The 99,676-nt window shown below is 38.3% G+C and carries 86 protein-coding genes, 1 other RNA gene and 2 pseudogenes; 42 read left to right on the forward strand and 47 right to left on the reverse strand.

Annotated elements, in window-relative coordinates; genetic code table 11:
* Positions 1–169: 169 nt before the first annotated feature.
* The 9 genes from QT74_RS01775 to QT74_RS01815 form a co-directional block, all read right to left on the reverse strand.
* Positions 170–9,751: a vacuolating cytotoxin domain-containing protein gene (locus tag QT74_RS01775; RefSeq protein WP_033764188.1), complete on the reverse strand. Its 9,582-nt coding sequence runs from the start codon at positions 9,749–9,751 to the stop codon at positions 170–172.
* A 167-nt stretch (positions 9,752–9,918) separates the two neighbouring features.
* Positions 9,919–10,488 carry an outer membrane beta-barrel protein gene (locus QT74_RS01780; RefSeq protein ID WP_033764190.1) on the reverse strand — a complete coding sequence of 190 codons (570 nt, stop codon included), beginning with the start codon at positions 10,486–10,488 and terminating at the stop codon, positions 9,919–9,921.
* A complete protein-coding gene (hefC, locus tag QT74_RS01785; RefSeq protein WP_033764191.1) occupies positions 10,485–13,571 on the reverse strand; it encodes an efflux RND transporter permease subunit HefC in 3,087 nt (1,028 codons plus the stop codon). The genes QT74_RS01780 and hefC overlap by 4 nt, the downstream gene beginning before the upstream one ends.
* Positions 13,572–13,583: 12 nt before the next feature.
* Complete coding sequence (hefB, locus tag QT74_RS01790) at positions 13,584–14,288, reverse strand: efflux RND transporter periplasmic adaptor subunit HefB (protein WP_033603891.1); 705 nt, start codon at positions 14,286–14,288, stop codon at positions 13,584–13,586.
* Between the two features lie 10 nt (positions 14,289–14,298).
* Complete coding sequence (hefA, locus tag QT74_RS01795) at positions 14,299–15,732, reverse strand: efflux RND transporter outer membrane subunit HefA (protein ID WP_033764192.1); 1,434 nt, start codon at positions 15,730–15,732, stop codon at positions 14,299–14,301.
* A 9-nt stretch (positions 15,733–15,741) separates the two neighbouring features.
* A complete protein-coding gene (gene hemE, locus QT74_RS01800; RefSeq protein ID WP_033764194.1) occupies positions 15,742–16,761 on the reverse strand; it encodes a uroporphyrinogen decarboxylase in 1,020 nt (339 codons plus the stop codon).
* 67 nt (positions 16,762–16,828) lie between these two features.
* Complete coding sequence (locus tag QT74_RS01805; protein ID WP_033764196.1) at positions 16,829–17,446, reverse strand: hypothetical protein; 618 nt, start codon at positions 17,444–17,446, stop codon at positions 16,829–16,831.
* A complete protein-coding gene (locus tag QT74_RS01810; RefSeq protein WP_033764198.1) occupies positions 17,443–18,099 on the reverse strand; it encodes a 3-methyladenine DNA glycosylase in 657 nt (218 codons plus the stop codon). Before QT74_RS01810 ends, QT74_RS01805 begins: the two co-directional genes overlap by 4 nt.
* Before the next feature lie 117 nt (positions 18,100–18,216).
* Positions 18,217–19,749, reverse strand: coding sequence for a flagellin A (locus tag QT74_RS01815; protein WP_000885496.1), 1,533 nt, complete (start codon positions 19,747–19,749; stop codon positions 18,217–18,219).
* 163 nt (positions 19,750–19,912) lie between these two features.
* Between QT74_RS01815 and QT74_RS01820 the strand changes: the two genes are divergently transcribed.
* The 4 genes from QT74_RS01820 (at position 19,913) to pbp1a (ending at position 26,191) form a co-directional block, all read left to right on the forward strand.
* Entirely contained in the window at positions 19,913–21,694 is a 1,782-nt protein-coding gene (locus QT74_RS01820; RefSeq protein WP_033764200.1) for an ATP-binding cassette domain-containing protein, read from the forward strand.
* A gap of 71 nt (positions 21,695–21,765) precedes the next feature.
* Positions 21,766–23,067, forward strand: coding sequence for a chemotaxis chemoreceptor TlpD (gene tlpD, locus QT74_RS01825; RefSeq protein WP_033764202.1), 1,302 nt, complete (start codon positions 21,766–21,768; stop codon positions 23,065–23,067).
* A gap of 22 nt (positions 23,068–23,089) precedes the next feature.
* Positions 23,090–24,211, forward strand: a complete 1,122-nt coding sequence (locus tag QT74_RS01830) for an aminotransferase class I/II-fold pyridoxal phosphate-dependent enzyme (protein WP_033764204.1) — start codon at positions 23,090–23,092, stop codon at positions 24,209–24,211.
* Entirely contained in the window at positions 24,212–26,191 is a 1,980-nt protein-coding gene (gene pbp1a / locus QT74_RS01835; protein ID WP_033764206.1) for a penicillin-binding protein 1A, read from the forward strand.
* Between the two features lie 2 nt (positions 26,192–26,193).
* Here pbp1a and QT74_RS01840 read toward each other — a convergent pair whose 3' ends face one another.
* From QT74_RS01840 to mltG, 10 genes are all read right to left on the reverse strand, one after another.
* Entirely contained in the window at positions 26,194–26,772 is a 579-nt protein-coding gene (locus tag QT74_RS01840) for a tumor necrosis factor alpha-inducing protein (RefSeq protein ID WP_033764208.1), read from the reverse strand.
* Positions 26,773–26,895: 123 nt separating this feature from the next.
* An RNA gene (gene rnpB, locus QT74_RS07990) (RNase P RNA component class A) lies at positions 26,896–27,212 on the reverse strand.
* 35 nt (positions 27,213–27,247) lie between these two features.
* Entirely contained in the window at positions 27,248–28,720 is a 1,473-nt protein-coding gene (locus QT74_RS01850; RefSeq protein ID WP_033764210.1) for a disulfide bond formation protein B, read from the reverse strand.
* A 9-nt stretch (positions 28,721–28,729) separates the two neighbouring features.
* Positions 28,730–28,894 carry a hypothetical protein gene (locus QT74_RS01855; protein ID WP_033764212.1) on the reverse strand — a complete coding sequence of 55 codons (165 nt, stop codon included), beginning with the start codon at positions 28,892–28,894 and terminating at the stop codon, positions 28,730–28,732.
* Between the two features lie 158 nt (positions 28,895–29,052).
* The gene (locus QT74_RS01860; protein WP_033764215.1) at positions 29,053–30,840 is read right to left on the reverse strand and encodes an HAD-IA family hydrolase; all 1,788 of its coding nucleotides are present in this window, start codon (positions 30,838–30,840) and stop codon (positions 29,053–29,055) included.
* A gap of 106 nt (positions 30,841–30,946) precedes the next feature.
* Complete coding sequence (locus tag QT74_RS01865) at positions 30,947–31,501, reverse strand: 2-oxoacid:acceptor oxidoreductase family protein (RefSeq protein ID WP_000388055.1); 555 nt, start codon at positions 31,499–31,501, stop codon at positions 30,947–30,949.
* On the reverse strand, positions 31,501–32,322 hold the full coding sequence (locus QT74_RS01870) for a 2-oxoglutarate ferredoxin oxidoreductase subunit beta (protein ID WP_000885304.1): 822 nt from the start codon (positions 32,320–32,322) through the stop codon (positions 31,501–31,503). Before QT74_RS01870 ends, QT74_RS01865 begins: the two co-directional genes overlap by 1 nt.
* 1 nt (position 32,323) lies before the next feature.
* The gene (locus tag QT74_RS01875; protein ID WP_001206886.1) at positions 32,324–33,451 is read right to left on the reverse strand and encodes a 2-oxoglutarate synthase subunit alpha; all 1,128 of its coding nucleotides are present in this window, start codon (positions 33,449–33,451) and stop codon (positions 32,324–32,326) included.
* On the reverse strand, positions 33,451–33,792 hold the full coding sequence (locus tag QT74_RS01880; protein ID WP_001096906.1) for a 4Fe-4S dicluster domain-containing protein: 342 nt from the start codon (positions 33,790–33,792) through the stop codon (positions 33,451–33,453). The genes QT74_RS01875 and QT74_RS01880 overlap by 1 nt, the downstream gene beginning before the upstream one ends.
* Positions 33,793–33,975: 183 nt before the next feature.
* The gene (gene mltG / locus QT74_RS01885; RefSeq protein ID WP_033764218.1) at positions 33,976–34,965 is read right to left on the reverse strand and encodes an endolytic transglycosylase MltG; all 990 of its coding nucleotides are present in this window, start codon (positions 34,963–34,965) and stop codon (positions 33,976–33,978) included.
* Here mltG and QT74_RS01890 point away from each other — a divergent pair.
* From QT74_RS01890 to QT74_RS01985, 20 genes are all read left to right on the forward strand, one after another.
* Positions 34,883–37,816 (forward strand): DUF3971 domain-containing protein, encoded by a 2,934-nt coding sequence (locus QT74_RS01890; RefSeq protein WP_033764221.1) that lies wholly within the window; start codon positions 34,883–34,885, stop codon positions 37,814–37,816. The genes mltG and QT74_RS01890 overlap by 83 nt on opposite strands.
* A gap of 1 nt (position 37,817) precedes the next feature.
* Complete coding sequence (locus QT74_RS01895; RefSeq protein ID WP_000174130.1) at positions 37,818–38,048, forward strand: FeoA family protein; 231 nt, start codon at positions 37,818–37,820, stop codon at positions 38,046–38,048.
* Between the two features lie 2 nt (positions 38,049–38,050).
* Positions 38,051–38,701: an endonuclease III gene (nth, locus tag QT74_RS01900; RefSeq protein WP_033764315.1), complete on the forward strand. Its 651-nt coding sequence runs from the start codon at positions 38,051–38,053 to the stop codon at positions 38,699–38,701.
* 81 nt (positions 38,702–38,782) lie between these two features.
* Entirely contained in the window at positions 38,783–39,154 is a 372-nt protein-coding gene (gene fliN, locus QT74_RS01905) for a flagellar motor switch protein FliN (RefSeq protein ID WP_001115284.1), read from the forward strand.
* Entirely contained in the window at positions 39,151–40,032 is an 882-nt protein-coding gene (locus tag QT74_RS01910) for a hypothetical protein (protein ID WP_033764224.1), read from the forward strand. Before fliN ends, QT74_RS01910 begins: the two co-directional genes overlap by 4 nt.
* Positions 40,016–40,978 carry an energy transducer TonB gene (locus QT74_RS01915; protein WP_033764225.1) on the forward strand — a complete coding sequence of 321 codons (963 nt, stop codon included), beginning with the start codon at positions 40,016–40,018 and terminating at the stop codon, positions 40,976–40,978. The genes QT74_RS01910 and QT74_RS01915 overlap by 17 nt, the downstream gene beginning before the upstream one ends.
* A gap of 3 nt (positions 40,979–40,981) precedes the next feature.
* Positions 40,982–42,001, forward strand: coding sequence for a dihydroorotase (gene pyrC / locus QT74_RS01920; RefSeq protein ID WP_033764227.1), 1,020 nt, complete (start codon positions 40,982–40,984; stop codon positions 41,999–42,001).
* Entirely contained in the window at positions 41,977–43,095 is a 1,119-nt protein-coding gene (locus tag QT74_RS01925; RefSeq protein WP_033764230.1) for a 3-deoxy-d-manno-octulosonic acid hydrolase subunit 2, read from the forward strand. Before pyrC ends, QT74_RS01925 begins: the two co-directional genes overlap by 25 nt.
* Positions 43,096–43,101: 6 nt before the next feature.
* Positions 43,102–43,656 (forward strand): 3-deoxy-d-manno-octulosonic acid hydrolase subunit 1, encoded by a 555-nt coding sequence (locus tag QT74_RS01930; protein ID WP_033764232.1) that lies wholly within the window; start codon positions 43,102–43,104, stop codon positions 43,654–43,656.
* A 5-nt stretch (positions 43,657–43,661) separates the two neighbouring features.
* Positions 43,662–45,698: an LTA synthase family protein gene (locus tag QT74_RS01935; protein WP_033764234.1), complete on the forward strand. Its 2,037-nt coding sequence runs from the start codon at positions 43,662–43,664 to the stop codon at positions 45,696–45,698.
* A gap of 85 nt (positions 45,699–45,783) precedes the next feature.
* Positions 45,784–46,656 carry a bifunctional methylenetetrahydrofolate dehydrogenase/methenyltetrahydrofolate cyclohydrolase FolD gene (gene folD, locus QT74_RS01940; RefSeq protein WP_195742334.1) on the forward strand — a complete coding sequence of 291 codons (873 nt, stop codon included), beginning with the start codon at positions 45,784–45,786 and terminating at the stop codon, positions 46,654–46,656.
* A complete protein-coding gene (gene lepB, locus QT74_RS01945; protein WP_033764240.1) occupies positions 46,656–47,528 on the forward strand; it encodes a signal peptidase I in 873 nt (290 codons plus the stop codon). Before folD ends, lepB begins: the two co-directional genes overlap by 1 nt.
* Positions 47,529–47,536: 8 nt before the next feature.
* Positions 47,537–48,235 carry a site-2 protease family protein gene (locus tag QT74_RS01950; protein ID WP_033764243.1) on the forward strand — a complete coding sequence of 233 codons (699 nt, stop codon included), beginning with the start codon at positions 47,537–47,539 and terminating at the stop codon, positions 48,233–48,235.
* A 20-nt stretch (positions 48,236–48,255) separates the two neighbouring features.
* Entirely contained in the window at positions 48,256–48,717 is a 462-nt protein-coding gene (gene rpiB, locus QT74_RS01955) for a ribose 5-phosphate isomerase B (protein ID WP_033764245.1), read from the forward strand.
* Between the two features lie 44 nt (positions 48,718–48,761).
* Positions 48,762–49,094, forward strand: a complete 333-nt coding sequence (locus QT74_RS01960; protein WP_000495094.1) for a hypothetical protein — start codon at positions 48,762–48,764, stop codon at positions 49,092–49,094.
* Between the two features lie 57 nt (positions 49,095–49,151).
* The gene (apt, locus tag QT74_RS01965; protein ID WP_033764247.1) at positions 49,152–49,691 is read left to right on the forward strand and encodes an adenine phosphoribosyltransferase; all 540 of its coding nucleotides are present in this window, start codon (positions 49,152–49,154) and stop codon (positions 49,689–49,691) included.
* Positions 49,692–49,705: 14 nt separating this feature from the next.
* On the forward strand, positions 49,706–50,284 hold the full coding sequence (locus QT74_RS01970; RefSeq protein WP_000393406.1) for a DedA family protein: 579 nt from the start codon (positions 49,706–49,708) through the stop codon (positions 50,282–50,284).
* A 47-nt stretch (positions 50,285–50,331) separates the two neighbouring features.
* On the forward strand, positions 50,332–51,822 hold the full coding sequence (locus tag QT74_RS01975; protein WP_033764249.1) for a leucyl aminopeptidase: 1,491 nt from the start codon (positions 50,332–50,334) through the stop codon (positions 51,820–51,822).
* Position 51,823: 1 nt separating this feature from the next.
* Positions 51,824–52,924, forward strand: a complete 1,101-nt coding sequence (gene ychF, locus QT74_RS01980; protein WP_033764251.1) for a redox-regulated ATPase YchF — start codon at positions 51,824–51,826, stop codon at positions 52,922–52,924.
* Between the two features lie 29 nt (positions 52,925–52,953).
* The gene (locus tag QT74_RS01985; RefSeq protein WP_033764254.1) at positions 52,954–53,826 is read left to right on the forward strand and encodes a radical SAM/SPASM domain-containing protein; all 873 of its coding nucleotides are present in this window, start codon (positions 52,954–52,956) and stop codon (positions 53,824–53,826) included.
* Positions 53,827–53,960: 134 nt separating this feature from the next.
* Here QT74_RS01985 and QT74_RS01990 read toward each other — a convergent pair whose 3' ends face one another.
* Positions 53,961–55,007 (reverse strand): AI-2E family transporter, encoded by a 1,047-nt coding sequence (locus tag QT74_RS01990; protein WP_033764256.1) that lies wholly within the window; start codon positions 55,005–55,007, stop codon positions 53,961–53,963.
* Between the two features lie 114 nt (positions 55,008–55,121).
* Between QT74_RS01990 and dapF the strand changes: the two genes are divergently transcribed.
* Both dapF and QT74_RS02000 read left to right on the forward strand, forming a co-directional pair.
* A complete protein-coding gene (gene dapF, locus QT74_RS01995; protein ID WP_033764258.1) occupies positions 55,122–55,943 on the forward strand; it encodes a diaminopimelate epimerase in 822 nt (273 codons plus the stop codon).
* A 106-nt stretch (positions 55,944–56,049) separates the two neighbouring features.
* Complete coding sequence (locus tag QT74_RS02000; RefSeq protein WP_033764259.1) at positions 56,050–56,697, forward strand: YkgB family protein; 648 nt, start codon at positions 56,050–56,052, stop codon at positions 56,695–56,697.
* 51 nt (positions 56,698–56,748) lie between these two features.
* Here QT74_RS02000 and QT74_RS02005 read toward each other — a convergent pair whose 3' ends face one another.
* On the reverse strand, positions 56,749–56,952 hold the full coding sequence (locus QT74_RS02005) for a ribbon-helix-helix domain-containing protein (RefSeq protein WP_000418877.1): 204 nt from the start codon (positions 56,950–56,952) through the stop codon (positions 56,749–56,751).
* 172 nt (positions 56,953–57,124) lie between these two features.
* Here QT74_RS02005 and QT74_RS02010 point away from each other — a divergent pair, with 172 nt between their 5' ends.
* From QT74_RS02010 to QT74_RS02040, 7 genes are all read left to right on the forward strand, one after another.
* The gene (locus tag QT74_RS02010) at positions 57,125–58,375 is read left to right on the forward strand and encodes a hypothetical protein (RefSeq protein WP_033764261.1); all 1,251 of its coding nucleotides are present in this window, start codon (positions 57,125–57,127) and stop codon (positions 58,373–58,375) included.
* A 100-nt stretch (positions 58,376–58,475) separates the two neighbouring features.
* Positions 58,476–58,688, forward strand: coding sequence for a 30S ribosomal protein S21 (gene rpsU, locus QT74_RS02015; RefSeq protein ID WP_001117778.1), 213 nt, complete (start codon positions 58,476–58,478; stop codon positions 58,686–58,688).
* Between the two features lie 38 nt (positions 58,689–58,726).
* Positions 58,727–59,470 (forward strand): 3-oxoacyl-ACP reductase FabG, encoded by a 744-nt coding sequence (gene fabG / locus QT74_RS02020; RefSeq protein ID WP_033764263.1) that lies wholly within the window; start codon positions 58,727–58,729, stop codon positions 59,468–59,470.
* A gap of 230 nt (positions 59,471–59,700) precedes the next feature.
* On the forward strand, positions 59,701–59,937 hold the full coding sequence (gene acpP / locus QT74_RS02025; protein ID WP_001163091.1) for an acyl carrier protein: 237 nt from the start codon (positions 59,701–59,703) through the stop codon (positions 59,935–59,937).
* A 101-nt stretch (positions 59,938–60,038) separates the two neighbouring features.
* The gene (locus QT74_RS02030) at positions 60,039–61,277 is read left to right on the forward strand and encodes a beta-ketoacyl-ACP synthase II (RefSeq protein WP_033704199.1); all 1,239 of its coding nucleotides are present in this window, start codon (positions 60,039–60,041) and stop codon (positions 61,275–61,277) included.
* 22 nt (positions 61,278–61,299) lie between these two features.
* A complete protein-coding gene (gene accA / locus QT74_RS02035; RefSeq protein WP_001029408.1) occupies positions 61,300–62,238 on the forward strand; it encodes an acetyl-CoA carboxylase carboxyl transferase subunit alpha in 939 nt (312 codons plus the stop codon).
* Between the two features lie 462 nt (positions 62,239–62,700).
* Positions 62,701–63,138: a hypothetical protein gene (locus QT74_RS02040; RefSeq protein ID WP_033764265.1), complete on the forward strand. Its 438-nt coding sequence runs from the start codon at positions 62,701–62,703 to the stop codon at positions 63,136–63,138.
* Positions 63,139–63,202: 64 nt separating this feature from the next.
* Here QT74_RS02040 and QT74_RS02045 read toward each other — a convergent pair whose 3' ends face one another.
* The 5 genes and pseudogenes from QT74_RS02045 to rpmE all read right to left on the reverse strand — a co-directional run bounded on the left by QT74_RS02045 (position 63,203) and on the right by rpmE (position 66,788).
* Positions 63,203–64,027 (reverse strand): hypothetical protein, encoded by an 825-nt coding sequence (locus tag QT74_RS02045; protein WP_020972187.1) that lies wholly within the window; start codon positions 64,025–64,027, stop codon positions 63,203–63,205.
* Positions 64,024–64,988 (reverse strand): annotated as a pseudogene (locus tag QT74_RS02050) (sialidase). Before QT74_RS02050 ends, QT74_RS02045 begins: the two are co-directional and overlap by 4 nt.
* A gap of 12 nt (positions 64,989–65,000) precedes the next feature.
* The gene (gene rlmB, locus QT74_RS02055; protein WP_033764267.1) at positions 65,001–65,684 is read right to left on the reverse strand and encodes a 23S rRNA (guanosine(2251)-2'-O)-methyltransferase RlmB; all 684 of its coding nucleotides are present in this window, start codon (positions 65,682–65,684) and stop codon (positions 65,001–65,003) included.
* A 12-nt stretch (positions 65,685–65,696) separates the two neighbouring features.
* The gene (gene rsmI / locus QT74_RS02060; protein WP_033764269.1) at positions 65,697–66,560 is read right to left on the reverse strand and encodes a 16S rRNA (cytidine(1402)-2'-O)-methyltransferase; all 864 of its coding nucleotides are present in this window, start codon (positions 66,558–66,560) and stop codon (positions 65,697–65,699) included.
* A 24-nt stretch (positions 66,561–66,584) separates the two neighbouring features.
* Positions 66,585–66,788 carry a 50S ribosomal protein L31 gene (gene rpmE, locus QT74_RS02065; RefSeq protein WP_000715278.1) on the reverse strand — a complete coding sequence of 68 codons (204 nt, stop codon included), beginning with the start codon at positions 66,786–66,788 and terminating at the stop codon, positions 66,585–66,587.
* A gap of 264 nt (positions 66,789–67,052) precedes the next feature.
* Here rpmE and rho point away from each other — a divergent pair, with 264 nt between their 5' ends.
* Genes rho through QT74_RS02080 form a run of 3 tightly spaced genes read left to right on the forward strand, consistent with a single transcriptional unit; the run spans position 67,053 to position 70,034 of the window.
* Positions 67,053–68,369: a transcription termination factor Rho gene (gene rho, locus QT74_RS02070; protein ID WP_033601999.1), complete on the forward strand. Its 1,317-nt coding sequence runs from the start codon at positions 67,053–67,055 to the stop codon at positions 68,367–68,369.
* 31 nt (positions 68,370–68,400) lie between these two features.
* Positions 68,401–69,168, forward strand: a complete 768-nt coding sequence (murI, locus tag QT74_RS02075) for a glutamate racemase (protein ID WP_033764271.1) — start codon at positions 68,401–68,403, stop codon at positions 69,166–69,168.
* Positions 69,169–69,179: 11 nt separating this feature from the next.
* A complete protein-coding gene (locus QT74_RS02080; protein ID WP_033764274.1) occupies positions 69,180–70,034 on the forward strand; it encodes an SEL1-like repeat protein in 855 nt (284 codons plus the stop codon).
* Between the two features lie 89 nt (positions 70,035–70,123).
* Here QT74_RS02080 and csd6 read toward each other — a convergent pair whose 3' ends face one another.
* From csd6 to QT74_RS02110, 6 genes are all read right to left on the reverse strand, one after another.
* A complete protein-coding gene (gene csd6 / locus QT74_RS02085; protein ID WP_033764276.1) occupies positions 70,124–71,116 on the reverse strand; it encodes a cell shape-determining L,D-carboxypeptidase Csd6 in 993 nt (330 codons plus the stop codon).
* Positions 71,113–72,018 carry a GTPase Era gene (gene era / locus QT74_RS02090; RefSeq protein WP_033764278.1) on the reverse strand — a complete coding sequence of 302 codons (906 nt, stop codon included), beginning with the start codon at positions 72,016–72,018 and terminating at the stop codon, positions 71,113–71,115. The genes csd6 and era overlap by 4 nt, the downstream gene beginning before the upstream one ends.
* The gene (gene hslU, locus QT74_RS02095) at positions 72,018–73,349 is read right to left on the reverse strand and encodes an HslU--HslV peptidase ATPase subunit (protein WP_033764279.1); all 1,332 of its coding nucleotides are present in this window, start codon (positions 73,347–73,349) and stop codon (positions 72,018–72,020) included. Before hslU ends, era begins: the two co-directional genes overlap by 1 nt.
* On the reverse strand, positions 73,349–73,891 hold the full coding sequence (hslV, locus tag QT74_RS02100; protein WP_021436263.1) for an ATP-dependent protease subunit HslV: 543 nt from the start codon (positions 73,889–73,891) through the stop codon (positions 73,349–73,351). Before hslV ends, hslU begins: the two co-directional genes overlap by 1 nt.
* A 3-nt stretch (positions 73,892–73,894) precedes the next feature.
* Positions 73,895–74,344, reverse strand: a complete 450-nt coding sequence (rplI, locus tag QT74_RS02105; RefSeq protein ID WP_033764282.1) for a 50S ribosomal protein L9 — start codon at positions 74,342–74,344, stop codon at positions 73,895–73,897.
* Positions 74,345–74,420: 76 nt separating this feature from the next.
* Positions 74,421–76,463, reverse strand: a complete 2,043-nt coding sequence (locus QT74_RS02110; protein WP_033764285.1) for a DUF262 and DUF1524 domain-containing protein — start codon at positions 76,461–76,463, stop codon at positions 74,421–74,423.
* Between the two features lie 135 nt (positions 76,464–76,598).
* Between QT74_RS02110 and glnA the strand changes: the two genes are divergently transcribed.
* Positions 76,599–78,044 carry a type I glutamate--ammonia ligase gene (gene glnA, locus QT74_RS02115; protein ID WP_033764287.1) on the forward strand — a complete coding sequence of 482 codons (1,446 nt, stop codon included), beginning with the start codon at positions 76,599–76,601 and terminating at the stop codon, positions 78,042–78,044.
* A 356-nt stretch (positions 78,045–78,400) separates the two neighbouring features.
* Here the strand turns inward: glnA and QT74_RS02120 are convergent, their stop codons facing one another.
* The 13 genes from QT74_RS02120 to QT74_RS02180 all read right to left on the reverse strand — a co-directional run bounded on the left by QT74_RS02120 (position 78,401) and on the right by QT74_RS02180 (position 93,355).
* Entirely contained in the window at positions 78,401–78,571 is a 171-nt protein-coding gene (locus tag QT74_RS02120; RefSeq protein ID WP_033764289.1) for a hypothetical protein, read from the reverse strand.
* 138 nt (positions 78,572–78,709) lie between these two features.
* Positions 78,710–79,474: a 4-hydroxy-tetrahydrodipicolinate reductase gene (gene dapB / locus QT74_RS02125; RefSeq protein WP_033764291.1), complete on the reverse strand. Its 765-nt coding sequence runs from the start codon at positions 79,472–79,474 to the stop codon at positions 78,710–78,712.
* Between the two features lie 22 nt (positions 79,475–79,496).
* Positions 79,497–80,876, reverse strand: coding sequence for a glycolate oxidase subunit GlcD (gene glcD / locus QT74_RS02130; RefSeq protein ID WP_033741665.1), 1,380 nt, complete (start codon positions 80,874–80,876; stop codon positions 79,497–79,499).
* Position 80,877: 1 nt separating this feature from the next.
* Complete coding sequence (pgbA, locus tag QT74_RS02135; protein WP_033741663.1) at positions 80,878–82,227, reverse strand: plasminogen-binding protein PgbA; 1,350 nt, start codon at positions 82,225–82,227, stop codon at positions 80,878–80,880.
* 10 nt (positions 82,228–82,237) lie between these two features.
* Positions 82,238–82,876: an NUDIX hydrolase gene (locus tag QT74_RS02140; protein WP_033764293.1), complete on the reverse strand. Its 639-nt coding sequence runs from the start codon at positions 82,874–82,876 to the stop codon at positions 82,238–82,240.
* Positions 82,876–84,096: a peptidoglycan DD-metalloendopeptidase Csd3 gene (gene csd3 / locus QT74_RS02145; protein WP_033764295.1), complete on the reverse strand. Its 1,221-nt coding sequence runs from the start codon at positions 84,094–84,096 to the stop codon at positions 82,876–82,878. The genes QT74_RS02140 and csd3 overlap by 1 nt, the downstream gene beginning before the upstream one ends.
* Positions 84,097–84,311: 215 nt before the next feature.
* Positions 84,312–85,067 (reverse strand): R.Pab1 family restriction endonuclease, encoded by a 756-nt coding sequence (locus QT74_RS02150; protein WP_033764297.1) that lies wholly within the window; start codon positions 85,065–85,067, stop codon positions 84,312–84,314.
* Positions 85,054–86,046 carry a hypothetical protein gene (locus QT74_RS02155; RefSeq protein ID WP_033764298.1) on the reverse strand — a complete coding sequence of 331 codons (993 nt, stop codon included), beginning with the start codon at positions 86,044–86,046 and terminating at the stop codon, positions 85,054–85,056. The genes QT74_RS02150 and QT74_RS02155 overlap by 14 nt, the downstream gene beginning before the upstream one ends.
* A gap of 45 nt (positions 86,047–86,091) precedes the next feature.
* Positions 86,092–88,413 carry a DNA topoisomerase (ATP-hydrolyzing) subunit B gene (gyrB, locus tag QT74_RS02160; protein ID WP_033764299.1) on the reverse strand — a complete coding sequence of 774 codons (2,322 nt, stop codon included), beginning with the start codon at positions 88,411–88,413 and terminating at the stop codon, positions 86,092–86,094.
* A 12-nt stretch (positions 88,414–88,425) separates the two neighbouring features.
* Positions 88,426–89,550: a DNA polymerase III subunit beta gene (dnaN, locus tag QT74_RS02165; RefSeq protein ID WP_033764300.1), complete on the reverse strand. Its 1,125-nt coding sequence runs from the start codon at positions 89,548–89,550 to the stop codon at positions 88,426–88,428.
* Positions 89,551–89,605: 55 nt separating this feature from the next.
* Complete coding sequence (locus tag QT74_RS02170) at positions 89,606–90,673, reverse strand: phospholipase A (RefSeq protein WP_033764301.1); 1,068 nt, start codon at positions 90,671–90,673, stop codon at positions 89,606–89,608.
* Positions 90,674–90,687: 14 nt separating this feature from the next.
* Complete coding sequence (locus tag QT74_RS02175) at positions 90,688–92,016, reverse strand: sodium-dependent transporter (protein WP_033764303.1); 1,329 nt, start codon at positions 92,014–92,016, stop codon at positions 90,688–90,690.
* Between the two features lie 10 nt (positions 92,017–92,026).
* On the reverse strand, positions 92,027–93,355 hold the full coding sequence (locus QT74_RS02180) for a sodium-dependent transporter (protein WP_033764304.1): 1,329 nt from the start codon (positions 93,353–93,355) through the stop codon (positions 92,027–92,029).
* Between the two features lie 229 nt (positions 93,356–93,584).
* Here QT74_RS02180 and ybgC point away from each other — a divergent pair, with 229 nt between their 5' ends.
* Entirely contained in the window at positions 93,585–93,986 is a 402-nt protein-coding gene (gene ybgC / locus QT74_RS02185; RefSeq protein ID WP_001203800.1) for an acyl-CoA thioesterase YbgC, read from the forward strand.
* Positions 93,976–94,236, forward strand: a complete 261-nt coding sequence (locus tag QT74_RS02190) for an HP0495 family protein (RefSeq protein WP_033764306.1) — start codon at positions 93,976–93,978, stop codon at positions 94,234–94,236. The genes ybgC and QT74_RS02190 overlap by 11 nt, the downstream gene beginning before the upstream one ends.
* On the opposite strand, the gene murD is transcribed toward QT74_RS02190, so the two are convergent.
* Both murD and mraY read right to left on the reverse strand, forming a co-directional pair.
* The gene (gene murD / locus QT74_RS02195) at positions 94,233–95,501 is read right to left on the reverse strand and encodes a UDP-N-acetylmuramoyl-L-alanine--D-glutamate ligase (protein ID WP_033764307.1); all 1,269 of its coding nucleotides are present in this window, start codon (positions 95,499–95,501) and stop codon (positions 94,233–94,235) included. The genes QT74_RS02190 and murD overlap by 4 nt on opposite strands.
* 1 nt (position 95,502) lies before the next feature.
* Positions 95,503–96,564: a phospho-N-acetylmuramoyl-pentapeptide-transferase gene (gene mraY, locus QT74_RS02200; protein ID WP_033764309.1), complete on the reverse strand. Its 1,062-nt coding sequence runs from the start codon at positions 96,562–96,564 to the stop codon at positions 95,503–95,505.
* Positions 96,565–96,688: 124 nt separating this feature from the next.
* Here mraY and QT74_RS02205 point away from each other — a divergent pair, with 124 nt between their 5' ends.
* The 3 genes and pseudogenes from QT74_RS02205 to QT74_RS02215 all read left to right on the forward strand — a co-directional run bounded on the left by QT74_RS02205 (position 96,689) and on the right by QT74_RS02215 (position 99,133).
* Complete coding sequence (locus QT74_RS02205) at positions 96,689–97,531, forward strand: HpaA family protein (protein ID WP_033764311.1); 843 nt, start codon at positions 96,689–96,691, stop codon at positions 97,529–97,531.
* Positions 97,532–97,623: 92 nt separating this feature from the next.
* On the forward strand, positions 97,624–97,812 hold the full coding sequence (gene rpmB / locus QT74_RS02210; protein ID WP_001119000.1) for a 50S ribosomal protein L28: 189 nt from the start codon (positions 97,624–97,626) through the stop codon (positions 97,810–97,812).
* Positions 97,813–97,997: 185 nt separating this feature from the next.
* Positions 97,998–99,133, forward strand: a pseudogene (locus QT74_RS02215) (potassium channel family protein).
* The last annotated feature ends 543 nt before the right edge of the window (positions 99,134–99,676 follow it).

Raw genomic sequence — 99,676 nt, forward strand, 5'->3', positions numbered from 1 at the left:
ATACTGGTTTTAGCAACTTCAACATTTTTCATTATTGGTGGCATTATTTTATTTTTACTAAGCGCTAATCGCATGTTACTAACACCAAAAGAACGCATGCGTTAAATCCTTAATCCCACCATTTATCAATTGTTTAATGGCTCAAAAAAAAGGGGTAAGCCCCAACCCCCTAAAACGCTAAACGCATTCCAATATTTCCGGTGATATTGATCATTTTATAATCCAATCCAAACCTAGCCCCCACCCCAGCATTCGCATAAAAGCTTTTAAACAACCTCACTTCCCCGCCTGTAGTGATGCTCGCAAAGGTGTTATAAAGCTCGCCTTTCCTGTAGCTCAAAGTGTTGTTACCAATAAAGCGCACCAATTTATCCCCCATAGACCTTACAAGCAAATCCCTACCAACGCCGCCAATCGCATAAAAATAAGAGTTTGTGTTGAAATAATGGCGGTTCTCCAAAGCAAGATCAATCGTTAAAACGGATTTTTTAGACGGATCGGCATTCGCTTTAAACTGGTTATAGAGCGCATTATTCATCACTCCATCTAAACCGGTCATGCCGATATAGTAATATCTTAAACCAATTTGAGGTTTTAAAATGATGCTTTTGTTTTTAAACATGAAATCATACCCGTAATTGACTTTTGCGTTCGTCGTCCATGTGTTGTATTGATAAGACTGATTGATCATAGAAAGCAGAGTGTCGTTGGAGTTGATTTGGGTTTTATTAGCCCCCCAAGTTTCATTGACGCTAAAAGTCAGCTCGCTCTTTTTAATGAAAGCCCTCGCATACAAGCCCACATCTACATTATCGGATTTAGAATTAGTGATGCGTTCATAAAACCCGCTATACCCATAAGCCGCATACCCTCCAACAATCACACCCTTAATGAATCTGTCATAGCCCACATTGACACCATAGAGCGTTCCTGTGCCATTTTCCACAAAACTCACGCCCCCAACGCCGGTCGCCCAAAGATTTTTTTTTAATTTATCCCTTTGAGAGTATTTCAAAATCACATCTATCGCATTAGGGATCGCATCAGCAAATCTTTGGTTTTTAAGGCTGCTCAAGCGTTCGCTAAAATCCGTTGAATCAAAGGAAGCGAAATTAGAAAGCTTGGCTAGACGGCTCATTTGTTGCGTGTAAGTGTTGAGCTGTAAAGCATCGGTGGAATTGTTTTTAAGATTGGGTTTAGTGAGCATGCCTAAAGCGCTGGTAATATCTTTCATTAAAGTAACAATGTGTTCAGTGGGATTGTCTTGCAAATAATAAGGAGCGAACAAGGGATTACCCCCCTTAGCCACAAAAAGCTCATTCAACCACAGAATGGAATTATTGCCCGCAGATTTGATCGCATCCAAACCAGCGCTGCCTTGAATGTATTTAATGTAATACTCCAAACTAGGGGCTTGAATGCTCATGGGTTTATCAGAGACGCTAACTTGAACCTTATCATAAAGGATAGATGAATACACCATTTGCCCTTGATTGTCCTTAAAGCTCACCACAAGACCCCCATCTTTAATATTGACCGGTTGGTTATCATAGCTTAGTGAATCGCCGTTTAATTGCATGCGTTTGCCGTTAAAATCAATGAGAGTGTAAAGCTTGAGGTAATCGCTCAAGCTCCCTCCAAGAATCGTTTGATTATCATAGCCATAAACCATGCGATGAGCGTCTATAAGCGTGTAAGCGCCTTGCTTGAGTTGGGTATTAAAATGGATTAAAGCCTGATTGTTATAAGACATGATCGTAGAATTGCCAGCCACATTAATAATCGTTTGATTGGTTTTATTGTTAAGATTAAAGATCAATGGCCCTTCGCTCTTAAGATTCCCCCCCACATTCAAACCATTTTCATTCGTGCTGAGAGCCGCTCCTTTTGCCACATTGAGATTACCGCTGATATCAGCCCTATGATTAGAGTTGTTGTTAAAAGCGTTATTCACGATCAAGTTGTTGGCTTTAAAAGTGGCGTTTGGCTCTAAATCCAAAGTCCCGATCGTGGTATTTTGTAAGACTTTTGAAAAATCCACTAATCCGTTCGCTTTAATTGTTCCTAAGAAAGCGAAATTATTCGCATTCACTTCTAGAGTTTCATCGGTTGGGGTTATAGTGCTTGAAGAAGAATTAGCTGTTTTTGCACTTCCTTTAGCGGTCATGCAATTTAAAACATTCACGCAAATCTGACCTTTTTGAACGCTAATGTCATTTTTAGGAGCATTCAGCGTTAAACCATTGGTAGCGTTTAAGGTATCTAGTGAAATATTAGAAAAATCTTGAGAAATAAATGAAAGCCTGCCCTGATATTGCGTGAAATTAATGGTGTTTTTCCCGTTAAAGATAATGGACTTGCCCGCTACAAAATTCAATTCCCCCCCTGTGGCGTTACTGAATGAGCTGTTATTCACAAACACATGGTTTTTAGCCACGAAATTAAAATTCCCTTTTTGCCAGAGATTGTTCAATCCTTTAGGTTTGAGTAAAGATCCCAAGCCCAATTGTTCCAATTCTTTTTGTAAAGATTGAGGCAGTATAGAGCCTAAACCTTGATGATAAACGCCTCCAAAGCCCTTATCAGCGATGATCTTATTAATCATTTGCCCTAAGACTTGATTGCTCATGATTTTATTCACTACGCCTTCGCCCAATAAGTCATTTAACGCTTTTTCGCCTATGCTAGAAATGGTGTTAGTTAGCTCTTCGCTGGGGTTAGTGATGCTATTTAGAGCGATATTGACTAACACGCTCAAATCCTGCGGGCCCAGCCAAGAAATGAGCTTATTGATTAAGGGGGCTTGATTGATCATTTGATTGAGAATATCCCCAAAAGTCGTTTTATCCAAGAAACTCTGTAAGTCCTTGGCATCAGAGCTAGAGCCTATTTTATCCAGGGCTTGATTCAAGCCTCCAGGCACAAAATTATTGGCAAAAGAACTCAAACTTTGCTTGCCATACCAGTTATTGATGAAATTCTCTACATTTTCAATCCCTAAAGTTTTAACGATGAATTTTTCAAACCCTGAAGAATGGGCTTGGATTTGCTCTAAAAGCATTTGATCAATTTCTTTTCTTTTTATAGGATCTAGTGCGTTTAAAAGCCCGTTTTCACCAAAAACATCGCCCACCGTTTTAGAATTTAAAATTTCCATGATTGCGTTTTTAAAAGCGCTCACGCCTAAGAGGTTATTCACTTCAGTAGGGCTAAGTAAAGAGCCTAAAGTCTTAGATCCAAAATCTTTAGGGATCATGTTGGCTAAATCTTTGGGGATAGCGTTATTATTCAAACTTTCTTCATAAATAATATTAGAAAGCGCATTCGCTAAGCCTTTTTCTCCAAAAAGCTTTTCAATGCCACCTTGCCCCAGATAAGAAAAGATTTTATCAGTCCCTTGAGTGTCAATATTGGCTTGATTAAGCACCAAATTTGTCGCGCTTTCAAAAGACACACTCGCGCTTCCTCCACTCCCCCAAGCGTTCCCGCTGCCGATGGTTCCGGTAATGTAGATGTTTTTAGCCTTAAAATTAGCGTTAATGTAGCCTAAATAAGGTGCGCTAGAATGGAGCAATTGCCCTAAATTAGTCTGCCTGAACATCTGGCAAGTGTTATCCCCAACCGCGCATGGCTCTTTATAGCCATCGCCTCCAAACCACACCACGCTATTCGTGTTCGTTTGCCCTTCTTTGATCGCTCCTATAACGAGATTGCCTTGAGAGAAATCATAATTAGCCGTATTGGAAAAATTATTGATAATCTTTAATAAGCTCTTCCAATTTTCTTGGTTTAAAGTGATACCATACTTTTCAAAGATACCAAAAAGAGTTTCAAAACCATTCGGGCTATTGAGATTGAGATGATCTAAAGCCCCTGAAGATAAAAGATTAGCCATTTTAGGCAAAAATTCCTTACCCAAACTGGCAATCGCATTCAAATCCTGCTTAGTGATAGCCTGATTGTAAATGTGTAAGGCTTGTAATGGTTGGTTTTGTGCGTTATAAGTCCCGGGTGTTTCATTGTTTTGATTCAAGCCTTTGATATTGCTTGTCAAATAATAAGTGCCGGCTTTGCCGCTTGTGTGATTATAAGAATTAGAGCTTTCATCATAAGGGTTTTTTTGGTAATCATACAAACTAGGGGCAAGATTAAATGCCGTATTATTAGAAACGCCGTTTTGAGAGATCTGAATTTTCAAGCGGTTGTTATGCAAGGTTTCTGTAATCGTTTCAGTCGTATTGAGCGGGTTAGTGAATCTCCACGAATGAACGCCGTTATTAAACGAGTAGTCAGCCTTGTCAATCTGTATGCCATAAAAACGGATCTTCTCATAGCCGTTATTCCCCATCAAACCCTGAATATTTTGAGCTTGTAAAATATTATAAACTAAGGGCTTGTTTTTTGCATCAAACAAATTCACATTAGACAGATTCAAAACGCCTTGAGATCCAAAGCTGAAATTCCCGCTTGCATTAATGGATAAAGCGTTAGCGCCATTGCCTAAAAGGCTTAGAGTGCTGTTTAAAAGAACGCTTTGAAAATTCAGGGTGCTGTTGTTTTCTAAATCAAACAAGGCATTAGAATTAAAGGTCGCTAGTTTGGTGAAAGAAATTTGAGAGTTATTGGCATAAAAACTCACAGGAGCGTTAAAAACGCTATCGCCATTGAAATTCAACAAGCTTGAGTTATTGAGGTTGAAATTCGTTTCCCCCTCTACGCTAAGCGTATTAAAACTCGCTTGAGAACTTTCAGCCAAATTCATCGTAGAATTTTGTTTAAAAGTGGAAGCGCCTTGGAAATTCAAATGGATATTTTTAGCCCTTAAATTGAGCGTCGCTTGATTAAAATTCGTATTCCCTTTGAAATTAATCAGGCGTGCAGAGTTGCCAAAATCAGGCGTTTTACCAAATAAAGGGATGCCATAAAAGGTTACATTAGCGTTATTGAAATTCGCTTGATTGAAGCTGACTTGAGCGTTAGGGTTCAAGTTCAAATAAGACACCCCGTTAAAAGCAGTTGCGCCGTTAAAATTCGCCACGCTGTTGTTGTAAAAAGAAAGGCTTGAAGCGTTTTCTAAAGCCGTTTGGGTCTGATCCCTCCCAATATTGATAGCAGCGTTGGGTTTGACTGAAAGCCTGGAATGATTGAAAGTAACATTCCCATTCAATGATGACTGATTCACATTCTTAGACACATCAATGACTATTTGAGAGTTATTGAAAACAATGTTATTGGCTTTCAAATCATAGCGGATACCCCCTCCTAAAATGGAATTAGAAAATACCAAATCCGTATTCGCAACCATATTCACATACGATGAGCCACTCTCAGTCGCTCCGTTAATATTGGTCCAGCCGCTAAAAGTGGTGTTTTCAAAAGTGATACGCCCTGAATTAAAATTAAAGCCTCCCCATGTGAAATCCCTAAAGTTAGAATTTTTAATCTCCATAGAAAGCCTGGAATTAAAATTCGCCCATGAATGCTGGCTCGCGCTGGTTTGTAAGCCTAAAGCCACTGTTTGAAAATTCGTGTAATCCAACCCGTCAGCACTCAAGGTTTCATCAGCGTTAAAACTAATCGTCGCCCCACCGCCGGCGTTAGGGTTGCCGACATTAAAGTTATTCGTTAAAAAGATATTAGTCGCGTTGAAATTGCCGTGCAAATACAGCAAATTATTCTTACCAAACCAGATAGATCCGCCATTGTTATTGGCCTTTTCTTGCGCGCTCCCTAAAAGCAAAGTCCCTACCACCGTGGCCCCAAAGTTCAGCGACCACGCAAAAGCGCTAGAGCCAATAAGGTCTTGATTTTTATAAGGCGCGATATAGCACACGCCAACACACACAGGGGTTTTTCCTGGAATAAAATCAAATTGCTTCCTTACTTGACTCCAAATATCCTTAGAATCAGCGTCTGTGTGGAAAAGCGAAGAATGGATAGTGAAATATTTATAGGTGATAGAGCTAGAATTAAAAGTTTCTTCAAAAACAAATTTTTGGCCGTTGCTTTGGGTGAATTGCACAAAAAAAGTGTTGTTATCCGCTCTTAATAGAGTCCCTTGTTCGCCACCATAATGGATTAAATTCCATAAATTTTTTGAAAAAGCATTGTCCGCCAAAATTTCATTATTATATTTAATGTTATTCCCGCTTAAAAGCGTGTAGGTGGTGTTGTCAGTCAAATCCCTTTCAATATTAAAAATACTATTATTGTCAATAGCGATTGATCCTTGAAGACGGCTGAAAGGATCGCTGTTAATGAGCGTGTTTGTGCCTTTAAAGGTGGTGTTTTTAGTGTCATTAAACGAATAGCTCCCGCCATTAAACGAGTTGTTGTTAAAAATTAGATTTTGTGCTTTGGCGTTGATATTATAAGAATTGAAGGTGTTGTTTTCTAGGGTTAGGGAATTTCCGGCACTGTTTTCGCCCCCTTTATAAATCAAAGTGCCGTTATCGCTAAAATTAACATTTTTAATCACTGCATTCCCATTAGCGTTAGCGTTATCCACGCCAAAATTCCCCCCTCCACTCACAGACCCTTTATTCCAAGTAATGTTATCGGCTTTAAGATTGAAGCCTCCATGCGGAGTTTGGTTGCTAAAATTTGCGTTTGTTGCATTCACATTGCCATTATTAACAATGAAATTCATCCATGAATCTTGCAAGCCAGCTTTATCGTTGTTTAAATTTGCATTAGCGATATTCAAACGCTCTTGAGCGTTAAAGACTAAAATCGCTCCCCCACCGGTTTTAGCCCCATTACCGGAGCGAATCGTGCCGGTAATATCAATTTGATTGGCTTTAAAAACGCCATGAATATAGCCCACTAGCCCCCATTCAGCCCCTGAAGTTTTCCCAAAACTCACCACGCTATTAGAAGCGGGATTCGCCCCATCAAGAAAGGGGGTGGTTTGGTTGAATACTAAAACGCTGTTAGCGCCGCTGTAATCTTGCGTGAAAACACCTGTGCCAGCGATCTTCCAAGTCGTCATGCCATTAAGATAGAACACGGTATCGCTCGCGCTATTATTGACATTTTTAAGATAAAACGCATTGTCATGGATATTCACGCAATGCGTGTAACCCAGAGTGCATAAACGAGTGAGCGTGATCCCGTTATTAAAATTTTCTTTAATGTAGTAAGTCAAGCCGTTATCAGTGAAATGGACATTGTAGATTTTAGTGTTGTTTGGTGCGGATTTATCCTCATCAACTAGCGTGCCGCTAGGATTTTCTCCGCTAGTCCAGTGCAGCATTTGGTATAAAGCGTTATTATTATCCTTATAATCCACGCTTTTAGCGTTGAGCAATTGATAAGTCTTGCCCACGCTTAGGCTACTCAAAAGCCCTTGCATGTTAAAAACAACGCCCTTATTGAAAGTAAAAGCTGTTTGAGCGCCATTTATTTTGAATTGATTATTCACATTGAAAGTGTCATCAGTGAAACTGACTTTAGGGGTATTATTGAAATTAAACACGCCCCCATTGAACGAGTTATGATTAAAATCCACTTGCTTGGCGTTAAAACTAAACGATCCGCCATTAAACGAGTTGTTATTAAAAGCGTCTGTCTGCTCTGTATGGTTGAAATTAAACGATCCGCCATTAAACTTGTCTTCAGTAAAGGTGTTATTCGCGCCTTCAAAAGTGTAAGAAGCGTCATCTAAAACGGATTTTTCAATGGTGGTCTTGCCTTGAAACTTAAAATTCCCTGCTAAAAAGTTCGTGTTTTTAAAATGGTAAGAATTTTCAGCGCCTTGAAATTTGTAATAAGCCTTGTTGAAATTCACGCTATCAAAAACACTGTTACCGGTAAAATCATACCCCCCACCCGTCCAATCGTAAAAATCAGATTGAGAGACATTGATTTTAGCGCTCCCAGAGCCATTCCCTAAAGCGATAAAAGTCATGTAAGAGTTTTGTGAAGTGGTTTTTAGGTTTTTAAAGGTGGCTCCAGCGATATTAATTTCAGTCGCGCCCACAAAATTCAAAGTCGCCCCCCCACCGGTTTGAGCGCCATTACCAGACATCATGTTACCGGTGATATAAACCCTATCGGCTGTGAAAGTGCCAGTAATATAGCCCGTTTTCCCCCAATTGACCCCCTCATACCCCCCAAAACGCACCGTGCTATTAGATTTAGGGATCGCACCATTAGCCCAAGGGGTCGTAGCGTTAAAGACTAAGGCGCTGTTTTTCCCGCCATAGGTTTGAGCAAATCTCGCATTAGTGTAATTCCAAGTGTTCAAGCCGTTGAGATAAAAAATCGTATCAGATCTATCATCGTTAATATTTTTTAAATTAAAGACATTGTCATGGATATTCACGCTATTGGTGTAATAAATATTGTTCGCGCCATAATAGATAGATTGTAAAACAATGGAATCAGGGCTAAAAATTTGTCTGAAATGATAGAGTGTGCCGCCTAAATTGTAAGTTACATAGTAAGTGTGGGTGTTGTTATTAGAAGTGGCGTTTTTGCTGTTGTCTTTTGTGGCTTGCGTGTTTTTAAGCCTGATGATATTCCATAAGTTGCTGACATCATTATAAGTGATGTTGCCATTTTTCATGCTAAAAAGCGTGTAAGCGCTCCCTATGCTAGGCGTGTAATTTTGAATATTAAAAACCGCATTAGGATTAATAGTAACTTTACCGGTCATATTGACAAAGGGTGAAGTGGGATTGTTGATCGTGTTTGTGCCTTGAAAATTAACATGAGCATCAGATCTATCAAAAACGAACCAACCCCCATTGAAGGTCAAATTATTAAAAGTAATATTATTTGCATTAAGAATATAGGCATTCCCTATAGTATTAGTGTTGCCATTAGGCATGCTCCCCAGAGTGCTGTTATTAAAGGTAACGCTATTGGCGTTAAGATTGAGTTTGTAATGATTGATATTAGAGTTAGTGAAAGTGATGCTCCCCCCAATACCATTCCCACCCTTATAAGTGAGCGCACCGTTATTGTTGAAAGTTACTCCGCTGATGGTGGTTGTGCCATTGCTATCCACATTATCAAAGCCAAAATTCCCACCATTGACAATCCCGCCATTATAAGTGATCTTTCGCCCCATAGCATTAAAGCCTCCATGCGGGGTTTGGTTGCCAAAATCCGTGTTTGTCAAATTCACGCTGTTATTGGAAATCAAATTGATCCAAGAAGTTTGTGTCCCGGCTCTGTTATTTTGAAAATAAGCCCCATTAGCGCTTAATTCGTTTGAGCTTTCAAAAACCAGTATCGCCCCCCCACCGGTTTTCCACTCATTACCTGAGCCAACAGCCCCTGTGATAAAAATGTCTTTTGCCTTAAAAACCCCTGTAATAAAACCTACATAGCCCTTTTCCCCAAACCATATAGAAGAATTATTGGGCGTTGCGGAAGCGTTTTTTGTCCCTATATACAATTTGCTGTTGTTGTAGTTTTGCGTAAAACTCCTATTCCCCCCAGCCCAAGTGCGTAAGGGGCTGATATAGTAGGATTTGTTGCTGTTATTTTCATTCACGCTATTGAGCCAATACACCGAACTATTATAATCTTCAGCACTCAAAGCTGAAACAAACCCTAGCCCTAAGAAGATTTTTTTGTTAAAGGATGCAGAAAGATTTGATTGCGTTTTTAAGGAGTAAATTGTCAAAGGCGAGTTTTTGATTTTATATTTTTTAGCGATTTTCTTTTTAATGCCCTTAAAAGAGCGGTTTTTGCTAAAGCGTTCATTCTTTAAATCTGTTTTGCCATTTCTATAAGTCATATTTTAAACCCTTTCATATTATATTATATAATTACATTTATTAACACTATCCACAACGAAATTTTCATTATATTAACTAAAAGAAAACAAAACAAATCCTTTTATATGTTAGTAACCAGTCTCATTATAAAAACCATCAGTTAGTTACTTTCTGTAATACATCTCCTTTAAAAAGCGTAACTATAACTCGCATGGATAAAAACGCTCTCTAAAAAATAAAGATTTTTAAAAGAATTTCTAGTCTTTGAAAAAGGGATTTTAGCCCCAAGCTCTATGCGGTGGTAGCGATCGATCGTGCTGCCAAGCCCCACATTAAACAAGCCGTTATACCCCATAAACGAACTATTTTTCATGCCTAAATGGTTGCTTTGATAAAAATACCCTATCCCAAGCCCCCCATACACCCCAAAGCTGTATTTTTTGTAAGTGTAAAAATCGCTTAACACATCAATATTTAAGCTCAATAAAGAAGTGTTAATCGTGTGCAGTGCGGTGGGTTTGATTGCCATAAGGTAGGAAAATTCACCCCTTAGCGCTAAAGCTTTTAAAAAAGCGAATTGATACCCCCCTTTAGCCCCCCATAAAAAAGCGGTATAAGAAGAATCGCTAGCCGGTTTTGGGATTATTTCAATAGGGGCTAAACCCACCATAGCCCCAAAATAAATATGACTTTTTTTAGGCTCAAACGCCCCTAACAAACCCATTTTTAAAGCCAAAATTAAAACAATCTTTTTCATTCTAAAGCTTTTTGGTTTTGATAAAGTCGTTTGAGTTTGTCATCTATGGGAGCGAGCAAACGATAAAACACCGGCACAATGAGTAAACTTAACACCATAGAAATCATCAAGCCCCCACTCATCGCAATCCCTATAGGGGATTTCATCGCTGATCCATCCCCACTAGCTAACGCTAAAGGCAGCATGCCACAAACCATCGCAATAGTGGTCATTAAAATGGGTCTTAGACGGGTTTTGCCGGCAAATAAAATGGCTTCTTGAATGTTCAAGCCTTTTTTACGCTCTTCATTCGCTACATCAATTAAGAGCGTGGCGTTTTTACCCACCATACCAATGAGCAAGATCAAGCCTATCATAGAGAACATGCTCAAAGGCTGGTGCACTAATCCTAAGGCAAAAAACGCCCCTGAAAAGCTTAAGGGCATGGTAACCATGATGATAAAAGGCTCTAAAATGGATTCATACAACGCCGCCAAAATCATATAAATCAACACAAACGCTGTCGCTAAAGCGATCAAAAACTCCCCATTGCTCTCTTTAGCGTTATCCGCTTCACCGGTGAATCTGTAATTCGCTCCTTCAACCAACCATTCTTTCGTGTTTTTGCTCACTTGCGTTAAAATTTCGCCTAAAGAAACGCCCGCGCTCCTGTTAGGCTCAGCAAGCACCGTAACGCTACGCTGGCGGTTATAACGAGAAATGCTAGACGGGCTTTGGGTTTCTGTGATTTCCACTAAAGCGTCTAAAAACATCAATTTATCGTATTTGTTACGCACTTGCAAGCGTTTAATATCCTCCACAGAAACGCGCTTATCATCAGGCACTCTAATGATCATGTCGTATTCTTTACCATCTTCTTTGAACACGCTCGCTTGAGAAGTCCCAGAAAATGCAGAGCTTACCACTGAACCTATGGTTTGAGCGCTCACGCCGTATTTGTTGGCGTTTTGTCTTAAGATTTTGAGTTGCAATTGCGGTTGCGATTCGCTCGTGCTTGTGTGATAGCTCTCAACCTTGCCTTTTAATTCAGGGCTTTCCAGTAAGAATTTCTTCAAATTCGCCACGCTTTTATCCACCGCTTCTTGAGAATGAGAGAACACATAGGTTTGAAAGGGCGAACTATCCCCACCACCGCCTATAAGAGCAACTTCAGAAAGATTGATGCTTTCTAAATCTTTAGCTTCCGGCAAGCTTCTTAATTCTTTTTTTAAAGCCCTCATCAACTCAAATTGCCCCAATTGGTGTTCTTTTTTGCGCTCTTCTAAAGGCTTGAGTTGCACAAAGATCTTCGCTTTAAAAGGGTTTTGTGTCGTGCCATAACCCACTTGTAAGGTGGTAAATTCCACTTCATCGTATTTTTCAATCGCTTTTTGAAAGATCTTACTCTTTTGTGTCATGTAATCTATACTCACGCCCGGTTTAGCCTTAAGCCAGACTTGAAACCTCCCCCTATCTTCTTTAAGCATGAAATCCATGCCAAGCTTAGAAGCCACAAAAAGCGAACCCACAAACACCAAAACCACCGCTATAAATATAATGAGCTTATGGTTTAAAACCCATTGAAGCAATTTAGTGTAATAAGACTCCAAAGCCTTAAAAAAAGGCTCACTCCACACATAGAAACGAGAATGCCTAGGATTAACGACCACTGAGCTTACCATGGGGATAATTGTAACGACCACCACATACGACAAAGCGATCGCTAAAGCCACCGTGATCCCAAAGCTTTGAAAAAAGCGCCCGATAATGCCTTTCATGTTCCCTATAGGCACAAAAACTGAAAGCAACATCGCTGAAATCGCCACTAACGCAAAGCCAATTTCCCTCACCCCCTCATAGCTTGCTTTGCGTTTGTTCATGCCCATTTCTAGCTTTTTGTGGATATTTTCAATCACCACGATCGCATCATCAATAATGATCCCTATAGACAGAGTTAAGGCGACCATGGTGAGCATGTTGAGCGAAAAGCCCATCCATTGGATAAGCGCAAAAGTCCCCATGATAGAAATAGGGATAGAAATCGCTGAAACTAAAGTGATCGTCCCGCTACGCAAGAATACAAACACCACCAAAACCGCTAAAATCGCCCCTAAGACTAGGTCAAATTTCACATCTTCAATAGAAGTGCGAATGAAAGTTGTCGTATCCATAAAAGGCTTGATTTCATAGTTAGGGCTTATGGCTTGAATGTGTTTTAAGGCTTCATACACCCTATCCACGATTTCAATTTCATTCGCTCCTGCAATCTTTTGGATTTCTAAAATCACCCCAGGCTTGTCTTTAAAGCTCGCAAAAGTGTTGTCCTCTTCTAATCCGATTTCAATTTTTGCAATATCGCCAAGGCGCACATGGTTACCCACTTGGATCTTTTCCACATCCGCAACGCTATAACTATTCGCATTGATTAAAATTGACAATTCTCTTTGGCTATTGACAATGCGCCCCCCATCAATTTCCACATTCTCCGCTTTAAGCGTGCTGAAAAGATCCGCATAAGTGAGATTGTATTTATTCATCAAAGTAGGATCGGCATAGATCCTGATTTGGCGCTCCCTAAAGCCATTGAGTTGCACGCCCCCTACCCCATTGATTTTTTGGAGCATGGGTTTAATGGTGTTTTTAGCGTAATCGTTCAAAGTCGTAGCCGGCACGCTTGAACTGCTCACAAACAATGAAATAATGGCTTGGCTGTCGGTATCAAATTTATTCACGGAGGGTTTTTTAATATTGGAGTCATCAAAACGCACCGAAGAAATTTTATTGACCACATCGTTTAGGGCTTCTTCATTAGGCTTTTCTAATTCAAATTCAATGACCACGATACTCACATTTTTAGAGCTTGTGGAAGTAACCTTTTTGATCCCATCAATCCCCATCACCGCTTCTTCAATCTTATCGGTTACCTTACTCTCTATGATTTCAGCGCTAGCCCCAGGATAAGTCGTAGTAACCACCACCGTAGGCATATCAATTTTAGGGAAAAGCGCCACGCTCAATTTTTTAAAGCCCATAGTCCCAAAAAAGACAATCGCCAAAGCAAACATTAAGGTCGTAATAGGACGATTTATCGCTGTTTTATACATGCAAATACCCTATTATTTCGTTTGGATAAACCCATCGCCAAAAAGCCCCACTGCCATAGGTTTAGATAAAAGGGCTTCTGCGCTCACTTTTCGTGTGTTTTCATCAACGGTGGGGTAAATCTTAGTGATTTTAATTTCATGTTTATTGGGATCCCCGTCTATAGAATAAGTGTAAGTATCCCCCACTTTGACCGCATTAATGTATTTGGAATCAAATTCAATGACTAATTTCCTGGCATGACTGACCAATCTCAGTAACACCGTGCTGTTCGCGCTCACCCCTTCGCCCACTTGAATGTTTTTGCTCGCTATCACGCCATCAAAAGGGGCTCTTAAAATGGTTTTATTCAATACCGCAATAGAATAAGCGTAATCAGACTCCAAGCGTTTATAAGTAAATTCATAACCCTCTAGAGTGTTTTTATCCACAGCGCCCCCAATTTTGCTGTATCGTTGGTATTGCTTTTTAGCAAAAATAAGCTGTTGCTCGGTAGAATCGCTTTGAGCTTGTTTGTCTTGGTTATATAAAAGCAACAAGACATCGCCCTTTTTGACCACACTCCCCTCAGTAACCTTAATGCTATCCACAATCCCTGTGCTATCTAAGGTGAGCTTAGAATCTTGCATCGCTTTCACATTGAAAATCGCATACACTTTTTCGCCAGCTTCCAAACTCAAAAGACTTAAAAAAAACCCTATTAAAATTTTTCGTATCATTTCCATTCCCTTAATGCACATAGTCGTCTATTTTATGCCCGCTATTGAAAATGTAATTGGCTTTTTGCACTTCGTAATTATTGAGCGCTAAATTGTAAGCCACTTCTGCATCAAAGCGTGTGGTTAAACCCCTTAAATAGGTCGTAAAATCCACTAAATTAGCGTCGTATTTCCTTTTAATGTTGGCAAAAGAAAGGTTGGCTGCATCCAAACTAGCCTTGGAGGATTCAATCTTGGCCCTAGCAATATCAAGCGACTTTCTGTAAAGCTGTTCGTCTTTTTCTTGCTCTAGCTTTTTATAGGCTAAATTCTTTTCATTCGCTAATTGGCCTAACATGATGGATTGTTTTTGCAAACTCAAACCTATATCATCAAAAATATTCAAAGTCGCAGTAACCCCAGCGGTGTTTTGTTGACCTGGATAGAAATTCCCAAAACGCCCTGTGGCATAAGCGGGTTTTTGGATCCAAAAAAGCCATGAGTCAAACACATCTATCTTGGGGTAATAATTGAGTTGCTTGTTTTGGTATCTGATTGCAGAAATCTGCTCCCTCAAAGAAACCAAATCCTGCCTTTCTCTTAGTTGCAAATTAGGTGCATCAATCGTGGTCTTTTTCAGATTTTTCACATTGAGGTTAGTGAGATACTCTAAAGTCAAGCGGTTTTGCTCCAAAGCAAATTGCATGTCCAAAATATCGTATTCGCTCAAATTCCCTTGCGCTTTCAAGCTTTGCAAATCATCAATCGTCGTTAGCCCTTTGTCATAGAGTTTAGTAACCCTTTTAATATCCGTTTTGATTTGCTCTAATTTCTTTTGCAAAGCGATCATGCGAGCGAGGTTGTTAAAATACTCATAGTATTGTTGCACCACTTGCAAATACACGCTTTGGCGGCTGTATTCTAAATTAGCCACATTGGAGCGGTAAGTCGCAGACTTTTCCTTGACATTATTCACATCACTAAAGCCATTAAACACATTCAATGTAACTTGAGCTTGGAGTTGTTGGGTGTTATAATGCTTATATTCTGGAGTATCCCTGGCTTCATTTTTAAAGTTATAGCTCGCATTCAAAGTGGGCAAAAACATCGCTTTGGCGATGGTATGGTTTTTCATCGCTTGTTTAACATTGAGTTCTTGCGCTTGCAAACTGAGATTAGTGCTAGCCCCCTTAAGCAATTCATAAAGCCCCAAAGCGGCTTTATCGCTTTTTTCATGGTATTTGGCAATCTCTTGATTGATCGTGGTCGCTGTTTCTTTGGGCGAGGACAAAAAACTCGGTGTCGCTTCTAAAGAACTTGTCGGCGGATCAACGAGCCTTAAATTCTTATGGCTATAATTGTTAAGGATTTGCTTGATTTCATCTGGGGTTTTAGAAGGACTTTGGGCTAGGGCTAAAGCAGTGCATAAACCTAATAAACTCACACATCTTATAATGGTATTCATCAATCCCCCCTAGCGCTTGGTTTTATTATGCACTAATTGCACTAAATACTTGGCGTTTTCTCTGGGTAAATCCGGCAGCATCCCATGCCCTAAATTAAAAATATGCCCTTGATTGCCCATGACTTTTAGAATCTTTTCAACGCCCTCTTCTAAAGCGTTTTTATCATAAAGGCGGGTGGGTTCTAAATTCCCTTGCAAAACATATTTATCGCCCAAAATCTTTTTTGCCATTTCTAAAGGCGTGCCCCAATCCACGCCAAACACATCAAATTCCCCATCTATGCTATCCAAATAAGCGCCAATCCCTTTAGGGAAAAGGATAACCGGAATGCGTGCATAGCGTTTTTTAAGCTCTTTGGAAATTTTTTTCATATAATGCCAGCTAAACCTCAAATACGCTTCTTTTTCTAAAGCACTCGCCCACGAGTCAAAGACCATCACCGCATTGACCCCGGCTTGGATTTGAAGGCTCAAATATTCTATCAATTCAAGGCTTAATTTTTCTAAAAGCACTTTTAAAACTTCAGGCTCGCTATAAAGCATTTTCTTGCTTTTAGCATACGATTTACTCCCCTCGCCTTCTATCATGTAAGTCGCTAAAGTCCAAGGCGACCCGCAAAAGCCGATTAACGCCTTATCTTTAGAAAGTTTTTGGCGCGTTTGAGAGATCGTATCATAGACATAATTCAGCCGCTTATGAGCGCCCACTTTAAGGCTGTTCACGCTTTTTAAATCCGTAATCGTCTCTAAAAAATGCGGCCCCTTTTTAGGGATAAACTCCAAATTTAAGCCCATTTCCAAAGGCACTACTAAAATATCGCTAAACAAAATAGCTGCATCCACGCCCAAAATCTCTACCGGCTGTAAAGTTACTTCTGTGGCCAAATCGCTATTTTGACACAATTCCAAGAAACTCCCCGCTTTCTTTCGGCTCTCTTGGTATTCGCTAAGATAACGCCCCGCTTGTCTCATCATCCAAATGGGCGTGTAAGGTGTTTCTTTTTTAAAACATGCATCAATAAAAATCATCATCAATCCTTAAAGTTTGTCTAATTGTTGTTTTTATACTCTATAGTTAGTTTCTAAAATGAGTATTTTACCCTAAAAATCTAGTAAAATCATAAAAGGTGAAAGTGATACCGATAGAATAGATATTCAATCGTGGCGTGCCAAAGGCTTTAGAAAATTTGCTTTGGATAAAATAAAAAGGAATGCCTCCCCTTGCTTCCACGCTCAAGCCAAAATTTTTAGCCGCATTGAAAAACAAGCCCACACTCCCTACCGCTGATTGGATATTGAATTGATATTTATCAATCTTAGTCCCTAAAATTTGGAGCTGATAACCTAAGGCGATTTTAGGGATAACCCACCCCCTAAAAAGCCTAACCCCAGCCACTAATCCAGCACTCATGAAATACGAACCGCCCATTCCTGCATCCAAATACCCCCCTAACAAAGCGTTCTTTTTTAAAAGATACCCTGCATCAAAACCCAAAGAAGCGTCATGATAAATTTTATCCATTAAAAGGGAAGGGCGGTTTTTCAGGCGGATGGGGGCTCTTTTAATCGTGTTTGCATGCTGGTAAAGATAGCCGATTTTAAAAGATCCAAAATAGTTTTTGGTAGGCTCTAGGGGTTTAAAAAAATTGAAATCCTTTTTGGCTAACAAAACCCCTAAAAAAAGGCTGAAGGCGTAAAAAAATCTAAAAATCAAAGCTTTAACTCCAATTTTTGCTTAGAAAATTCCACGATTTTTCCATGGAATCTCGCATAAAGTTGCGCTAAAGAAATGCTGTTTTCATAAAGCGCTAAAGCGGGATTTAAATTCTCTTGAACGCCTTTTTCAAAAAAATGTTGCAATTCGTCATAATCTTCTATTTCTATGCCTAATTTTTTTAAAAAAAGATAGCTGTATTTATCCACCACCATCACTTCTTTAGCGCACGCATAACATAAAATCGCATCCGCGCTTTCTTTGCCAATGCCTTTTTGATCTAAAAGCCATTCTCTGGTAACTTCTTTTTTAAAATTTTCAAAACTTCCAAAGTCTTTTAAAATATTCCCGCTCAAAATAATCATGCGTTTGGCTTTTTGGTTATAAAACCCGCTAGGACGGACACACTCCGCAAGCTTTGAAAACTCTATAGAAGCGATCTTTTTAAGATTGATTTCATCATCGCTCTCTAAAATGAAAGCGTTTTTTAGATTTTCTAAAGATTTCAAAACGGCTTCAAATTTAGTGTTTTGCGTTAAAACCACCCCTAGTAGAGCTTCAAATTTCAAAGCGTTAGGCCACCACCAAGCAGGGGCGTTTTTCAATAAATCCAAGCTCTTTAAAGCCTTTAAAATCTCAAAACTATCCAACACAATAACCGCCTGTAATAAAAAGGAATAAAAAAGAGTATTTTATTAAAAAAGAAGGAAAAATTAAAGCGAAAAGCCAACGCTTAAAGCGTTAGCCCCATACAAACACCTTTCTTAAAACTAAGTTAAAAGCCTTAAGATATTTTGTTGGACGGTGTTAGCTTGACTCATCGCATAACTGCCTGATTGCGCCAAAATATTGTTTTTATTGAAATTCGCGCTCTCTTCAGCAAAATCCACATCCCTGATTTGAGACTCAGCCGCTTTAACATTCACTTGAGTGATGCTGATGTTATTCACGGTGCTAATCATTTGATTTTGCACAGAACCTAAATCAGAGCGGACTTTATCCAACATTTTCATCGCCGATTCGGCAATATCAATCACCACCATCGCACCTCTTAAGGTTGTAACCCCAGATCCCAAGCTTTGGTTACCGCTAGCGATGACAGCGTTATAGTTCGCGCCACTGGCTGATTTGACATTAGCGTTAAAATTCCCGGTAACATCGCGCAAATTCACCGTGGTTTCTGCCACTTGAGATTCCCCAAAACCAATCGCTGTGAATCCTAAATGCTGCGAGTCAGAAGCTGAAACCACATTGATGCTCTTAGCGTCTAATCGTGTGAGAGAAAGCCTTCCGTAGTTAGTAGAGCCTTTTGTTAAATCCTGACCGCCATTAACCATCGTTAAAGCGCTAGGCCCATTACTGACGCTATCGGTTTTGATTTCAATCCCACGACCATCTATACTGCGCAAATTCAAGCGCCCTTTTTGATCCGTATAAGCTTCCACACCGGTTTCTGAAGTAACCGCATTGATCGCTGCAACCAATCGTCCGTCTGAGTCATTTTTCTTAATATCTGCGATATTGCCCAAATGGATTCCGTTTAAGGTTAAATTACTCAAACTTCCTGACTGGACCGCCACATCGCTTGTGGTGATAACGCTCGCATAAGCTTTAACCCCTGTTCGGTTAGAGTTTTTGTTGATCACTTCTGCTAACACGCCAATCCCTGTGCCTGCTGAACTAGAGACTTTCACGCTCTCTAAAGTTACATCATTCACGCCATCCACTTGTTTAAAAGTCAAGCTAATATCCCCAGAAGCGGTGATTAACGCGCCTGTAGCGATACGAACCTGACCGATTTTATCTGAAGTGGTAGAGCCGATAGAAGCCTTAATGCTTTGGTTAGAATAAGCCCCTACTTGGAATTCTTTGTTAGTGAATTGACCAGACAATAACGCTTGCCCGTTATAAGTAGTCGTATTACCAATATTGTCTAAACCTTGAATCAAACGAACGATGTCAGATTGAATCGCTTTACGAGATTCTGTAGTTTGCCCGTCTTGAGCCGCTTGAGTCGCTTTAACCTTAACGGTGTCTAAGATTTTCAACTGCTCATCCATAGCCTTATCCGCAACCTGGATAATCCCCATGCCGTCATTCGTGTTGGCAATCGCTTGACCCAAACTGCTCGCTTGTGAACGCAAAGAATCCGCCACCGTCATGCCTGATGCGTCATCAGCCGCTTTATTAATCCTTAAACCTGAACTCAATCTCTCCAATGAAGTTTTAAGCGCATTTTGAGTGAGTGCGGATTGCACATGCGCATTCATCGCATTGATATTTGTATTGACCTGAAAAGCCATTGTTGTAACTCCTTGTTATAAAAAACCCAAAGGCATCCTTGCTTTTGGTTGAAACTACTATCGGTTAAAGTTTGAAATTTTAAAGGGCTTTATTTTAAAAGCAAAATTTAAAGGAGCATGAAAATGGGCTATAATAAAGAAAATTGATACCAAATCTTATTGAATGCAAACACCAATGGATACCATAAAAAACATTCCATTAAGGACTTTTGTTTTACTCTACAAAAGCTCACCAAAACGTGTTGTGTTGGCGTCAATTATAGTGTTGTTTGTCGGCATTATTCCATCTCTGAATATTCTTGTTATGATAAGATTGATTGATATTGTAGTGAATCTATTGCAAAATCATACGCATTTTGAATACAGCTTGCTGTTACCAACTTTGCTACTATGGGGAGCCTTGCTGTTTTTGACGCATGTGTTCTCAGGAATTTCATCAAGCTTACAAACCATTATTGCCAAACAATTTTCTATAAACATCATCACTCAGCTCGCTAATAAACTCACACAAGTTAAAAATCTAAATTTTTTTGAAAACAAAGATCACACTATCAAGCTTAACACTATCCATAACGGACTTTACATCCGCCCCCTAAATTATGTCAGTAATCTATTTTTTAACTTGCAACGCATTATAGGGCTTATTAGTTTATTTGGTATATTATTTTCTATTAGTATTTATCTACCCTTTATAATGATTTTTGCAACAGTTCCTTGCATGTTTATCACTAATCATATAGCAAAAAAACATAGCGCTTCCATAGATAAACTTCAAGACAAAAAAGAGAGCATGCAAAATTACCTATACTCTGGACTAGATAACCAAAAGAACAAGGACAACCTATTATTTAACTTCATGCTAAATTTTCATCATAAATTTATTGAAAACAAAGAATTATATATCAATCATTTTGTGAAAATCGCCCAAAAAAACTTAATGCTTACCATATATGCTGATATTTTAACAACCATTCTAAGTGTCGCACTATTTTTCCTAATGGTTTTTATTATCCTTTCAAAATCCATTGGTGTGGGAGCAATTGCTGGATATATCCAAGCATTTAGCTCTACTGAGCAACAACTACAAGATTTGTCGTTTTATGGAAAGTGGTTTTTTACTATCAATAAATACTTTGAAAATTATTTCTGTATTTTAGATTACAAAATGCCAAAACCAGAAACACAAATCAAATTAGAAGAAAAAATCCATAGTATTACATTTGAAAACATTAGTTTTTCTTATTCTAATTCAAAACCTATTTTTGAAAATTTTAATCTTTCTTTAAGCACTAACAAAATTTATGCATTAGTCGGTAGGAATGCTAGCGGAAAAAGCACGCTGATTAATTTATTGTTAGGTTTTTATACCCCAAATTCAGGTCAAATTATCATTAATAACAAATACCCACTACAAGACTTGGAACTAAATAGTTACCATCAACAAATGAGCGCTATATTCCAAGATTTTTCTCTTTATGCTGGGTATAGCATTGATGATAATCTTTTCATGCAAAACAACCCCACAAGAGAGCAATTAAAGCAAAAGAGAGAAATGCTAAAATCTTTTGATGAAAATTTTCAAAATTGTCTTAATGATTATAGCAACGCATTATTTGGAACACAGTATAATGGGATAGATTTTTCTCTGGGTCAAAAGCAACGCATAGCTACCATAAGAGCCTTTTTAAAACCAAGTAATTGCATTGTTTTAGATGAACCAAGCAGTGCCATCGATCCCATTATGGAAAAAGAGTTTTTAGATTTTATTTTTAAAAAATCGCAATCTAAGATGGCTTTAATTATTACACACCGCATGAATAGTGTCAAGCAAGCTGATGAAATTATCGTTTTAGATCAAGGCAAACTAATAGAACAGGGCAACTTTGAAACCCTTATGAAAAAACAAGGATTATTTTACGAATTGTTTTTGAAACAACAATACTAGCGAGCGCTTAAAATGTTTGGTAATTTTGGGTATAATCTCAAAAGATTCAAATTTAAATAAGGAATGCCACCATGTTTGGGAATAAGCAGTTACAGCTTCAAATCAGTCAAAAAGATTCTGAAATTACGGAGTTAAAAAAGGAAGTCAATCTCTATCAAAGCCTTTTAAATTTGTGCTTGCATGAGGGTTTTGTAGGTATTAAAAATAATAAAGTCGTTTTTAAGAGTGGGAATCTTGCAGGCTTAAACAATTTAGAAGAACAAAGCGTTCATTTTAAAGAAAATGCAGAGAGCGTTGATTTGCAAGGGGTTTCTTATTCTTTAAAGAGCCAAAGTATTGATGGCGTGCAGTATTATTCATTGGCTAAAAAAACAGGTTGTGTGGGGGAATACCATAAAAGCGATTTGTTTAAGACTTTTTGCTCGAGCTTAAAAGAGGGATTAGAGAACGCGCAAGAAAGCATGCAATACTTCCATCAAGAAACGGGCTTGCTCTTAAATGCGGCTAAAAATGGCGAAGCGCATTCTACTGAAGGGTTAGGGACTGTTAATAAAACAAGCCAAGACATTGAATCGCTTTATGACAAGATGCAAAACGCCACTTCGCTAGCGGACTCCCTAAACCAACGGAGCAATGAAATCACTCAAGTCATTTCTTTGATTGATGATATTGCAGAGCAAACCAATCTCTTAGCCCTAAACGCCGCTATTGAAGCTGCAAGAGCGGGCGAGCATGGCAGAGGGTTTGCGGTGGTGGCTGATGAGGTGAGAAAACTCGCTGAAAAAACCCAAAAAGCCACTAAAGAAATCGCTGTTGTCGTTAAAAGCATGCAACAAGAAGCGAACGATATTCAAACCAATACCCACGATATTAACTCCATTGTAGGCTCTATTAAGGGCGATGTAGAAGAGCTTAAATCCACCGTAAAAAACAACATGATTGTCGCGCAAGCCGCAAAATACACGATTTATAATATCAATAACCGAGTGTTTTGTGGTTTGGCTAAACTCGATCATGTGGTCTTTAAAAACAATCTTTATGGCATGGTTTTTGGCCTCAACTCCTTTGATATTACCAGCCATAAGAATTGCCGCTTAGGCAAATGGTATTATGAGGGTGCAGGCAAAGAGAATTTTTCCAACACTTCAGGCTATAGAGCTTTAGAAAGCCACCATGCGAGCGTGCATGCTGAAGCTAATGATTTGGTTAAAGCCGTTCAAGAAGACCACATTACCGATTCAAAATACCTAGAACATAAAGTGCATTTAATGGAAGATAGCGCTAAACATGTCAAAGAAAATATTGATAAGATGTTTTACGAAAAACAAGATGAACTCAATAAGATCATTGAAAAAATTCAAAAAGGCGAATGATTCCATTCAATGAAGTGTTTTGATGTTTTCTAAATCTTTAGAAGCCCTACACCATGCCAAACGCTACCGCAAAAGAGAGCTGTTTGACCCTTTATTAAAGGATTACGCTTCTAATGATTATTTGGGTTTGAGCGTTAAAAAAGACTTGCTTCAAAACGCTTTTAATAAGCTCCAATCCTTTGTTTCTCATTCCCCCAAGGCTTCCATGCTAGTGAATGGCTACCACCCTTTGCATGCAGAATTAGAAGAGCGATTAGCGGATTTGTTAGAATTTGAAAGCGCTCTTTTAGTGGGGAGTGGTTTTTTGGGCAATCTGGCTTTAATAGACACCCTTTTAGTCAAAAACGCCCTCTTATTCATGGACGAACACTACCATGCAAGCGGGATTTTTAGCACCAAAATTAAATCTAACCAAGTGGTTTTTTTCTCGCACAATGACGCTAAGGATTTACAACAAAAACTCTTTAACGCTCCTAAAAATAAGCTCAAATTCATCGCCATTGAGGGGGTTTATTCTATGGATGCGAGCGTCGCTCCTTATGATTTTTATGCAATCATTCAAGAGATTCCTAATACTTTTTTAATCGTAGATGAAGCCCATAGTTTTGGGACTATCGGCGAGAATTTATTGGGTTTTTTAGAATATTATCGCATCAAAGAAAAAGACAAAATCATTAAGCTCAGCACTTTTTCTAAAGCGCTTGCGAGCTATGGGGCGTGTATTTTAGCCCCTTTACAAGTCATAGAGTTTTTAACCAATCGCGCTAAAAGCGTGATTTACACCACCGCTTTAAGCCTGTTAGACACCGCTTTAACTTTAGCCCATTTAGAATACTTTATCGTGCAAAAACAGGAATTAAAAAATGAGCTTAGCAAACACCAACAGATTATTTTTGAAACCTTAGGTATTAGAACGCTCGCAGGATTTTTTACTTTAGAGTTTGAAAACAATCCCGATCTTTTAAACGCTCATCATTTTTTGAAAGAAAAAGGGTTTTTAGTGGGAGCTATCCGCCCCCCCACGGTTTCTAAACCCCTTTTACGCGTCTCTTTGTCCCTCAAAAACAGCTTAGAAGACACTAAAGAGCTTGCGAACACCCTTTTAGATTATTCTAAAATACAATCTTCTTTTAAGAGTGGTTAAATGCTAAAAAAGATTTTTTATGGTTTTATCGTTTTATTTTTGATTATCATAGGGTTGTTGGCCGTTCTTGTCGCTCAAGTTTGGGTAACTACGGATAAGGATATTGCTAAGATTAAAGATTATCGCCCTAGTGTCGCTTCACAGATTTTAGACCGAAAGGGGCGTTTGATCGCTAATATTTATGATGAGGAATTTCGTTTTTATGCGCGTTTTGAAGAAATCCCCCCACGATTTATTGAAAGCCTTTTAGCGGTAGAAGACACCCTCTTTTTTGAGCATGGGGGGATCAATTTGGACGCTATCATGCGCGCTATGATTAAAAACGCTAAAAGCGGTCGTTACACTGAAGGGGGTAGCACCTTAACCCAACAACTCGTTAAAAACATGGTGCTCACACGAGAAAAAACATTAACCAGAAAGCTCAAAGAAGCTATCATCTCCATACGCATTGAAAAAGTCTTAAGCAAAGAAGAAATTTTAGAGCGTTATTTGAACCAAACTTTTTTTGGACATGGGTATTATGGCGTGAAAACCGCAAGTTTAGGGTATTTTAAAAAACCCCTTGACAAACTCACGCTTAAAGAAATCACCATGTTAGTCGCCTTGCCTAGAGCTCCGAGTTTTTATGACCCTACCAAAAATTTAGAATTTTCACTCTCTAGGGCTAATGATATTTTAAGGCGGTTGTATTCTTTAGGCTGGATTTCTTCTAACGAGCTCAAAGGCGCTCTCAATGAAGTGCCAATCGTCTATAACCAAACTTCCACGCAAAACATCGCCCCCTATGTCGTGGATGAAGTGTTGAAGCAATTGGATCAATTAGACGGGCTAAAAACTCAAGGCTATACCATAAAACTCACGATAGATTTGGATTACCAACGCTTGGCGTTAGAGTCTTTGCGTTTTGGGCATCAAAAAATCTTAGAAAAAATCGCTAAAGAAAAGCCAAAAACTAACGCCTCTGATGAAGATGAAGACAACTTAAACGCTAGCATGATAGTTACAGAAACGAGCACCGGTAAGATTTTAGCCTTAGTGGGGGGGATTGATTATAAAAAAAGCGCTTTCAATCGCGCCACGCAAGCCAAACGGCAATTTGGGAGCGCGATAAAGCCTTTTGTGTATCAAATCGCTTTTGATAATGGCTATTCCACGACTTCTAAAATCCCTGATACCGCACGAAATTTTGAAAATGGCAATTATAGTAAAAACAGCGAACAAAACCACGCATGGCACCCTAGCAATTATTCTCGCAAGTTTTTAGGGCTTGTAACCTTGCAAGAAGCCTTGAGCCATTCGTTAAATCTGGCTACGATTAATTTAAGCGATCAGCTTGGCTTTGAAAAAATTTATCAATCTTTAAGCGACATGGGGTTTAAAAACCTCCCTAAAGATTTGTCTATTGTGTTAGGGAGCTTTGCTATCTCACCGATTGATGCGGCTGAAAAGTATTCTCTATTTTCTAATTACGGCACCATGCTCAAACCCATGCTCATTGAAAGCATCACCAACCAACAAAACGAAGTCAAAACTTTCACGCCCATTGAAACCAAAAAGATCACTTCTAAAGAACAAGCCTTTTTAACCCTTTCAGCGCTGATGAATGCGGTAGAAAACGGCACAGGGAGTCTGGCTCGCATTAAAGGTTTAGAAATTGCCGGTAAAACCGGGACTTCTAACAACAATATTGACGCTTGGTTCATTGGTTTTACCCCCACCTTACAAAGCGTGATCTGGTTTGGGAGAGACGATAACACACCTATTGGCAAAGGAGCGACAGGAGGCGTTGTGAGCGCGCCTGTGTATTCGTATTTCATGCGTAATATTCTAAGCATTGAACCTTCTTTAAAAAGAAAGTTTGATGTCCCCAAAGGCTTGCGTAAAGAAATTGTGGATAAAATCCCCTACTATTCAACCCCTAATTCTATCACCCCCACCCTCAAAAGAACAGACGATAGCGAAGAACGCTTGTTGTTCTAATCCTACATGGCTATAGGGACTTTAATGTCTCCGTAATTGATAGAATCTTTAAAGATTTCTTCCACTTTAGCCACAAGGATACTCACCGCTTGATTGTCTAAGGCCATTTTATGCAACCCTTCACTCAAAGCGTCCTTATCAAAACCACGTGCGCGCACTAACGCAAACACTTCCTCATTGTTAGGATTGATATAAATCCCTAAACGATCCACATTCATCAAGCTGTCAAAAATGGGCTGTGTCATTTGGATAAACATTTCATTAGTGATCTTTTGCTTGATGCGGTTGGATTTAGAAAGGTAAGCCTCTTTGAGTTTATGCACAATATTTTGCGCCACTCTTATTGTCGCTCTTTTGGTAGCGATTTTTTCTATCTCTTCAGTTGTCTTACCGTCCACAATGTGCGAGCTATCCACCCCTTGCGTGAGATACTGGCTGCGATTTTGCAACATCCAATAAGGCACATCTTGCAAGAAAGAATTCCTTTGTGAAGTGTTTGGGCAAGTGCAAGCTTGCAACATCAAAACACCCAATCCGCATAAAAATAATTGCTTGCTTTTTAAAAAAGATTTTTCTAACACGCTATCCCCTTTGATTTTGATTTTACAGAGTGTAACACAAATCTTTAAGATTTTAAACAATAATTAGGTAAAAAATAAAAAAATAAAATGATTGAAACTTTATTTAAAAAAATCAACACGCAGTTGAGCATTAGAATAAGCCGGGTTCTGTCAATGGATGGCCATTTATCTAGGGAATATTTTGCAATATTCCTCAAGCGAAGCGTGTATCAATTTAGACTTACCATGCGCTTCTTGCTACAAATTGGGTTTGCCAAACAAGCTAAATTGCTTTAGCTTTGGTGGGCTCTTACCCCACCCTTTCACCCTTACCTTAAAAAGGCGGTTTGCTTTCTGTGGCACTTTCCCTTAGCTCGCGCTAGCCATCCGTTAGATGGAATTTTGTCTAATGTAGCCCGGACTTTCCTCTATTTATAAAAATAGCGACCATCTTCTAATGCGTCAGTATATTAGAAAAAAGTAGCTTTAAAAGAGTTTAAAAATCAAGGGTATAGAGGATATTTTTATTATCCTCATAGCTCACAAGGACAAGCTCATTGTTTCTAAACCCCCCAGCGCTGATATTTTTAATCTCTTTAGGCAAGCCATAAACTTCAAGGATCTCTTCTTTTGTAGGGTCTATGACTAAAAGCGTGTTAAATTCCTTACTGAATGCATAAAGTTTATTGTCTTTTAAAGCTAACGCGCTGATCATTAATTCGCCCAATTCCCTTTTTTCTTTAAGCTTGGCATGGCCTAATTCAAGAATAAACTCCGCATGCACTTGTTTATCGCTATTGAGCATGGAGATGATGATCAAATCCTTATAGCGTTTGTTAGGAGCGCTGATCAAATAAGTCAATTTAGCCCCTCTTCTTGCAGCGCTAATGTAATAATTTTTCGCCCTAGAAGTTTTTAAGCGGCTGCGCTCCACTTCATCAAAAGAGTTAGCCCCTTCTAAAAAATAAGGGTAATTTTTAAGCGCGTTAGCGTTTTTGTTAGGAGTGATTTCTACGCTCGTTTTATTATTGCCCATGATCACAATGTTTTCATCTTCATTGAAATCCGCCCCCACAAACGACCCCACCGTCGCGCTATAATAGCTGTCCAACACCATGTGGCTATGAATGGTTTTTAAATCGTTACCCACAAGATAAAGGCCTTGGTTTTCTGTGATAAGGATCGCATTGTCTTCATTGAAATTCAAATCCGTGATTGCGCCATTCAATTTCAAAAAAAGCTCTTCTTTTTTTTCAATCTTTAGAGTTTTAGCGATTTTTAGAGGCGAATGGTTATAATCATTGTCTTTGGGTAAAGCGCTCAATTTCAAAGGCTCGCCCACATCTCTTCTGCCCAAAACGCTTCGTGGGAATTTCAAATGATCCCAATTCTCCATAGACCAGACAGCTTCTTTCAAATTCCAAGAAAAGCGCACCGGATCGCTTTGCCCTATATAAGGGAAAGGCCCGGTAGAAACAAACGCTTGTATTGCATTAGAACCCACCACAATAAAGAAAATAAAAAACGCGCTTTTTTGGAGCGCATTTAATAAACGATCTTTAAAAGGTTGGGTATTAGGGGCAAAAAAGAGTAAAAGCGCTAACAGCACCACCACGCTAAAAAAGACAAAAAGCGCCCAAAACTGCGTGTGCAAGCCCAAAATAGCGAGCGCAAAGCCTTGCCCCACATCTTCTAAAGCATGGCTACTGGTATGATAAAAGCTCTCATACAACCCGCTGCTAGCCATGAGTAATAACAAAGCGATATATTTAGGCTTAAACCCAAAACGCACCACCAAAAGCGCCACCGCCCCTATTAAAATCATGTTGATGCGTTGTGCCCAGCAAAAAATACAAGGGGAATCTTTCAAAACATAGCCAAAATAAAAATTCGCCAAACCCACAGGAAAGATCAAAATCCCTAAAATCGCTAAAGAAAAAAGGTTGTAAAATCTAGCTTCTTTATTCATGCATCCCCCCTATAAATTCATATTAGGCAAAACGCTAGAACTATGCGCTATAAAAATCACCAATTCCACCAACCACACCACAACCAAAATCCCAAACGCCCAATTCTCTTTTTCAGGTTTTTTTAACGCTATAAAAATAGCGGCTAGACTTAAAATCAGTCCTAAAAACTCCATGCCATTCCTTAAAATTTTCGTAGGATTATACTCAAAAACGCATTATTGAATAAATAAAAATTATCTAGTGAATAACTTTTGAGAGAATTATTAAACAAAAATGAGTTTTGCTATAAAATAAAATGCAAAATTATACAATTTGATTAGAATAGAGCCAATTACGATTTCTTTTTTAACTTTCCATAGATTTTTTTAATTAGAGATAATATTTTAAACAACCTCTCTTGCTTGTTTGTCCTAAAACTTCTTTTTAATATGCTATAACTTTGTGAAGGCCTTAAAATGCAAGACAATAAAGAAATATCACCATTGTAAAATAAAGGCAGAGCGTTTTTATGCGTTGCGTCTGGCAGAAAATAGATTTGTTTAAATCTCTCTTGATCTTGAATGCTAGGGTTGTCAATAAAGAAATTTACCCATTTTATCACATCATGAATGTCTAGAGAAATGTGACTTTCTTTAAAATACAAAGCATATTCAACAGCTCCCTCTACTATCTCCTTATAAACTTTAGAGCGGTGTTTTTCACAAGATGAAACATCTTTTTGATAGATTGGAACGCCATTTTCTACATTTAAAATAGGGTATTCAGGGCTTGTTAGTAAAAACTCCATAAAATCCCAATTATGAAAATAAATGGATTTAGGGTGTGAAAAAGGCAAGAAACTCACGCAATCATAATTTAAAATTCTGATGAGATCCACATAGCATCCAAAAACTTCTTTGTTTAAAGCTTTTTGCATTAATTCTTGCGAAGAATAGCCCATAGTGATCGTATCCACAATAGCAATATTGCCTTCTAAATTTTGTGAAAACAAGTATTTTCTATAATTATCCAAACATTTTAACGCTAAATGGCGGCAATGTTCAAAGTTGCTATATATATATATATATATATATGCCTGTTGGTTAGTGGTGATTTGCTTCTTTTTAACTTCTTCTTCGCCTTCTAAAATACGCAAAATTTCCAAACTCTCATTCTCTACGACTTCCAAAAATATCGCTTTTTTTAAAATTCTAGGGGCATAGACATAGGCAGTTTTATATGAATTTGGATATAAAATATTAAAAATTTTTTGCAACAAATAACCATCTCGTGCAACAAACATCAAAGTGTCAATATTTCTTTTATGAATCTCTTTATAGATAAACTGGCAATAAGCAACGGCTGCAATTCCTGCTTGCATCGCTCCCAAAAGAAACCAATAGTCAAATTTTTCATGTTTTTGAATATAATTTTTATAAAAAACACATAGAGAACCTAAAATAAAACTTTGTGCAACACTGGTTGGACTAAATGTTTTATATTTAGGAAAAACTTCTTCTAATTGCTTCAACACGCTTTTTCTAAATAGCGTCGCTATACCTAAACTTTTAGGCATGGCATCATCTGCCCAAGAATTATCACCAATATGCAACATTTGCGTGTGAGCAATATTTTCTTGTTTTAAAATATGTTTAAATAAATCTTTTGAATGTTTAGTAAGCATTATATGATTACTAAGATAGAAATTTGTATAACCACCAAAACCTTTAGAAATTAAAATGTCTTCAAGGACCTCTAAAGGCAAATACATATCTGATACAATAATCACTCTCTTATTGTTCTCTTTAGCGAAATGATAGAGTTCTAACATCTCTAAGTTTGGAATGAGCATCTCTTTTTCAGTGGCGATTTCTACTTCCTTATACGAAGAAAACTCTTTTGGAATTTGATGATAAATTTCATCTAGAGTAATATCTTGTTCTTTACTCACTTCTCTAGATTGCATTTCTGCTAAAATCCTTGCTTGACAAAAACCTTCAATATTATATTTGGTTTCAATATACAAGAACAAATCTGTGGGTTTAATGAAAGGTCTTAAAAGAAGGGTGTCAAAAATATCAAAAGAAATCACATCATATTTTAAAACCTCACTTTTTGCCCCATCCAAAAATTTGTGCATACAAGAATCCTCTATAAAATCCAAGCATTATATCATTTTTTTTTTTTTTCAAAAATACAAAAAAAGAAAGGTTATAACTAAAGAAGTGAGATAAGGAGTTACCCCCTTATTTTTTCAAAGCTTCTAAAGCGTGTTTTTTGCCAATTTCAAAGGCTTTTTTGTTTGTTTCAGCGACTTTTGCAGGGACTTTTTTAAGCATGGTGTCTAGCACGATATTTTCTTCTACGCATTTAGTAAGCTCCACGGTGATCGCTAACGCCACGACAGATTGCGTGATAATGTTACCCACTTCATCTTTAGCGATGCTAATAATGGGGATTTTATAGATCTGGTATTTTTCTTCGTCTTCTTTAGTGGGGGTTACTAGATTGGGATCAATGACAACGATACCGCCTTGTTTAATATCGCTTTTAAACTGGTTGTAGCTGATTTGAGCGACTGAAAGCATGAAATCAATCTCGCCCTCTTTAGCATAAGGGAAAATGATTTCATCTCTGTCTAGCAAAATATCCACCTTAGTGGGCCCTCCGCGCACTTGCGAAGTGTAGGTGGAAGTCTTAGTGCCATAGCCCCCACTCACAATCTTAGCCTCAGCTAAAATCTCTCCCGCTAACAGCACGCCTTGCCCTCCAACGCCCGTAAATCGTAATTGCGCTTCCATTATTGTTTTCCTTGTGCTTTTTCAATGATTTCTTGATACGCTTCGCAATATTCTTTCCTGTCCGTGTCATGCTTTAAAACGCCTGTAGGGAATTTATCCACCCTTTCTTCAGGGCTCATGGCTTCAAATTGGCGTTTGCTCACCAATCGGCTTTCCATCCATTTTAGCATTTGAGACGCTTCGCCCATTTTATTCTTACGCCCTAAATTGATATGGCAATTACTATGGACATCAAAGAAGCTAAAGCCCTTGTGCGAGAAACCTTCTTTAAGCACTTTTTCTAATTTTTGAGGGTCTAAAACGCTCTCTCTAGCCACAAAGCTCGCCCCTGCAGCGGTGGTTAAAGCGCATGGGTCAAATTGGTTATCAATATTCCCCCATTGAGCCGTAACCGTCCACATGCCATTAGGCGTGGTGGGCGAAGTTTGGGAGTTAGTCAAACCATAAATGAAATTATTCACTAAAATAAAATTCAAATCAATGTTTCTTCTGCATGCATGCATGGTGTGATTGCCTCCAATCGCAAAGCCATCGCCATCGCCAGAAACCACGATCACATGCTTACTAGGGTTAGCTAGTTTAATCCCTGTCGCATACGCTACAGCCCTACCATGCGTGGTGTGAACGGTATTGCAATTCACATACGAACTCATGCGCCCGCTGCAACCAATCCCGCTCACCAAGCACACATCATCCATTTTCCAACCTAAGGCGTCAATCGTGCGGATAATGGATTTTAAAATCACGCCATCGCCACAGCCCCAACACCACAAAGTGGGTATTTTATCCACACGCAAATATTCATCATAATTAAACGCCATTTTAAAGCTCCTTCAACTTTGCGATGATTTGTTTGGGCGAAATCGTGCGCCCATTGGCTTGACCAAAGAAATGCACCTTTCTTTGCATAACCCTTTCAATTTCTTCTAAATACTGCCCTTTATTCAATTCAATCACAAGGATTTTTTCGTATTTATCCCCTATTTCTTTCAAGCGTTTAGCCGGGCTTGGCCATAAGGTTTTAGGCCTGAAAAAGCCGACTTTTTGCTTGCTTTCTTTGTTGTAATCTTTCAAGGCTTCTTTAACCGCTAGAGAAACCGAACCATAAGCGATGATAACGATCTCAGCACCCTCTAAATCCATTTCCTCATTTTCATTGATAATGTCTTGCTTGGATTCAATCTTATGGAATAATCTGTCAATCAAATCCCCCCCGATTTTAGCGTCTTCAGTAGGAAAGCCAATAGGCCCATGGTGCAAGCCTGAAACATGGTAGCGATAGCCTTTAAAGAAAGGGTTTAAAACAGCCGGCTCATCTTGTGCGACCCCATAAGGTTTGTAGTCTTTTTTATCGCCCACAAATTCCTTACGATTAATGGTCATCTTTTGCACTTCTTCTAAATCTGGGATTTGCACCTTGCCATACATATGCCCCACGGTTTCATCCATGAGCAAGAATACAGGAGTCATGAGCATTTCAGCCAAATTGAACGCGCGAACGGTTTCGGTGTAAGCCTCTTCTAAACTAGCAGGAGCAAGCGCAACGGCTTTAAAATCCCCATGTATGGGGTGTCTTAAGAAATTCACATCGCCTTGAGCCACACGAGTGGGCATTCCGGTTGATGGGCCTGAACGCATCACATCAGCGATCACTAAAGGGATTTCCGCCATGAAAGAATAACCGATTTGCTCCACTTTCAATGAAATACCAGGCCCAGAGCTTGCTGTCATAGACTTCGTCCCGCTCATGCTCGCTCCTAAAGACACGCTAATCCCGCTGATTTCATCTTCCATTTGGATAAAATGGCCGCCGCATTTGGGTAAAGCCACGCTCATCGCATGCATAATATCCGAACTTGGCGTGATAGGATAGCCCCCAAAAAACCGACACCCCACTTCAATCGCCGCTTTAGCGACTAATTCATTCCCATCAGAAATAATCTCACGCATTACTTGCCTCTCCCTTCTAAAATAGTCTCTTCTAAGAGCATGTATTTATTGGCCTTAACCTTTTCGCTTCTTTCTTGGGCTTCTTTAGAAACTTTAGCGAATTTGAAATCCTTCCTGTCAGCCACATAAATCGCAAAATCCGGGCAGTGCAACTCGCATTGCACGCAACCGATACAACTCTCTGGGTAGGCTACTTTGGCCACTTTTCCAAGCACCCTTTCTTTTTCGATCCCCATGCCAAGAACCCCAGCAGGGCATACCGATACGCAAATATCACAACCCTTACACCTGTCTTCATTCACCCAAACGGCAACCCCATCTGGAGTGCTCATTTTAGCCATTCATTCTCCTTTGTGCTAAAAGCTGTTCTAAAGCCCTAGCAATCAAAATTTGCCTAAAATTGTAGCAAGCCTTTTTTAATAAATTCTAAAATGCTTTAATAGTAGGAACTTAAAATTGAAATGAGAAAATACTAAACACTTTTTACTCAATTTAAAAGAAAAAACGCCCCATTAACCTTAATCTTAAAAATGATTATTAGAAAGATTAATGTTTTTTAAATGCTCCTTATAAGTCGCGCTAAAAGCATGTTTTTTATCCGGCATTTTCACAAAATACAAGAAATCGGTTTTTTTAGGGAAAACCACGGCTTTGATTGCTTCTAGGCTCACGCTCCCTACAGGATTTTTAGGTAAGCCCTTAAATTTATAGGTATTGTAGGGGGTGTTATCGGTTTTAATGCGCTCTTTTGTTACTTTAGCGTGTGAAAATTCCTGATAATTCAAAGCCCCATCCATTTGTAAAGGCATGCCTTTTTTCAAGCGGTTAAAAATCACGCTCGCAATCAAGGGCATTTCTTCAACATTAGCGGCTTCTTTTTGCACAATAGAAGCGAGAATGATTTTTTCAAACCACTCTTCTTTATGGTAGTATCCAAGCCATTGTTTGCTTAAAGCTTCGTGTTTTTTCATGGATTGACCAATCAAAGTTTGCATGATTTTAAAAGCGTCCTCCCCTAAAGGCAAATGGTAAGTGTCCGGTAGTATCACCCCATCTTCTATCACAGAGCCGTTTAATCTTGGCGCGATGCTTTCATAAGCATCATTAAGTTCGCTTATTTCTAGTTGGTAAGTTTCGCTCAAAATTTGCGTGAAAAAATAGCGGGTTTCTCCAGGGATTAAAGTAACGCTTCTAAGAGCCACCTTCCCCTTAATCAAACGGGCTAAAAAATCCCCCTTTCTTAAAGCCCCATCGCCCATGTCAATATAACCTTTTTTAGGCATGCCCATTAGGCGTAAAAAAAGCCAATCCAAAGCGTTAATATCCACGCCCTGCTCTTTTAAAGAAAAAAACACTTTTTTGAGCGAACCTTGCGGGACAACCACCACTTTGTTAGGATAAATTGGTATACTTAGATAAAAAAGAATACTAATGAATAAAAGAAAGCATGTATCTAAGAAAGTATTTAATGTCATTATCTTGTTTGTGGTAGTATTTGCTATCTTAGTTGTCATTCACAAAACCCTTTCAAACGGCATTCATATACAAAATTTAAAAATTGGAAAGCTTAGCATTTCTGAATTATACTTAAAACTTAACAACAAGCTTTCTTTAGAAGTTGAACGCATTGATCTCTCTTCTTTCTTCCATCAAAAACCCACTAAAAAGCATTTAGAAGTTTCAGATCTGATTAAAAATATCCGTTATGGCATTTGGGCGGTGTCTTATTTTGAAAAACTTAAAGTCAAAGAAATCATTTTAGATGACAAAAATAAAGCCAATATCTTTTTTGATGGGAATAAATACGAGTTGGAATTCCCGGGAGTCAAAGGGGAATTTTCCCTAGAAGACGATAAAAATATCAAGCTTAAAATCATCAATCTGCTTTTTAAAGACATTAAAGTCCAAGTGGATGGCAACGCCCACTATTCACCTAAAGCTAGGAAAATGGCGTTCAATTTGATTGTCAAGCCTTTAATTGAACCCAGCGCTGCAATTTATTTGCAAGGGCTAACCGATTTAAAAACCATAGAATTAAAAATTAACACTTCTGTAATGAAAAGCCTAGCGTTTTTAAAGCCTCTTTTCCAACGCCAATCGCAAAAAAATTTAAAAACATGGATTTTTGACAAGATCCAATTTGCTAGCTTTAAGATTGATAACGCTTTAATCAAAGCCAATTTCACTCCTAGCGAATTTATCCCATCGCTTTTGGAAAATTCTGTAGTTAAAGCCACTTTGATTAAACCTTCAGTCGTTTTCAATGATGGCTTATCGCCCATTAAAATGGATAAAACCGAATTAGTTTTCAAAAACAAACAGCTTCTCATACAGCCCCAAAAAATCACTTATGAAACCATGGAATTAACCGGCTCTTACGCCACTTTTTCCAATTTGTTAGAAGCCCCCAAGTTGGAGATTTTTTTAAAAACGACCCCTAATTATTATGGCGATAGCATTAAGGATTTATTGAGCGCTTATAAAGTCGTTTTACCTTTGGATAAAATCAGCATGCCATCTAGCGCAGATTTGAAACTCACCTTACAATTCTTGAAAAACACCGCCCCTTTATTTAGCGTTCAAGGCAATGTTAATTTGCAAGAAGGCACTCTCTCGCTCTATAATATCCCCCTTTATACGCAAAACGCTAATATAAGCTTAGATATTACCCAAGAATACCAATACATTTACATAGAAACTACCCACACCCGCTATGAAAACATGCTGGATTTAGACGCTAAAATCGCTTTAGACTTGAATAAAAAAACCCTTTCTTTGGATTCTTTAGTCCATAAAATACGATTCAACACTAACAATAATATCAACATGCGTTCTTATGGCTTGAATAACGACCCAGATAACCCACAACCCGCTAAATTTTCTTTAGATTTAAAAAGCTTGCATTCTGTTATTCAAGAGGGCGAAAACTCAGAGGTGTTTAGAAGAAAAATCATAGACACCATTAAAGCCCAAAGTGAAGATAAATTCACTAAAGATGTTTTCTACGCTACAGGAGACACTCTTAAAAACCTTTCTTTGAATTTTGATTTTTCTAACCCCAACCACATGCAATGGAGCGTGCCACAACTTTTATTAGAGGGCGAATTTAAAGATAACGCCTATGTTTTTAGAATCAAAGATTTGAAAAAAATCAAGCCCTATTCCCCTATTATGGAGTATTTCGCCTTAGAAGATGGCTCTTTGGAAGTTTCTACAAGCGATTTTATTAATATTGATTTTTTCGCTAAAGATTTAAAAATCACTTTACCCATCTATCACAGCAACGGCAAGCAATTTAATTCCCTCTCTTTATTTGGCTCTATCAATAAAGATGAAATTTCTGTCTATACTCCAAGTAAAAGCATATCTATAAAAGTTAAAGGGGATCAAAAGGATATTACCCTTAATAACATTGACTTAAGCATTGATGATTTTTTAGATAGTAAAATGCCAGCTATTGTGGGATTATTCTCCAAAGAACGCAAAGAAAAGCCCAGCTCTAAAGAAGTCCAAGATGAAGATATTTTCATTAGCGCCAAACAACGCTACGAAAAAGCCCATAAAATTATCCCTATTTCTACACGCATCCATGCTAAAGATGTCGTGTTAATCTATAAAAAAATGCCTTTTCCTTTAGAAAATCTTGATATTGTCGCTCAAGATGACAGAGTGAAAATTGATGGCAATTATAAAAACGCCATGATCATGGCGGATTTAGTGCATGGGGCTTTGTATCTTAAGGCCCATAATTTTAGCGGGGATTATATCAACACCATTCTCCAAAAAGATTTCGTAGAAGGGGGCTTATTCACGCTTATTGGGGCTCTTGAAGATCAGGTTTTCAACGGCGAATTGAAATTCCAAAACACAAGCTTAAAGAATTTCGCTCTCATGCAAAACATGATCAATCTCATCAACACCATTCCCTCTCTCATTGTCTTTAAGAACCCTCATTTAGGGGTTAATGGCTATCAAATCAAAAAGGGGTCTGTTGTTTTTGGGATCACTAAAGAATATTTAGGGTTAGAAAAAATTGATCTTGTCGGCAAAACGCTTGATATTGCTGGCAATGGGATCATTGAATTAGACAAAAACAAATTGGATTTGAATTTAGAAGTTTCCACTATCAAGGCTTTGAGTAATGTCTTAAATAAAATCCCTATTGTGGGCTATCTTGTTTTAGGAAAAGGAGGTAAAATCACCACTAATGTGAATGTCAAAGGCACTCTGGATAAACCTAAAACTCAAGTAACTTTAGCATCAGATATTATCCAAGCGCCTTTTAAAATCTTGCGCCGTATTTTCACGCCCATTGACATCATCGTGGATGAAGTCAAAAAAAACATTGAATCAAAAAGGAAATAAAATGACGCTCAATGAAGCCATTAAAGACAAAGTTTATGAAATCGTAGAAATCGCTAACTGCGATGAAGCCCTTAAAAAACGCTTCCTCTCTTTTGGTATCCATGAAGGGGTTCAATGCATTCTTTTGCATTATTCCATGAAAAAAGCCACGCTTTCGGTTAAAATCAACCGCATTCAAGTGGCTTTAAGATCCCATGAAGCGCAATACCTTGTCATCAAAGAAAGCGTGTGAAAATGGGTTTAAAACACACTAAAACTTACCAAAAAGCCCAACAAATCAAAGAGCTGCTCTTAAAACATTACCCCAACCAAACCACCGAATTGCGCCATAAAAACCCCTATGAATTGCTAGTGGCTACCATTTTAAGTGCTCAATGCACGGACGCTAGAGTGAATCAAATAACGCCCAAGCTATTTGAAAAATACCCAAGCGTGAGTGATTTAGCGCTCGCTTCTTTAGAAGAGGTTAAAGAGATCATCAAATCCGTTTCGTATTTCAACAATAAAAGCAAGCATTTAATCAGTATGGCGCAAAAAGTGGTTAGGGATTTTAAGGGCGTTATCCCCTCTACGCAAAAAGAATTAATGAGCCTAGATGGCGTGGGGCAAAAAACCGCTAATGTGGTGCTTTCAGTGTGCTTTGATGCAAATTATATAGCCGTAGATACCCATGTGTTCCGTGCAACGCACCGCTTAGGTTTAAGCAACGCTAAAACGCCTATTAAAACCGAAGAAGAACTCAGCAATCTGTTTAAAGACAACCTATCCAAACTCCACCATGCCTTAATCTTGTTTGGCCGCTACACCTGCAAGGCTAAAAACCCCTTATGCGATGCGTGTTTTTTAAAAGAATTTTGCGTTTCTAAAGCTAGCTTTAAAGCATAGTGGCTTTATTTGTTATAAAATTTATAGTAAAATTAAGATTTTATAATCAAAGTCAAATCATTCTTGAAAGAGTAGAGTTTTATGCCAGAAACAGAAGCTAATAAGTTAAAAATAGCCGAAAAAGAAAAAGAGAAAGCGAATAAAGAAAGAGAACTAGAGCTTTCCACTTATTTAGAAGAACTCATCTGCGATTATAAAAACCTTTTAGACATGGAGATTGTTTTTAGCGCAGAACTTGGCTCTACACAAATCCCTTTATTACAAATCTTGCGTTTTGAAAAAGGCTCTGTGATTGATTTGCAAAAACCCGCCGGAGAAAGCGTGGATACTTTTGTGAATGGGCGGGTTATTGGTAAGGGTGAGGTGATGGTTTTTGAAAGGAATTTAGCCATTCGTTTGAATGAAATCCTTGATTCTAACGCCATTGTGTATTATCTCGCTAAAAATTCATGAAAGCGTTGTTTTTATTGTTGAGTGCTGTTTTAATGTTATTGGCTGAAGAAAAAATACCTTTAAATGATGACGCCCCCATTAAATTGGTTCATTGGCAAAATGCATTAAAAGAAGTCCAACCTGATTCAAACGCTCCAGCAACACCATCTATAAAAGCCGTGCAAACCACGCTCACTTTTGAAACGCCTTTTAACAAAACGCCTAAAATCATGGAAGTTGAAGGGCAAAAGGTGATCGTTTTAAAAAACGCTAAACTGGATTCTAAAAAAACCATGGATTTTAAAGAAGCCTCTTTGAATGCATTAGAAATGTTTTCCTACCAAAATGACATCTACCTCTTGTCTAAAAAAGCCACAACAGAATTAGAAATCCAAGCTTCAAACAGCAAGGATAAAAAACGGCTCCGCTTTCTCTTTTTGCCTAAAGGTTTTCATTTAGCCCCACCGCCTAGCTTGAAAGAAAAATCTCAGCATGCCAATCTCGCAAGCCAAGATGAAAAAGAGCGAGCCAAAAGCCTCTCAAACGCTCTAGAGTTAAAACCCCCACTGGATTTAAGCCATGCTTACAAGGGGTTAGCGGTTATTGCTGTCTTACTCTTAATATTGTATGTAATCAAAAAAAAAATTGTTCCTACACCAGGGTCTTTTTTAAAAAAAGATTTGAAGCTAGACATTAGCGTTTTGGGTCGTGTTGATGCGAACCATAAAATCATCTCAATAGAAACCAATAAGGAGCGTTACTTGGTCTTACTAAGCGACAAATACGGCCTGCTTTTAGACAAAATAAGCCCAAAAACATCTAAAGAAGAACTGATTAAAGAAGCTGAAAATAATATAAAGAATTCAAAATTAGGAAATTTATATGCCGGAAAATTCTAAACTACAATCTGTTAAGTTAGGGAAAAATTTTGACCCTGTGGATCATTCTAACAGGAATTTTTTCTTTTCTCTCATTCTGTCTGTATTATTACATTGGTTGATTTATTTTTTATTTGAACACAGAGAAGATTTTTTTCCTTCAAAACCCAAGCTCGTTAAATTAAATCCTGAAAATTTATTGGTTTTAAAAAGAGGCCATTCGCAAGATCCCAGTAAAAACACCCCGGGCGCTCCTAAACCCACGCTAGCTGGCCCCCAAAAACCCCCAACACCCCCCACCCCACCCACACCCCCAACTCCGCCAACCCCGCCAAAACCTATAGAAAAGCCAAAGCCTGAGCCTAAACCAAAGCCCAAACCAGAACCCAAAAAGCCCAACCACAAACATAAGGCACTCAAAAAAGTGGAAAAAGTGGAAGAGAAAAAAGTAGTAGAGGAGAAAAAAGAAGAGAAAAAAGTAGTGGAACAAAAAGTAGAGCAGAAAAAAATAGAAGAGAAAAAACCTGTTAAAAAAGAATTTGACCCTAACCAGCTTTCTTTCTTGCCTAAAGAAGTTGCACCACCCAGACAAGAAAACAATAAAGGCTTGGATAACCAAACCAGAAGGGATATTGATGAATTGTATGGCGAAGAATTTGGGGATTTAGGTACAGCCGAAAAAGATTTCATCAGGAATAATTTAAGGGATATTGGGCGCATCACGCAAAAGTATTTAGAATACCCTCAAGTAGCGGCTTATTTAGGGCAAGACGGGACGAATGCGGTGGAATTTTACTTGCACCCTAACGGCGATATTACCGATCTTAAAATCATCATTGGATCTGAATACAAAATGCTTGATGACAATACCTTAAAAACCATTCAGATCGCTTATAAGGATTACCCGCGCCCCAAAACCAAAACCCTCATTCGTATTAGAGTGCGCTATTACTTAGGAGGCAATTAAAAAATGGAAATCACGCTTTTTGACCCCATAGACGCCCACTTGCATGTGCGAGAAAACGCGCTTTTAAAAGCGGTATTGGAATATTCTAGCGAGCCTTTTAGCGCCGCGGTTATCATGCCCAATCTCAGTAAGCCCTTAATCAACGCTCCAACCACCCTTGAATATGAAGAAGAAATTTTAAAAAATTCTTCAAACTTCAAGCCTTTAATGAGTTTGTATTTTAACGATGGTTTGACTTTAGAAGAATTGCAACGCGCTCACGAAAAAGGCATCAGATTTTTAAAACTCTACCCCAAAGGCATGACCACAAACGCGCAAAACGGCACTTCAGATTTGTTGGGTGAAAAGACTTTGGAGATTTTAGAAAACGCCCAAAAATTAGGCTTTATTTTATGCGTCCATGCAGAACAAGCCGGGTTTTGTTTGGATAAAGAATTTTTATGCCATAGCGTTTTAGAAACTTTCGCCCTTTCATTCCCTAAACTCAAAATCATTATAGAGCATTTGAGCGATTGGCGCAGTATCGCTTTGATTGAAAAGCATGACAACCTCTATGCGACTTTGACCTTACACCATATCAGCATGACTTTAGATGACTTATTAGGGGGGAGTTTGGACCCGCATTGTTTTTGCAAACCCTTAATCAAAACCAAAAAAGACCAAGAAAGGCTTTTATCCCTTGCTTTAAAAGCCCACCCTAAAATCTCTTTTGGATCGGATAGTGCCCCGCATTTCATTTCTAAAAAGCATAGCGCTAACATCCCGGCAGGCATCTTTTCTGCTCCTATTTTGTTGCCTGCGTTGTGCGAACTTTTTGAAAAACACAACGCTTTAGAAAATTTGCAAGCCTTTATCAGCGATAACGCTAAAAAAATCTACGCGCTAGACAATTTGCCTAATAAAAAAGCGCATCTGTCTAAAAAACCTTTTATAGTCCCTACGCACACGCTTTGTTTGAATGAAAAAATTGCTATCTTAAGAGGGGGCGAAACGCTATCTTGGAACCTTCAAGAAATCGCCTAAAAAACACCGCCTTTTTCGTGGGGCTTTTTATCGTTTTATTTTTAATTATAATGAAGCGCCAAACCTCCCCCTATGCTTTCACGCATAATCAAGCCCTTGTCACTCAAAACCCCCCCTATTTTACGCAACTCACTATCCCTAAACCAAATGACGCTTTAAGCGTACATGCGAGCTCTTTAATCAGCTTGCCTAACGATAACCTCTTGAGCGCTTATTTTAGCGGCACTAAAGAAGGGGCAAGGGATGTGAAAATCAGCGCGAATCTTTTTGATGGCAAGACTAATCGCTGGAGCGAAGCCTTCATTCTTTTAACCAAAGAAGATCTTTCTCATCATTCGCATGAATACATCAAAAAATTAGGTAACCCCTTGCTTTTTTTGCATGATAATAAAATCTTGTTGTTTGTCGTAGGGGTGAGCATGGGCGGGTGGGCCACTTCTAAAATCTATCAACTTGAAAGTGCTTTAGAGCCGATTCATTTTAAGTTTGCGCGAAAACTCTCTTTAAGCCCTTTTTTAAACTTAAGCCATTTGATAAAAAATAAACCCTTAAGCACCACTGATGGCGGTTTTGTGCTACCGCTCTATCACGAGTTAGCCACCCAATACCCCTTGTTGTTGAAATTTGATCAACAAAATAACCCAAGAGAGCTTTTAAGGCCTAATGCCCTAAACCACCAGTTCCAGCCAAGCCTAACCCCCTTTAAAGATTGCGCTATTATGGCGTTTAGAAACCATTCTTTTAAAGATAGCCTCATGCTAGAAACCTGTAAAACCCCTACCGCTTGGCAAAAACCCATGCTCACGAATTTGAAAAACTTGAATGACGCTTTGAATTTGATCAATTTAAACGAAGAATTGTATTTGATCCACAACCCTAGCGATTTATCTTTGCGTCGTAAAGAACTTTGGCTTTCTAAATTAGAAAACTCCAACTCGTTTAAAATCTTAAAAGTTTTAGACAAAGCCAATGAAGTGAGTTACCCAAGCTATAGTCTTAATCCTCATTTTATAGATATTGTCTATACCTACAACCGCTCTCATATCAAACACATCCGTTTTAATATGGCTTATTTAAATTCCCTTCTCAAGTGATTAGTCATGTTTATATCTTCTTCTTACACGCTGAGTTTTATATGGCTTTTTTTAATTTTCTTTTTTTTCAAAAATAAGCCATTGGGTTTGAGGTTTTCACTCTCTTTAATAAGCGTGATTTTAAGCAATATCGCTTTGAAAGACTCTCTATCGCTCAACGCCTTTTTAAGCAGTTTTACAGCCCCCTTAAGCCCCTTTAGCTGTCTTTTGATCCTTGCTTATGCGCTCTTTTCTTGTCGCATACTCAAAAAAACCCCTTTAGAAACCTTGCAATCTTATAGCGTCATGCTGTTTTTCAATCTGTTGCTTTTGACAGATGTTTTAGGGTTTTTGCCTTTTTCAATCTACCATCATTTCATGGCTTCTCTGATTTTTAGCGCGCTTTTTTGCGGCAGTTTGTTTTTGAGTAGCCCCTTATTAGGCGTGATCGCTTTAGTAGCGTTATCCAGTTCGCTTTTGATGCATTCTAATTTTCAAATCTTAGATTCTTTATTGGATTTCCCCTTGCTTCTTTTTGTCTTTTTTAAGACTTTATATCTTGTTAAAAAAAGGTTGTATTAACGCTTATGAAATCCCTATCCTATGCCCTTTTTTCGCTCTTTTTAAAAGGTTTTTATTTCACCTTTTTTATGAGTTTGTTGTTTGTGTTTAATCGTATCGGCTTTATCCTTTATACTGGCTATTATAAGCATGCTTTAAAAAACCCTATTTTTGATGAAATCATCAAAACCCTATTCAATGGAGCCAGATACGATAATCGTGTGGTCTCAAGCTTAGCGATTCTTTTTATCCTCATCGGGTTATTAGGGTTATTGGCCCCCAAACACCAAACCAGAATGCTTAATATTGTGGCGTATTTTTCTATCGCTATTATCCTGTTTTTAAACATTGCAAACATTGTTTATTATGGCATTTATGGGAATGTGTTTGATGAAAATTTATTAGAATTTTTGCATGAAGACACGCTCACGATTTTAAAAATGAGTGGGGAATACCCTATTTTTTCTAGTTTTTCACTCTTTGTGATCCTTAGCGTTTTAATTTCTTTTATCTATTTCAAACTCCAAAACGCCCTTTTTAAACCCAAAAATGTTTATCAAGCCACCCACACCAAACCCCTTAAAACTTTCATTTTATTTGCGCTTTTTTCCCTCACGCAAATGTTTTACATTAACGCGCAATTGAGCTTTGTTGGCGCGTCTTTAGATCTCAGCATAGAGCCAGCCAAAGATCCTTTTTTAATGAAAATTACCCCCGGAGCGTTTCGTAACCTTTATCTTTTAGCGCGCAATTACAGACAAAGCCATAACCTTAAATTCAGCGATTTTGCTAAAGAAACGCCTTTAGAAGTGGCGAAAAATTATTTCCATCTTAAAGAAAACCCCCAAAACAACCTCTATGAATTGCTAACTCAAACAAGCCACAACAATTCCAATCAAACCATTCAACATGTTTTCTATATCGTTTCAGAGTCCCTGAGTTCATGGCATTTTGATAAAAAATTTGATTCCATAGGGCTAACGAGCGCTTTACAAGACTTGGTTAAAAAAGAACATGCTTACATGCTTTCTGCTTTTATTGAAGGCGCCCCACGGACCGTTAAAAGCCTGGATGTCCAAATCACAGGCTTGCCTTATATCAATGATAATAACTTAGTCAATTCAGGGGTGATCCTCCCTAGCTTTCCTATGGCGATTGGCAATATCACAAAAACTTTAGGGTATAAAAACAACTTTTATTATGGAGGCAGTGGGATTTGGAACAAACTCACTAGTTTCACCAAAAAACAAGGTTTTCATGCCCTTTATTTCAATAACCATCTCTTAGAATTTGCCCAAAACAAGCCCTACCCCAAACCCATAGAGAGCAACTGGGGAGTGCATGATAATATTTTATTTGACTATATTTTAGAAAACACCAACCCCCATGAAAAAACTTTCAGCATGGTCATGACTTTAAGCAACCACGCGATCAAAAACGTGAATCTCAAAGCCTTTGGCGTGCCTTTAGAGAAAATCCAACAATTTGTGGAAAAAACCCCCAAATCAGAAAATCTACCAGACGCTAATTCTTTAGGGCATATTTACTGGTATGACAAAGTAATCGTCAATTTCATCAAAAAAGCCAGCCAAAAATTCCCTAACTCGCTTTTTATCATCACAGGGGATCATTTTGACAGGAGCTATGAATACGCTAAAAACGATTTATATACCATTAAATCCGTGCCGCTTATTTTGTTCGCCCCTACTTTAAAGCCTGAAAAAATCAGTCAAGTCGGCTCGCATTTAGACATCGCCCCTAGCATTATTGAATTAGTCGCCCCTAAAGGCTTTCAATTCGTGAGTTTTGGGAAGCCTTTATTTTCTAACAACACAACAAACCCTCCAAGCCACCCCAATTACGCGCTAGGCTATGAAGCAATCGCTACTAAAGATTATTTTTATAACCCAAGCGTGGGGTTAAGGTATTTAAACGAAAACCACAAAGAGCAAGAGGATAAACAAAACGACAAAATAGAGGCTTCTAAGTTTTACCAGCAATTAGAATCCTTAAAAGCCCTTAGTTATTATTTGCTCTATCATGGGGCTAATCTTAAAGATTGACAAGCTAAAGGGAGTTTTTAATTCCCTTAAACGCATGATTTTTGCTACAATAATAGGATTTTAATTATATAAAGGATAAATGGGCATGCCAAATAGGGGCGTTGTTTTATTAGACGGGCAAGCGCTAGCTTATAATATAGAAAAAGATTTGAAAAATAAAATCCAAACAATAACCGCGCAAACGCATAAACGCCCCAAACTAGCCGTGATTTTAGTGGGGAAAGATCCCGCTAGTATCACTTATGTTAATATGAAGATCAAAGCGTGCGAAAGGGTGGGCATGGATTTTGATTTAAAAACCCTCCAAGAAAATATTACTGAAGCCGAATTGCTGTCCTTGATTAAAGATTACAATACCGATCAAAACATTTCAGGCGTTTTAGTCCAGCTCCCTTTGCCCAGACACATTGATACTAAAATGATTTTAGAAGCCATTGACCCAAGTAAAGATGTGGATGGTTTCCACCCCCTTAATATCGGCAAGCTCTGCACCCAAAAAGAATCGTTTCTGCCAGCTACCCCTATGGGCGTGATGCGTCTTTTAGAGCATTATCACATTGAAATCAAGGGCAAGGATGTGGCGGTTATTGGGGCGAGCAATATCATTGGCAAACCTTTAAGCATGCTCATGCTAAACGCTGGGGCTAGCGTGAGCGTGTGCCATATTTTGACTAAAGACATTAGTTTTTACACCCAAAACGCTGATATTGTCTGCGTGGGCGTGGGTAAACCTGATTTGATTAAAGCGAGCATGTTAAAAAAAGGGGCTGTAGTGGTGGATATTGGGATCAACCATTTGAATGATGGGCGTATCGTGGGCGATGTGGATTTTAACAACGCGCAAAAAGTCGCCGGTTTTATCACCCCTGTGCCTAAAGGCGTGGGGCCTATGACGATTGTCTCGCTTTTAGAAAACACTCTAATCGCTTTTGAAAAACAACAAAGGAAGGGATTTTAATGAAATTTTTACGCTCTGTTTATGCATTTTGCTCCAGTTGGGTGGGGACGATTATTATCGTGCTGTTGGTTATCTTTTTTGTCGCACAAGCCTTCATCATTCCCTCTCGCTCTATGGTAGGCACGCTCTATGAGGGCGACATGCTCTTTGTCAAAAAGTTTTCTTACGGCATACCCATTCCTAAAATCCCATGGATTGAGCTTCCTGTTATGCCTGATTTTAAAAATAACGGGCATTTGATAGAGGGGGATCGCCCTAAGCGTGGCGAAGTGGTGGTGTTTATCCCTCCCCATGAAAAAAAATCTTACTATGTCAAAAGGAATTTTGCCATTGGGGGCGATGAGGTGCTATTCACTAATGAGGGGTTTTATTTGCACCCTTTTGAGAGCGGCACGGACAAAAATTACATCGCTAAACATTACCCTAACGCCATGACAAAAGAATTTATGGGTAAAATTTTTGTTTTAAACCCTTATAAAAATAAGCATCCGGGTATCCATTACCAAAAAGACAATGAAACCTTCCACTTAATGGAGCAGTTAGCCACTCAAGGCGCAGAAGCTAATATCAGCATGCAACTCATTCAAATGGAGGGCGAAAAGGTGTTTTATAAGAAAATCAATGACGATGAATTTTTCATGATCGGCGATAACAGAGACAATTCTAGCGACTCGCGCTTTTGGGGGAGTGTGGCTTATAAAAACATCGTGGGTTCGCCTTGGTTTGTTTATTTCAGTTTGAGTTTAAAAAATAGCCTGGAAATGGATGCAGAAAATAACCCCAAAAAACGCTATTTGGTGCGTTGGGAACGCATGTTTAAAAGCGTTGAAGGCTTAGAAAAAATCATTAAAAAAGAAAAAGCAACGCGTTAAGGTTTTTTGTGCAATTTTTTGATTCCTCTTTAGAAAGTTTTATTACCACCTTAATGAAAATCCTAGCCCTTTTAATCGCTATCATAGGGCATGAGATCATGCATGGCTTGAGCGCGTTTTTATTTGGGGACAGGAGCACCAAAGACGCCAAGCGTTTGAGTTTAAACCCTATCAGGCATTTAGACATGATGGGTTCGGTGCTTTTACCGGCTTTATTACTCATTTTTCAAGCCCCTTTTTTGTTTGGGTGGGCTAAGCCCGTGCCTGTGGATATGCGTTACATTGTCTCTCAAAAAGGCTCTTTGGCATGCGTAGTGGTGAGTTTAGCCGGGGTGGCTTATAATTTCACCCTAGCCGTTCTGCTCGCTTCCATCACGCATTGGAGCTTCCAAAAACTAGGGATCAACGCTTTAAATATCAATGAATTGAATCTTTATCAGCTCGCTTTAGTAACCTTTCTCATTCAAGGCATTCTTTATAATCTTGTCTTAGGCGTTTTCAATAGCCTCCCTATCCCGCCTTTAGACGGCTCCAAAGCGTTAGGCTTTTTAGCGTTGCATTTTAAAAGCGCGTTTTTATTGGAATGGTTTTCTAAAATGGAACGCTACGGCATGTTGGTAGTGTTTGTCTTTTTGTTTATCCCCCCTTTATCGGAGTTTTTTATCCATGCGCCCACAAGATTTTTATTTTCCTTACTCCTTTCTTAATCTTTTATCAAGGAGAGCTGATGAATAAGCCTTTGAATATTGCTCAAGTTTTTATAGGAAGCGATCATGCAGGGTTGCATCTTGCAGAATTTGTTAAACATTTTTTAGAAGACAAGCATTTTAAAATCCAAGCTTTTTTACCCACTATGAGGGTGGATTACCCTGATTACGCCAAATTAGTGTGCCAAAAGGTCTTAGAAAATCCGCAAAGCTATGGCATTTTAGTGTGCGCCACAGGGATAGGCATGAGCATGGGTGCTAATCGCTTTAAGGGTATTAGAGCCGCTTTGTGCCTTGATGCTTACATGGCTAAAATGACTCGCTTGCACAATAACGCTAATGTCTTGTGCTTGGGTGAAAAGATTAGCGGTATTGGCGTAACAGAAAGCATTTTAGAAGCGTTTTTCTCTACAGAATTTGAACAAGGCCGCCATGTGTTGCGCATCCAAAAGCTAGATGAATCGCTGAAATCATCAACCTAATGTAGTATAATTACATCGTTTCGCTAAAAGGATATTTTAATAGAATGTTTACCCAATGGTTTATTCTCACTATCGCTATTGTTTTTATCCTTTATATGGGTGTGCGTACTTTCTTTTTTAAAACCGTAGCTAAACGGCAAGAACGCACCAACGCATCCATGAAGCTCACCTTACAAGAAGCTGAAATTTTGATCCAAAAACACCAGTTGCAACTCCAAAGGGCTTTAGGCAATATTGATATTCTTACCCAAGAAATGAGCTCGTTAAAAACAGAACTAAAAGCCCTTAAACAACGCAACTCTGAATACAAAGGCGAATCGGATAAATATAAAAATCGCATTAAAGAATTGGAGCAAAAAATAGAAGCTCTCCTTTAAAAACGCTATAATAAACCAAAATTCTACAACCAATCCGTTATATTAAAGGAAATCAAAATGAATGAAACGCTCAAAGAAGAACTTTTACAAAGCATCAGAGAAGTGAAAGACTACCCTAAAAAAGGGATTTTATTCAAAGACATTACCACGCTACTCAACTACCCTAAACTCTTTAACAAACTCATTGACGCGCTCAAAAAACGCTATCTCGCTCTCAATATAGACTTTATCGTGGGCATTGAAGCGAGAGGGTTTATTTTAGGCTCTGCTCTCGCTTATGCGCTTGGGGTGGGTTTTGTGCCTGTGAGGAAAAAAGGCAAACTCCCCGCACACACCTTATCTCAAAGCTATAGTTTAGAATACGGGAGCGATAGCATAGAAATCCACTCCGACGCTTTTAGGGGAATTAAGGGGGTAAGGGTGGTGTTGATTGATGATTTATTAGCCACTGGAGGCACAGCTTTAGCGAGCCTTGAGCTTATCAAAGCCCTACAAGCTGAATGCATAGAAGCATGCTTTTTGATAGGGTTAAAAGAATTACCGGGTGTCCAACTTTTAGAAGAACGCGTGAAAACCTTTTGTTTGTTAGAGTGCTAGAATAAGGGTGAATTTTGGAAGAATACATCATTGACTTATGGAATCAGCATGCAGCGACTTGGGGGTATCTCATTTTATTTGGGTGGAGTATTTTAGAAGGCGAAATTGGGTTAATTTTAGCAGGGATTGCCAGCTATACCGGTCATATGCATTTAGGGTTAGCCATTTTAGTCGCAGGGATTGGGGGTTTTGTGGGGGATCAGATCTATTTTTACATCGGGCGCACCAATAAAGCTTACATCCAAAAAAAGCTAGAAAAACAACGCCGAAAACTCGCCCTAGCCCATTTATTGTTGCAAAAACACGGCTGGTTTATCATTTTTATCCAACGCTACATGTATGGCATGCGCACCATCATTCCCATTAGCATAGGCCTCACGCGCTATAGCGCTTTAAAATTCGCTATCATCAACCTTATTAGCGCGATGGTGTGGGCGAGCATTACTATTATTCTAGCGTGGTATTTAGGAGAAGAATTATTGCATGCGTTAGGGTGGCTTAAAAAACACCCTTATGCGCTAATATTACTATTAGTATCTTTCTTGGCGTTAGTGCTGTGGTATTTCCAATACTATAGTAAGAAAAACCGCTAGAGTGCAATACAATTCTTGAAAGATATGAAATTAAAAAAGGAGACTTTATGTTAAAAATCAAATTAGAAAAAACCACTTTTGAAAACGCAAAAGCTGAATGCAGTTTAGTTTTTATTGTCAATAAGGATTTTAGCCACGCTTGGGTCAAAAATAAAGAATTGCTAGAAACCTTTAAATACGAAGGCGAAGGCGTATTTTTAGACCAAGAAAATAAAATCCTGTATGTGGGCGTTAAAGAAGATGATGTGCATTTATTGAGAGAGAGTGCGTGTTTAGCCGTTCGCACCCTTAAAAAACTCGCTTTTAAAAGCGTTAAAGCGGGCGTTTATACTTGCGGGACGCATTCTAAAGATAATGCACTTTTAGAAAATTTGAAAGCGTTGTTTTTGGGCTTAAAATTGGGCTTGTATGAATACGACACTTTTAAATCCAACAAAAAAGAAAGCGTTTTAAAAGAAGCCATTGTCGCTTTAGAATTGCACAAACCTTGCGAAAAAACTTGCGCGAATTCTTTAGAAAAGAGTGCTAAAGAAGCTTTAAAATACGCTGAAATCATGACAGAAAGCTTGAATATCGTTAGGGATCTAGTCAATACCCCCCCTATGATTGGCACTCCGGTTTATATGGCTGAAGTGGCGCAAAAAGTGGCTAAAGAAAACCATTTAGAAATCCATGTTCATGATGAAAAATTTTTAGAAGAAAAGAAAATGAACGCCTTTTTAGCGGTCAATAAAGCCTCTCTTAGCGTCAATCCTCCTCGCTTGATCCATTTAGTCTATAAACCCAAAAAAGCGAAGAAAAAAATCGCTTTAGTGGGTAAGGGCTTGACTTATGATTGCGGAGGGTTGAGCTTGAAACCGGCCGATTACATGGTTACCATGAAAGCGGATAAAGGCGGTGGCTCTGCGGTGATCGGGCTTTTAAACGCATTAGCCAAACTAGGCGTGGAAGCTGAAGTGCATGGCATTATTGGGGCTACAGAAAACATGATAGGCCCAGCCGCTTATAAACCAGATGATATTTTAATCTCTAAAGAAGGCAAGAGCATAGAAGTGCGTAATACCGACGCTGAAGGGCGTTTGGTTTTAGCGGATTGTTTGAGCTACGCTCAAGATTTAAGCCCTGATGTGATCGTGGATTTTGCGACCCTTACTGGGGCATGCGTTGTAGGCTTAGGCGAATTCACTTCAGCGATCATGGGGCATAATGAAGAGTTAAAAAACCTCTTTGAAACTTCAGGGTTAGAATCTGGCGAGTTATTAGCCAAACTCCCCTTTAACCGCCATTTGAAGAAATTGATTGAATCTAAAATCGCTGATGTGTGCAATATTTCTTCTTCACGCTATGGTGGCGCGATCACAGCGGGCTTGTTTTTGAATGAATTTATCAGAGATGAATTTAAAGACAAATGGTTGCACATTGACATTGCAGGTCCTGCTTATGTGGAAAAAGAATGGGATGTGAATAGTTTTGGAGCGAGTGGGGCTGGCGTGAGGGCATGCACAGCTTTTGTAGAAGAGCTTTTGAAAAAGGCTTGAAATGGGCTTGTCTGTAGGCATTGTGGGTTTGCCTAATGTGGGCAAATCCAGCACCTTTAACGCGCTCACTAAAACCCAAAACGCAGAGAGTGCGAACTACCCTTTTTGCACCATTGAGCCTAATAAAGCCATTGTGAATGTGCCGGACAAACGCCTTAATGCATTGGCTCAAATCGTAAAGCCTGAACGCATTTTGCATTCTGTGGTGGAGTTTGTGGATATTGCTGGGTTGATTAAGGGAGCGAGCAAAGGCGAGGGTTTGGGCAATCAATTTTTAGCCAATATCAAGGAATGCGAAGTGATCTTGCAAGTGGTGCGCTGTTTTGAAGATGACAATATCACGCATGTGAACGACAAGATTGATCCTTTGAATGATATAGAGACCATTGAATTGGAGTTGATTTTGGCGGACATTGCCACTTTAGACAAAAGGATCGATCGCTTGCAAAAAGCCCTAAAAAGCTCAAAAGACGCTAAAAATCTTTTAGAATGCGCTTTGAATTTAAAAACGCATTTAGAAGAATTAAAACCGGCGAAAACTTTCCCCTTGAATACAAGCGAGGCTTTTTTGGAGTTGGACAAGGAATTGCGTTTTTTATCTCATAAAAAAATGATCTATGCCGCTAATGTGGGCGAAGAAGATTTAAACGCTCTCAATGAGCATGCTAAAAAAGTCCAAAATTATGCCAAAGATCAAAAGAGCGAGTTTGTCGCCTTGTGCGCTAAATTGGAAGAAGAAATGGTTTCTATGAGTGGAGATGAAGTCAAAGAATTTTTGCAAAGTTTGGGCGTAGAAGAAAGCGGGCTAGAAAAAACCATTCGTTTGAGTTTTAAGGAATTAGGCTTGATCAATTATTTTACCGCTGGAGTCAAGGAAGTGCGATCATGGACGATTAAAAAAGGCTCTAGCGCGCCTATGGCTGCTGGGGTGATCCATAAGGATTTTGAAAAAGGCTTTATCAGAGCTGAAACCATCAGTTATGATGATTTTATCGCTTATAAGGGCGAAGCCGGAGCGAAAGAAAAGGGAGCGTTACGCATTGAAGGTAAGGATTATATCGTTCAAGATGGCGATGTGTTGCATTTTCGCTTCAATGTCTAGTCTGTCTTATTACTAATTTCTCATAAGAATTGACACCCAACAAGAAACTTTTTAAAAAAATCTATATAGAATTAAGCGATATTTGCGGGTTGCAATGCAGTTTTTGCCCTAACCCTAAAAATATCAGAGGCGTGATGCCTTTAGAATTATTTGAAAAAGTTTGTAAAGAAGTGGCCCCCCTAACCCCTATTATCACCTTGCATGTCTTAGGCGATCCTTGCAAGCTCAAAAATTTAAACCGCTATTTAAGCACCGCTAAACGCTTTTCTTTGAAAGTGGATTTGGTTACTAGTGGGGTGTATTTGCACGATTTTGAGGTGCTTTTACAAGATGCAATCTATCAAATCTCTATTTCTTTAGACGCAGGGCTAGACCATCACAACAAACTCAACCAGCACCGCTATATCCAAAAAATTTTAGAATTTTGCCGCTATAAATTTGAAAAAAATAGCGAAGTGTTTTTGAATTTACGCATTCAAGACAGCACCCTTGACAAACACCAGAATTTGATCAAGCCTTTTTTAGAAAGCTTTGAATGCGTTTCTTTAGAGGGTTTAAAATCGCAAGGCCGCGTTCGTTTGTTTAAAAAAAGTTTTTTGAATATCCAAAAGACCTTTAAATGGCCGAATTTGAACGCCCCAAACCCTTTAAACCAGAAATCAAAAATCCCCTATTGTTACGGCTTGATCAAGCAAATCGCTATTTTATCTAATGGCGTTGTCGTGCCGTGCTGCATGGACACGCAAGCTCATATCAGCCTTGGCGATTTAAACCATACGCCCTTAAAAGATGTTTTAAAGAGTCAAAAAGCTATGGCCATCAAAACCCATTTTTTAAAGGGCGAAGCGTTAGAACTTTTATGCAAAAACTGCTCCTACCCTCTCATTCGTTATAAAAAATAAAATTTGCATCTATCTATAAGATATGGGTTTAAATTTGCGTTCGCATTGAATGAGGTGTTTGAAAATTCTTCATAAGAATGGTTATTTCTCACTCTTATATATCATTTTTAAAAATTTCGTTGTGAGCCCTTATATCATTCGCATGCTTTTTGATCGTTTTGGATAAAGTAATTTTCATACAATCGCAATAACGCAATAAAAAACGCCGTGATAGTAGGCCCTACAATAATCCCCCAAAAACCAAATTGTGAAATCCCAGCGATCATGGAAAAGAAAATCAGCATTTCATTGATTTTAAGGGTGGTTTTAAAGATTCTCTTTTTGATGAAAACGATTAAAATTGGCTTGATCACGCTATCAATCAGCACGCTAATCAATAAAATGGAATACAAAGCGATAAAAATCGCTTCATTCACATTCCCATGATAAAGCTCATAAATCGCTATAGGGATCCAAATCAAAGCCCCCCCAACAGCCGGCACCAAAGACGCTAGGCCGTATAAAATCCCTAAAGACCAGCCGTCATGCCCAAACCACACGATCATCACCCCAAACGCCACGCCCTCTAAAATAACCGTGATGAGGGAAGTTAAAAGCACGATGCGTAAAATCCCAGCCACTTCTTCAAAAATCTTTTTGCTTTGATTCATTCCAAGAGGCAAGACCCCTAAAAAATAACGATAAAATCTCTCCCCGTAATAAAAAAAGAAAAACAACAGCCCTAAGATAAACAAGGCGTCTGTAATGAGTTTCAAGCTGTATCTTCCCACATAGCTGCTTATTTTCAACAAATAACCCGTGATGGAAGCGGCGCTAAAATTTTCTAAAAACTTGCTCACTCCATCATGAATGGCAGGAAAATGCGATAAATTCTCGGTGATTATCCCTTTAAGCCATTTGATTAGGGCTGAAAATTTTTCAAAATTGATTTCAAAAATGATATTAGAACTTTTATAAACAATAAAATACAACGGCACGATCAAAACGCTCGCTAAAACCAAAACGCATAAAAACGAACTGACAACATTGAAAAAACGCTTATCTAAAAAAACTTTCACTTGAAAAAGCCCCACGCACAAAAGCCCAGCGATCAGTGCATCCATTAAAAAATCTTGATACAAATAGATCATCCAATAAAAACCAATCAAAAAAAGAATCCAAAAAAAATACTGAGCTTTCATGAAATCATCCCCATCAAACTAAACCAAAAGTTATAAAATGTTAGCTAAAAAACGCCCTTTTTAAGGATAAAATCTCTTAATAATTTATCATTAGAATCAAAAAGGCTTGCATTAATGGTGTTTTACAAATATTCAGGGAGCGGGAATGATTTTTTAATCATTCAAAGCTTCAAAAAAAAAGATTTTTCCAATTTAGCCAAACAGGTGTGCCACAGGCATGAGGGTTTTGGCGCTGATGGGCTTGTAGTCGTCTTACCGAGTAAGGATTATGACTATGAATGGGATTTTTACAATTCAGACGGCTCTCAAGCTGGCATGTGCGGGAATGCGAGCCGTTGCGTGGGGTTGTTTGCTTACCAACATGCTATAGCCCCTAAAAACCATGTTTTTTTAGCCGGACAAAGAGAGATTTCTATCCGCATAGAAGAGCCAAATACCATAGAGAGCAATCTCGGTAACTACAAAATCCTAGATACCATACCCGTTTTAAAATGCAAAAAATTTTTTACCAATGACAGCGTTTTAGCAAGTATCCCCACTTTCTACCTTATAGATACAGGCGTGCCGCATTTAGTGGGATTTGTGAAAAATAAAGGGTTATTAAATTCGCTTGACACGCTAGAATTAAGGGCTTTAAGGCATGAGTTTAACGCTAATATTAACATCGCTTTTATAGAAAATAAAGAGACGATTTTTTTACAAACTTATGAAAGAGGGGTTGAAGATTTCACGCTAGCTTGCGGGACAGGCATGGCGGCGGTTTTTATCGTTGCGTGCATTTTTTATAACACGCCTAAAAAAGCCACTCTCATCCCTAAAAGCAACGAATCTTTAGAGCTTTCTTTAAAAAATGATGGAATTTTTTATAAAGGAATCGTGCGTTATATTGGCATGAGTGTTTTGGGCATGAGTGTTTTTGAAAATGGGTGTTTTTGATCATTATTTCTTGTAATGGTAATGATTTTGTTGTAATTAAACATAATGCGCTATCATTTGCGAGCTGTTTTTAGCAATATAAAAAATATCCTAAAGGAATAAAACCATGCAAGCGTTAAAATCATTGCTTGAAGTGATTACAAAACTCCAGAATCTAGGCGGCTATTTGATGCATATAGCTATTTTCATCATTTTTATTTGGATTGGAGGGCTTAAGTTTGTGCCGTATGAAGCCGAAGGGATCGCTCCTTTTGTGGCTAATTCCCCTTTCTTTTCTTTCATGTATCAATTTGAAAAGCCCGCATACAAACAGCACAAAATGTCTGAATCCCAATCCATGCAAGAAGATTTGCAAGATAACCCTAAAATCATTGAAAACAAAGAATGGCATAAAGAAAACCGCACTTATTTAGTGGCTGAAGGTTTAGGGATCACGATTATGATCCTAGGTATTTTGGTGCTTTTAGGGCTTTGGATGCCTTTAATGGGCGTGATTGGGGGCTTGCTTGTCGCTGGAATGACGATCACGACTCTATCTTTTTTATTCACAACGCCAGAAGTGTTTGTCAATCAGCATTTCCCATGGCTTTCTGGGGCTGGAAGGTTGGTGGTTAAAGACTTGGCGTTATTTGCTGGAGGCTTGTTTGTGGCTGGGTTTGATGCGAGACGCTATTTGGAAGGGAAAGGGTTTTGCTTGATGAATCGCTCATCAGTAGGGATTAAAACTAAATGCTCTAGCGGGTGTTGCTCTTAGGAGTGAATGCCTTTTAGTAGGATCAAAGCCTACTAAAAGGATTGATAAAACTTAGTTGCTTTTTTTGTAAATAATAGTTTTTAGAATATGGCGTTTTACAAAAGAATTCACGCTCTCTACCTCTTCATCAGCTAATCGTCTTAAAACATCATGTTCTTCTTTAGACAGATAAAAAGTTACTGAAAAGTTGCGTTTCAGTTCATCTACAGCAACGCGCTTACGACCGGGTTTTATATTTTTATTTCCTAATTCCATTAAAATTTCCTTTTTTAGTTATGTGTAATGTAACATCACAAGGGCTATTCTAACATGAAATAAACGCTATTTTATATTAAATCTAAAGAAAAATATTTTTAGATGTGCTAGAATACCCATTTGTTACAAGATAAGCTTTTTTATCAAAAAAATGATGACATAGGGGTAACAAGTGGCAATAAACACCTTTTTAAAACATTCTTTTTTAGTCTGTTTGTTAGCGGTTAATTCTTACGCTTTTGATTGGAATATTTTTAAATACAATCTGGGTTTCAATATGTTTATCATGGACCATGAAGGCTCAACGCCTTATTGGGTCAATACTAACACCAATCTTAAAACCCGTTTGACTCCAAATTTTGGGATCCAATTTTATACAAGAGGTGTGGAGCAAAGCTTGACTGTAGGGGCGTATTTTTTTCAAAACTTCCACAATTATAGCACCAATTTCCCCTACCGTTGGGGGCCTACGATGTATTATAAGGCTAGGGGAAAACATTTCACTTTTTATGGAGGGATCTTTCCTAGAAAAAACCTCTTAGGAAGGTATGGTTTGAACATTTTTGCCCCTTATTATTGGTTTATAGACCCGAACGCTAGAGGGTTTTTATTGCAATTTCAAAACCATTATTCGCCCTCAAAACCCTATTATGGGCATGCGGAATTCATGCTAGATTGGTTTGGGGGGAATTGTTACAACACTTGTAAATTCGGGAGAAACCCTTATGGGAATGCAATGGATAGGTTTCAAATGAATGGCTCTGTCGCTTATAATTTCTTTAAGGATTTATTGGGTATTGGAGGGTATTTTGTCTTGTTCCATAACGAAGACAAATACCTTTTAAATGGGGCTGATGGCATGCAGTTTAATGAAAAAAAAGCGATTGACAACAATAATATTTATCTTATGGATCGTCTCTACTTTAACGCTTACATAGGGACAAGCCTTTTAGACATCGCCCCCTTTATGGAAAAACTCAACGCCAGTTTTGGCATGGTTTCTGAATCAAGCCGATTAAGGCAAATTCACAAAAATGTGCCTTTTATGAATAGCGTGGGAGGACAATTTGATGTGGAGATCCAATACAAAGGCTTTGGAATACACAATTTATTTTTCTTCGCCAAGACCCCAGAAATGCCTTTTTATAACCAATACCAATATGTTGAAATGTATTGCACGCCTTCGTATTGCCCCACGCCTATTTATCGTGGCGTGCCATTCTTTCAAGCCAATTTATACAATCGTTTTGATTTGTATTACAATTGGAAAAACGACTTTGCATCCGTTAGAATCAATTTCGTGCTTAATGCAATGCGTGGAGGCTTTGATAGAAGTTTGCCTTGGTCAGAATCTTACCAAGTGTATATGACGGTTGCCTTTGATCCTTATAACCTTATTAACAAAATTGCTAGAAAAAAGTGAAAATTCTTGACAACCAGTTAATTCGTCTTATATAATGCTATTTCATTTGTAGCCATTGTTAAGCAATGATTTTAAGCTATGGAAAAGAGGTGATAGCAGTATGCCAGGGATTAAGGTTAGAGAAGGCGATGCGTTTGATGAAGCTTACCGAAGGTTTAAAAAGCAAACCGATCGCAATCTAGTGGTAACAGAATGCCGTGCAAGAAGGTTCTTTGAGTCTAAAACTGAAAAGCGCAAAAAACAAAAAATCAGCGCTAAAAAGAAAGTTTTAAAGCGTCTTTATATGTTAAGGCGCTATGAATCAAGACTATAAGAACTTGAACGAATTTAAAAGTTAAGGATTATTAAAGAATGCAATTCACAGGGAAAAATGTTCTCATTACGGGAGCTTCTAAAGGCATTGGGGCCGAAATTGCAAAAACTCTTGCTTCTATGGGGTTGAAAGTTTGGATCAATTATCGCAGTAACGCAGAAGTGGCTGACGCTTTAAAAAATGAGCTTGAAGAAAAAGGCTACAAAGCCGCTGTCATTAAATTTGATGCGACTTCTGAAAGCGATTTTGTTGAAGCGATACAAACCATTGTCCAAAGCGATGGAGGTTTGTCTTACTTGGTGAATAATGCCGGTATCGTGCGCGATAAATTAGCCATTAAGATGAAAACAGAAGATTTTCATCATGTTATAGAAAATAACCTCACTTCAGCTTTTATAGGCTGTAGGGAAGCTTTAAAAGTGATGAGTAAAAGCCGTTTTGGGAGCGTGGTTAATATCGCTTCTATTATTGGTGAAAGAGGCAATATGGGGCAAACAAACTACTCAGCGAGTAAGGGGGGGATGATTGCGATGAGCAAGTCCTTTGCTTATGAGGGAGCTTTAAGGAATATTCGTTTCAACTGTGTAACGCCAGGCTTTATAGAAACCGACATGAACGCCACTTTGAAAGACGAACTCAAAGCGGATTATGTTAAAAACATTCCTTTAAACAGGCTAGGGTCTGCTAAGGAAGTGGCAGAAGCGGTAGCGTTTCTTTTGAGTGATCACTCTAGTTACATCACTGGAGAGACTCTCAAAGTCAATGGCGGGCTTTATATGTAGTCCTAAACAAAGGATTCTTTTAGTGATAAAAGTTTGTAAGTAGCAAAAATCATGCTAACATTATGAGGTTATTCTAAAACAAAGAGGTTATTATCAAATGGGGATTATTTACTTAATATTGTTTCTCATTGTAATTTATTTGTTGTATAGGATTTTAGATGTTTTGGAGCAAAAATAAACGCTTCAATGAATGGTTGATTTAATTTTTACAAAACAAGGGAGTTTTAATTATGGCTTTATTTGAAGATATTCAGGCAGTTATTGCTGAGCAGTTGAATGTGGATGCGGCGCAAGTTACGCCAGAGGCGGAATTTGTGAAGGATTTGGGTGCGGACTCTTTAGATGTCGTGGAATTAATCATGGCGTTAGAAGAAAAGTTTGGCATTGAGATTCCTGATGAGCAAGCGGAAAAAATCGTCAATGTGGGCGATGTGGTGAAGTATATTGAGGATAATAAACTAGCTTAATCTTTTTAACTTGGAGCGTCTGTCTCCAGGTTTTAGTCAAAATTTAGCTTTAGCTAAAATCTAGTTTTATTGAATGAAAGTTTTGAAATGAGGAGCTATTGGTGCGTCGGATTGTAGTAACTGGAATGGGAATGATCAATTCGCTAGGTTTAAATAAAGAAGATTCTTTTTTAGCGATCGCTAAGGGAGAATGCGGTATCAAAAACATAGAAAGTTTTGATGCGAGCGCGTTTCCTGTGCGTATTGCTGGAGAAATCACTGACTTTGACCCTACAGAGGTGATGAATCCCAAAGATGTTAAAAAGGCGGGTCGTTTCATTCAATTAGCCTTGAAAGCCACAAGAGAGGCGATGAAAGATAGTGGGATTTTAGACGCTCACAATAGATGCCCTGAAGAATTGGCAAACCGCATGGGCGTAAGCTCTGGCTCTGGGATTGGCGGATTAGGCAATATTGAAGCGAATTCCATTTTTTGTTTTGAAAAAGGCCCTAGAAAAGTCAATCCCTTTTTTATCACTTCTGCGTTAGTGAATATGATTGGTGGTTTCACTTCCATTGAGTTTGGCATTAAAGGGCCTAATCTCTCTAGCGTAACGGCTTGTGCAGCAGGCACTCATGCCATTATTGAAGCGGTTAAAACCATTTTGCTTAATGGGGCTGATAAAATGCTAGTCGTGGGAGCGGAATCCACCATTTGTCCTGTAGGGATTGGGGGGTTTGCGAGCATTAAAGCCCTTTCTACAAGGAATGATGAGCCCAAAAAAGCTTCAAGACCTTTTGATAAGGATCGCAATGGTTTTGTGATGGGCGAAGGCGCTGGGGCTTTGGTGCTTGAAGAATACGAGAGCGCGAAAAAAAGAGGAGCAAAAATTTATGCAGAATTTGCCGGGTATGGCGAGAGCGGCGATGCTAACCATATCACAGCCCCAGCCCCTGAGGGCGAAGGGGCTTTTAGAGCCATGAAAATGGCTTTGGAAATGGCGAAAGTGGAAGTGGGCTATGTGAACGCTCATGGGACTAGCACGCATTATAACGATTGGTATGAAAGCATCGCTCTAAAAAATGTGTTTGGCTCTAAAGAAAAAGTCCCTCCTGTTAGCTCCACTAAAGGGCAGATTGGGCATTGCTTGGGCGCTGCAGGTGCGTTAGAAGCCGTTATTTCTATCATGGCCATGAATCAAGGGATCTTACCTCCTACCATCAATCAAGAAACGCCTGACCCAGAATGCGATCTGGATTATATCCCTAATACGGCCAGAGAAAAACAAGTGGATGCGGTGATGAGTAACTCATTTGGTTTTGGTGGCACTAATGGTGTTGTGATTTTCAAAAAAGCCTAGTTTTACAAAGTTAGGATTTTGAATGGCCATTTATTTAGATTTTGAAAATCATATTAAAGAGATTCAAAATGAAATTGAATTAGCCCTTATTAGAGGCGATGAGGACGCTAAAGAAATCTTAGAAAAAAGATTGGAAAAGGAAGTTAAAAGCATTTACTCCAATCTCACTGATTTTCAAAAACTCCAGTTAGCAAGACACCCTGACAGACCCTACGCTATGGATTACATTGATCTCATCTTAAAAGATAAGTATGAAGTCTTTGGGGATAGGCACTATAACGATGATAAAGCGATCGTGTGTTTTATAGGGAAAATTGATAATGTTCCGGTTGTGGTGATCGGAGAAGAAAAAGGCAGAGGGACTAAAAACAAGCTCTTAAGAAATTTCGGCATGCCTAACCCTTGTGGCTATCGTAAGGCTTTAAAAATGGCGAAATTTGCTGAAAAATTTAATTTGCCTATTTTGATGCTTGTAGATACAGCTGGGGCGTATCCGGGGATTGGCGCAGAAGAAAGAGGCCAGAGTGAAGCGATCGCTAAAAACCTCCAAGAGTTCGCTTCCTTAAAAGTCCCTACTATTTCTGTAATTATCGGTGAAGGGGGTAGTGGTGGCGCGTTAGCGATTGCGGTAGCTGACAAGTTGGCTATGATGGAATATTCCATTTTTAGCGTTATATCCCCAGAAGGTTGTGCGGCGATTCTTTGGGATGACCCTAGCAAGACTGAAGTGGCTATTAAAGCGATGAAAATCACGCCTAGAGACTTAAAGGAGGCGGGGCTTATTGATGATATTATCTTAGAGCCTAGCAAAGGGGCTCATAGAGACAAATTTTCAGCCGCTAACACGATCAAAGAGTATTTTTTAGACGCTCTAAGGACTATCCAACAAGACCCTCATTTCCTTGACAACCGCTATCAAAAATTGATGTCGCTTGGTTCGTTTGTGGAGGGCATGAATTAGATCTATAAAAAACTTTGCCTTAATAAAATATTGATAACTGGTTCTTTAACTTTTAAGATTGTGTTTTTAAACTTTATTTTAAGCCCATTTTCTTAAAGAAATAAGGGGTGTTTTGAAATAATTCCCCAACTAAAATCCCCTAAAGACCGCCTTTAAAAATACCGCTTGATAAAATCAAACTCTCTACTATCCAATCTTAAAAATGCAATATTTTTTTATAACCAACGCTCAATAAAAACAAAGCCAAATTTTTCACCACTTGCTATCATTTTAGAAAAAAGCGAATATTTTACATAGTTTGTAAAATAATATAAAAAACATCATTGTGTTACCAATCTGCTATCTCTCCTTTTGTTTGAATATAAAAAGACAATCATCATGCTCAGCGTATTGAATGAAAGCATTCTTATTTTACAATACAGAAGTTAGGTCTAATGGTATTTTAAAAAAGAAAGAAATCCCATGGTTACATATGAAAAAATCAAAAGCCGCTTTTCTAGGAATTGGTCTTTAAGGGATAGGGGCAGGCATTTTGCATCTTCAAGCGTGTATTTTTTCTCACTTCTTGTCATTACAGCGGCTAATAGAAGTAGCGCAGTTGCTTGGTTATTGATGCCTGAACATTTGATTTGGTGGTTTTTGATTTCTTTTAGTGGGGAATTTGTAGCAGACATGGCATTTGGCAAAAAAAGTAAAATCTTTAAAACGCGCTTTGGGATTTCTATTGTGAGCGGCATTTCACTATTATTTGGCGCTTTACCAGTGCATTTGTTTTTTGTAAGGTTTGGTTTTATCAATTGGTGGGCTGTCCTTTTTATAGAAGCAGGAGCTGGGCTATTAATAGGCTGTGTGATGCAAAAGATTTTTTTTGGTAAATATTGGGTGGATCGCTATTATTAAGGCTCTCTTTTTTCAAATTTAAAAACGGATTTTCTCATTTATTAAAATTGGATAAGACTTACCCCTACTCATGCATCGCATCAAAAACCACGCTGATCCCATTTTTTAAAATGATAGGGTTTTTTGCGTCAGTGATTTGGATAAAACGCACGCCATTGAGCAAATTAAGAGCGATTTCTTGTTGTTTGTTTTCTTTGGCAATGATTTGAATGATCTTTAAATTTTCATCATAAAAAATGATTTTTGGCTGCCATAAAGGGTTATTAGAGCTTATTTTTAGATACGCGTTTTGATTCACGCTAAGCCAGTATTTCCCACTCGCTTCCTTAAACTCTACAGGATCGCTATTTACAACTAAATCTCTCGCATTGGGGAGCTTAATCTTTTGTAAAATAAAGTCGTATTCCCACTCTTTCAAAGACACCCGTCTAATATCTATAAAATCAAAACCATGCCTTTTCATCGTCTCTATCAAAATGTTAGGGTCTAAAACATATTCCGTTTTAAGCTCGTAAGAAAAAATATTCTCGCCCGAAGAGCTTTGCATTTTAATGGGCAGAACATACGAATACCCCATCATGCTCAAAGAATTATTGATGCTTTTAGCAAACGCTAAAGGGTTGCTTGAAGCCTTGAAAGTGATTTTTAACATGCTTGGCTTGTCAAAATTAAACGACAAAAGCCCGTTTTCTTTTAAAGTGTTGAGCAATTTTAAGGAATCCAAACGCCCCATTTGATAAAAATCCTTACGATTTTTAAACAAACGCTCTAAAAAAAGCTTGTTCATGTGATAAGATCGCTCCCCCATTAAATTCTCAATCTTATTGTTTAAAGCATCAGCGTTTAAAAGCATTCCCCCAACAATAAAGGCTAAAAAAAGATTTTTCATTGCTGGAGTTCTTTGTATTGAGACTCATTGATGGGGGTCAAACCTTTAACTGGCTCGTATAAAAATCGTTTGGTTTTGCCGTCGTTATAATCTTGTTCTTGATGGTTGTTTTTAAGGCTAAGATGCCCATGCCCAAAACGCAACAACAAGCGGTGGTTTTTGGTTTCTAAAGAATAATTTTTTTAAAAACCTTTTGAAAGGAATTTTTTTTCTCATCCAAATCAATCACTTCCACCCAAATATCTTTTTTAGGGATGATATAAATGGTATTAGGATCTTCTTTGATCGCTTCTTTTTCTTGCTTGTCTTGTTCTTTTGGTTTTTCTTCTGGTTTAGGCGTTGGCTCTGGCTTGTTTTCTTCTGTAGGATTAACTTTATTGAAAGAATTCTTTTTAGTGCCGGATTTAATAGCGCTTTCTTGCCCTCTTTCTTCTTTCAAAGAAGAGCTGTTTTGAATGATAACGACCGCCAAAATAATGACAACCACTCCTAAAACCAAAACAAAGGGTTTCCATTTGGAAGATTTTTTGGATAATGAAGTATTGGCCTGATTGATGCTATAATCTATCTCAACTTTCAAAGGGTTTTTTGTTTTTTCTTCGGGGTCTGTTTCTTGATTTTGCTCTTCGCTCACACCCTCTTTAAAAGCACACGCCTTATCAAATTCTTTCATCCATGCGCTCAAATCAATTTTATACTCGCGCTCTAAAATCTGTATAAAACCCCTAGCATGCACCCTTGATAAAGACTCATAGCGTTTTTCCAAGATAGAATGGATATTTTTAGAAGCGATTTTAGTCGCTTTGCAAATTTCTGCCACTCCAACTTCTTTTAAAATCTGCAAATTTTTATCTAAATTTTTAAGCGATAATTCTTCTAAAGCCGCACCAGAAATATCTTTAGAAATGTTTTGAACATCAGAAAGATCTAAATTTTCTAAACTTTTTTTATTCTGTTCCATTCAATTGACCACCTAGTTGATTTTATCCATTAAGATCCCTGCTGCCACGCTCACATTGAGCGAATCAAAATCTCTTCGCATTTTTACGCTCAATATAACATCCATTTTAGCAAGGATTTTTTTAGACAACCCCTCATGCTCGCTCCCCAAAAAAAGAGCGCATTTTTTTAAGGATAGATTTTCTACTTGGCTAGAGCCTTGCATGCTCGTGCCCAAACATAAAAACCCGCTCGTTTTCAATTCATTGATTAAATCCAGCGTGTTAGGCATAACGCTAAAAGGCAAATCATACATAAGCCCCAAGCTGGATCGCACAATCCCCTCATAAGCCAATTCTTTAGCAAAATCTAAAATAACGCCATCCATTCCTAAGCAATACGCGCTCCTAAAAATACCCCCAATATTCCCCACATCTGTAATCCCGCAAAGCACCAAAAGTTTTTGAGCTTTTTTAACCTCTTTTAAAGAAACCGCTAAGGGCAGTTCCACCTTAGCTAAAACCCCTTGATGGTTCCCCCCCTTAGCCAAGCTTTGCGCTTTTTTATTATCCACTTTGATGGTATTAGGGCATGCTTTTTTGAGCGCGAAAAAAAGCTTTTTGTCTATTTCTTTAGAAAGATAGATTTCTTGCAATTTTTCTTGATGAGAGTTTAGAAGGTGCGTAATCACCTGCTTGCCATAAATTACTGCTTGCATGCTAAACCCCTTTTATTGATCTTTTTCTTCTAACAAACGCTGGAAATAAAGCTCTTTAGCGTTTTTTTGTGTCATAGCGGCTTCAATTTTAGCCTTAATTTTAGGAGGCAAATCCAACTCCAATAACGCCGATAGCCCCATGCAAGGCTCTATTTTCTTTTCATTCAAAAGCACTAAAACCCACTCCCCTTGGATATTGCTTTTTTGCAACCGCTCTATGATTTGAGAAACCTCTCCTAAATAATACTGCTGGTGGAGTTTGGTAAGCTCTTTAGCCGCAAACAAATGCATGCCTTGAGCCAAATCGTTTAAATCCTTTAAAGTCTCTAACAATCGGTGCGGGCTTTCATAAAAAACCACCGGGGTTTTTTCTTCTAAATACGCTAAAGCGTTTAAAATTTTAGCGATTTTTAAGCGCCTTTCCTTACTCTTATGAGGTAAAAAGCCGGCGTAAAAAAACCGCCCTTCTAAAAACCCGCTCGCACAAAACGCCGTAGTGAGCGCGTTAGCCCCAGGCAAAACATCGTATTGGATATTGTGTTTTAAAGCGTAAGCGGCTAAACTCATGCCTGGATCGCTCAAACTTGGCATGCCTGCATCGCTCATCACAGCGATTTCTTTGTCAAAAAAAGAAGGCTCTATTTGGTTTAAAAATTCCTGATCATTGTGCGAATGGAATGCGATAAACTCCCTTTTTTTAGTAGCGATATTGGGGAAAGAATGGCTGATAATAGGGTTTTGTGCAAGCAAGTGCAACAACCTCTTACTCACCCTTGTATCCTCGCATAAAAAAACCTCGCAACGCTCTAAAACTTCTAAAGCGCGTAGCGTGATGTCAGCGAGATTACCTATAGGAGTGGGCAAAAAATACAGCACAAAAAGCCACGCTTTTTAAAAGAGTTACTTCAAGTTATAGCGTTGCTTGAATTTCTCTACTCTCCCTGCAGTGTCAGCGATTTTATCGCTACCGGTATAGAAAGGGTGGCAAAAGCTAGAAATATCAATACGCATTTCAGGTTTGGTGCTTAAAACTTCAATTTCCTTTCCGCTAGTTACACAAGTAACTTTGCATGGGATATATTCGGGGTGAATGCCTTTTTTCATCAAGTATCCTTTATTTTTAAATTTAAACTTAAAATTATAGCGCAAGTAACAATAAATTAAAACCACTCTAAAGTTAAAATAAAATTTGACTTTGTTAAAAAAATTATGATAGCATAGCGAAGCATTACGAAATTCAACACTTGTGGCATGGGCCACTTATTAGCATCTTTTGGTTACACTAATTTTTTAAGAATGCTTTAGCTTTTTGTATTTTTATCTTAATTGCAACAAACTAAAAATCTCTTTTTGTTAAAAGGAAATTTAATGAACGAAAACGCGCCTACGCACAAAAGTTCGCACAAAGTCAAAACACACACGCCAGTGAGCGGTTATCACATTGAAGATTTACGCACCTACCCTACTGAAAAGCTTTTAGAAATCGCTAACAAGCTCAAAGTGGAAAACCCCCAAGAGTTCAAACGACAAGACTTGATGTTTGAAATTTTAAAAACCCAAGTTACGCAAGGCGGATACATTCTTTTTACCGGGATTTTAGAAATCATGCCTGATGGCTATGGCTTTTTAAGAGGGTTTGATGGGAGTTTTTCAGACGGGCATAACGACACATATGTTAGCCCTTCTCAAATCAGGCGCTTTGCTTTAAGGAATGGCGATATTGTTACCGGTCAAGTGCGATCCCCCAAAGACCAGGAAAAATACTACGCCCTTTTAAAAATAGAAGCCATCAATTATTTGCCTTCAGATGAGATTAAAAACCGCCCTTTGTTTGACAATCTAACCCCCCTATTCCCTGATGAACAAATCAAATTAGAATACGAACCCACTAAAGTTACCGGCAGAATGCTGGATTTATTCAGCCCTGTGGGGAAAGGTCAAAGGGCTTTGATCGTTGCGCCACCAAGAACCGGGAAAACAGAGCTGATGAAAGAACTCGCCCAAGGCATCACTTCTAACCACCCTGAAGTGGAGCTGATTATCCTTTTAGTGGATGAGCGCCCTGAAGAAGTTACGGATATGCAACGAAGCGTTAAAGGTCAAGTTTTTAGCTCCACTTTTGATTTGCCCGCAAACAACCACATAAGAATCGCCGAATTGGTTTTAGAAAGAGCTAAAAGACGAGTGGAAATGGGCAAAGATGTGGTGGTTTTACTAGATTCTATCACTCGTTTAGCGAGAGCCTATAACGCTGTAACGCCCTCAAGCGGTAAGGTCTTAAGTGGGGGCGTGGATGCAAACGCCTTGCACAGGCCTAAGCGCTTTTTTGGAGCTGCAAGGAATATTGAAGAAGGCGGGAGCTTGACGATTATCGCTACGGCGTTGATTGAAACGGGTTCAAGAATGGATGAGGTGATTTTTGAAGAATTTAAAGGCACTGGGAATAGCGAAATCGTTTTAGCGAGAAATATTGCAGACAGGCGCATTTACCCGGCCTTTGATATTTTAAAATCCGGCACACGAAAGGATAATATCTTACTTGGTAAAGATCGCTTGACTAAAGTGTGGGTTTTAAGGAATGTGATGCAACAAATGGATGATGTGGAAGCTTTAAGCTTTGTGTATTCTAAAATGCAACAAACTAAAGACAACGAAGAATTTTTAAATTTAATGAACGAAAAATAAAATCTCTCATTAAATCCCATAAAATAGTGTCATGAAAATAGGCGTTTTTGATAGCGGTGTGGGAGGGTTTAGCGTTTTAAAAAGCCTTTTAAAAGTGCAATTGTTTGATGAAATCATTTATTATGGCGATAGCGCTAGAGTGCCTTATGGCACCAAAGATCCCGCCACGATCAAGCAATTTGGTTTAGAAGCTTTGGATTTTTTCAAACCGCACCAGATTAAATTGTTGATTGTGGCATGCAACACCGCAAGCGCTCTAGCTTTAGAAGAGATGCAAAAGCATTCCAAAATCCCTATTGTGGGCGTGATTGAGCCAAGCATTTTAGCGATTAAACAACAAGTAAAAGATAAAAACGCCTCTATTTTAGTGCTAGGGACAAAAGCGACGATTCAATCCAACGCTTACGATAACGCCCTGAAACAACAAGGCTATTTGAATGTTTCGCATTTAGCCACTTCTCTTTTTGTGCCTTTGATTGAAGAAAGTATTTTAGAGGGCGAATTGTTAGAAACTTGCATGCGTTATTATTTCACTCCCTTAAAGATTTTACCCGAAGTGATCATTTTAGGTTGCACGCATTTTCCCTTGATCGCTCAAAAAATTGAGGGCTATTTTATGGAGCATTTTGCCCTTTTAACGCCCCCCCTACTCATCCATTCTGGCGATGCTATTGTAGAATATTTGCAACAAAAATACGCCCTTAAGAAAAATGCACACGCATTCCCTAAAGTGGAATTTCATGCGAGCGGCGATGTGATCTGGCTAGAAAAACAAGCTAAAGAATGGCTCAAATTGTAAAAGGACTTGACATGTTTAAAGATTTTTATCGCACCACCCTCTCTTTTTTAAAGCCTTTATTGCTTTTACTAATTTTATTGTTGCCGTTTTCACTTTGTATAGCTGATGAATATATTAGCATAAGTGATGATTGGGATGAAAGGGCGCGAAATCAGTGGGATGAAATTGCACGAAATCATAAGACATATTATTTTGAAAATGGTTTAGACCATTTTAATCAAGGCCAATACAAACAAGCCTTTAAAGATTTTAAATTGGCGCAAGAATACAGCATTGGGCTTGGCAGTGTTTATTTAGCCAAAATGTATTTGGAGGGAAAGGGCGTGAAAGTGGATTACAAAAAAGCGCAATTCTATGCACAAAACGCTATCAAAGGGTATGGGAGCGGGTTGTTAGGGGGTGCTCTTATTTTAGGACGCATGCAAGCAGAAGGCTTAGGGATGAAAAAGGATTTGAAACAAGCGCTCAAGACTTACAGGCATGTGGTTCGCATGTTTTCTAATAAAAGCACAAATTATTTTGCTAACAATTTTAGATTACCAAACCTTGCGTTCACTAGTATGCTTATTGGATCGCGATTCATTGATCTTTCAGGTTTGAGCGCGAATCCTATAAAATTTGGAAAGAAGTTTGGAATACTTGTTAAGAAATCCACTCAAATCAAAGATAAGACACTTCTTTGGGAAGACATTGCTGAAATTTCAAGCAATATTATTTTACTCAAACAACAAATGGGGGAGATCCTTTATAGAATTGGAATCGCTTATAAAGAAGGGCTTGGCACCAGAAAACAAAAAAGTAGGGCTAAAAAATTCTTGCAAAAATCCGCAGAATTTGGCTATGAAAAAGCCATGGAAGCTCTGTAGTTTTTTTAATCAAACTTTGTATCAGGCTTGACTGAATGGGTTAAAAAATCCGTTTAGACTGCCCCAATTAAAGCAAAGCCCTATTTTTCTTATTTTTCCATTATGATAGACGCTTGATTGTTTTCAATCTCTATATAGAGTTCTTTTTGAGAATTGGAGCTATAAGAGAGCTTGTTTTGCTGGTAGGCTTTGTAATCTTGGTCAAACACCACATAAAACAAGCGTTTGTTCTGAGAGTTGGGGTAAGGGATCACATTGATAGAGGAAAAGGCGATGTGTTTTTTTTCGTTTTTCGCAAATACTCTTTTTTTATACTCTTTAAAAGCGTTGAATTTCATGCCGTCATAGCGAGTGAAATTGGGGTCATAAAAACGCATGTAGCGTTCAAAATCGCCCCTAGCCCAGGCTTCTTTCCATTGAAAAAGGGAGCTTAAAATCATGCTCAATTCTTCTTTGGTGCTAGGAGAAAACTTGTCTTCATAGGTGATGAGGAACGCTTTTTCGCCTTTTAATACTTTATCATAAGAGCTTAAAAGCGGGTTTTCAATCGCAATACAGCCCTTGGTGTTCAATTCATTCCGATCGCCATTTAAAGGCATTCCATGCACCCAAATGCCATGCCCGGTGCGTTTTTTCAAGGTGTCATACAAATTAGGGTAATTCGTTACAAAAGCCAAAACGCCATAATATTGATCCAAGCGCTCTAATTTCTGCGTGATACGATACACCCCAATAGGCGTGGCCAAATCGCCCTCTAAAGTTTTATCGCCCTTTTTAGAGCCTACAAGGGCTTTAGAGCTGTTGATTTTTTTAAGCATGTTGTTGTCTATTTCATAAAACTCTAAACTAGGCTTGGATTTATCCGCCACAAATAAAAACTGCTTGTTTTGATAATAGCCAAAATCCGTATCTTTATTTTGAAGCTCTTCTAGCCAAAAAGATTTATCCGCTAAATAAGAATCCAGCTTTTGACCCACCACTTCCAAGCCTTGTTTTTGATAAAGGCGCATGATTTCTAACAAACGATCACTAGCATTCAATCCCACAACCCCCATTAATAGAGCCGGTAATATTTTTTTCAATCCATACCCCTTTTATGGATATAGCCCAGTTTTTGCAAGCTTTTTTCTTCCTTGCTCCATGATTTTTGAGCGATCACTTGCAAGTTTAAAAAAACCTTTTTTTCGCCCACTTCTTGCATTTTTAATCGCGCGCTAGTCCCGATGCGTTTGATATTCACCCCGTTTTTGCCTATCACGATTTTTTTTTGGCTTTCTTTTTCTACGATAATATTCGCATACACCTTGTCTATGCGCTCTTCTTCTATAAATTTATCAATGATCACATCGCTTTCATAAGGGATTTCATCGCTCAAAAAACAAAACAAACTCTCCCTAATGATTTCCTTATAAATATCGCGCATTTTTTCATCGCTCATTAAATCCTTGTCAAAAAGCCATGCACTAGGGCTTAAATACTCGCTAATGCACTCTAAAAGCGCGTTTAAATTTTGAGATTTTTTCGCGCTCAAAGGCACCAGAGATAAGAATTGCGGTGCGTATTGTTGATACTCTTGCAATTTTTGTAAAACTTGCTTGTGCGTGGCTGTATCAATCTTGCTTAAAGCCACAATGTGGGGTTTTTGACACAAACTCAAAAACTCTTCATACCCTTTTAAATCATCATGCACAGAAGCTAAAAACACGCACAATTCAGCATCGCCCATCGCTTTTAAAGCCTGTGAGAGCATGCATTGGTTGAGTAATTTTTCTTGATGGTGGAGTCCTGGCGTGTCTAAAAAAATGATTTGGCTCTCATAACCTTCTTTATCTTTAAAAGGCACAATGCATTTCATTAATTTTCTGGTCGCATTAGCCTTATGCGAAACAAGGGCTAAATGAGCGTTTAATAAAGTGTTTAAAAGAGTGCTTTTTCCAGCGTTTGGTTTGCCTATAAGAGCTACAAAGCCCGCCTTAGTTTTCATTATAAAATATACTTCACCAAATTTTCATCAGCCACTAAATCCCCTAGCTTTGATTGGACTAATTCTTTAGTGATAGTAACCTTTTGCCCCGAATAATCCTCCGCTTCAAAACTAATGTCTTCTAGCACTTTTTCAATGGTGGTGTGCAACCTTCTAGCGCCTATATCTTCGCTTTTTTGATTGGCGTTATAAGAAAGTTTGGCTAACTCTTTAATCGCATCGTCTTCAAACGCAATTTCTACGCCTTCCACTTTTAAAAGGGCTTGGTATTGCTTGATGATAGAGGTTTTAGTTTGGGTCAAAATCATATACATGATTTCTTCGGTTAAATTCTCTAACTCCACCCTTAAAGGGAAACGCCCTTGCAATTCAGGGATCAAATCGCTTGGTTTAGAAAGATGAAACGCCCCTGCCGCAATGAATAAAATATGCTCTGTTTTAATAGAACCATACTTCGTATTGACCACGCTCCCTTCTACAATCGGTAATAAATCCCTTTGAACTCCCTCTTTACTGGGATCTTGACGGCCTCCTTCTTTAGAGCTGACAGCGATCTTATCAATTTCATCAATAAAAATCACTCCTGAACTTTCCGCGCGCTTCAAGCCTTCCATTTTAATGGCTTCACTATCTAAAAGCGTGTCGCTAATTTCTGCTTTTAGGGCTTCTTTAGCCTCTTTGACGCTTAAAGTTTTTTTGACTTTATCCTGTTCTTTATGAAAAACCTTAATCAAGTTTTCTTGAACCCTTAAAATTTCAGGCGGCACATTAGAGTCAATCTCTATGTTTTTTTTACGCACTTCAATTTCAATTTCTCTATTATCCAACTCGCCTTGCGCGATCCTTTGTTGCATTTTTAAAAGGCTGTTAGCGTATTCTTGTTTTTTTTCTTCGCTCACGCCGCTAGGCAAGGGGGGTAAAAGTTTTTTAGCGATCTTTTCTACAACCGCCTCTTCAATTTTGTCTTTTAACTTTTCTTTATGCTCATTTTCCACTAAAAGCACGCTGTTATTGACTAAATCCCTTACCATAGACTCCACATCGTGCCCCACAAAACCCACTTCCGTGTATTTGCTCGCTTCCACTTTCACAAAAGGGAGTTTCATGATTTTTGCCATTCTTCTTGCGATTTCTGTTTTACCCACACCGGTAGAGCCAATCATTAAAATATTTTTAGGCGTGATTTCTTCTTGTAAGGATTTTTCCAATTGCAAGCGTCTGTAACGATTCCTTAAAGCGATAGCGATAAACTTTTTAGCTTCCTTTTGTTCAATGATATACTCATCTAAATAGGCGACAATCTCTCTTGGGGTCATATTCAATTTAGACATTAAAGCTCCAAAATTTTAATATTCGTGTTGGTGTAAATGCAAAGATCCCCTGCGATTTTTAAGGATTCTTCTACGAGTTTTTTAGGCTCTAAATGAGCGAAGTTATCTAAAGCCCTAGCCGCACTCAAGGCGTAATTCCCCCCACTCCCAATAGCAGCGATCTTATTGTCTTCAGCCTCTAAAACATCGCCTGTGCCGCTCAAAATAAAAATGTGATCCAAATTTAAAACGATCATCATCGCTTCCAATCGGCGTAAATACTTGTCCTTGCGCCATTCTTTGCTAAAATCCACCACGCTCTTAAACAAATCCCCTTTTTTGCTTTCTAAAATGCGTTCAAACATATCAAACAAGCTAAAAGCGTCCGCCGTGCTCCCGGCAAACCCGCTTAAAACCTGGTTGTGATACAAACTTCTGATTTTAGTTGCATTGGCTTTGACCACGCAATTACCCAAAGTTACCTGCCCATCGCCTCCAATGAGCGCGAACTTCTTATTGTTAAATTCCCCTCTATAGCCTAGAATTGTCGTCGCTTCAAACATTTTTTACTCAGCCACTACATCAATTTTAAACACGCCCGCAATCCCCAATCCAAGTTTGACTTCAATCTCATAAATCCCTGTGCTTTTAATCGGGTGTTTGAGCTCGATGTCTTTTTTATCTAAATTTAAACTCGCATGCTCTTCTTTCAAACGCTCCGTGATCTCTTCTTTAGTGATCGCTCCAAATAAAGAGCCGTTCGCACCGACTTTTTTATGGATAGTCAGCGTGATGGTTTGTAAAGTTTCTACCATTTGCAATTTTTGCACCTTTTCTAGGGCTTCTTTTTCCGCTTTCTTTTTAACTTCGGCTTTGTATTTGTTGATCACTTCGTTGGTGGCGAGTTTGGCTTTTTGGTTAGCGATTAAAAAGTTATTCCCATAGCCATCTTTAACCTCACACACTTCACCCGCTTTGCCTAAATTTTTCACATCTTCTAGTAATAGAACTTTCATTAATATCCCCTTTAAGTTTTAAGTAATTTGTAATTATACCTTTTATTTTAATAAGTTAGGTTTTTATCGCCTAATTTTACCGCCCCCTTTGCTTTTCTAAAGCCTGTTTGACTAATCCCAAACAATAAGGGATATTCTCTTTTGTTTCTAGTTTGACTTCTATGTCCCCATTCCCCAAATGACCTTTATTAGTCATATCCCTTGCCAAATTTTTTTCGTCTTGCAGTTCATTGAATTCCATATTTAAATACAATTTTAAATCCTTGTTTTGCACAACAATATCCACAAAATTTTTGTCAAACATATAAGAGATATACTCTTGATTAAATTTTTCGGTTATCCTTTCATCAAGAGCTTTAATCTCTTTGCTTAAAATATCAAATAATTCCCTTGAATGAGAACCAAACTTATAAGAGCTTAAATCATAAACCTTTTTTTCTTTCTTGGGTTTATACTTCTCTAATGTTTCTGCATCTAGATTGGGGTAAGTCCAAATCTTTAAAGCCCAATCCGCTAAATCATTAGCTCTTTTTTCAATCTCTTTTTCGCCAAAAACTTCCAAATCCTTTAAACTTTGATTGAGTCTCAACGGGCTTTGTTTGAAGCCGTTTTCCATATCTCTTTTTTCTTGGAAAGAATTGTTTCTATACTCATAGTTATAACCGGTTAGAGTGAGATTGCCTATTGTGTGGAGGTATTTATCGTGTATTGCTTGAAAATTTTCACCCAAATCCCTTTTCCATTCTTCCTCGAGTGTTTGAGGCATGATGTGCTCAGTAGTGTATTCATGAGTATAGACTCGCTCGTTTCTTTCAAAATTTTCTAGCCTTTCAAAAAAGTATTTCCTTCTTTTAAAATTATAAAAATCTATCGTAATAAAAGAATCTTTAAATTCAAAATCGTTTGGAAATTTTTGCATCCCTGTTAGCGACCCAAAATGCTCCTCCACGCTTTTAAGGTATTGCTTTTTATCAATCTTTTTTGTAACAAAGGGAAAGACTTTATTGAGACTATTTGTGCCAAGCCCGCACACCGCCCTTCTGCAAATATAGCTCTCTGTTAAATAGATAATAGAGGTAAAATCAGCCTTGGATAAAACGCCATCCTTATAATCGCTATAAAGCTCTAGTAGTAGCGGATACACCACATCCATCTCTAAATCCACCAAAAAACTTAAAGCCTTGTTTAACTCTTTATTATCGTCTTCTTTTTTGAATACGATCCGGCAAAAATACCCGCAATATTTTTGTAAATCTTGGAGCAATACCTCTATTTCTATCCCCTCTTTTTGCTGATAATCCTTGAAAGCTTCATAAACTCTTTTCTCATTGGGAATCTTTCCTGTTTTAATCGTGAGATAATGCTTAACAAACCGATTAAACAATGTTTCATTTTGTTTAAAATTCTCCTCCATAGCCCTCCAATATTGATTATAAAAGTCTTCCTGTTTTTTAACCTCCGTTTCCATTACGATATAATTTCTGATCAAATCTGTTTGCGTGAGTTCGATACCTTTTGAGTTCATGCTCTCAAAAATAAGTTGAGGATCATCTTTTTCTTTCTTTAAAGCAATCCAAACTATCATGAGTTTTTCTAATCCTTTAAAAATCGTTTCTAGTTTGTCGGTGTTTTCATTGATCCATTTTTCAAATAATTTAAAATTTTCCATTATTTTTAACGAAGGCTCGCTCGGCTTTCTTTTGTTTTTATCAATCAAAAACAGCAAGGTGTCTTTATCAGACTCTGATAAGATGAGTCTGAATTTCTTATCGCCGTCCTTATCGCTGTTGATAAGATAGCTCTCTATTTCTTTACGCTTGACTTCATCGCTTGAGTGATTCCTTAAAGCGATAAATAAAAGCGTGATAGTGGTGAGCCTTTGTTGGCCGTCAACGATGAGTAATGGGCTAGAGTGCGTATTATCATCTCGCACATACAAAATAGAACCGATAAAATGCCCGTTCATCTTATCATTCCCACCAATTTTTATAATATCATCCCATAATTGTTCGCATTGTTCCTTTTTCCAACTATACAATCTCTGATAGATAGGAATGACAAATTGATTGTTTTGATTTTCTTTAAAAAATCCTAATAGTGTGGTTGCGTCTACTTCCATAATACACTCCTTAATTTAGCGGATTTTACCGCATGTATCTTAATCAAACTTGATACAGATTTTACTTTTTTACCCCATAAATGCTATAATCACCCCTATCAATCAAACTCAATTCATAACAATTAAAGGTGGTTAATGATAGTAAGAACTCAAAATAGTGAAAGCAAGATCAAAGAGTTTTTTGAATTTTGCAAAGAAAATGAAGTGGAATTTGTGGATTTTAGATTCAGCGATATTAAAGGCACTTGGAATCATATCGCTTATTCTTTTGGGGCTTTAACGCATGGCATGCTTAAAGAGGGGATTCCTTTTGATGCGAGTTGTTTTAAAGGCTGGCAAGGCATTGAACACTCCGATATGATTTTAACCCCCGATTTGGTGCGTTATTTCATTGATCCTTTTAGCGCGGATGTGAGCGTGGTCGTGTTTTGCGATGTGTATGATGTGTATAAAAACCAGCCTTATGAAAAATGCCCCAGAAGTATCGCTAAAAAAGCCTTACAGCATTTAAAAGATTCAGGTTTGGGCGATGTGGCTTATTTTGGCGCGGAGAGCGAATTTTTCATCTTTGATTCCATTAAAATTAAAGACGCTTCCAATTCCCAATACTACGAAGTGGATAGCGAAGAAGGCGAATGGAATCGAGACAAGAGCTTTGAAAATGGCGTGAATTTTGGGCATAGACCGGGCAAGCAAGGGGGCTATTTGCCTGTGCCGCCAACGGATACGATGATGGATATTCGCACTGAAATTGTGAAAGTCTTAAACCAAGTGGGGTTAGAAACTTTTGTCGTCCATCATGAAGTCGCGCAAGCGCAAGGCGAGGTGGGTGTGAAATTTGGGGATTTAGTGGAAGCCGCTGATAATGTCCAAAAACTCAAATATGTGGTTAAAATGGTCGCTCATTTAAATGGGAAAACCGCCACTTTCATGCCAAAACCTCTATATGGGGATAACGGGAGCGGGATGCACACCCATGTGAGCGTTTGGAAAAACAACGAAAACCTTTTTAGCGGCGAAACTTACAAGGGCTTGAGCGAGTTAGCGTTGCATTTTTTAGGGGGCGTGTTGCGCCACGCTAGAGGGTTAGCCGCTTTCACTAACGCTTCCACTAATTCTTACAAACGCCTAATTCCTGGCTATGAAGCCCCATCTATTTTAACTTATTCGGCTAATAACAGGAGCGCGAGCGTGCGTATCCCTTATGGGATTTCTAAAAATAGTGCTAGGTTTGAATTCAGATTCCCGGACAGCTCATCAAACCCCTACTTGGCTTTTGGGGCTATTTTAATGGCGGGCATTGATGGCGTTAAAAACAAAATGGATCCCGGCGAAGCGATGGATATCAACCTTTTCAAATTGACTTTAGATGAAATTAGGGAAAAAGGTATCAAACAAATGCCCCACACTTTAAGGAGATCGTTAGAAGAAATGCTAGCCGATAAGCAGTATTTAAAAGAGGGTCAGGTCTTTAGCGAAGAATTTATCCAAGCTTATCAGTCTCTTAAATTCAACGCTGAAGTGTTCCCATGGGAGAGCAAACCCCATCCTTTTGAATTTATCACCACTTATTCATGCTAAAACAATGAACGGATCAATAATCCCACTCTAAAAGTTTAGAATAAGGCAAAAATACCTTATTTTTAAATAGAGTGGTTGAAAAAATTGATTTTCTTTGCTTTTTGGATAAGTCTTACTTAACGCTTTTTAATTTTTTAAAAGTGGGGTTTTAGTCGCCTTAATTTAAGATTTTATTTTATGGTAGAAATTTATTTTCTTTAAGGGAACAGAGGGTATCTAAAATAACACCCCTAAAAACCCAAGACCGCTTAAGAAGATACCACCTGACTTGGTATCAAGCTCTTTAATTCTTAATTATAAAAATGCTTTTAGTATTTTTTATCTTTTAAGAAACCCACCTAAAACCCAGTGCCGGTTTAGTCAGTATGGTAAGGGCTACTAAAATCTTTGGGCGTGTAGCACACTTCTTTCTCTATAACAGCGTTTTTAACGCAAGCAACACGCAAAGCGTCAAAATAAGTCTCAACGCTAGCACAACCGCCGAGTAAAGAAGATCCAATGAATACGCTATTTCTAATGGTTTTCATTTTATATCCTTTTGTTTTAAAATTTTTAATAACTCAAATACTTTAATCATGCGTCTATGATAGTTAAGATTTAGCCACACAAGGCAAGATCAATCCTTAAAAAACAAACCCTTCCAATACAAAAAAGAATGAAAACATTCAGCCAAACATCTCGTTGATTTCATATTTTTTAGCGGTTTTATCCTTAAGCCATAGAGCCACTTCTAAAGCCCCTTTAGCAAAAATAGATCGGTTAGTCGCCGTATGGCTAAGTTCTATGTATTCGCCCTCTAAATAAAACCCTATCGTGTGCTTCCCGGCGACATCGCCCCCCCTTAAAGCGGCTATACCAATGCTTTCTTTAGAGCGCAAAGCTTCTCTGTGGGTGATCAGGGCGTTTTTTTCATCATACCCCCTAGCCTTAGCGCAAGTTTCATACAAACTCAACGCCGTGCCGCTCGGAGCGTCTTTTTTAAGATTATGGTGCGTTTCTACAATTTCAATATCCGCATCTTTTAATTTCAAAGAAGTTAAAAAGGCTAATTGGTTGAGCATCATAATCCCTAAAGACATGTTGTGCGCATGCAAAAGCGGCACCTTTAAGGCTAATTTTTGCATTTTTTCTAGCGTTTCTTTTTCTAAACCGGTCGTGCCAGAGACTAAAATTTTAGGGCATTCTAAAAGAGCCTCTAGCAAATGATCCACGCCTTTAGGCAAAGAAAAATCAATCACGCATTCGCATGCCCTCACAAACGCTTTTAAATCATTGGTTACTAGGGGTTTATGCGAAAAAGAGCTGAAATCCGTTTCGCATTTTTGCCTGACAAACACGCTAGATAGCGCTAATCCCTTATACCCCCCTTTTAATTCTTCTAAGAGCAGTTTCCCTATACGACCGCTCGCTCCATAAACACCGATTTTCATGCGCTTTCCTTGCTTTTAAACTTTATAGCCCCATTTTAAAAGGGTTTAAAATATTATTAGGATCAAGGGCTTTTTTAATGTTCCTAAAAAGCTCCATTTCACTATGATTAAACGCTAAAGGCATGAATTTAGCTTTAGACAAGCCTATACCATGCTCCCCGCTTAAAGTCCCCTCCAAACTAATAGCGGCCTGAAAAATCTCTTCCATAGCCTGATGCCCTTTTTCCAAATCCCTTTTAGGATCTTCTAGCATGATATTCACATGCACATTGCCATCGCCCGTATGCCCAAAGCAAGGGATTTTAAAGCCGTATTTTTGGCTGATTTTAGCGACTTCTTGCAACAAGCTCGGCAAACTCGCCCTAGGAACGGTCACGTCTTCATTCAATTTCTTTTTACCATAAACGCTAATACTTTGAGAAGCGTTACGCCTTGAAAACCATAAATCCTGCTCTTCTTGTTCGTTTTGAGCGATCTTAAAACCCACGCACCCATTGGCTTTGAAATGCTTTTCTATCTCATTGAGTTGCCATGCAATCTGCTCTTTAACCACGCCATCCACTTGAGTGATGAGTATCGCTCCAGCGTCTTTGGGTAAGCCTTTAGAAAATCTCTCTTCAACCGCTTTGATACTCAAATTATCCAAAAATTCCATCGCCACAGGCGTAACGCCGCTGCTCATCGTCTTATAAACGGCGTTCATGGCGTCTTCAATATGGTTAAAAACCCCCATCGCGCTTTGTTTTAGGGGCGGTTTGGCTAAAAGCTTTAAAGTGATTTCAGAAATCACGCCCAAACACCCCTCACTAGCGATCATCAGCCCTGCAACATTAAAACCGGCGACATCTTTGATGGTTTTTTTGCCTGCCCTTATGATTTCACCATTCGCTAAAACCACTCTTAAAGCCATGACATAGTCTTTCGTAATGCCGTATTTAGCCGCGCGCATGCCACCGGCATTTTCAGCGACATTCCCCCCTAAAGTGCTTTGATTTTCACTCGCTGGATCTGGGGGATAGAAGAGATTCAATTTTTCCACTTCGTTTTGGAAATGCTTGTTAATCACGCCCGGTTCTACTCTAGCGATTAAATTTTTAGTGTCAATCTCTAAAATCTTATCCAAATGCTTTTCTACGCTTAAAACTAGCCCCCCGCTCACGCTCAACGCCCCCCCTGTAAAACCGCTCCCAGCCCCCCTAGGCACAACGATGATGCGATGCTCGTTGCAGTATTTTAAAATCTGGCTGATTTCTCGCTCGTTTTTAGGGAAAATCACGCCGCTAGGCAAATGCCTTTCTTTGGTAGCGTCATAGCAATAAGCGTTCAAATGCGCTAAATCGGTGAAAAAATCCTCTCCCCCTACTAGGTTTTTAAAGTATTTGAGGTGTTGTTGGTCTAACATGTTATTTTTTACCCGCTTCTAGCACCTTTCTTCGCTCTTCAAGTTCTTTTTCATCTCTTTCTTGATGCTCTCTCGCTCTTTGCTCAAATTCTCTCGCTCTTTGTTCGGCTTTGGCTTTTTTCTTTTCTTCTTTCAAGCGGCGTTTTTCTTCTTTAGAATTTGGTTTTTTCTCTTCTTTAGAAGCGTTGTTCTCTTTAGAAGCGTTTTTGTTTTCGCCTTGTTGGGTGGCGTTATTTCCATTACTTGGCTCTTTAATGGCTTCTTGCTTGATTTCTTGCTCATTTTCTTTGGTATTGACTTTTTCATTGCCTTTATCCATTTCTAAAGCTTTTCTTCTTCCTTCAGTCTCTCTCTCGTCTCTTTCATCATGCTCTTTTTCTCTTTCTTCAAATCCCATAGCCTTTTTGGTGGCTTTGGCTTTTTTCCTTTCATCTCTTAAATAGCGCCTTTCTTCTTTAGCGTCAAGTTTGCGCTCTGCTTTTTGGTAGTTTTTCTCTTCTAAAGTGGGAGCGTTTTCTGTGCCTTGATTGGCTTTTTTAGGCTCTTTAATAGCCTCTTGCTTGATTTCTCGTTTAATTTCTCTAGAATCAATCCTTTCTTCTTGCTTTTTAATCCTCACTTCTTTGCGTTTTTCTTTTTTCACTAAAGCGTCATAGTAAGCGAAGTAATTTTTAGATTGACTGCCTGAAAAAAGTTTCCCTAGCGTGCCTGCATCAATGCCCTCAACCCTAGAAAAAAACGGCGTAGAAGTTTTAGTAACGCCGCTTGTATCCAACTCTCTTTTTTCTAAAATCTCAAAACTCTCACAGCTTAAAATATTGAGCGTGTTCGTGGTTACAATATAAATCACCCCCACGCTATAAACGTTGCACGCTTTCCTTAAATTAGCGATTTTTGGGTCAAACCCATTCAAAAAAGTAACCAACAAATCAGAACTAATAAAATTAATATCAGTGTTAGTCGCTCTGATTTGCTCATAGAGTTCATCATTAGGAGCGATTAAAAACGCTTGGTTGTTGAATTGCCTAAAATAGACTAAATCCCCCTTTCTAGCGACCATTCTTGGAGTGGGTAAATGCCTTTGTTTCATAGACTCAAACGCTCTGAATTTAGCCGTTGCGACGCCATTTTCAACGGCAATAATGACCACTTCAGAATTAACGATTTCATAATCTGAAAGTTTAGTAACGACAAAACCAAACTCCCCCACTTGCAAATCATGAGCAGGAAAACGAATGATTTTTTTAGGCAAATCCACAAATTCTATACTCACTCTTAAGGGTTCTTGCCAAGAGGCTGATTGCAAGCTTATAAAACTCATTAAAAGAAGTCCCATCAAAAGCCTTAACATACAATTCCTTTTAAACATTTTTAAACTTTTTTAAATGCCACAAAATGGCTAAAGACAATCCGGTGGTTTTAGCGTATTGAAAATCCATTATAAAATCAAGAGCTTTTGATCGCTCTAAAAACAGCACTTCAATCTTTTCGGCATCAATCCCCCCACCCTTTGAAACCCTCAAATTCTTATGCACTTCAGCGTAATAGAGCGTTTGCAAACTCCCACTCAACCCAGTCGCACTATAAAATTGGCCTATGGTTTCTAAATTTTTAGGGCTAATTTGATAACCGCATTCTTCTAGCGCTTCTTCGCAAGCGATTTCTTCTAAACTCTTATTAGCTTTATCCACAAGCCCCGCACACAATTCATAAGTGTATCCGTCAATATTTTGATCTTGATCGTGCTTAAAATGAAAATGGCGTGCATAAATGGCTGGGCGGAATTGTTTCACAATCACAAAACAATCGGATTCTTTTTCATAGAGTAAAACCGCCACGCTGTCTAAAGACTTAATAATATCCCATGTTTTCTTAGTATTCTCTTCATTATAATGCATGCGTTTTAATTCTATGAAATTAGAGCTAGAACAAGGCTCTAAATACACACTGGAATCATCTATTAAAGATTTTTGGTTGAAAGCATTCTTAAAATAAGACATTAAAAACCCTCTAAAAGATAAAATGAATTTTTTTCAAAGGAATGGGTTTTAAAAAGTTCTTCTAATTTTTGCTTAGAATGCTGAGCTTTTTCTAAAAAAGCCTCTCTTTGCTTGCCGTGTAATTTGCTTTTAGCGGTGCGGATATAGCCTAAAGGATTAATGGGGCGGGAGTTTTTATACACGCCAAAATGCAAATGCGGCCCGGTGCTTAAACCGGTGCTTCCCACTCTTCCTATAATTTGCCCTTTTTTAACGAACGATCCTTTTTTTAACCCCTTAGCAAACATGCTCATGTGAGCATACACCAAGCGCAATTCATTCAAATGGATTTCAACCACATTCCCATACCCCGCCTTAACCCCTATAAAACCCACACGGCCATCTGAAGCAGAATGGATTAAACTGCCATGTTTAGCCGCATAATCCACGCCGTAATGAGGCCGTTTGACTTTTAAGACAGGATGGAATCTCCCATACGAAAAAGGCGAAGAAATGCGGGTGTATTTCACCGGGGTTTCTAGTAAAAACCCTGCCACTTCTTGCGCTTTTGAATCGTAATAACGCCCGTTTGAATGGGAAAAAAGATAGTATTGGTGCAAACGAGAGCTAATCATGGCTATTTTAATGGTCGGCTGGCCAAACGCTTGCCCCACACGATAATCTCTTGTATAAACGATAGCGATTTTATCGTTTTTTGCTAAGCGTTTAAAAGGCACGCTTTTTTTATACGCATTCATCAATTGGTTGGCTAAAAGGGGGTCATTGGTGGCTTTGACAATATCTTGATAGGGCGAAGTTTGTAAAGAAAGAAGCAAAGTTTTTTCTTTACGAGTGAAGATAATAGGGATAAAGTCTAAAAAATAATCCTCCCCTTTTTTATAAATATGGATTTGCAAATCCTGGCTTATAGGGATAAGGGCTTGAATGAGCGTGTTGTTAGCATCTCTTAAGGTATAGTAGGTAACATTGCTTTGGATTTCAGCGCTCAATTCTTTATCCTGAGAACTCAAATTATAGTAGAGTTTTTGAGGGATATGGTTTTTTTCTAAAAACCCTAACAGCGTGAGCTTATCCCACACAAGCCTTTCACCCACCAATAAAGTTTGCTTTTTAGCCATTTCATCGGCTTTTAAAAGAACCCCATAGGATAAATGGAATAAAAAAGCAACCATTAAAGAATAGATAAAATTTAAAATAATTTTCTTATGAAAAAATACCATGCAGTTGTTTAATGCCTTCAATTGAATCTGTATTTTATTAGTATAACATAAGCCATTAAAGAAAAACGATACAAGTTTAAAGCCCAGCCTTGTTTTTATAGCTTTATGAAGCGCATTGTATTGATGCATGGTTATTTCCCATACAAGGTTTTATCTCGCCTAGACCTTTATAGCGTTGGATATTCATTCCCTTTCTAATCAATCCGTATTATCAGTTAATTTTGAAGTATTTTTTCTAAAATCTTTAACACATCATTATGGTGCGCTTGACTTAAAAGTCCAAAAATTTTAAACATTTCTAAAAAAATGGAAGCGTTATTATGGTTGACAACTAAAAGGGCATGTTCTTTGAGTGTAGCCGTCCTATTTAATAAAGGAGTAGCAGTTTTTAATTCTAAAATAGAAAAGCAAAAATACAGCATGGCTTGGGTTTTAGAGCCGTATTGTTGTTCTCTGATAACCATTTCACTTAACTGATTATCATTAAAAGAACGAATAAGTAAGGGGTAAGAAATGCGTGAAAGTTCAAAATCCATGCCACCAAATTGGTGAGGTCTAAATCTTTCTCTTGTAATCATAAAATGATCTTCTATAAATTGTTTTTGTTTTTCTAAATATTCTAAAGTATTTTCTAGATTTTTTAAACCGATCAAATTCAATTGTTTGGCATAATAAATCATTTCACTCAACTCATAAAGAGTTTTTATTTTACCATTAGCCCCTAAAAAATGGTATTTCTCATCTTTTAAGGTAGTGAGTTTAAACTTTTCTCTGTCTGTGATGGGGACATCATAACCGATCTGCCACTCTATATAATGCTTTAAACTAAAAGGGATTTTTCTAGTCGCTGTTGATACCCCATAATCGCTAAAGGCATGTCTAGTTTTCACGCGCACTTTGCCTGAAATTGAAGTTAAAGGAATGGGTATTTTAATCATTTTTTTATCATAATCAATCTTAATCAAACTCACAAGGGTGTCCTTGAAATAATTTTTTAAAATATTCTAAACGCGCTCTTTTATCTTTTAAGAAAGCGTCTTTCATTTCTAAAAAAGCGAAATGATCAATGATAATATCCAAATTGCCAAAATAATAAGGAATTTTAGGAGCGATTTCCTTAAAATAATGGATATATTGGTAGTAAATTAATTTATCTTGACTGATACACACCGCATTAGTGCTTGGCGCGTTTAAAAAAGTCTTGTTGCGTTTAAGAGCGTTGATGTCTCGCATAGGGAAAAAATAGCCCACGCATGCACTAACTTTTTTAGCGTTAGGGTATTTATCCACATAATTGGCTATATAGTCAAAATCGTTTAAGCATAGCGTCGTGCCGCAATCAGTTTGAAAAATAAAACGCCTAATATATCCATAGTCCATTCGCCCTTGTTCATATAAGGCTATTACAATAGGAAATTCGTTGCTTTTAGTGAAATATTTAGAAGAAACAACCAAAGCGTCTAAAAGCCTGTAGTTATCCTTAAATAGTTTTAATTGTTTAAAATTAGCTTCTTTGATGAGGTAAGATAAAGGGTGTAACACGCAAATAAAAGCCGGCTTTAAAGCCACAAAAGATTTTAAAAAACTTATCCCTAAATCCCTAGCTTTCAAGTCATTGTCTATCTCAAAAATAAAATCTTTGTTTTTAATGTCTTGTTTAATAAAGGAAGTTCTATCATTATAAGGGGGATTGCCCACAATAATTAAAGGCTCATCTTGGCTGATACCATAATTTTCTCTTTTAGGATTAACTAGGGCGTTTATCATTAAAGCATCGCAATTAGGGTCAATATCCGCTCCTATTTTTCTAGGGTGCTTGAGTTTTAAAAATTCTTTATTACCACAAGCGCTATCTAAAAGCGTGTAGTTTTCAATATTGGCATGTTTTTTTAAAAGCCTGTAAGCGCAATCCACCAAATAAGATGGCGTGTAGTAAGCCCCTAAATTCACGCTCTCTTGCTTGGTTAAATGTTTAGGAGTGGTGATTAAGATCCCTCACACATCCAGTTGTTTCACGTCTTTAGCATGCGCTTGGATAAAGGCTCTTCTAGGCTCCACTTCATCGCCCATGCAAAGCGAAAAGACTGCATCGGTTTTTTCTAAATCTTCAATCTTGAGTTTGATGAGACTGCGGTTTTCTTTATGCATGGTCGTTTCCCACAAATCATTAGGGTTCATCTCGCCTAGCCCCTTATAGCGCTGGATATTCGCTCCCTTTTTAGCGTGGTTTTCCACTTCTTCTAAAAACGCCAAAATATCCTTATTTTCCAAGAAATCTAAATTATACTCCATAAGCTTTTGATAAGTGTAATGCGCTTCTTCAAACAACACTTCTTTAAAGAGGTTGTCATCTAAATTAAATTCCACCAAGCCTTTAGGGGTTTGCACATGCAAATGCAAGCTTTCTTCAGTAGCAAAAGAGCGTAAGATCTGATAATTCAAGCCCTCTAATTTTTCTAAAATGCTTTTTTCTAAAACTTTCATATCAAGGCTTAAAGCGTCCTTAGTTTCAATCAAAAAGCGTAAAATTTCTAGCAAATTGTAGCGTTTTTCTAATTCCAAAAGCGCGTAGCGGTAATGGCGTGCCACTTTTAACAAATTCATCAAATCGTTCTTACCAATCCCTTCAATATCCACCGAATTGATGCCATGCTCAATTAAAAAATGATCCAAAGCGACGCTGTCTTTAAGATAGATTTCTGTTTTGCCTTTCTTGTATTTGTAAAGAGGGGCTTGAGCGATATAAACATGCCCTTGTTCAATCAGCGGGCGTAAATAACGATAGAAAAAAGTCATCAGCAAGGTTTGGATATGGCTCCCATCCACATCAGCATCGGTCATGATAATGATTTTATGATAGCGCAATTTTTCTATCTCAAAACTCTCTTGAATGCCACACCCAAAAGCCGTGATCATGTTTTTAATTTCTTCTGATTTTAAAATTTTTGACAAATGGCTTTTTTCCACATTTAAAATCTTACCTTTTAAGGGTAAAATCGCTTGAAAAACTCTATCGCGCCCTTGTTTAGCGCTCCCACCCGCGCTATCGCCCTCCACTAAAAAGATTTCACTCTCTAAGGGATCTTTACTCTGGCAATCGGCTAATTTTCCCGGCAAAGTGCCGACACTCAAATTGTCTTTTTTTCTGGTAAGCTCCCTGGCTTTTTTGCTGGCTTCTCTAGCTTTTGCAGCTAAAAGGGCTTTATTGGCGATGATTTTAGCTTCATTAGGGTTTTCTTCTAAAAATTGATGGATTTTATCATAGACTAATTTTGAAACTAACGCGCGTGCATACGAGCTACCAAGCTTGGATTTAGTCTGCCCCTCAAATAACGGCTCGCTCATTTTCAAGCTCACAATAGCCACTAAACCCTCTTTAATGTCTTCAGAAATGGGGCGCGACTCTTTGGTTTTAATGTTATGGTCAATATATTGCAAGATTGCTTTAGACAAGCCCATTTTAAAGCCCGCCTCATGCGTGCCGCCTTCAGAAGTTTTAATATTATTCACAAAGCTCAAAGTGTTTTCATTATAATCATCAGCATACGCCAAAGCGACCTCTATGGAAGTGCGCGTTTCTTCATCCATGCTTTTAAACGAAATAATGGGAGTGAGCAATTCTTTTTTAGCGCTGTCTTTAACGAATTGTTTCAAGCCGTCTTCATAGAAATAAGTCTCTTGCAATTGGGTTTTTTCTTCTTTGAAAGCAATTTTTAAGCCATCGTTAAGATACGCCATTTCTTTGAAGCGTTTTTGCAAAATACCCGCTTGAAATTCAACGACCTCCATCACGCTTTCATCGGGGAAAAATTCAATAGTCGTGCCGCTTTCTTTAGCATTTTTAGTCTTGCCAATGATTTCAAGCTCGCTAATGGGGATGCCTTTTTCAAATTCTTGGCGATAGATTTGGCCCTCTTTTTTAATGGTCATAATCAAGCGTTTGCTCAAAGCATTCACAACCGAAACGCCCACGCCATGCAACCCGCCTGAAACCTTATAAGTATCATTATCAAACTTCCCCCCCGCATGCAACATCGTTAAAACCACGGTGCAAGCGGGGATTTTTTCTGTGGGGTGGATACCCACAGGAATGCCTCGCCCGTTATCTTCTACAATGCATGAGCCTTCATCGGTCAAAGTGATATTGATAGTATCGCAAAAACCCGCCATGCTTTCATCTACAGCGTTATCCACGACTTCATACACCATGTGGTGCAACCCACCCACATTGGTGTCGCCAATATACATTCCAGGGCGTTTCCTAACCCCCTCTAAGCCTTTTAAAACCTTAATACTATGGCTCTGGTAATTTTGCATTCAATCAAGCCTTTATAATGTGATTGGCATCATCAAAGTGGAAATTTTAGCACTCAAGTGGCTTTGCTTTTCATCAAGGGGTTCTTGGATTAAAAAGGGCGATGAAGATTCATTGCATTGTAAAACAAACTGCGTTGTCCCTAAAGCGTTTAAGGCTTCAAGGAAAAATTTCGCGTTCACGCCCAAATGAAAGGCTTTTTCAATATCCAAACCTTTTTCAATCTCAATAGAAGTTTTAGCGGTTTCGCTATGCTCAGAATCCAAAGATTCAAACAAAGCGTTGTTTTTTTCTAAAGTGAGTTTAATCGTAGAGCTTAAGGAACTGCATAACTTAATGCTCTCTTTAAATTCTTCCTTGCCCAAAGTGAAAGAAGATGCGTATTCTTTAGGGAGGATTTTTTGATAATCAGGGTAATTCCCATCAATGAGCTTGGTGAAAAAAGTGTGCGTTTCGTTTTCAATGACCGCTAACATGCCATCGCTTTTAAAACTAAAATTCTCATAAAAAAGTTTAAGGATTTCCAATAAAGCCCGTTTAGGCAAAATGCAAGAAATGTCTTCTTCAGTGGAATGGATAGAGATGTTTTTTAACTGCGTATAAGAAAGTCTTTTAGTGTCCGTGCCTACCACTGAAAGGGTTTGATGGGTTTTGTCAAATTGCATTAAAACGCCGGCTAATTCTCTTTTATGGCTGGTTTGTTCCACCACAGGGGCGATTTTTTTAAACGCATCCACTAAAAAGGGAGCATTCACTTCTAAACTCACTTTGGGATCTATAACAGGAAATTCAGGAAACTCGTCAGCGTCAAACATGGGGAGTTTGAAAGAGCTTTTATTTTGTTTGATCACCAGGCTGTCTTCTTTAGTCTCTAAAGTAATATTAGAGTCTTTTAAGCATGAGATAATGTCCAAAAACTTCTTCCCATTAATCGTGCCAACGCCCTCTTTATCCGTAGATTGCGTAGAGACATAGCTTTTTAGCCCGATGTCTGAATCGCTGGCTTTCAAAAAAAGCTTTTCTTGAATGACCTCTAAATGGATGTGTGAAGCGATAGAAGAAGCGTCCTTTTTATCCAAAAAAGCTTGCAAGTAGCGCAAAGTATTTTCTAAATCGTTTTTACTAACACTGATTTTCATGGCTAAGTAATTCCCTTGAATTTTTACCCCTATTATAGCATAAAATAACGCTTTTTTAAGGGTTCAAGCGTATTCCTACCCCTATACGATTAGAAAAAACATCGTATTCATACAAACCATCGCCATAGCCGTTAAACCACTGCGCATAAATCCCTACAAAAGGGTTAATGCGGTAGGTATAGCCTAAGCGGAAAGCGCCATGCCAGCGATCATAGCGCCAGTATTGTGTGAAAATATCATAAAGTTGCAATTCAAAATGGTGGCGCCCTCTCCTGTAATCTATTTTAGCGTTACCATAACCCATGTAATCAATCAAATTAGGGTTGGATTGATCATAAGGGACATAAGGCCAATAAGCAACCATGATTTTTAGGCCTCCCTTTTCCCACACCAAACGAAACACAGGGCGTTGCCCCGCGCTCACAGAACGGCAACCTCCCCAGCGCACATCTTTTTGCCCGTTATAATCTTTAACGATGACAGGCCCTCCTGGAAATTGGTTTTCAGGATTGCCGTCTTTAAAAGGCTGATAACATTGCGCGCCCCCCACGCCATTAGAAATGTGCTGCCAGCCTATCCAAATTTCAGAAAAGTTTCCTATTTTACCCCCAAAAGGTTTGAAATTGATAGGATAAACATAAATGAGTTCAGGCATGAAATTGATCATTCGCATGGGAGCGGATTGAGGGTCGTTATAAATTTGAAACCAGTTGGTTTGGGTATAAGCCAAATAAAGCGTGCCTTTAGTCCAAAGAATATGCCTAAACACAGGCACTCTAAAACTGATTTGGAATTTAAACTCATTGCGTTGGTACGGGTTGATATTAGGATGATACCATTGAAAAATGGGGGTGAAACTATGGTAAAATGGCAAAAAGTAAGTGCCTAGATAATCCATCATGTTTAAGTATTTTTTAGCAAAATCCACCCAAGAATGTTCTTTGGGGGCTTTTTGTGGGGCAAGATACCAGGTATTGGACAAATCGTTTTGCGTTTTAACTATATGCAAATCCTGTTTGCGCAAATAATAGTTGTAATCCACCTTAAAATTATCTTGTGAAAATTTTTTGCCTTCTAGTTGACAAACTATAAAGATCATAAAGAGCAAAAATTTGCTTTTCATTAAGTCTTCTTATTTTACTTAAATTGCAGGATAAAAATCGCTAAAATCACTACAGGCGCGATAAAACGAACGCTAAAATGCCATGCTTTGAAAACGCTTTTCTTAAAAAAATGCTTCGTGGCTAAAAAAGAACGCTTTTTATTTAAAATCCACCCCACAAACAAGACTGAAAACAAGCCTCCCAAAGGCATTAAAAATGAAGAAGTGATGAAATCCAGCCACCCAAACACGCTCTTATGAGCAAAACTCAAAAACTTAGCGTATCGTTCATTCATAGAAAGAATAACTAAAACGCCTAAAACATACACAACAACCCCTATCCATAGCGACGCTTGAAGGCGCGAAAAATTAAAACGATTGATTAAGTAAAGCGCTAAAGGCTCTACTAAAGAAACCGTAGAAGTGATCCCGGCAAAAACAAGCGCCATAAAGAAAAAGAGCGAAACGATCTGCCCACTGATTCCCATTTTAGCGAAAGTCAAAGGTAAGGAAATAAAAACAAGCCCTGGCCCTTGAGACACATCTGCATGGTATTCAAACACAAAGGTAAAAATCATCACCCCGGCAATGAGAGAGATTAAAATACCCGGTAATACAATAAATAGAGAGCTTTTGAATAGGTTTTCTCTTTTGGGCGTGAAAGCTGAATAAGTAATAATCGTGCCTACCCCTAAACTCAAAGAAAAGAACATCTGCCCCAAAGCGTCCATAACAACCTTAAAATCAATCTTTTGAATCTCAAAATTAAACAAAAAGTGCAAAGCTTTAGGCATGCTTTCTAAAGTCATCGCATAGATTAAAAGCCCTATGAAAATCACAAACAATAAGGGCATAAGCACGACATTTAATTTTTCAATCCCTTCTTCAATCCCCCTAGAAACAAACCATATTGTCGGCAATAAGCATGCGCTAAAGCCAATAACAGGCCAGATCAAACTGCCATTTTGGAGCATGCTAAATTGCATTTTAGCTTGCTCTAAATCTTTAGGCAAATCAAAAGTTACTACAAAGAGATAGTAGAGCACCCAGCCTAACACCACCGCATAAAAGGATAAAATGAGAGGACCGCCTAAAATAAAAAAAGAAGTGAAAGGGTAATATTTTTTCCTTTTAGGATCTAGTATTTGATAATTAGAAACAACATCTTTTTTACCCAAATTCCCAATCAGCATTTCCACTAAAAGCATAGCAATGCCTAAACTCAAGGTTAGCACCAGATATAAAAGCACAAACGCGCTCCCCCCATTATGACCTACCATATAAGGAAAGCGCCAAATATGCCCTAAACCGATAGAGCTACCCAAAGTGGCTAAAATAAAGCCTAATTTAGAAAATTTTCCCATGCCAAATATTTTAATAAATCTTGCTCAACCAAATAGAAAACACAATTAAAGGGGTGATGTATTTAAGCAAGAAATACCAAGTTGCAAACAATTTAGGGCCTAAAAAGTGTGTGCTCAAAAGACGCAATTTTTCTTTTTTCAAAACCCAGCCCATAAAAATAAAGGTTGCCATCCCGCCTAAAGGCATGATAATGGTGCTTGATGCAAAATCCAACCAATCAAAAAGACTTTTTTCAAAGAAAGTGAGATAGTCTTTATAATCCTTGTGGAGCGAGAAAATCAACACCACGCCTACGATAAAAATTAGCGCTACAAGACCCCAAGTAACCTTAAAACGAGAGTATTGATACTTTTCGGTAAGATACATCACGCTTGGCTCTAATAAAGCCACCGTAGAAGTGATGCCAGCAAAAGCGAGCGCGAGCAAAAAAAGAATTGAAACAAGAACGCCTATCGCTCCCATTTGGCCAAAAACCACCGGTAAAGAAGTGAAGATTAACCCTGTGCCTTGTGAGACATTCGCCCCATATTCAAACACAAAAGTGAAAATCATAAGCCCTGCCACAAGAGAAATCAAAATCCCTGATAAAACCACCCAAATAGTGCTTTTAAGCAAATTCTGCGTTTTATCCGTAACCGCAGCATAAGTGATATTGATCCCTAAACCGATGCTTAAAGAAAAGAAAACCTGCCCCAAGGAATAAGTGAACACTTGAGAAGTCAAATCTTTTGGTTTGAAATCAAACATGAAATGGAAAGCTTTAGAAAAAGAATCCATGCTCATCGCATAGAAAAGCAAACCAAAAAAAGTGGCAAAGAGTAAGGGCATTAAGACTAGATTGAGTTTTTCAATCCCTTCTTTAATCCCTCTAGAAACAATCCATCCGGTTATGAATAAAACGCTAAAAAGCCCTATGGATTGTAACCCTATAGACTGCAAAGTTTGAGTAAAAATTTGTTCAGATTCTTGGATATTATTAGGCAAATTAAAACTAATACTCACCAAATAATAAAGCACCCAACCTAAAATAGTGCCATAAAAAGTCAGTATTAATGGCCCAGAAATAAGCAAAAGCCCTGCGTATCTCCAGCGTTTTTTGGGGTTAAGGTCAAGCTCTTTAAAAGCTTCTATTACATTTTTTTGCGTGCTTTGTCCTAATAGCATTTCAGCGATAAACATCGCCGCGCCAACGCTTAAAGATAAAAATAAAAACAATAAAACAAAAGCACCCCCACCACTCACCCCAGTCATGTAAGGAAAACGCCAAATATGCCCTAAACCTATCGCACTCCCTAACGCCGCTAAAACAAATCCTAATTTAGAAAAATGATTACCCATTCTTAACTACCAAACTCCTTGTAAATGATTAAAATTAAAGAGCGATGTCCTTAATCGCCCAACTATTGCTGTATTAGTTTTTTGAAATCTTTAAAGATCTTAAGATTTAAGAAAAAACCCACTTCAAAAATACCTAAAAAACATAAAGCAACGCCCCTAGATTATACTATAGTTAAGTTACATATTGTATAATTTTAAGAAAATTTCATTATTTAAGTAAGGGGAATTAATGCGCTGTAGGGTATATTACGAAGATACCGACTCTGAAGGCGTGGTCTATCATGCGAATTATTTGAAATATTGCGAAAGGGCTAGGAGCGAGTTTTTTTTTAAACAAAATGTCTTGCCCGAAAATGAAGAAGGCGTGTTTGTTATCCGCTCTATCAAAGCGGATTTTTTCACCCCCGCAAGCCTTGGCCAGGTCTTAGAAATAAGAACGCAAATTAAAGAATTAAGAAAGGTTTTTGTGGTGCTTTTTCAAGAAATTTATTGTATCCAAAACGCTTCTTTAGAGCCTATGAAGCCTTTTAAAGTCTTTGCTTCAGAAATCAAGTTTGGCTTTGTCAACCGCTCTACATACAGCCCTATTGCCATTCCTAAATTGTTTAAGGAGCTTCTTAGTGCCGTCTGATTCAGAAAAACCCACCATTATTTACCCTTGCGTTTGGGATTATAGGGTGATTATGACCACTAAAGATACAAGCACATTAAAAGAGCTTTTAGAAACCTACCAACGCCCCTTTAAATTGGAATTTAAAAACACTTCTAAAAACGCTAAATTTTATAGCTTTAATGTTTCTATGGAAGTTTCAAACGAAGCAGAACGGAACGAGGTTTTTCAAAAAATTTCACAATTAGAAGTCGTGGCGCATGCGCTTTAATCTTTTAAAACAAACGCTTTAAATTTTTCACCCCTTTCTTTATACGAAGAAAATTGATCCAAACTGGCCGCACTGGGTGAAAGCAAAGCGACTTCATTTTGCAATAAAACGCTTTTAATTTCTTGAACCGCTTTTTCTAACTCCAAACAAACCTGACAAGAAACATTAAATTCTAACGCTAAAGCTTGGATGATAGAAGCGCTTGATCCTATGGCATAAAGGCTTATTTTATAGTTTTTAAACTCTTCAAAAAGGGGGGTTAAATTGACCCCTTTAATATCGCCCCCTAAAATCAAATGGATTTTTTGGTTTTTAAAGGTTTTTAGAGCTTGCAAGGTGGCATCAATGTTCGTGGCCTTGCTGTCATCTACCCACAAACGCCCTTCTTTATCCCTAAATTCTTCCATTTTATGCGAGCCGATTTTAAAAGCGTTCAGTCTTTTAAGGGCGTTTTCTCTATAATCTTGCCATTTTAAATTCTTTATTTTTAAAAATTGCTCATAAATTAAAAGGGCTAAGGCAGCATCCAATAAAAACGCTCCCTTAAAAAAAAGAGCGTTAGAAGGGATTTTTAAACACTCTAAAACCTCTTCGCTTTTGTCAAAAAAGATTTTTTGCGCTTGCGAGTTTTGAATAATGGGGTGTTCTTTGAATTTTAAAGGGAGGATAGCGAGCGAAGTTTTAGGCATCAACGATAAAACCTTGAGTTTAGCGTTCAAATAATTTTCAAAATTGCAATGCCAAGTCAAATGATCAGCTTCCACATTGATGAGCAAGTAGATTAAAGGGTAAGCCTTGTTAGTGTAATGCAAAGAAAATGAGCTTGTTTCTAACACCCACAAGGGCGATTGTTTTTCAAACAATTCAATCAAGGGCGTGCCGATATTCCCCCCACTCACAGCCTTAAAATCTTCTAAAAGCATGGTGAGCATTTCGGTCGTGGTGGTTTTCCCGTTAGTGCCGCTAATACTGATTATAGTAGGCGTGAAAACCAAATCAAACAAGCTATTAATATAATCGTATTCGCTCACTAAATGCTTGGCTTTTATGACTAAAGGGTGCGTGAAACTAATGCCAGGGCTGACTACCTCTAATTGGGAATCATTAGGGTTGAAATCCTTACTGGGATAACAAAGAAAACCCTCTCTATCTTTAAAAAATGCAGTGAATTTATCATCAAAAAATTTGACTTCGTTATGGTTTTTTTTAAAAAAACGCCCTAAGGCTAGAGTGGTTTTGCCATGCCCCAATAAAGAGATTTTCATTTTAACGCACCTTCAAGCTTAAAAGAGCGACTAAATTACTCAACATTGAAATGATCCAAAAACGCACGATCACCTTATTTTCTGCCCAACCCTTTTGTTCAAAATGATGATGGATGGGCGCCATTAAAAAAAGGCGTTTTTTACGGGTTTTATAGCTCCCTACTTGCAAGATCACCGACAAAGTTTCTACCACAAAAATAGATCCCATTAAAACGAGTAAGATTTCATTATGCGAAACAATAGCGTTATAAGCGATAAACCCCCCCAAAGCCAAACTCCCGCTATCGCCCATAAACACGCTTGCCGGGTTGCAGTTATACCACAAAAAGCCAAAGAGCGATCCCACTAACGCCAGCGAGACAACAAACAATTCCCCCACATCTATGACTTTAGGATAAAGCAAATATTTAGAAAATTCCGCATTCCCTGCCACATACACAAAGATAGAAAGGCTTAAAAGGGTGAAAATGCTAGGCACGCTCGCTAAGCCGTCTAACCCGTCGGTTAAATTCACCGCATTGCTCGTAGATAAAAAAACCAACACCCAAAAACCAACCGCTAACATCGTGGGCATTTCAAACAAGGGGTTTTTCAAAAAAGGCGCGTATAAAAAAGTGTCTAACCCCTTAAGGCTCAATAAAACAGACACCCCAAGCGAAAGGACAAACAGCATGCCAAATTTCATTTTCGCACTCATCCCGGCGTTATTTTGTTGGTTGATTTTAGTGTAATCGTCTCTAAAACCCACAAAACTAAAGCCCACTAACACGATTATCCCTAACAGCATATAAAGATTACCCAAAGACGCGCACAACACGCTCGCAACAATGGTTGCAAAAACAAACACAATCCCCCCCATCGTAGGGGTATCCTTTTTATTCTGGTGGCTTGGCACAAAGCTTGAAATGGGCTGGTTAGCCTTTTTGGCCTTGGCCCATAGAATGAATTTAGGCATTAAAAAAAGCGTGAGGAAAAAGGCTATAAAAAACCCTAACCCTGCTCTAAAGGTCAAATACTGGAAAAGATTGATATTAAAATAGCCATATAATAAAGAATAGAGCATAAAATCCCTTGTGGTAAAATCGCCATGCCATGCTTATAGATTAGAAAAAGCATAATTGTAGCGCAAATTGATTTACTTAAAAATAGTATAATTATAATTTCAATTTTTATTTTAGGAGTCTTTTATGGAGCGTTCGCTTATTTTTAAAAAAGTTAGAGTTTATTCTAAAATGTTGGTGGCTTTAGGGCTTTCAAGCGTGTTAATCGGTTGCGCGATGAATCCAAGCGCTGAGACAAAAAAATCAAATGACGCCAAAAATCAAGCTCAAACTCATGAAAGAATGCAAACAAGCTCTGAACATGTTACGCCGCTAGATTTTAATTATCCGATACATATTGCTCAAGCCCCACAAAACCATCATGTTGTAGGTATTTTAGCGCCACGCATTCAAGTGAGCGATAATCTAAAACCCTATATTGATAAGTTTCAAGACGCTTTAGTCAATCAAATCCAAACTATTTTTGAAAAAAGAGGCTATCAAGTGTTGCGTTTTCAAGATGAAAAAGCTTTAAATGCGCAAGATAAGAGAAAGATTATTTTCGTTTTAGATTTGAAAGGGTGGGTAGGAATCTTAGAAGATTTGAAAATGAATGTAAAAGATCCCAATGATCCTAATTTAGACGCGCTAGTGGATCAAAGCTCAGGCTCTGTGTGGTTTAATTTTTATGAGCCAGAAAGCAATCGTGTAGTCCATGATTTTGCTGTGGAAGTAGGGACTTTTCAGGCAATGACTTATACTTACAAACACAGTAATTCTGGAGGGTTTGATTCTTCAAACAGCATTATCCATGAAGATTTGGAAAAGAATAAAGAAGATGCGATACATAAGATCTTAAACAGAATGTATGCGGTTGTCATGAAAAAAGCTGTAATGGAACTTACAGAAGAAAATATTGCCAAATACCGAGACGCTATTGACAGAATGAAAGGCTTTAAAAGTTCTATGCCTCAAAAAAGTAGTTCTTAAACGAACCATTTAAAAATTAGCCTTAAAATCAGTCTTTTTAAAGGCTATTTTAAGTATAATGTCAAATTTATTTCAATAATTAAGGATACACAATGGCAAAAAGATGTGCTTTAACTTTTAAAGGGCCTATGGTAGGCAATCATGTCAGTCATGCGAACAACAAAAACAAACGCCGCTTACTCCCTAACTTGCGATCGATTAAGATCCAATTAGACGACGGCACGACTAAACGCATTAAAGTGGCTGCTTCCACTTTAAGAACCATGCGTAAAGGGGCTTAGTTTTTAGAATTTCTGTCCGTTTTGATTGTAGGGGTGGTTTTGGTGTTTTTGATAACCTTTTTAAAACTCCCCTTAAAACTAAACTTCTTTTTGAGATTAAAACACGGCCTAGATTAGGTTTATCGTTTTGATTAAATTTAGAGGTGAACGCTTTCAAAAGATTTATTTTGATCTAGGAATTGGTTTTGTTTGAAAAGTTGAAATTTTTTAAAATCAAAAAAGACGATGAAAATCAGCCAGAAGTCAATTTAAATTCTGAAATCTATGAGCAATTTAAGGTCTTTAGACTCCCGCTTATTTTAATCCAATTGCTTGTGCTTTTAGGCACTCTGGGATACTTCGCCCTAGAAAATTATAGCCTTATGCAAGCTTTCTTCCAAACGACTTACACCATGACAGCTACAGGGTTTGGCGCTTTAAATGAAAGCCAGTTTGGGCCTATAAGTATTTTTTTAACTTCCATTTTAATGTTTTTTGGGGCAGGAATTATTGCCTTTAGCGTGGCTATTTTAGTTAGCGTGGTCAATAAAGGCACGCTTACCAGATTGATTAAGGAGAAAGGTATGATTTATAAAATCGCACGCCTTAAGGATCATTACGTGATTTGTTACCACAACGAATACACCATTGAATTGAGCAAGCAGTTCCGCTCCGCTCAAATCCCCTTTGTGGTCGTGGATAATGACCCTAGTTTTGAAGAAGAAGCCATTAAGCACAAATACCCCTACTACATCATAGGCGATCCGCACACCAATTTAGCCATGCTAAAAACCCACTTAAGCAGCGCTAGGGGCGTTGTGGCGTTGTCTAAGATTTTACCAGTGAATGTGGCGTTAATGGTGAGCGTGCGCTTGTTTGAAAAGGAATTAAAGCGCAAACCTTATTACATCATTGCAAGCGCGCATAGCGATGAAGGCTTAGAAAAATTAAAAAATTAGGGGCTGATATGGTGGTTTCCCCTACAAAACTCATGGCACAGAGAGTGAGCGCGATGGCGGTGCGTCCGGATATGGAAAATATCTTAGAGCGTTTTATCAATAAAAAAGACACGCTTTTAGACTTAGAAGAAGTGATTGTCCCCAAAACCAGCTGGCTTGTGTTAAGGAAATTAAAAGAAGCCCATTTTAGAGAGATCGCTAAAGCGTTTGTGATTGGTATCACTCAAAAAGATGGCAAATACATCCCCATGCCCGATGGAGAAACGATCATTGCAAGCGAATCCAAGCTATTAATGGTTGGCACTTCAGAAGGCGTTGCGACCTGTAAGCAACTCATCGCTAACCATCAAAGACCCAAAGAAGTGGATTACATTTCCTTGTGATTGATACAGCCCTTTTTAAATAAAAAAGGCTTGACTCTCATCAAATACGGGTAATAAAATCTAAAAAATGCTAAAAACATTTTTTACAATCCATAGCAAAGAGCTTGGCGTTAGCCAAAAAGTTTTAGCCATTCATGTTTGATGAGAACCGATCCAAGATTTAAACGGATTTGAGGCTTATTTTTCTCACACCCATACACTCAATGAGAGTTAATTATAACCCTTTTAAAGCCCTCTTTGTTAAAAGGATTCTTGAACTTTTTTAAACCATGTTTTAATTTGTCCTGTGATTTATTTATCATGCTCATTCTCTTCGCATTTTTGAAGCGTTGCCCTAAATTTCGTGCAAAATAAATCTTCATCAATTTCTCAATTTAAAATTTTACTCTCCTTTCTTATTTTTTTCTAGCGTGTAATCGCTTAAATCCTTGATCTTTTGCTCCCATCCGCCTTGAATGTAGATCACATTATAAATATAATACACGCCCACAAACAAGCCGCTAAATTTCGGCTTCAAGGTTTCTAAAAGTTCGTTAAATGCGG

This window comes from Helicobacter pylori SA213A, assembly GCF_000476275.1.
Classification (GTDB): Bacteria; Campylobacterota; Campylobacteria; order Campylobacterales; family Helicobacteraceae; genus Helicobacter; species Helicobacter pylori_CL.

Bases quoted from the DNA above. Each gene is read 5' to 3' on its own strand.
- QT74_RS01890 (WP_033764221.1), top strand. From the start codon at position 34,883: ATGAATAAAAGAAAGCATGTATCTAAGAAAGTATTTAATGTCATTATC.
- QT74_RS01780 (WP_033764190.1), bottom strand. From the start codon at position 10,488: ATGAAAAAGATTGTTTTAATTTTGGCTTTAAAAATGGGTTTGTTAGGG.
- hefC (WP_033764191.1), bottom strand. From the start codon at position 13,571: ATGTATAAAACAGCGATAAATCGTCCTATTACGACCTTAATGTTTGCT.
- lepB (WP_033764240.1), top strand. From the start codon at position 46,656: ATGAAATTTTTACGCTCTGTTTATGCATTTTGCTCCAGTTGGGTGGGG.
- murI (WP_033764271.1), top strand. From the start codon at position 68,401: ATGAAAATAGGCGTTTTTGATAGCGGTGTGGGAGGGTTTAGCGTTTTA.
- rlmB (WP_033764267.1), bottom strand. From the start codon at position 65,684: ATGCAAGCAGTAATTTATGGCAAGCAGGTGATTACGCACCTTCTAAAC.
- QT74_RS01975 (WP_033764249.1), top strand. From the start codon at position 50,332: ATGTTAAAAATCAAATTAGAAAAAACCACTTTTGAAAACGCAAAAGCT.
- rplI (WP_033764282.1), bottom strand. From the start codon at position 74,344: ATGAAAGTTCTATTACTAGAAGATGTGAAAAATTTAGGCAAAGCGGGT.
- mraY (WP_033764309.1), bottom strand. From the start codon at position 96,564: ATGCTCTATTCTTTATTATATGGCTATTTTAATATCAATCTTTTCCAG.
- QT74_RS01850 (WP_033764210.1), bottom strand. From the start codon at position 28,720: ATGAATAAAGAAGCTAGATTTTACAACCTTTTTTCTTTAGCGATTTTA.
- hslV (WP_021436263.1), bottom strand. From the start codon at position 73,891: ATGTTTGAAGCGACGACAATTCTAGGCTATAGAGGGGAATTTAACAAT.
- pbp1a (WP_033764206.1), top strand. From the start codon at position 24,212: ATGCTAAAAAAGATTTTTTATGGTTTTATCGTTTTATTTTTGATTATC.
- QT74_RS01830 (WP_033764204.1), top strand. From the start codon at position 23,090: ATGTTTTCTAAATCTTTAGAAGCCCTACACCATGCCAAACGCTACCGC.
- glcD (WP_033741665.1), bottom strand. From the start codon at position 80,876: ATGTTAGACCAACAACACCTCAAATACTTTAAAAACCTAGTAGGGGGA.
- QT74_RS01880 (WP_001096906.1), bottom strand. From the start codon at position 33,792: ATGGCTAAAATGAGCACTCCAGATGGGGTTGCCGTTTGGGTGAATGAA.
- gyrB (WP_033764299.1), bottom strand. From the start codon at position 88,413: ATGCAAAATTACCAGAGCCATAGTATTAAGGTTTTAAAAGGCTTAGAG.
- QT74_RS01815 (WP_000885496.1), bottom strand. From the start codon at position 19,749: ATGGCTTTTCAGGTCAATACAAATATCAATGCGATGAATGCGCATGTG.
- QT74_RS02170 (WP_033764301.1), bottom strand. From the start codon at position 90,673: ATGAAAAGCAAATTTTTGCTCTTTATGATCTTTATAGTTTGTCAACTA.
- QT74_RS02140 (WP_033764293.1), bottom strand. From the start codon at position 82,876: ATGTCTTATTTTAAGAATGCTTTCAACCAAAAATCTTTAATAGATGAT.
- QT74_RS01935 (WP_033764234.1), top strand. From the start codon at position 43,662: ATGAAATCCCTATCCTATGCCCTTTTTTCGCTCTTTTTAAAAGGTTTT.
- QT74_RS01895 (WP_000174130.1), top strand. From the start codon at position 37,818: ATGACGCTCAATGAAGCCATTAAAGACAAAGTTTATGAAATCGTAGAA.
- hslU (WP_033764279.1), bottom strand. From the start codon at position 73,349: ATGTCTAAATTGAATATGACCCCAAGAGAGATTGTCGCCTATTTAGAT.
- QT74_RS01865 (WP_000388055.1), bottom strand. From the start codon at position 31,501: ATGGAAGCGCAATTACGATTTACGGGCGTTGGAGGGCAAGGCGTGCTG.
- hemE (WP_033764194.1), bottom strand. From the start codon at position 16,761: ATGATTTTTATTGATGCATGTTTTAAAAAAGAAACACCTTACACGCCC.
- QT74_RS01820 (WP_033764200.1), top strand. From the start codon at position 19,913: ATGCAAACACCAATGGATACCATAAAAAACATTCCATTAAGGACTTTT.
- rpmB (WP_001119000.1), top strand. From the start codon at position 97,624: ATGGCAAAAAGATGTGCTTTAACTTTTAAAGGGCCTATGGTAGGCAAT.
- pgbA (WP_033741663.1), bottom strand. From the start codon at position 82,227: ATGTTAAGGCTTTTGATGGGACTTCTTTTAATGAGTTTTATAAGCTTG.
- folD (WP_195742334.1), top strand. From the start codon at position 45,784: ATGCCAAATAGGGGCGTTGTTTTATTAGACGGGCAAGCGCTAGCTTAT.
- QT74_RS02175 (WP_033764303.1), bottom strand. From the start codon at position 92,016: ATGGGAAAATTTTCTAAATTAGGCTTTATTTTAGCCACTTTGGGTAGC.
- QT74_RS02205 (WP_033764311.1), top strand. From the start codon at position 96,689: ATGGAGCGTTCGCTTATTTTTAAAAAAGTTAGAGTTTATTCTAAAATG.
- QT74_RS01775 (WP_033764188.1), bottom strand. From the start codon at position 9,751: ATGACTTATAGAAATGGCAAAACAGATTTAAAGAATGAACGCTTTAGC.
- murD (WP_033764307.1), bottom strand. From the start codon at position 95,501: ATGAAAATCTCTTTATTGGGGCATGGCAAAACCACTCTAGCCTTAGGG.
- QT74_RS02120 (WP_033764289.1), bottom strand. From the start codon at position 78,571: ATGAAAACCATTAGAAATAGCGTATTCATTGGATCTTCTTTACTCGGC.
- QT74_RS01875 (WP_001206886.1), bottom strand. From the start codon at position 33,451: ATGCGTGAGATTATTTCTGATGGGAATGAATTAGTCGCTAAAGCGGCG.
- rpiB (WP_033764245.1), top strand. From the start codon at position 48,256: ATGAATAAGCCTTTGAATATTGCTCAAGTTTTTATAGGAAGCGATCAT.
- QT74_RS01915 (WP_033764225.1), top strand. From the start codon at position 40,016: ATGCCGGAAAATTCTAAACTACAATCTGTTAAGTTAGGGAAAAATTTT.
- QT74_RS01910 (WP_033764224.1), top strand. From the start codon at position 39,151: ATGAAAGCGTTGTTTTTATTGTTGAGTGCTGTTTTAATGTTATTGGCT.
- QT74_RS02005 (WP_000418877.1), bottom strand. From the start codon at position 56,952: ATGGAATTAGGAAATAAAAATATAAAACCCGGTCGTAAGCGCGTTGCT.
- QT74_RS01855 (WP_033764212.1), bottom strand. From the start codon at position 28,894: ATGGAGTTTTTAGGACTGATTTTAAGTCTAGCCGCTATTTTTATAGCG.
- fabG (WP_033764263.1), top strand. From the start codon at position 58,727: ATGCAATTCACAGGGAAAAATGTTCTCATTACGGGAGCTTCTAAAGGC.
- hefA (WP_033764192.1), bottom strand. From the start codon at position 15,732: ATGAATACCATTATAAGATGTGTGAGTTTATTAGGTTTATGCACTGCT.
- QT74_RS02180 (WP_033764304.1), bottom strand. From the start codon at position 93,355: ATGGGTAATCATTTTTCTAAATTAGGATTTGTTTTAGCGGCGTTAGGG.
- hefB (WP_033603891.1), bottom strand. From the start codon at position 14,288: ATGATACGAAAAATTTTAATAGGGTTTTTTTTAAGTCTTTTGAGTTTG.
- mltG (WP_033764218.1), bottom strand. From the start codon at position 34,965: ATGACAACTAAGATAGCAAATACTACCACAAACAAGATAATGACATTA.
- dapF (WP_033764258.1), top strand. From the start codon at position 55,122: ATGGTGTTTTACAAATATTCAGGGAGCGGGAATGATTTTTTAATCATT.
- QT74_RS02040 (WP_033764265.1), top strand. From the start codon at position 62,701: ATGGTTACATATGAAAAAATCAAAAGCCGCTTTTCTAGGAATTGGTCT.
- ybgC (WP_001203800.1), top strand. From the start codon at position 93,585: ATGCGCTGTAGGGTATATTACGAAGATACCGACTCTGAAGGCGTGGTC.
- csd3 (WP_033764295.1), bottom strand. From the start codon at position 84,096: ATGGTATTTTTTCATAAGAAAATTATTTTAAATTTTATCTATTCTTTA.
- QT74_RS01990 (WP_033764256.1), bottom strand. From the start codon at position 55,007: ATGAAAGCTCAGTATTTTTTTTGGATTCTTTTTTTGATTGGTTTTTAT.
- nth (WP_033764315.1), top strand. From the start codon at position 38,051: ATGGGTTTAAAACACACTAAAACTTACCAAAAAGCCCAACAAATCAAA.
- acpP (WP_001163091.1), top strand. From the start codon at position 59,701: ATGGCTTTATTTGAAGATATTCAGGCAGTTATTGCTGAGCAGTTGAAT.
- dnaN (WP_033764300.1), bottom strand. From the start codon at position 89,550: ATGAAAATCAGTGTTAGTAAAAACGATTTAGAAAATACTTTGCGCTAC.
- rpsU (WP_001117778.1), top strand. From the start codon at position 58,476: ATGCCAGGGATTAAGGTTAGAGAAGGCGATGCGTTTGATGAAGCTTAC.
- era (WP_033764278.1), bottom strand. From the start codon at position 72,018: ATGAAAACTAAGGCGGGCTTTGTAGCTCTTATAGGCAAACCAAACGCT.
- QT74_RS01870 (WP_000885304.1), bottom strand. From the start codon at position 32,322: ATGGCGTTTAATTATGATGAATATTTGCGTGTGGATAAAATACCCACT.
- glnA (WP_033764287.1), top strand. From the start codon at position 76,599: ATGATAGTAAGAACTCAAAATAGTGAAAGCAAGATCAAAGAGTTTTTT.
- rpmE (WP_000715278.1), bottom strand. From the start codon at position 66,788: ATGAAAAAAGGCATTCACCCCGAATATATCCCATGCAAAGTTACTTGT.
- QT74_RS01930 (WP_033764232.1), top strand. From the start codon at position 43,102: ATGTTTATATCTTCTTCTTACACGCTGAGTTTTATATGGCTTTTTTTA.
- rho (WP_033601999.1), top strand. From the start codon at position 67,053: ATGAACGAAAACGCGCCTACGCACAAAAGTTCGCACAAAGTCAAAACA.
- QT74_RS02110 (WP_033764285.1), bottom strand. From the start codon at position 76,463: ATGGAAGTAGACGCAACCACACTATTAGGATTTTTTAAAGAAAATCAA.
- accA (WP_001029408.1), top strand. From the start codon at position 61,300: ATGGCCATTTATTTAGATTTTGAAAATCATATTAAAGAGATTCAAAAT.
- tlpD (WP_033764202.1), top strand. From the start codon at position 21,766: ATGTTTGGGAATAAGCAGTTACAGCTTCAAATCAGTCAAAAAGATTCT.
- pyrC (WP_033764227.1), top strand. From the start codon at position 40,982: ATGGAAATCACGCTTTTTGACCCCATAGACGCCCACTTGCATGTGCGA.
- QT74_RS02045 (WP_020972187.1), bottom strand. From the start codon at position 64,027: ATGAAAAATCTTTTTTTAGCCTTTATTGTTGGGGGAATGCTTTTAAAC.
- apt (WP_033764247.1), top strand. From the start codon at position 49,152: ATGAATGAAACGCTCAAAGAAGAACTTTTACAAAGCATCAGAGAAGTG.
- dapB (WP_033764291.1), bottom strand. From the start codon at position 79,474: ATGAAAATCGGTGTTTATGGAGCGAGCGGTCGTATAGGGAAACTGCTC.
- fliN (WP_001115284.1), top strand. From the start codon at position 38,783: ATGCCAGAAACAGAAGCTAATAAGTTAAAAATAGCCGAAAAAGAAAAA.
- QT74_RS02000 (WP_033764259.1), top strand. From the start codon at position 56,050: ATGCAAGCGTTAAAATCATTGCTTGAAGTGATTACAAAACTCCAGAAT.
- QT74_RS02080 (WP_033764274.1), top strand. From the start codon at position 69,180: ATGTTTAAAGATTTTTATCGCACCACCCTCTCTTTTTTAAAGCCTTTA.
- QT74_RS01960 (WP_000495094.1), top strand. From the start codon at position 48,762: ATGTTTACCCAATGGTTTATTCTCACTATCGCTATTGTTTTTATCCTT.
- ychF (WP_033764251.1), top strand. From the start codon at position 51,824: ATGGGCTTGTCTGTAGGCATTGTGGGTTTGCCTAATGTGGGCAAATCC.
- QT74_RS01860 (WP_033764215.1), bottom strand. From the start codon at position 30,840: ATGCACAAATTTTTGGATGGGGCAAAAAGTGAGGTTTTAAAATATGAT.